The organism is Colwellia hornerae (assembly GCF_007954355.1).
GTDB classification, from domain to species: Bacteria; Pseudomonadota; Gammaproteobacteria; order Enterobacterales; family Alteromonadaceae; genus Colwellia_A; species Colwellia_A hornerae.
Genome location: NZ_VOLR01000017.1, coordinates 1 through 104,651 on the forward strand (window position 1 = coordinate 1; position 104,651 = coordinate 104,651).

General features: G+C 38.4%; 84 protein-coding genes, 8 tRNA genes and 3 pseudogenes. 40 read left to right on the forward strand and 55 right to left on the reverse strand.

What is annotated here, in order from left to right:
- Positions 1–213 precede the first annotated feature (213 nt).
- On the reverse strand, positions 214–3,738 hold the full coding sequence (locus ESZ26_RS12585) for a M36 family metallopeptidase (RefSeq protein WP_146799845.1): 3,525 nt from the start codon (positions 3,736–3,738) through the stop codon (positions 214–216).
- A 307-nt stretch (positions 3,739–4,045) separates the two neighbouring features.
- On the opposite strand from ESZ26_RS12585, the gene ESZ26_RS12590 reads away from it, so the two are divergent.
- Positions 4,046–5,041, forward strand: a complete 996-nt coding sequence (locus ESZ26_RS12590) for a hypothetical protein (protein ID WP_146799846.1) — start codon at positions 4,046–4,048, stop codon at positions 5,039–5,041.
- A 63-nt stretch (positions 5,042–5,104) separates the two neighbouring features.
- Positions 5,105–6,022, forward strand: coding sequence for a hypothetical protein (locus tag ESZ26_RS12595; RefSeq protein ID WP_146799847.1), 918 nt, complete (start codon positions 5,105–5,107; stop codon positions 6,020–6,022).
- On the opposite strand, the gene ESZ26_RS12600 is transcribed toward ESZ26_RS12595, so the two are convergent.
- Positions 6,019–7,362 carry a S8 family serine peptidase gene (locus ESZ26_RS12600; RefSeq protein ID WP_146799848.1) on the reverse strand — a complete coding sequence of 448 codons (1,344 nt, stop codon included), beginning with the start codon at positions 7,360–7,362 and terminating at the stop codon, positions 6,019–6,021. The two genes, ESZ26_RS12595 and ESZ26_RS12600, sit on opposite strands and share 4 nt — an antisense overlap.
- Before the next feature lie 120 nt (positions 7,363–7,482).
- Here ESZ26_RS12600 and ESZ26_RS12605 point away from each other — a divergent pair, with 120 nt between their 5' ends.
- The 4 genes and pseudogenes from ESZ26_RS12605 to ESZ26_RS12620 all read left to right on the forward strand — a co-directional run bounded on the left by ESZ26_RS12605 (position 7,483) and on the right by ESZ26_RS12620 (position 10,047).
- Complete coding sequence (locus ESZ26_RS12605) at positions 7,483–7,974, forward strand: RNA polymerase sigma factor (protein WP_146799849.1); 492 nt, start codon at positions 7,483–7,485, stop codon at positions 7,972–7,974.
- Positions 7,971–8,720, forward strand: coding sequence for an anti-sigma factor (locus ESZ26_RS12610; RefSeq protein ID WP_146799850.1), 750 nt, complete (start codon positions 7,971–7,973; stop codon positions 8,718–8,720). The genes ESZ26_RS12605 and ESZ26_RS12610 overlap by 4 nt, the downstream gene beginning before the upstream one ends.
- A gap of 12 nt (positions 8,721–8,732) precedes the next feature.
- Entirely contained in the window at positions 8,733–9,251 is a 519-nt protein-coding gene (locus tag ESZ26_RS12615; protein WP_146799851.1) for a CC0125/CC1285 family lipoprotein, read from the forward strand.
- A 326-nt stretch (positions 9,252–9,577) separates the two neighbouring features.
- A pseudogene (locus ESZ26_RS12620) lies at positions 9,578–10,047 on the forward strand (FKBP-type peptidyl-prolyl cis-trans isomerase).
- A 241-nt stretch (positions 10,048–10,288) separates the two neighbouring features.
- Here ESZ26_RS12620 and ESZ26_RS12625 read toward each other — a convergent pair.
- Positions 10,289–10,960, reverse strand: coding sequence for a lysophospholipid acyltransferase family protein (locus ESZ26_RS12625; RefSeq protein ID WP_223271624.1), 672 nt, complete (start codon positions 10,958–10,960; stop codon positions 10,289–10,291).
- Positions 10,961–11,439: 479 nt separating this feature from the next.
- Here ESZ26_RS12625 and bamJ point away from each other — a divergent pair, with 479 nt between their 5' ends.
- Positions 11,440–11,910 carry a BamJ family beta-barrel-assembly machinery protein gene (gene bamJ, locus ESZ26_RS12630; protein WP_146799853.1) on the forward strand — a complete coding sequence of 157 codons (471 nt, stop codon included), beginning with the start codon at positions 11,440–11,442 and terminating at the stop codon, positions 11,908–11,910.
- Between the two features lie 122 nt (positions 11,911–12,032).
- Here bamJ and ESZ26_RS12635 read toward each other — a convergent pair whose 3' ends face one another.
- The 19 genes from ESZ26_RS12635 to ESZ26_RS12720 form a co-directional block, all read right to left on the reverse strand.
- On the reverse strand, positions 12,033–12,695 hold the full coding sequence (locus tag ESZ26_RS12635; protein ID WP_146799854.1) for a YoaK family protein: 663 nt from the start codon (positions 12,693–12,695) through the stop codon (positions 12,033–12,035).
- A 48-nt stretch (positions 12,696–12,743) separates the two neighbouring features.
- The gene (locus ESZ26_RS12640; RefSeq protein WP_146799855.1) at positions 12,744–13,115 is read right to left on the reverse strand and encodes a hypothetical protein; all 372 of its coding nucleotides are present in this window, start codon (positions 13,113–13,115) and stop codon (positions 12,744–12,746) included.
- 22 nt (positions 13,116–13,137) lie between these two features.
- On the reverse strand, positions 13,138–13,335 hold the full coding sequence (locus ESZ26_RS12645) for a hypothetical protein (RefSeq protein WP_146799856.1): 198 nt from the start codon (positions 13,333–13,335) through the stop codon (positions 13,138–13,140).
- Between the two features lie 99 nt (positions 13,336–13,434).
- A complete protein-coding gene (locus ESZ26_RS19250; RefSeq protein ID WP_170246374.1) occupies positions 13,435–13,581 on the reverse strand; it encodes a hypothetical protein in 147 nt (48 codons plus the stop codon).
- 269 nt (positions 13,582–13,850) lie between these two features.
- Positions 13,851–14,540, reverse strand: coding sequence for a glycerophosphodiester phosphodiesterase (locus ESZ26_RS12650; protein WP_211361228.1), 690 nt, complete (start codon positions 14,538–14,540; stop codon positions 13,851–13,853).
- Between the two features lie 106 nt (positions 14,541–14,646).
- The gene (locus ESZ26_RS12655) at positions 14,647–16,572 is read right to left on the reverse strand and encodes a tetratricopeptide repeat-containing sulfotransferase family protein (RefSeq protein WP_223271625.1); all 1,926 of its coding nucleotides are present in this window, start codon (positions 16,570–16,572) and stop codon (positions 14,647–14,649) included.
- 182 nt (positions 16,573–16,754) lie between these two features.
- Complete coding sequence (locus ESZ26_RS12660) at positions 16,755–19,154, reverse strand: TonB-dependent receptor (RefSeq protein WP_146799858.1); 2,400 nt, start codon at positions 19,152–19,154, stop codon at positions 16,755–16,757.
- Positions 19,155–19,535: 381 nt separating this feature from the next.
- On the reverse strand, positions 19,536–20,867 hold the full coding sequence (locus ESZ26_RS12665) for an MFS transporter (RefSeq protein ID WP_146799859.1): 1,332 nt from the start codon (positions 20,865–20,867) through the stop codon (positions 19,536–19,538).
- A 684-nt stretch (positions 20,868–21,551) separates the two neighbouring features.
- Positions 21,552–21,637 (reverse strand) — tRNA-Leu (locus ESZ26_RS12670).
- Positions 21,638–21,884: 247 nt separating this feature from the next.
- Positions 21,885–21,970 (reverse strand) — tRNA-Leu (locus ESZ26_RS12675).
- Between the two features lie 305 nt (positions 21,971–22,275).
- Positions 22,276–22,351: transfer RNA gene (locus ESZ26_RS12680), tRNA-Gly, on the reverse strand.
- 58 nt (positions 22,352–22,409) lie between these two features.
- Positions 22,410–22,485, reverse strand: a tRNA-Gly gene (locus ESZ26_RS12685).
- A gap of 93 nt (positions 22,486–22,578) precedes the next feature.
- Positions 22,579–22,664, reverse strand: a tRNA-Leu gene (locus ESZ26_RS12690).
- A 93-nt stretch (positions 22,665–22,757) separates the two neighbouring features.
- Positions 22,758–22,831: transfer RNA gene (locus ESZ26_RS12695), tRNA-Cys, on the reverse strand.
- 48 nt (positions 22,832–22,879) lie between these two features.
- A tRNA-Gly gene (locus ESZ26_RS12700) sits at positions 22,880–22,955 on the reverse strand.
- A gap of 137 nt (positions 22,956–23,092) precedes the next feature.
- Complete coding sequence (gene pgsA, locus ESZ26_RS12705) at positions 23,093–23,680, reverse strand: CDP-diacylglycerol--glycerol-3-phosphate 3-phosphatidyltransferase (protein ID WP_146799860.1); 588 nt, start codon at positions 23,678–23,680, stop codon at positions 23,093–23,095.
- A 135-nt stretch (positions 23,681–23,815) separates the two neighbouring features.
- Positions 23,816–25,666: an excinuclease ABC subunit UvrC gene (gene uvrC / locus ESZ26_RS12710; protein ID WP_146799861.1), complete on the reverse strand. Its 1,851-nt coding sequence runs from the start codon at positions 25,664–25,666 to the stop codon at positions 23,816–23,818.
- Between the two features lie 3 nt (positions 25,667–25,669).
- Positions 25,670–26,314: a UvrY/SirA/GacA family response regulator transcription factor gene (gene uvrY, locus ESZ26_RS12715; RefSeq protein ID WP_146799862.1), complete on the reverse strand. Its 645-nt coding sequence runs from the start codon at positions 26,312–26,314 to the stop codon at positions 25,670–25,672.
- A gap of 182 nt (positions 26,315–26,496) precedes the next feature.
- A complete protein-coding gene (locus tag ESZ26_RS12720) occupies positions 26,497–26,751 on the reverse strand; it encodes a hypothetical protein (protein ID WP_146799863.1) in 255 nt (84 codons plus the stop codon).
- A gap of 183 nt (positions 26,752–26,934) precedes the next feature.
- Here ESZ26_RS12720 and fabA point away from each other — a divergent pair, with 183 nt between their 5' ends.
- On the forward strand, positions 26,935–27,450 hold the full coding sequence (fabA, locus tag ESZ26_RS12725; protein ID WP_146799864.1) for a bifunctional 3-hydroxydecanoyl-ACP dehydratase/trans-2-decenoyl-ACP isomerase: 516 nt from the start codon (positions 26,935–26,937) through the stop codon (positions 27,448–27,450).
- Between the two features lie 181 nt (positions 27,451–27,631).
- Positions 27,632–30,229 (forward strand): GGDEF domain-containing phosphodiesterase, encoded by a 2,598-nt coding sequence (locus ESZ26_RS12730; protein ID WP_146799865.1) that lies wholly within the window; start codon positions 27,632–27,634, stop codon positions 30,227–30,229.
- On the opposite strand, the gene ESZ26_RS12735 is transcribed toward ESZ26_RS12730, so the two are convergent.
- The 3 genes from ESZ26_RS12735 to aroG form a co-directional block, all read right to left on the reverse strand.
- Positions 30,226–31,149 carry an ABC transporter ATP-binding protein gene (locus ESZ26_RS12735; protein WP_146799866.1) on the reverse strand — a complete coding sequence of 308 codons (924 nt, stop codon included), beginning with the start codon at positions 31,147–31,149 and terminating at the stop codon, positions 30,226–30,228. The genes ESZ26_RS12730 and ESZ26_RS12735 overlap by 4 nt on opposite strands.
- Entirely contained in the window at positions 31,146–31,958 is an 813-nt protein-coding gene (locus ESZ26_RS12740; RefSeq protein WP_146799867.1) for a hypothetical protein, read from the reverse strand. Before ESZ26_RS12740 ends, ESZ26_RS12735 begins: the two co-directional genes overlap by 4 nt.
- 182 nt (positions 31,959–32,140) lie before the next feature.
- Positions 32,141–33,193, reverse strand: coding sequence for a 3-deoxy-7-phosphoheptulonate synthase AroG (gene aroG / locus ESZ26_RS12745; protein ID WP_146799912.1), 1,053 nt, complete (start codon positions 33,191–33,193; stop codon positions 32,141–32,143).
- Positions 33,194–33,497: 304 nt separating this feature from the next.
- Between aroG and ESZ26_RS12750 the strand changes: the two genes are divergently transcribed.
- The 3 genes from ESZ26_RS12750 (at position 33,498) to secF (ending at position 36,833) form a co-directional block, all read left to right on the forward strand.
- A complete protein-coding gene (locus tag ESZ26_RS12750) occupies positions 33,498–33,935 on the forward strand; it encodes a hypothetical protein (RefSeq protein ID WP_146799868.1) in 438 nt (145 codons plus the stop codon).
- A 127-nt stretch (positions 33,936–34,062) separates the two neighbouring features.
- On the forward strand, positions 34,063–35,916 hold the full coding sequence (gene secD / locus ESZ26_RS12755) for a protein translocase subunit SecD (protein WP_146799913.1): 1,854 nt from the start codon (positions 34,063–34,065) through the stop codon (positions 35,914–35,916).
- On the forward strand, positions 35,913–36,833 hold the full coding sequence (gene secF, locus ESZ26_RS12760) for a protein translocase subunit SecF (protein ID WP_146799869.1): 921 nt from the start codon (positions 35,913–35,915) through the stop codon (positions 36,831–36,833). The genes secD and secF overlap by 4 nt, the downstream gene beginning before the upstream one ends.
- Before the next feature lie 90 nt (positions 36,834–36,923).
- On the opposite strand, the gene ESZ26_RS12765 is transcribed toward secF, so the two are convergent.
- From ESZ26_RS12765 to ESZ26_RS12775, 3 genes are all read right to left on the reverse strand, one after another.
- Positions 36,924–37,445 (reverse strand): GNAT family N-acetyltransferase, encoded by a 522-nt coding sequence (locus tag ESZ26_RS12765; RefSeq protein ID WP_146799870.1) that lies wholly within the window; start codon positions 37,443–37,445, stop codon positions 36,924–36,926.
- Between the two features lie 29 nt (positions 37,446–37,474).
- On the reverse strand, positions 37,475–38,659 hold the full coding sequence (locus ESZ26_RS12770; RefSeq protein WP_146799871.1) for a cystathionine beta-lyase: 1,185 nt from the start codon (positions 38,657–38,659) through the stop codon (positions 37,475–37,477).
- Between the two features lie 121 nt (positions 38,660–38,780).
- Positions 38,781–41,294: a DNA polymerase II gene (locus tag ESZ26_RS12775; RefSeq protein WP_146799872.1), complete on the reverse strand. Its 2,514-nt coding sequence runs from the start codon at positions 41,292–41,294 to the stop codon at positions 38,781–38,783.
- Between the two features lie 140 nt (positions 41,295–41,434).
- Here ESZ26_RS12775 and dinG point away from each other — a divergent pair, with 140 nt between their 5' ends.
- The 9 genes from dinG (at position 41,435) to ESZ26_RS12820 (ending at position 51,162) form a co-directional block, all read left to right on the forward strand.
- Positions 41,435–43,552, forward strand: coding sequence for an ATP-dependent DNA helicase DinG (gene dinG / locus ESZ26_RS12780; RefSeq protein ID WP_146799914.1), 2,118 nt, complete (start codon positions 41,435–41,437; stop codon positions 43,550–43,552).
- A gap of 3 nt (positions 43,553–43,555) precedes the next feature.
- Entirely contained in the window at positions 43,556–44,200 is a 645-nt protein-coding gene (locus tag ESZ26_RS12785) for a pseudouridine synthase (protein ID WP_146799873.1), read from the forward strand.
- Between the two features lie 4 nt (positions 44,201–44,204).
- Complete coding sequence (locus ESZ26_RS12790) at positions 44,205–44,705, forward strand: NUDIX hydrolase (RefSeq protein ID WP_146799915.1); 501 nt, start codon at positions 44,205–44,207, stop codon at positions 44,703–44,705.
- Positions 44,706–44,768: 63 nt separating this feature from the next.
- Entirely contained in the window at positions 44,769–45,920 is a 1,152-nt protein-coding gene (mnmA, locus tag ESZ26_RS12795) for a tRNA 2-thiouridine(34) synthase MnmA (protein ID WP_146799874.1), read from the forward strand.
- Between the two features lie 35 nt (positions 45,921–45,955).
- Positions 45,956–46,579 carry a high frequency lysogenization protein HflD gene (gene hflD, locus ESZ26_RS12800; protein ID WP_146799875.1) on the forward strand — a complete coding sequence of 208 codons (624 nt, stop codon included), beginning with the start codon at positions 45,956–45,958 and terminating at the stop codon, positions 46,577–46,579.
- A gap of 50 nt (positions 46,580–46,629) precedes the next feature.
- Entirely contained in the window at positions 46,630–48,000 is a 1,371-nt protein-coding gene (gene purB, locus ESZ26_RS12805; protein ID WP_146799876.1) for an adenylosuccinate lyase, read from the forward strand.
- A gap of 234 nt (positions 48,001–48,234) precedes the next feature.
- Positions 48,235–49,404 carry a cupin domain-containing protein gene (locus ESZ26_RS12810; protein WP_146799877.1) on the forward strand — a complete coding sequence of 390 codons (1,170 nt, stop codon included), beginning with the start codon at positions 48,235–48,237 and terminating at the stop codon, positions 49,402–49,404.
- A gap of 20 nt (positions 49,405–49,424) precedes the next feature.
- Positions 49,425–49,889, forward strand: coding sequence for a GNAT family N-acetyltransferase (locus tag ESZ26_RS12815; RefSeq protein WP_146799878.1), 465 nt, complete (start codon positions 49,425–49,427; stop codon positions 49,887–49,889).
- A gap of 229 nt (positions 49,890–50,118) precedes the next feature.
- The gene (locus ESZ26_RS12820; RefSeq protein ID WP_146799879.1) at positions 50,119–51,162 is read left to right on the forward strand and encodes a Leu/Phe/Val dehydrogenase; all 1,044 of its coding nucleotides are present in this window, start codon (positions 50,119–50,121) and stop codon (positions 51,160–51,162) included.
- Positions 51,163–51,269: 107 nt separating this feature from the next.
- On the opposite strand, the gene ESZ26_RS12825 is transcribed toward ESZ26_RS12820, so the two are convergent.
- The gene (locus tag ESZ26_RS12825; protein ID WP_146799880.1) at positions 51,270–52,718 is read right to left on the reverse strand and encodes a glyceraldehyde-3-phosphate dehydrogenase; all 1,449 of its coding nucleotides are present in this window, start codon (positions 52,716–52,718) and stop codon (positions 51,270–51,272) included.
- A 154-nt stretch (positions 52,719–52,872) separates the two neighbouring features.
- On the opposite strand from ESZ26_RS12825, the gene ESZ26_RS12830 reads away from it, so the two are divergent.
- Positions 52,873–53,673 carry a DUF2989 domain-containing protein gene (locus ESZ26_RS12830; protein WP_146799881.1) on the forward strand — a complete coding sequence of 267 codons (801 nt, stop codon included), beginning with the start codon at positions 52,873–52,875 and terminating at the stop codon, positions 53,671–53,673.
- A 23-nt stretch (positions 53,674–53,696) separates the two neighbouring features.
- On the opposite strand, the gene msrB is transcribed toward ESZ26_RS12830, so the two are convergent.
- Together msrB and gndA are read right to left on the reverse strand one after the other, a co-directional pair.
- Positions 53,697–54,071: a peptide-methionine (R)-S-oxide reductase MsrB gene (gene msrB / locus ESZ26_RS12835; protein ID WP_146799882.1), complete on the reverse strand. Its 375-nt coding sequence runs from the start codon at positions 54,069–54,071 to the stop codon at positions 53,697–53,699.
- Between the two features lie 14 nt (positions 54,072–54,085).
- On the reverse strand, positions 54,086–55,624 hold the full coding sequence (gene gndA / locus ESZ26_RS12840) for an NADP-dependent phosphogluconate dehydrogenase (protein ID WP_146799883.1): 1,539 nt from the start codon (positions 55,622–55,624) through the stop codon (positions 54,086–54,088).
- A gap of 200 nt (positions 55,625–55,824) precedes the next feature.
- Between gndA and gap the strand changes: the two genes are divergently transcribed.
- Positions 55,825–56,829 carry a type I glyceraldehyde-3-phosphate dehydrogenase gene (gap, locus tag ESZ26_RS12845; protein ID WP_146799884.1) on the forward strand — a complete coding sequence of 335 codons (1,005 nt, stop codon included), beginning with the start codon at positions 55,825–55,827 and terminating at the stop codon, positions 56,827–56,829.
- A 290-nt stretch (positions 56,830–57,119) separates the two neighbouring features.
- Here gap and ESZ26_RS12850 read toward each other — a convergent pair whose 3' ends face one another.
- The 5 genes from ESZ26_RS12850 to zwf are packed head-to-tail and all read right to left on the reverse strand — an operon-like array spanning position 57,120 to position 62,811.
- Positions 57,120–57,761 carry a bifunctional 4-hydroxy-2-oxoglutarate aldolase/2-dehydro-3-deoxy-phosphogluconate aldolase gene (locus ESZ26_RS12850; RefSeq protein WP_146799916.1) on the reverse strand — a complete coding sequence of 214 codons (642 nt, stop codon included), beginning with the start codon at positions 57,759–57,761 and terminating at the stop codon, positions 57,120–57,122.
- Positions 57,762–57,770: 9 nt separating this feature from the next.
- A complete protein-coding gene (locus tag ESZ26_RS12855; RefSeq protein ID WP_146799885.1) occupies positions 57,771–58,757 on the reverse strand; it encodes a glucokinase in 987 nt (328 codons plus the stop codon).
- The gene (edd, locus tag ESZ26_RS12860; protein WP_146799917.1) at positions 58,754–60,592 is read right to left on the reverse strand and encodes a phosphogluconate dehydratase; all 1,839 of its coding nucleotides are present in this window, start codon (positions 60,590–60,592) and stop codon (positions 58,754–58,756) included. Before edd ends, ESZ26_RS12855 begins: the two co-directional genes overlap by 4 nt.
- Positions 60,593–60,607: 15 nt before the next feature.
- The gene (pgl, locus tag ESZ26_RS12865) at positions 60,608–61,303 is read right to left on the reverse strand and encodes a 6-phosphogluconolactonase (protein ID WP_146799886.1); all 696 of its coding nucleotides are present in this window, start codon (positions 61,301–61,303) and stop codon (positions 60,608–60,610) included.
- Between the two features lie 38 nt (positions 61,304–61,341).
- On the reverse strand, positions 61,342–62,811 hold the full coding sequence (gene zwf, locus ESZ26_RS12870) for a glucose-6-phosphate dehydrogenase (RefSeq protein ID WP_146799887.1): 1,470 nt from the start codon (positions 62,809–62,811) through the stop codon (positions 61,342–61,344).
- A gap of 371 nt (positions 62,812–63,182) precedes the next feature.
- Between zwf and ESZ26_RS12875 the strand changes: the two genes are divergently transcribed.
- From ESZ26_RS12875 to ESZ26_RS12885, 3 genes are all read left to right on the forward strand, one after another.
- The gene (locus tag ESZ26_RS12875) at positions 63,183–64,031 is read left to right on the forward strand and encodes a MurR/RpiR family transcriptional regulator (RefSeq protein WP_070373731.1); all 849 of its coding nucleotides are present in this window, start codon (positions 63,183–63,185) and stop codon (positions 64,029–64,031) included.
- A 72-nt stretch (positions 64,032–64,103) separates the two neighbouring features.
- On the forward strand, positions 64,104–65,555 hold the full coding sequence (gene pyk / locus ESZ26_RS12880; protein WP_070373732.1) for a pyruvate kinase: 1,452 nt from the start codon (positions 64,104–64,106) through the stop codon (positions 65,553–65,555).
- Between the two features lie 188 nt (positions 65,556–65,743).
- Positions 65,744–66,748 carry an ATP-dependent 6-phosphofructokinase gene (locus ESZ26_RS12885; RefSeq protein WP_146799888.1) on the forward strand — a complete coding sequence of 335 codons (1,005 nt, stop codon included), beginning with the start codon at positions 65,744–65,746 and terminating at the stop codon, positions 66,746–66,748.
- Between the two features lie 143 nt (positions 66,749–66,891).
- Here the strand turns inward: ESZ26_RS12885 and ESZ26_RS12890 are convergent, their stop codons facing one another.
- From ESZ26_RS12890 to ESZ26_RS12910, 5 genes are all read right to left on the reverse strand, one after another.
- Positions 66,892–68,103, reverse strand: a complete 1,212-nt coding sequence (locus tag ESZ26_RS12890; RefSeq protein ID WP_146799889.1) for an EAL and HDOD domain-containing protein — start codon at positions 68,101–68,103, stop codon at positions 66,892–66,894.
- Between the two features lie 154 nt (positions 68,104–68,257).
- Complete coding sequence (locus tag ESZ26_RS12895) at positions 68,258–69,565, reverse strand: hypothetical protein (RefSeq protein WP_146799890.1); 1,308 nt, start codon at positions 69,563–69,565, stop codon at positions 68,258–68,260.
- 33 nt (positions 69,566–69,598) lie between these two features.
- On the reverse strand, positions 69,599–70,171 hold the full coding sequence (locus tag ESZ26_RS12900) for a MiaE family protein (RefSeq protein ID WP_146799891.1): 573 nt from the start codon (positions 70,169–70,171) through the stop codon (positions 69,599–69,601).
- A 107-nt stretch (positions 70,172–70,278) separates the two neighbouring features.
- Positions 70,279–74,721 carry a thrombospondin type 3 repeat-containing protein gene (locus tag ESZ26_RS12905; RefSeq protein ID WP_170246375.1) on the reverse strand — a complete coding sequence of 1,481 codons (4,443 nt, stop codon included), beginning with the start codon at positions 74,719–74,721 and terminating at the stop codon, positions 70,279–70,281.
- A 174-nt stretch (positions 74,722–74,895) separates the two neighbouring features.
- Positions 74,896–75,576: a hypothetical protein gene (locus tag ESZ26_RS12910; protein ID WP_146799893.1), complete on the reverse strand. Its 681-nt coding sequence runs from the start codon at positions 75,574–75,576 to the stop codon at positions 74,896–74,898.
- Between the two features lie 120 nt (positions 75,577–75,696).
- Here ESZ26_RS12910 and ESZ26_RS12915 point away from each other — a divergent pair, with 120 nt between their 5' ends.
- Positions 75,697–76,263: a DUF2937 family protein gene (locus ESZ26_RS12915; protein WP_170246376.1), complete on the forward strand. Its 567-nt coding sequence runs from the start codon at positions 75,697–75,699 to the stop codon at positions 76,261–76,263.
- Between the two features lie 215 nt (positions 76,264–76,478).
- Here ESZ26_RS12915 and ESZ26_RS12920 read toward each other — a convergent pair whose 3' ends face one another.
- The 10 genes from ESZ26_RS12920 to thrS form a co-directional block, all read right to left on the reverse strand.
- Positions 76,479–76,769, reverse strand: a complete 291-nt coding sequence (locus tag ESZ26_RS12920) for an integration host factor subunit alpha (RefSeq protein WP_070373739.1) — start codon at positions 76,767–76,769, stop codon at positions 76,479–76,481.
- A gap of 3 nt (positions 76,770–76,772) precedes the next feature.
- Positions 76,773–79,184 (reverse strand): phenylalanine--tRNA ligase subunit beta, encoded by a 2,412-nt coding sequence (gene pheT, locus ESZ26_RS12925; protein WP_146799895.1) that lies wholly within the window; start codon positions 79,182–79,184, stop codon positions 76,773–76,775.
- 11 nt (positions 79,185–79,195) lie between these two features.
- A complete protein-coding gene (pheS, locus tag ESZ26_RS12930) occupies positions 79,196–80,176 on the reverse strand; it encodes a phenylalanine--tRNA ligase subunit alpha (RefSeq protein WP_070373741.1) in 981 nt (326 codons plus the stop codon).
- Between the two features lie 215 nt (positions 80,177–80,391).
- A complete protein-coding gene (locus tag ESZ26_RS12935; protein WP_223271628.1) occupies positions 80,392–81,726 on the reverse strand; it encodes an ammonium transporter in 1,335 nt (444 codons plus the stop codon).
- The gene (locus ESZ26_RS12940; protein WP_146799896.1) at positions 81,713–82,051 is read right to left on the reverse strand and encodes a P-II family nitrogen regulator; all 339 of its coding nucleotides are present in this window, start codon (positions 82,049–82,051) and stop codon (positions 81,713–81,715) included. The genes ESZ26_RS12935 and ESZ26_RS12940 overlap by 14 nt, the downstream gene beginning before the upstream one ends.
- A 332-nt stretch (positions 82,052–82,383) precedes the next feature.
- On the reverse strand, positions 82,384–83,487 hold the full coding sequence (locus tag ESZ26_RS12945) for a phosphoribosylaminoimidazolesuccinocarboxamide synthase (protein ID WP_146799897.1): 1,104 nt from the start codon (positions 83,485–83,487) through the stop codon (positions 82,384–82,386).
- Between the two features lie 400 nt (positions 83,488–83,887).
- Positions 83,888–84,247 carry a 50S ribosomal protein L20 gene (gene rplT, locus ESZ26_RS12950; protein WP_070373744.1) on the reverse strand — a complete coding sequence of 120 codons (360 nt, stop codon included), beginning with the start codon at positions 84,245–84,247 and terminating at the stop codon, positions 83,888–83,890.
- Positions 84,248–84,262: 15 nt separating this feature from the next.
- Positions 84,263–84,457: a 50S ribosomal protein L35 gene (rpmI, locus tag ESZ26_RS12955; protein WP_070373745.1), complete on the reverse strand. Its 195-nt coding sequence runs from the start codon at positions 84,455–84,457 to the stop codon at positions 84,263–84,265.
- 214 nt (positions 84,458–84,671) lie between these two features.
- The gene (gene infC / locus ESZ26_RS12960; protein WP_070373746.1) at positions 84,672–85,226 is read right to left on the reverse strand and encodes a translation initiation factor IF-3; all 555 of its coding nucleotides are present in this window, start codon (positions 85,224–85,226) and stop codon (positions 84,672–84,674) included.
- A gap of 115 nt (positions 85,227–85,341) precedes the next feature.
- Positions 85,342–87,252 (reverse strand): threonine--tRNA ligase, encoded by a 1,911-nt coding sequence (thrS, locus tag ESZ26_RS12965; RefSeq protein ID WP_146799898.1) that lies wholly within the window; start codon positions 87,250–87,252, stop codon positions 85,342–85,344.
- Positions 87,253–88,057: 805 nt separating this feature from the next.
- Between thrS and ESZ26_RS12970 the strand changes: the two genes are divergently transcribed.
- Positions 88,058–89,014 carry a GGDEF domain-containing protein gene (locus ESZ26_RS12970; RefSeq protein WP_146799899.1) on the forward strand — a complete coding sequence of 319 codons (957 nt, stop codon included), beginning with the start codon at positions 88,058–88,060 and terminating at the stop codon, positions 89,012–89,014.
- A 67-nt stretch (positions 89,015–89,081) separates the two neighbouring features.
- On the opposite strand, the gene ESZ26_RS12975 is transcribed toward ESZ26_RS12970, so the two are convergent.
- Positions 89,082–90,725: an NAD(P)/FAD-dependent oxidoreductase gene (locus ESZ26_RS12975; RefSeq protein ID WP_146799900.1), complete on the reverse strand. Its 1,644-nt coding sequence runs from the start codon at positions 90,723–90,725 to the stop codon at positions 89,082–89,084.
- Positions 90,726–90,866: 141 nt separating this feature from the next.
- Here ESZ26_RS12975 and fdxA point away from each other — a divergent pair, with 141 nt between their 5' ends.
- The 11 genes from fdxA (at position 90,867) to ESZ26_RS13030 (ending at position 101,194) form a co-directional block, all read left to right on the forward strand.
- A complete protein-coding gene (gene fdxA / locus ESZ26_RS12980; RefSeq protein WP_146799901.1) occupies positions 90,867–91,196 on the forward strand; it encodes a ferredoxin FdxA in 330 nt (109 codons plus the stop codon).
- Positions 91,197–91,258: 62 nt separating this feature from the next.
- Positions 91,259–92,143, forward strand: a complete 885-nt coding sequence (locus ESZ26_RS12985) for a fructosamine kinase family protein (protein WP_223271629.1) — start codon at positions 91,259–91,261, stop codon at positions 92,141–92,143.
- 128 nt (positions 92,144–92,271) lie between these two features.
- Entirely contained in the window at positions 92,272–92,493 is a 222-nt protein-coding gene (locus ESZ26_RS12990) for a CPXCG motif-containing cysteine-rich protein (RefSeq protein ID WP_146799902.1), read from the forward strand.
- A 149-nt stretch (positions 92,494–92,642) separates the two neighbouring features.
- Positions 92,643–94,004, forward strand: a complete 1,362-nt coding sequence (locus ESZ26_RS12995; protein WP_146799903.1) for an MATE family efflux transporter — start codon at positions 92,643–92,645, stop codon at positions 94,002–94,004.
- 102 nt (positions 94,005–94,106) lie between these two features.
- Positions 94,107–94,183, forward strand: a tRNA-Val gene (locus ESZ26_RS13000).
- Positions 94,184–94,347: 164 nt separating this feature from the next.
- Complete coding sequence (locus tag ESZ26_RS13005) at positions 94,348–95,625, forward strand: tyrosine-type recombinase/integrase (RefSeq protein ID WP_146799904.1); 1,278 nt, start codon at positions 94,348–94,350, stop codon at positions 95,623–95,625.
- The gene (locus ESZ26_RS13010) at positions 95,622–96,326 is read left to right on the forward strand and encodes a hypothetical protein (protein ID WP_146799905.1); all 705 of its coding nucleotides are present in this window, start codon (positions 95,622–95,624) and stop codon (positions 96,324–96,326) included. Before ESZ26_RS13005 ends, ESZ26_RS13010 begins: the two co-directional genes overlap by 4 nt.
- 119 nt (positions 96,327–96,445) lie before the next feature.
- Positions 96,446–96,715 (forward strand): helix-turn-helix transcriptional regulator, encoded by a 270-nt coding sequence (locus ESZ26_RS13015; protein WP_146799906.1) that lies wholly within the window; start codon positions 96,446–96,448, stop codon positions 96,713–96,715.
- Positions 96,715–97,029 (forward strand): hypothetical protein, encoded by a 315-nt coding sequence (locus ESZ26_RS13020; protein WP_146799907.1) that lies wholly within the window; start codon positions 96,715–96,717, stop codon positions 97,027–97,029. The genes ESZ26_RS13015 and ESZ26_RS13020 overlap by 1 nt, the downstream gene beginning before the upstream one ends.
- A gap of 10 nt (positions 97,030–97,039) precedes the next feature.
- Positions 97,040–99,523, forward strand: coding sequence for a hypothetical protein (locus tag ESZ26_RS13025; protein WP_146799908.1), 2,484 nt, complete (start codon positions 97,040–97,042; stop codon positions 99,521–99,523).
- 957 nt (positions 99,524–100,480) lie between these two features.
- On the forward strand, positions 100,481–101,194 hold the full coding sequence (locus ESZ26_RS13030; protein ID WP_170246377.1) for a PH domain-containing protein: 714 nt from the start codon (positions 100,481–100,483) through the stop codon (positions 101,192–101,194).
- Between the two features lie 733 nt (positions 101,195–101,927).
- Here the strand turns inward: ESZ26_RS13030 and ESZ26_RS13035 are convergent.
- Positions 101,928–102,521, reverse strand: a pseudogene (locus tag ESZ26_RS13035) (IS3 family transposase); the annotation flags it as partial.
- 60 nt (positions 102,522–102,581) lie between these two features.
- Between ESZ26_RS13035 and ESZ26_RS13040 the strand changes: the two are divergent.
- A protein-coding gene (locus tag ESZ26_RS13040; protein WP_146799910.1) for an IS3 family transposase occupies positions 102,582–103,750 on the forward strand; the annotation gives its coding sequence in 2 pieces (ribosomal slippage) (positions 102,582–102,831 and positions 102,831–103,750; 1,170 coding nt in all).
- A gap of 31 nt (positions 103,751–103,781) precedes the next feature.
- On the opposite strand, the pseudogene ESZ26_RS13045 reads toward ESZ26_RS13040, so the two are convergent.
- Positions 103,782–104,374 (reverse strand): annotated as a pseudogene (locus ESZ26_RS13045) (transposase); the annotation flags it as partial.
- A gap of 91 nt (positions 104,375–104,465) precedes the next feature.
- A partial coding sequence (locus ESZ26_RS19345; protein WP_211361229.1) for a hypothetical protein occupies positions 104,466–104,651 on the reverse strand: 186 nt, incomplete at its 5' end.

The window sequence follows — 104,651 nt, forward strand, 5'->3', positions numbered from 1 at the left end:
AAACGCTTTTGGGTTTTTTACGTACCAACCATTTGAACCAACAACCGTGTGCTGGCTGTTGATATCGTAACCAACAATTGAGGATAATAGCTGCTTAGCTGCCTTACATTCAACTTCTTGAGTGAGTTAGTAAAGCAACATCTTTTATCAAAAAAAAGACAAAAAAAAGCCCACTTATATCACTAAGAGGGCGATAACTTTTTTAGTAAATGATTAAAGTGTCGTTGTTGTGCCCATCATTGGGGCAGCAGTTACTGACTTTGCATCATCAGGTTCGACAACCATAATCGTGCCATTAGCTGGGTTTACTACAAATTCAACTAATTCCACCGAACCAATAGCAGACTCGGCTGGACTTGCTTCAGTATTAGCATCTGATCCATCTAGCACCATCTGGTCTAGCACAATAGTAAATTGAGTTGGACCATTAGCATAACCTTTAACACGTAAAGTATAGCTTTCACCGCCAACAACCGTACTTCCTACTTGCTCTGACGGGCCTAAGTTACCAGATGTAACCATGACCTCGCCGTCACTGTTGAGCATTGAGAAATCCAAATCTGGAATGGCTCCTCCCACTTCAGTGTCTGCTGTTAATGTTGCGACAATACTTTGCGCACTGGTTTCAGCCTCAAAGACCACATCAACATAATCAACACCGTCAGCAACTTCTACGTCTGTAGTTCCAATAGCCACTAAGCCTTTATGCTCAGAAATATTATGATAAACCACGACACGATCGGCACCCGCAGATGAATCGATCGGTGCTTGGCTACCATTAGCCGCCACTGAAGGTTTTTCTATCTGGGCAAATACTTTAGCTTTAAAGGTAAACATCTCAGCCATAGGGTTGTTAAAGACAAAATTAATTACTGAAGAGTCCATTCCTGGTGCTAATAACTCATTATAAGTAAACTTAGCTGTGTCACCATTTTGACCTGTACCACTGTTAGCGTTAGCTACAGTTACATAAGGGCTACTAATCGAGACAATATTAAAGTTTATCGGCCCAAACAAATCATGCGAAGCATTATTTGTTAAGATGTTATTAAAAGAAAATTGATTAGCCATTGAAGAAACATTACTGATGCGGGCGGTAACTTTCTTAGTGACATTCTTTTGTTTCAAGTTAGTTTTCGCCGTACCCGACAAATCAGAAAAACCAACTTGCCCCGAAGCGTTAACTTCTATCGCACGAACAACATATTGATAATCATAAGCATCAATACCTTGACCTGCGCCGCGACCAAAACCTTGTCCTTTATCGCTATAACTCGTATTCGTTACAAATTCAACATGGGTATAGCTATTATTTTCTATATCGCCGTCAACATATTCACGACCTTCTACACCAGCAAATAACCGCGCTGGACTACCACCTTTACGCTTTAAAACTTGATAACCAATCGCATTATCAACGTTATTCCAAGTCACATCAATGGTGTCTGCGTTGGTAATACTCGCGACAATATTTTGTGGCGTTGCTGGCGCTTCTTGACCCGCAGTAAAGTCACTCACTGCTGTTGAAATCATTTGTACGCCACCTAATGGAGCTGAAGCGTTTAGGCCTAATTCACGAGCAGCAAAAACACGTTCGATAAGTGCGTGATGTCTACCTAAAGACTTAGCCTCTACCGAGTTTGCTGGGTATAACATCGCATCAGCAGTAAGGGCTGCATCTCGCGCTTTAACAAAGGTATCTGGCGCACTGACACCTAAAACATACATAGAGCCAAGGAAAATACGTTCCCATGTTTCTTTACCTAAACTGGTTAACTGTGTCGCTTCACCTGTTGTTGGATCTGGTCGAGCAAAATCGTTAGCTGGATACATCTCTAACATTATTTCTCGCAAGTCCCACATCGCGCCGGCATATATTTCACCATCTCTGTGTACTTCAAAGTCGTTACCGCGTGTGCCTAATTGTGAATAACGTAATTGGCTTTGGCCACTACGAATATATTCAAACGAATCGGGATCTGTACCATTATCGCGTAATAAGTCTCTTAAACCACAACCTGCAACCGGATAACTACCTAAATCAGGTGTTTCACCTATGGTATAAGCCCATAAATCAGCTTGCCCTTCGTTCAAAGCGCCACCTTCTGGGCTACCTTCAAAGCCAGCAATCGGTGTGATAGTTGCATGCGTACCTTCGTGCATTGGTACACTAAAATCTATTGCTAAGTTATTAAAGTAATAACCATGACCATAAAATGTTGGGTTAACAACCACTTCTTGACCAGCAACTTCTTGTGAAAGTGGTATAGCAAAAGCATTATCTAAGTTTACTAATTTATTTAAGAACTCAGGATCACTCGGGTCTATATCTTGCGCTTCTAGTGCCATAAACACGTTAGGTATATGAACGACACCGACTAAAGGCGTTGATTCATTAGGGTATTGATCAGGAAAACTACCACTACCAAACCCTCTAGCATGAACATCGTCACCTTCTTTGTGTAAATAATCTAAATATTCCAATAAGTTAGTGATATATATAAATTGACTAATACCGTCGAATTGCTCGGCAGGCTCAGCAGTATGATCTTTTTCATTAACGCGCCCATAAAGAGGAGCCGCGTCTTGGTCAAAATAATAAGTGCCTAAAGCCGCTTGTGCGAATGGCAATTTGGTCGGTAAAGCATTAAGAATAAGTGCATTGGTACCGGTTAATACACTGCCAACACCAGTTACTCGGTTAGTTTCATCAAACTTTCTTAATTTAATGCGCAATAACCCTTCAGGTGTGCCGGTTAAACCGCCATCTGCATCAACAATTTCACAATTGTCTTGTAATTCTTTGGTGATCGGTGGAAAGGTTGGAAAATAATCAGCAAATTGATCGGTTGGTTGTGGCTCTTCGGCCGTACGCACTTGATCTTCACGGTAAACTATCTCACCCGTTTGTGCATCAATCATGTATTTAAATACGCCAAAAGGGTTCGTTGAGTAGTAATAAAACTGCCAAACTAAACTATGGCTATCAGCCGTTTGCACTATACGTAGCTCTGGTATCGGGGTTTTAAACACACCCAGCTCTGCTGCTATTAATTCATAGGCTGGCGTTAGTACTGACATAGCCTCTGCGGGGATATTTTTTTGGAATTGTACAAGATTACGCGTTGCCATTAACACCGCATCATCAGCAGATAATCCCGGTTGACCCGCTACTGTAAGGGCTTTTTGATAAGGCCCCATAATAGCGCGAACGTTGTTGTTACCATCAATAACGACACCTAAACCATTGCCATCGACAAGAATACCATCGACAACTTGATCGAAACGAACAACTTGTCCACCTAATGCCGCTTTAGAGCGATTAGGATTATATTTCAGTTGCTCATTACTTAAGCCTTCAAAAATTTGCTGATTGTCGGTAATAAAATTACGCGCCATATTTTCAACAGAGTTACCCGCTGTTTTAACAGTCATGCCGGTAATAGCATCAACAGTCCCTGTCGCCTGATTAATGTTTACCTGTGCGTTTGGGTTAGCTGCTTGAAAATGACTAATGGCTTGGGCTTGCTCAGCACTCAAACTTATCAAGGTATTTAGGCCAGTATCTTGAATTTGATTGACGTTTGGTACGCCAGCAACGTCAAAGTTTAAGATTTTATTGGCGGCATTACTACCGGTAACGATATCGCTTGTTGACGCATGAACTTGACTAGATATAACGCTTAGAGGAACAGTGAGTGCAAAAGCAATGGCACTTGATATTAATGTATTCTTCATTGTAATCACCTTTTATTTTTTGTGACCATGAGCATGATAATCCAACATACAAGTCAACATCATTCGCTTTCATGGACACTTTATGGGTAAGAAAATTATTTACTTAACTAGGTTGCCCAATTCCCAAGCAAAAAATAATCAGGTATTCCCCTCGTTTACCCTAGGTATTAACCCCCAGCGTGATTACTGCTTATCTATATAGAGGAAAGAAACAAAATAAAAAGCCAACCTAAAACATTGAAATATAAGTTAAAAAAAAACAAAAACCTTAACTTTATATTTTTATTTAAATAATCTTGGAATAAATATGTCGCATCAAGCGTTATCTAAGTGTCATCAACATAAACAGACCTTAGAGGAAGCAAACATGACACCATTAAATAAAATTGCAAAAGTATTGGTAGTAAGTGGATTAAGTTGTTGGGTAAGTGTTGCGCAAGCAAACGATATTCAAATTAGCCAAGACAACCAAGTAAATCAAAATACTCAAGTATCTCAGGAAAGTAATAGCACGGATAATTCTGTACAAATGGCGGCACAGTCAGACAGTTCAGCGTCGAATAATACGCAAGTAACAGCGAATAACGCAGACAACAATCCACAAGAATCAGCTCCAAGTGAACCAGCGCAAAGCGAACCAAAAGAGCAGCAAGTAAGTAATGGTGTTAATGCAACAAGCTCTCAAGCTTTTGATAGCAATAATCAGATGGTTGCGACCCTAACCAGTAATACGGGAAAAACTGTCAATATAACTTCAGGTGTTGCCGCCACGTTGAGCCAATCACTGACCCAAGTAACCACCACAGAGCTTCCAGAGGATGATATTCCCCAGGAAAGTGAAGCGACACCTGATGAAGATTTAGCTGGATCTGAAGATGTTGCTAGGGCGCCCAATCTTGATAGCACAACGTCTTTTGCTAATACGGCGCAACTGTCGCAGAGTTTATCGCAAGGCTTATCTGAAAATATGTCAGGAGGTTTACAAGATGCCAGTGCGTTAGATACCGCCGCTTCTTTAACTAACACCTCGCAACTGTCGCAGAGCTTATCTCAGCAGCTGTCAGGAAATTTGCAAAACATTGCCGCTGCAGATGCTGCAGCACAAACCACACAAGTCTTAGAGCAAAGTATTAATGCCAATATTGTTAATTCAATGACCAGCGATACGCAAAGTGTTATCACTCAAGACGTTAATAGCCAAATTAGTAGCGTAATTACTGAGCAGGTTAACGCTGAGATTGCTGCAGCAACCGCCGCTGAAGTCGTAAGCACTTTGGCAAGCGACTTAGATATTGGCTTGTAATTTTAATTACTAACTTGTTAAATGCGCCAGTTCCCCTGGCGCACCCTATTTGAGGAAATTAAGATGAAATATATGTTAAGCAGTTTAGGGTGCATCCTTAGTATGCAAGTGCTGGCCGCAGGGCCAGAGATCTTTACTTTTAGTGGTGAAGCTTCCTTGGCTTTAATAAACAACTCAGCGCTTAGCGTCGATGAGCTTGATGAAGTTTCCTCACAGGGTGACAGTGGCATTCAAAAAACGGCTGCGGTCACTGGTTTGTGGAAGTTTAATAATAAAGCAAAGTTAACCTCATCATATCGATATAATGATCAAGATTATCATCAGTTAGATTCTTTTGATCTTGCCTTACATCAAGTCAGTATTGATGGGACCTACAAATGGCAGGAAAAAGATTTAGGGCTACGTTATGATGGTGCTAAAGCTAAATTAGCGGGCGAGACATATTTAACCTTTCAACAAGCCAGTATTTACTTGGGAACTTTTCTTCAACCCCAAACATTTTTACGCACTAGCCTTAAAATAAAGCGTAAAGACTTTGCGGTAATAACTAGCCGAAATGCCAACGCTTTTGGTGTAAGTACAGAACTGTTTCATTTTATTAACGACGGTAGCACTATGCTGATGCTAGGGCTTAGCGCAGATAAAGAAACGGCAACACAGTCACAGTTTAATTATAGTGGCTATGGGGTTAACACTAAGTTATCTCAAAAATTTGAACTATTTGGCTTAGCTCACAAAGCAACTATCGGTTGGCGTTTTCAATCGAAAGACTTTCAAGCATATAGCAATAATGATATCCCTAGTCAGCGTGAATCAAAAGCAGATGAACATCGGAATATATTTCACGGACAGTGGCAGTTAAACGTTAACGATCATTTAGCAGTTATTGGCAACGTTGAATATGGCGACTATCGTTCGCAACTCGATAGCCAAACATACACTCAAACCCTTTCGACATTGGCTATTAAAGCGCAATTTTAACGGCTTACTATCGCGCCAACACCATAAATAGGGTCCTTACCGCGAGGACCTAAATCTATTGTTGATTCATTGAGTTTTTCTAATAATTGATTTTTATCGACACTAAATTTTGCTATTAAACACGCTAAAGCCGCCGTTACATGAGGTGCGGCAATCGATGTACCTGACTCTCGCCCGACCCGTTGACCACTTTGTGCCGTTAAGACATTAACCCCTAATGCAGAGTAATCGACATAATCACCGCGATTTGACCAACGATAAGGTTGCTGAAGTTGGTCAATAGCACTGACCGCAATAACATCTTTATAAGCCGCTGGAAACATAGGAGGAGCCGCTGGGCCTTCATTACCTGCTGCTGCAATAATTAAAGCCCCCTTTGCCATCGCAAGAGTTAGCACAGTCTGCAATATTTTATTATCTGGGCCCGCTAAACTCATATTGATCACTTTTACGTCTTGTTCTATTAGCCAATTTATTCCCGCTATCATCGCTGACAAAGTAGCGCCCTGAACATAATCTGACTGCTGGTAAAATACTTCTGCCGAGTAAATTTTACCCTGTGGTAAAAGCGGTACCAACTGCTCGGTCTTGCCAACCAATAAACTTGCGATCACTGTACCGTGTTTTACTGAAACGGCTAATTCAGCTGGTAAAAATGATTTTGCGGTAATGTTTGCCTGCTTAAAAGCATAATGATTGGTATCAATTGCGCTATCAACTATGCCAACTTTTACCTTTAACTGGCAAGCCGCATTAGACTGCTTTTCAGTTTTTAGCTTTTTATCGACTAGTTTTTCATCAACAAGCTGACTGGTTTGACTTTGTGATTGATAAATATGATTTCTCGCTAAACTCATTGACGCTTTTGCAGAAAGTATCTTTATTAACGCTTTCTTTGAGTCGATAGCTTGTGGCACATTAAAACGTAACAATGCCATGCCCAAACCAGAATAACGAGACTCGTTAATTATCACCGCGCCCTGCTCAATTAAGTGTGCCTTACTAAGGTCGTCGGCTAGAAGTAACCATTGTCCCTGCACGGCTCTCCACCCCTGCTCTACCTCAACATCAAGCCAAAGTTTTTTTCCTGTAACCGTTTCTATTGATAATGAATCAGGTAAAGCCGTTAGTGGCTTAGTCGTCAATTTATCAACGTTGGGTAAGCTACTTAACGCAAATGGGGCTAGTCTACGCGGTATTTTTATTTGCTGGCTAATATCGCCTAAATTGCGGTCTATTATGCTTATATTTCCTAAAACATTACCGCTAGTGAGTTGTTGTGCCGGTAGCGATGTACTAAGAATTGAAATAAATATGGCGGTAATTGGCAAGGTTTTCATGTTAGTCTTCAGCCTCAAAAAATAAGTGTGTAGTTAATAAAACGTTTCAACTAAAAATAAATTTCCTTTTATGGAATAAATATTTTTTAGACACGTCTACTTAGTAGAGAGGAGTAAAAAATGAATAAACCTATAGAAAATATACTACCAATGCTAAGACGCTTTGCCTACTCTTTAACGGGTAATCCTGCTGATGCAGATGATTTAGTACAAACCACGCTAGAGAAGATACTCAATAAAGGTGTGCCTAGTGGAGTAGACGAAACTAGGTGGGCATTTAAGGTTTGCCGTAATGTTTGGATTGACGAATATCGTTCACGTAAAGTCAGACAGAACGCAGTACTCAAACCAGAACTTCAAGAACCACAAACAGCTAGTGAACATCAACAGTTTGATCACAAAGAAACGCTGGCACACGTTAATAAAGCCATGAATACCTTGCCTGACGAACAACGGGCAATTTTATCTTTAGTGGCCGTTCAAGGCATGTCATATAAAGAAGTGGCATCTGCTATGGAGATCCCTGTTGGTACGGTGATGAGTCGGTTATCTCGTGCACGTGTTGCACTACTGGATATGATGAAACCCTATCAAATAGGAGCAGGCTTATGAAAATAGACAATGAAATATTGAGTGCATTTTTAGACGCAGAACTTAGCGAACAAGCAATGGAAGAGGTGCGTTGTGCACTAGAGACTGATGACGATTTAGTGATGCGTTTAGCTGATTTATCACAAGTTGATCACTGGGTAGGAGAAAATGCTGCAATTATCGATAGAACAGCAATACCAGATGGTTTATTGCTTTTAGCACAAAGCCTAGATAAACACATAGCAGAAAATAAAGAAAACCAGGCGCCAGAAAAGGTTGTTAGTTTGTCACGGTGGAAAAATGTTAATCAAAGCATTAAAAAACATTACGCCTTAGCAGCAGGCATTTCGATGATATTTGGCGTAGGAACGATAACCCTAATGCAGTCAGCGCAATCAACGGCGATAACAGCAGGGATATCACAAGTGTTAAATCAGGCAAAAAGTGGCGAAATATCTACAACAGACCAAGGTGACAAGGTAACGGCTAATTTAAGTTTTACTAATCATGCGGGTAATTATTGTCGACAGTTTCAGCATATAAATACACAAGCGGCCAGTATCAACATTGCCTGTAAAGAAAACCATCAGTGGCAGCTTAAAATCACTAAAAATATAGCGTTTTCTGAAAATATGGAGAGTTACCGTGTTGCCAGTAACAAGGCACAACTAGATAGCGCTATAGATGAGATGATCAAAGGACAAGCAATGGATAGTGCTCAAGAACAACGAGCAATAATCAATAACTGGCAAACAAATAAAAAATAACCGAGGTACATTATGAAAACATTTATTCCCTTTTTATTAGTAACTTTATTAATATCAGCTTGTACTTCTCAACCTGACTACCGCCCTGCAACTAAAGGGTCAACGGGCTATAGTGAGCAAAAAATTACCAGTGATAGGTATCGTGTACAATTTAAAATCATCTCTAATAGTGTCGCTGATGCAGCTGATTATGCGCTATTAAGATCAGCAGAGCTTACTCAAAAGCAAGGTTTTGATTGGTTTGTAGTGACCAGTAAAGAAACTTTTGTCGAGTCTCAAAAAGTAGAAGTAGCCTCTTCGATAGGGTTATCGCATCAACAGCGCATTGAACGTCGTTGTGGCCTATTTAACTGTGAAACTTACCAACGGCCGAAGAATGAACTAGGCATTGCTTTTAATAGCGGTAATAACCGTAAAGAAGTGCATAGTATTTTAGAGGTTCGTATGGGCAAGGGTATTATGCCTAATGAATCAAGTTATAGTGCCGTCGATGTGATTGAAAACTTGTCACAAAAACTAAACAACAACTAGAAAAAAATCCCTGATGGCAGTAATTTTAAACACTAAGGGTAATAACATCACTTGAGATGGTTTTAACCTGCCATACCCCAACTTATTTTAAATCAATTAAACCCGGTAAATTCATTTTTCCGGGTTTTTCTACAACTAAGGGGTAAATATTCCACTACTTGTCACAGTAAATCCCATAAGTAATAATTTTTTTGCTGAGCTACTCACCCTCGGGTAATAGCAGCTGGAGTTGCAACGATAAACGCAGTGCTAATATTAAATTTAATGTGATCTGCAAAAAAATCGAATGTTAGAATATGCAACACTTTAAATTAATCGGATCAGTTATAAAATATGTTGTATTGGATATAATTATTGTCTTGATAATTTTCTTTATTTCAAAAAATTCAAATGATAAAAAAGCCACGGTTGAAAATATAGCGATAGGTAACCAGTTCTTAGCTACAAATAAAACCCTTGAAGATATTGTTGAAACAGCTTCTGGTTTGCAATATCAAGTATTAGAAAAAGGTGATGGATTAAAGCACCCAAGCGCCCGTTCAAAAGTGAAAGTGCATTATCATGGCTCTTTACTCGATGGCAGTGTCTTTGACAGCTCAGTTGATCGCGGTGAACCGATAGTTTTGGCTTAAACCAAGTGATATCTGGCTGAACTGAAGGCCTTCAATTAATGGTGGTGGGTGATAAATTTAAGTTTTTTATTCCAACCAGCTTAGGCTATGGCAATAAAGCTGCAGGAAAAATAACACCCGGTTCGTTAGTTGTTTTTGACGTTATCCTACTCGAAGTTCAATAAATCATTAAATCAAACCCATATTGCCAATGTGGGTTTGATAATCTAATCACGAGTCGATTCGTCAATACATATAAAATTTAACAACAAACAACTATTTCTTATAACTGGCATTTACCTGAAGTCAGTCAATCATACTTATTACTATAACTAAGTCAGCTTTCTCGGCTTAACATTGGAGACAAATAAATCTAAAGTGTATCTGCCCCCATTTAAGTATGTGACTGGCTTTGTATGATGACGGTCAATTGGCTTGTTTATATTGGGCATGTTCAACCTCTGCTACCGCTCGAAGTTTCTCTAACAAAGAATTTCGATCGTCATAGGTGAGGCCTTTTGTTGGGATTGGCTCTAAGTAATGAAGTACAACTGTTCCAGGTCGAATTCTCCATTCACCTACCGGAAGGCAATGCATAGCACCAGTAATGTACAGAGGATGAATAACAGCCTGCGATTCAATGGGCAGAACCACAGCACCTTTTTTATAAGGCATCAGTTCTCCATCAAGACTCCGCTTTCCCTCTGCCGATATCACAATTAACCCCCCATTTTTTGCGTAAAGTGCAGCCTTGTGTAGTTGCCTCTTAGATTGTCTCGGCCATTGCCGAACAATGATCCAGCCCATTAGGCTTGTAGCCCAACCTAAGAATGGAATAAGCGCGTACTCGATATTCCAAATCCCCATTAGTCGCTTATCACTCCTTGAGGATATAGCCGTTGGGACAATTAGGCTCTGTTGATTGAGGACAACTATAACACCACCTTGTGCTAGCTGAGACTGGCCATTCTCAAATTTAACTTCGACTACGACCCCAAATATCTTCATCGTTGTGTGGCCCCAGCTACGAATAATTCGCCAACTACTGTCTAAGGAAATGGGAGCAACAATTATCGCGGCTCCTAGCATAGGGGCCATCAGACTAATCGATAATACATAGCGAATGAGTTGATTAATAATATCCATAATTTACCTAATGCCCCATTAAGAGGCAAATAATGGTTGGCTAAAACAGATGACGAAGGAGCAAATAGCCAACTGTTATTTGTTATCTTTCACCGATAAAACAGTCACATTTTTTTCACCCTGCCAGAGCTTCATATTCTATTGGTGAACAGTAATTTATCCCTGAATGCATACTTGTCGCAATCTAGTATTTGATAATGTACCTGCCAAGCAAGTTATTATAGGTGGCCTAATAAGTTTTTAGTGCGGCTTAGCCATAACAATCACCAAACTTAACAAAGGTAAATTAAGTGTAGTTTAGTGATTGAAATATGCCCAAGTTATTATGGGGGGCCTAATAAGTTATTTTATCGCAGTAAACTCAATTTAATGTGACCTCAAAAAGAATCAAATGCTAGAATGTACAATACTTTAAATTAATCGGATCAGTTATGAAATATGTTGTATTGGTTATAATTATTGCCTTGATAATTTTCTTTATTTCAAAAAGTTCAAATGATAAAAAAGCCGCGGTTGAAAATATAGCGATAGGTAACCAGTTCTTAGCTACAAATAAAACCCTTGAAGATATTGTTGAAACAGCTTCTGGTTTGCAATATCAAGTATTAGAAAAAGGTGATGGATTAAAGCACCCAAGCGCCCGTTCAAAAGTGAAAGTGCATTATCATGGCTCTTTACTCGATGGCAGTGTCTTTGACAGCTCAGTTGATCGCGGTGAACCGATTAGTTTTGGCTTAAACCAAGTGATATCTGGCTGGACTGAAGGCCTTCAATTAATGGTGGTGGGTGATAAATTTAAGTTTTTTATTCCAGCGAGCTTAGGCTATGGCAATAAAGCTGCAGGAAAAATAACACCTGGTTCGTTACTTGTTTTTGAAGTGACACTGCTCGACATTCAGTAAATATAATACCTAAAAAAGCAATAATAGAAATATCATTGCTTTTTTATATAGTCAAAGAATTAGGTCTTGCCAACATATAATATTCACTATATTGGCTATTGATAACAGCGGGTATACGGCTATTAACGGTTCACCTTTGTACTGTAAACTGAATAGAACAATGCTAATAGCAAGCAAATAACTGCAGGAATTAATAAAGCATTAAACTTAAAAATACTGAAAAAATAAGCGCCAAATACTCCACCAACAATAAATCCCGTTATTATTAGTAAAAACAATATCGCCTTTCTTTTATCAAAGAGTTCACCTCGAAGTCTTGAACCTAACATAAGACCAAGATCGGTAAATATCCCCGTTACATGTGTTGTTCGAACAACAGCGCCGCTATAGGTTGTTACTAGTGCATTTTGAAGCCCACATGCAGCCGAAGCTAAATAATGGCCAAAGAGTGAGCCCTTGGATAAAAAATACATGGATGCAAAAATAATGATTGCCTCCAAGATAAGCAGGCGACTGTAATTACGGCCCAACTTTAACGAACCACTATTTAGAAAATAACCTGACATGGCAGAGCCTACTAAGAAACTAAGCAGAATTAACACCAAGTGAAGCGTATCTGAAAAACTTGAGTCTAAAACACCTACGCCAAGCAGTGTTGCTGTTCCAGATAAGTGTGAAATAGATTGGTGATTAAAGCCTAAGAGTCCCACTGAGTTTATAAAGCCCGCAACCAAGGCTAAAACAAACGAACCATACTCTACCCATCGAGGTAATTTTGATATCACGATAATCCTTTAGTCTCTCATGCCACGTTAATCGCCGATTTTAGTGACTTATAGTGCTTGAGTAAGTGCGGCACTTATAGCAATTGTAAATAACAATATTAAAGCCGCAAGTCCTTTAATTACACCTTTTATACGTTTATATGAGAATTCATTATTCCTTTTATCGTAATGATCGATAATTTCAATCAACAGATATAAAGCACCTAACAAAAGAGCAGCAAAAGCAAAATATACGGCATTACCTTGAAAGGTAAATTCACCTCTTCCTAGGGGGAGATAAAGAGTGCCGCTGTAGACGCCATAAACCCCATAACAAAGTAAAAAAATAATAAGTGTTTTTTTAGCTAACCGCTTTCGCCAAGGAATATCATTTGCAACATAGTTGTCTTTATTTTCTGACGGGTTTTTCCCACAACGCATACATTACCTCCTTGATAAAAGGTTAATTTTTCTTAACGCCTTTAAGCTCATTTAAAGCTACTTCTTCAGTAAACATAGCGAAACTATATGCTCCAGAAATTGAAAGAGTACTTACATATGCACCGATGTTGCCTAGTTCAGCAGTAAGGCGAATAAAATACCTCTTATCCGCTTCAAATAGGTATTTAAAACTCATCTCACCAGCCCTCCAATTAGACATGAAAGCGCCTTTTTTAACGGTGAATTTATTGTTACCTGATAATAAATTCAGTATTTTAAAACCACCATTACTTAAATAAAATTGATTTTTACCGTTAAGTTAAATCGTTCGAGAAGCTGCACCGTCTAACATTGCCCATGGACGATAAACATAAACCCTATGACTATCAATAGTATTAAGTTTTGAAAATTCTGGTCCATTAAAAACATCTCCAACCCCAAAAACACATGTCCATGCTTCAGACATATAATGCCCATCTATATAGCTATTTTTAAGGATTTTATTTTGTGATTCTAAAATCGAGCATAAAAAATTTGCCCACGGCCACTATAAAGATATAACAACTTATTCGCCAGGCTTAAGCGACATACTCTGTCAGCAAGCGATTTTATATATCTTGTGTTATTTATCGTTAAACAGCTTTAATGATAAATAACAGCTATTTTCAAGTCAAAACAGCCAGTACAAAATCCAACACTATTTATCGTTTAGTATCATAGGTAATAGTGTCTCAATTATAATCTTTCTGGAAAGTTACAAAAAATGCCATCAATGTTTAATTTTTTTACTTTGGCAATGTCATCATAGTCATTAACCGTATAAACATAAACTTGTAAACCTTTTTGATGTGCATCATTAACAAAGTCCTGATTGATAAAGTCTAGGCTTAAGTTGATGGATTGAGCATTAAGTTGAACGGCACAATCAGCATAAGAGAGAGGAACGCCTTCAAGCAAAACACCAATGGGTATTTGAGGATACAAATGTTTAAATTTATTTAATTCATGATGATCAAATGAAGAAACCATAAAATCAAGCTCAGACCAGCCCTTTTCATTTATATATTTATCGATTACCTGATACGTTGCAAATGCGGTACTTCTTCCTTTTAATTCAATATTTACTATCACGCTTTTATCAACAACATCCAACACTTCTTCAAGTGTTGGTATAAGTTCACCTTTTCCCGCATCTAGTTGTCTTAACTCAGTAAAGGTTTTATCTTCAGTATAGCCGACACCATTGGTTGTTCTGTCTACTTTATCGTCATGTATTACAACAAGTTCACCTGTTTTACATACATATACATCTAATTCTATCGCATCAACATGCAACGCTAATGCTTTTTTAAAAGATCTTATCGTGTTTTCAGGTTCATGACCCATTGCGCCACGATGTCCTATTTTTAGTATCTTTTTATCCAAAATTCATTTCTCTTTATTTTCTATAATAAAATAATTAACACAGCGGTATCAATACCCATAGCGCTCATTAACAAGCGCTAATCGTTAAGCATCACGAACGCAATATCTAAGTACTGGGGTAGCTTTTTAATGCTTTTTTTAATGGCGCTAAGTGAGACTCATAATTGCGCCATTGTTCAAGACCACTTTGATAAATAGGTTGTCGAACCTGCTCAGAGCTAGGTGTGCGAACAGCGCGTTTATTTGTGTGAAAATCAATACAAGCCTGCTCAAAAGGAAGTCCACAATAGTCTAATATTCGCCTAACTTGGCTTTCCAAATCGGCAACCACATCTTCATACTGCACCCGTAAAATCTTACCGGGTAATGCTTTGTCCCAATGGTCCATTAGCTCAACATAACTGCGATAATAATGCCCAATGTCTTCGAGATCATAGGAAAACTGCTGTCCCTCACCAAACAATTGTTTGAAGCCGCTAAAACAACAGGACAAAGCATCGCGTCTCGCATCGATAATTTTGGCGTTAGGTAAGATCAGCTTGATAAGCGCAATATGTCGGAAGTTGTTCGGCATTTTGTCGATAAAAAACATCGCTCCTTGGCGGTGATGCCGAGTTTCTTCAATATACCGCTCACCCATTTTAGTAAGGTCATCAGCGGAAATATTGTTTAGAATACCAGGATACTTGGGATTATCTTGGGTGGCTTGTCGACCATTTAAGCGATGCGCTAGACCGATAATGTTAGCCAATTCCATCGTCCCATCAACCTGTGAGTGTGAAGAGAGGATTTGTTCTAAAAGTGTCGACCCCGCTCGAGGTAGTCCAACAATAAATATAGGATCAGGAGCAGAGCAACCAGTTTGTTTATGGCTATTGAAAAACGCCGCGTCAAAATTATTTTTCTGAAATTCGAACGATAACTCGAGGGATTTGCTGTCAAATCGGTCTTGGTCGCTCTTGAGCTTGTTACCGCGATGGTAAAAAGAGAAGGCTTCGTCAAAGAGTTCGCTGTCTTCTAAATCTTTGCCAAGAGCAAAGCAAAAATGAATTTTATCATTTATCGATGTTGTCGGGCTTGCTTCTTTATCCCGCATTTGCAGACGTTCATCAGAGGTAAACCGGTAAGTTTTTAAATTGGCCAAACTCCAGAACGCATCACCAAAATCAGGTTTGAGATCATAGCTTTTACGGTAAGCTTGAATCGCGTCTTCAACACGCCCCATCGTTTTTAATGCATGACCAAGAGTTAAGTAGATAGCATAATTAGCTGCGCTGCTATTCAATACACTTTCAAAGGTGTTTATAGCTGCTTCAAAATCACCAGTGGCTTGTTGTGCATTGCCGAGGCCAATTTTAAAAGTTGAATTTTGCGGGTCTGAATCTAATAGAATTTTTGCTTGCTCAAGTGCCTTATTAAATTTTTGTCGTTTATGCAGAACATGAACATAATCAAGGCGGGCTCTTTTGTAATTTGGTTCAAATTCAAGGCAACTGGCTAATAAGAATTCCGCGTCGTCAAGAATTTGAAACTTTGTGCCTAACTCAGCAAGTAAGCGCATAGCTTCGGGTTGATGAGGGTTTTCTTTGAGAAAATGACGACAGAGCCATTCTGCGCGATGTAATTGCTTTTGGTATATTAAGCTAGAAACTGAAACTAATGCTGGTGGCAAGCTAGAGAGCCAATCAACACGTTTTTTAGCTTCCTGACGCATTGGATAGTCAGGTTGATCAGCTAGTGCGCGCCAACTCCCAAACAAAGCTGGATTTAAGGCAACCGCTTTTTCAAATGACGCTATCGCTTGGCTGGTGTTCGCCATTGCTTTATGAATATAACCTTGCTCTTGATGCGCCCTGCCATGATCCGGTTGTTTAACAAGAATTTGATCCAGACTTGCCATAGCCTGATTATATTTTTGTTGTTTACGCTGACAGACTGCAAGACAATAAGCACCTTCAATATGTCCTGGCTTTTCCGCAAGCATATCTTCTAGGTTCTTGGCGGCTTGGCTTAAGTGGCCTTTTTGAATCAAAAGTTGACACTGTTTAATAACTTGGTCTGGTTGGAGGTTTTTCAATTGATTTGGCAAAATAATGTCTCGGTAAATATCAAAATACAGTTGATATTGTCTATAAATATCCAGAAAAAAATGGGTCGACGTTATTAAACGCCGACCCTATCTTATCTTAAAACACTTTAAAATAATCTAAAATGCTAATAATCATAGCTTATTCTAAAGCCAACGGTGCGAGGTCTCGTTGGCGAAACCCTAAAGACATTATCAGCTGAACCCGCAGCAACTTGTCCAAGAGAGTCGGTAGCATTGTCAATAAAGAGTGTTGCTTTCCAATCATCTTTCCCAATAGACGCTGATAGGTTAACCTGATTGTAAGACGGTAACTCGACTCGATCAGCAGCAACTAGGCTATTAAAACGTGAGTCTGTCCATTTGAATACGCCTTGAAAAACAGCAGCGAAATCGCCGATATTTTGATAGTAACGCGCGCCAACCACACCTTCATTTTCTGGTGCGTAAGGGAGATTCGACCCTACAGGTGTGATATTAACTAAGGTATTTGGAATATCAGTCAATTCTGAGTCGATGTAGCTAAATGAGCCAAAAAGATCGATATTATCGGTCGCAGCCCAGTTAAGTTCAAATTCAACACCGTTGATATCAGCAGAGCCAACATTATCAAAGAATGAGCTATTAGCGATACTAAGATCAAGAACACCTTGCTGCATGTCACTGAAATCTACATTGTATATCGCGCCATTAAAACGCAAAGTATTATTAAGCCAAGTTGTTTTCCAACCTAATTCGAGACTGACGACATCATCGGTATCAAAGGTAGCGGGAATGCCACCCGTGCCAACTGCACGATTGAACCCACCGCCTCTAAAGCCTTCAGAATACGTAGCATAAAACATCGCGTCAGCATTCATTTTCCAGCGTATATTAGCTTTATAAATGGTTCCTGATATCGTTGCAGGAGTCAGACCAGCAAGTCTTGAATCGACATTTGTTCCAGCATCAGCCTCTGGTCCAGATGCTCTTTGGCCAAAAGGTGATTGTCCCATCAAGCCCATTTCAATATTATAGTGACGTGCACCAACGGTTACGGTTACCTCTTCAGTAACGTCGTAAGCAAGTTCACCAAATACCGACATTTCTTCACGGTCTGATTGATAATCATTGAAATAAGTTACGCCTGGCGGTCGAGCACTACCATCGGTATTAGTGAAAGCACCCGGTATCGGAAAGTTTGGTGAAAATCCAGCGGCAATAGACCCGGCATAATTAAAGTCAGTTAAAGTATTAAGTTGCTGATCATCATAAAAGACACCACCAATCGCTCTAAAACGGTCTTCCGCATTGGTTGCAACACGAATTTCATGCACAACACGTTCTGTTTCAAATTGCTCAGAAGTGGTCATCACTGGGCTAAAGCATTCATCATAGCCAGGGTAACTACAAGTGTAGTAAGGAACGTAGGGGCCTATTTCAATATAAGCGGTATAGTCAGTATTACCTTGGAACGTACGGTTGGTGAACGAGCCATTATAAATGACTTCAAGGCCGCCAAGCATACCATTCAACGTCCACTGTGTAAGGTCAACTTTATCATCACCAGCCGTAGGAGAAAAAGTTGCTGTGTTTAAGTCGTCTTCAGTACTAATAGACGGATCATATTCAAAAGAACCTTCAGTATCTAACTGTTGATTTGTGTGCTGTACTAACAAATCCCATTCGTCGTTGATTTGCCATAAGCCACTAATTCTGACGCCACGATGTGTCGCTTCATTGTAATCATCTTTTGCAAGTGTAGCGTTACTTACTACCTGTCGAGATGAAGGAACGCTGCCACCCAATCCTGGATTAGTTAATGGTAATTGCGTTGTAGAAAGCGCATTATCAATAAATCCACCGTCAGTAGAATTATAAGCAGCAATTCTTATGGCAAACTCATCTTCTATAATAGGAAGATTGACATAACCTTCAGTTTTATTACTGATGCCACCGCTCTTAGTCGACGACATACCTACCTCGCCACCTGCGCTGAATTCGTCCAACACTGGTTTATTGGTAATAAGACGAACGGTACCTGCCTGTGAACTAGCGCCAAACAATGTGCCTTGAGGACCTTTTAACACTTCGATACGTTGCAGATCGACTGCATATAAATCGATATTACGACCAGGGGTAGTGATTGGGGTTTCATCAAGGTAAAAAGCAACACTTGGCTCGCCCCCTATGCCTGCAAGTCTTACATCGGCACGACCGGCAGATACACCACGGATATAGGTTTCTTGCTTACCTGGTCCTTGACCTTCAGAGCTAACGCCCGGTAGTAATGCAATATAATCTTCAAAGCTGTCAATGCCGAGTTGCTGGAGTTGTGCGCCACTAATGGCTTGAACGGCAAGTGGCACTGCTTGTTGGTTTTCTGAACGGCGAGTTGAAGTAACAACTATAGTTTCGATCTGACGCTCAGTCTCAACTTTTTTGTCATCTACTTTACTCTTTTCCTGAGCTTGAACGGCACTATTGCTTAATGCAAGAGCTATTGCCATGGTCAATACGGTTTTAACTGGTCGGTTTTTATGATACATAGGTACCCTCGTTGATTATTTTCTGTGACTTAGCTAATACTAAGTAAATTAATAGATCAATATCGAAGCAAAACGCTTATCTGCGACAACCTTTTGCTTCTTGGTGACAAACCGTCAAAAGTTTTCGTAAACAGCTATGTCCTAAAAATCATCTGCAATATAACTTAATGGTTAATAGCACAGAAATTTTTGAGTTGTAGCATACTACAATATCGGAAAGATTACTGAATATAGCTAAAATAAACAGCAAACTTCGGTGAAAAAACGGTATTTAGAAGAAGTAACGATTAGCACTACTTTCGAGGATTATTTAAGCTATGGCGATAAACTCTTTAAAGGGTTAAAGAGTTTATGCATTAAACGCCAGTGCTTGATGACACTTTATTCTGACTTTGCCGCTTTATATTCTGCATGCATAAATGCCCAAACAGATACAATGCCCACCGCTGAAATCAATATAAGCATATTCATAAAACTAGACCAACCGCCCGCACTATCTGCCAACCTTCCGCCAATAAAGGCAAATGTTGCGCTGGCCGCAAAACCAAAAGCATCAATAAAGCTCACCAGTTTTGCACTGTGTGGTCCACCATATTCGATAGAAAATATTGACATAGGTAAGTAATAAGCAGGAGAAATTGAAAAAGCGAATAAGAAAATTGCGCTCAAAGCCACAATGTAATTCACTTCAACACTCAAATTAAACCAAGATAAATACTTCAAGGTCAGAATACTCAATAAACTTAGTGTCATCGCTATCGTTAATACGGTGCGAATGCCCTTTTTTGAAAAACGGTCATAAAATGCTATTGAAGCTAACAATCCAGCCAAAGAACCTATAGGGAAGATAGTAGAAGCCATTGCTGCCTGTGAGGGAGATAATTGATAGGTTTCCATAAGGTAAACAGCAACAAAATCTAAAAAGGCCATCATACAAGTAAGCATCATTAACATCAGCACCACTAACCAAACTCTTGGGCTTTTAACAAATGCTAACATACCGGCACCCATGCTAGTATCTTGAAGTGGGTGGTTATATTTGTTATCAACTGCCTGCTTTGCTGCTTTGGCTAGCGCTATACCTTCATCACTGGTATCGGTATGATCACTTTGATTTTCTCTAAAAAAGTTGGGGTTTTCTGGTTTCTCTTGTAGAAAAAAATAACAGCCAATAAAAACAACCAATGCAAAAGCCGCAGCGATGAAGGCTACTGAGCGCCAATCCATAAAGCTTAACAACCAACCAAAGAACAAAGTTGCTAACACAACACTGAATCTAGAGCTGGTAGAGATAATACTCCAAACTCGTCCATAATGATGAGGGTGATACCATTCTCCAACCAGTTTGGTCATAGCTGGCCAGCCTGAAGATTTTGTACAGTACAACAGGAATGAAAAAACAGTAAAAGCCATTACATTAGGAGAGAGTCCAAAAGCGATAACAAAAAGCGCCGTTAGAAAAATGCCAATCAAAAAAGTAAAACGCCCACCTATAATATCAGCAAGGGGCCCCCAAATAAGTTTACCGACCAGTGCACCTAAAGTACCATAAGCAGCAAAATCACCTAGATTAGTTTTTGTTAAGGCTAAGGTTTCATCGGCAAGCAAGGCAGGACTCAGGATAGTGACCATTTGACGACAAATCATCATGGCGGCATAACCAAGATACATGGCGATAATAATATTTAATTGCTGTGGGGGTCGGTTAGACATAATTTCTCTGTGAACAGTTGTAATATAGTTAACGGAACTCCTATAAAACACTGGCTCTGTTGGGTTAATGATTATGGATTCGATGATACTATGTTATTCAGTAGTTTACGTCAAATACGCCAAAAAAATTAGCCTTAGATCAAACTGGCAATAATTACAGGCGTACTAGTCTCAAGTAAAATGACGAGATTTTTATTCAAAAGATTTTGAGTTTAGATTAAAAAGATAATAGTTACAGTCTCTATCTTTGATAACAGCATAGTTATTGCAGGGGTTTAGTTCAAATAGGAATCTATGTAGATCATAGAAATATAGACTTGTAGTGTTAGTGAAGATTATAATTAACTGAGCAGAAAGCCAGTAAAAAGGTGGTACCCGGAGACGGACTTGAACTGTCACACTCTATGTTCAAGTGAAATGACGAGATTTTTATTCAAAAAGATTTTGAGTTTAGATTAAAAAGATAATAGTTACAGTCTCTGATAACAGCATAGTTATTAGCCATAATCGATATTCTCTCGTTAAGCAGAAAACAGAATTGAATTTAACTATAAATCATAGAACGTTTATTCAGAAGTTATTACAAGGGTTTAGCTCAAATACGAATCTATGTATTTCATAGAAATAAACACTTGGGGTTATAGTGAATATTATAATTAACTGAGCAGAAAGCCAGTAAAAAGGTGGTACCCGGAGACGGACTTGAACCGTCACACTCTATGAGCGAGGGATTTTAAATCCCTTGTGTCTACCAATTCCACCACCCGGGCATCGGATAATTCTTTTTAAAGTAGAGATTGGCTCCCTACTAACTCTTAATTTACTAAGAGATGTTTTTACTATTTAGTTTATCTAAACACTAAACATTGGAGCGGCTAACGAGACTTGATATCTTTTGTTAACAGCTGACATACACGTTAGCTAAGCTAATGCATTAAGAGCTGAGCTACAGTCACTTATTCATATAAATGTGAATTATTTATTTTAAATTACTGAACAGAAAGAACAGTATAAAGGTGGTACCCGGAGACGGACTTGAACCGTCACACTCTATGAGCGAGGGATTTTAAATCCCTTGTGTCTACCAATTCCACCACCCGGGCATCGGATAATTATTTTTAAAGTAGAGATTGGCTCCCTACTAACTCCTAAATTATTAAGAGATTTCTTACTATTTAGCTTGTCTAAAGGCTAATTTTGGAGCGGCTAACGAGACTCGACATCTTTTGTTAACAGCTGAAATTCACATTTTCGTAAATGTTTTACTCACCATACTATATTTAGCTTGTCTAAACGCTAAATTTGGAGCGGCTAACGAGACTCGACATCTTTTGTTAACAGCTGACATTCACATTTTCGTAAATGTTTTACTCATCATACTATATTTAGCTTGTCTAAACGCTAAATTTGGAGCGGCTAACGAGACTCGAACTCGTGACATTCACGTTGGCAACGTGATGCTCTACCAGCTGAGCTACAGCCGCTTCGTAGATTAAGTAATATAATAACATTACTTAAGGTTTTCTTTTCTTTAATAAAATTTGGAGCGGCTAACGAGACTCGAACTCGTGACATTCACGTTGGCAACGTGATGCTCTACCAGCTGAGCTACAGCCGCTTCATTACTTGCTATTATAAGCAAGGTTTAATTTTATCTGCATGCGCCAACATACACCATCTAACTAACCGCTTTACCTTACTAAAAGAAAAGTGGTACCCGGAGACGGACTTGAACCGTCACACTCTATGAGCGAGGGATTTTAAATCCCTTGTGTCTACCAATTCCACCACCCGGGCATCGGATAATTATTTTTTATAGTAGTGATTGGTTCCCTACTTCTTAGTATTCAAACTAAGTCCTTCTTACTTCCAACACTTATAAATAAGTAATGGAGGCGGGTCCCGGAGTCGAACCGAGGTCCACGGATTTGCAATCCGCTGCATAGCCATTCTGCCAACCCGCCGAATCCTTTGAACTAATAATAATTTAAAAAATCATTACAAATCAAACTTGGAGCGGCTAACGAGACTCGAACTCGTGACATTCACGTTGGCAACGTGATGCTCTACCAGCTGAGCTACAGCCGCTTCATCTGCTGACTCCCTGTCAACTTGGGACGCATTCTACATTGAAATTATTTGGAGTCAACAGTTTAATTTCAATTTTGTTTTGACTGCTCAAAAAGCGGCTAATTTGACGTTTTTTTAACTAAATATATCATTTTCTAGCTATTTTGTTTGGCTAACTCTGGCCAAGCTACTTTAAAATAGGCCAGCATTGACCAAAAAGTAAGCACAGTAGCTATCGCATAAAAGCTATAAGCGATAAACATTAAAATTTCATGTGGAAAATGAAACAGAATTAATGGGATATCATAATCTGGTTGCCAAATTAATCCCATAATGCCTAACATTTGCGCGGCAGTTTTATATTTTCCCATTTGAGAAACGGCAATTTCATCACGCTTACCTCGTGAAGACATAAATTCACGCAAGGCACTGATAAAAATTTCACGAGCAATCATTAATATCGCTGAAATGGAGATCCACCATAATTGATAATCTTGAATAAGGAGCACTAAAGCAGCAACAACCATCAATTTATCAGCGACTGGATCGATAAAGGCGCCAAATGCTGAAGATTGGTTTAATTTACGTGCTAGGTAACCATCTAGGGCATCACTAATAGCAGCAAGCCAGAATACGGCAAATGCGCCGAAGTGATTCCACGAGACAGGTAAATAAAATACCACTAAAAAAACAGGTATTAATAGTATCCGGAACATGGTGATTTGATTTGGAATGGTCCACATAAATTTATTTTTCTACTAAAGCAACAAGCGTTGACGCATTCTACACATTACAAGCAGAGACGTAAATTTTTATCAAAAAATAGCAATAATAATTGTCAGTAATAGCGGCGGGTATATTATAGAAAAACGCTTAACTTATTTATCATGTAAGGCGTTATATATTGTATCGGCTAGAACAGTACTAATACCTGGTACCTTTTCAAGCGTCGTTCTGTCGGCTTGCATCACTTCTTGGAGCCCGCCTAAATATTTTAATAAGGCTTGACGTTTTTTCGCGCCAATCCCCTCAATAGATTCAAGTGTCGATTTTTTGCTAGCTTTTTGACGCTTGGCTCGGTGTCCGGTAATCGCAAAACGATGTGATTCATCACGAATATGCTGCACTAGATGTAAAGCTGGCGAAGTCGAGGGTAATGAAATTAATTGATGACTACCCGCCAAGATTAACGTTTCGAGTCCGGGCTTGCGCCCTTCACCTTTTGCAACGCCAACCAATAAGGGAATTTTCTCTAATGCTGTATCAGCTTGCCATTGAGCAAAAAAGGCTTCTGCTTTTGACAATTGCCCTTTACCTCCATCAATAAAAACAATGTCAGGCATATTTTCCATGCTGGTCACCTTGCCATAACGTTTATTGAGGGCAAACGCCATCGCCGCATAATCATCGCCAGGAGTGATACCATAAACATTATAACGACGATAGTCGCTTTTTAACGGCCCTTCTTGATTAAAAACCACATTGGATGCCACGGTTTGTTGCCCCATGGTATGACTAATATCAAAACACTCAATTCGGTTAATACCCTGATCAAGTTCAAATACTTCATTTAATGCAGAAAAGCGTGCTTGCATTGAAGCTTTATGACTATTCTTAGTGACTAATGCATTTTTCGCATTGGTACAGGCTAACTTTAAATATTGCGCACGCTCACTACGAACACTCGTTGATATTTTTACATTGCGCTCCGCTTGCTCACTCAAAAGCTTAGTAAGCTCTTCAATATGTTCAAAGCTTTCACTGATGACTATTTCTTTGGGGATAGCTGCACTTTTTAAGTCTTGCCCTAAGTAATGTTGACTAATAAAGGCTTGGTAAACTTCGGCTTGATCTGTATCGCCAGGAATACTAGGGAAGTAGCTTTTACTGCCTAATATCTTTTGATCACGTATAAATAAAACGTGTACACAAACCTGGGACTTTTCAATATATATACCTATAACATCAAGTTCAGCCACAATACCACTAACAAACTGTTGCTTTTGAACTTGTCGTAAGGTGGCAATTTGATCTCGGTACTTAGCTGCAGCCTCAAAATTTAAGCTTTGACTGGCTTGTTCCATTTCAATCACTAAGCTATCAATAACAGTCGAACTTTTGCCGCGTAAAAATAATTTAGCTAGATCAACTTGCTGCTGATAATCCACTGCTGATATTTTATCAACACATGGCGCAGAGCAACGATTTAATTGATATTGCAAACAAGGACGACTGCGCGCACGATAATAACTATCTTCGCATTGACGAACCGGAAATAACTTTTGCATTAAACGAAGACTTTCCCAAACAGCGCCGACGGTTGGATATGGACCAAAGTATTCACCTTTAACTTTTTTTCCGCCTCGGTGTACGCCTAACTTGGGGTGTTTATGGTCCGTTATTAGTAAATAGGGGTAAGACTTATCATCTCGTAATAAAATATTATATTTAGGCAGGTATTTTTTAATGTAGTTGTTTTCAAGAATTAACGCTTCGCCCTCAGTATGGGTAACGGTAACGTCAATCGCCATAATGTGGCTAACTAATACTTTAGTTTTGGTGCTGCCGACATCTTTACGAAAGTAACTGGCGAGGCGTTTTCTCAGCTGTTTAGCTTTTCCTACATAAATAACTGTTTGGTGTTTATCGTACATCCGATAAACACCCGCCTGCTCAGAAACGGAAGAGAGAAAAGCTTGGTGATCAAAAAGAGATTGAGAAGTTGGCAAGGTTTATAACGTTTCTGTTTTGATCATACCGTGACGAATAGCGAGATGAGTAAGTTCTACATCATTACCAACGTTTAACTTTTCAAACATTCTGTAACGGTAGCTATTAATTGTTTTGGTACTTAAAATTAATTGTTCTGAAATATGAGGCACTTTTTCGCCACGGGTGATCATCAACATAATTTGAAGTTCACGTTCAGACAAGGTATTGAATGGGTTTTCTTCATTAGATTTAAACTGACTTAGTGCCATTTGCTGAGCAATATCTGGTGTTATATAACGCTGCCCACTATTAACTGCTCGAATGGCATTAACCATTTCATCGGCACCCGCACCTTTAGTTAAATAACCTGCGGCGCCAATTTGCATCACTTTGGTAGGAATGGGATCTTCAGAATAAACGGTTAACACAATAACTTTTATATCAGGTGAATAGCGAATTATTTTTTTAGTCGCTTCTAAGCCACCTATACCAGGCATGTTCATGTCCATTAACACAACATCGGGTTGATTTTTACGACAAAATTGTACGGCTTCTTCTCCTGTTTCGGCCTCGCCAATAACCTTAAGTCCTTTTACGTCGTCTAGAATCCTACGTATTCCTGTACGAACTAACTCATGATCATCGACCAACAAAACATTTATCAACAGAGATTCACCTTAATTTACAATTTTATTATCTTGAAGAATACTGTAATAAATATTCCTTATATGATTAGAGCATATAGGGTATTAACAAGCAGTACAATTGAATTCAACCATCTTACATTGAAAAAGTCCGGCATAAATATAGCACTGCTTTATTAACCTACAAATAAGCTAACCTTTAACTATAAATCATGCTTTTTTAACCAGTTATTTAACAAACCAATTTGACCATTTTTATAAGCGGCATAAGTTAATCTAACCGCATTACTTAAAATAACGCTGTCCGTCCATTTTGTCTGTTCAGCGATTAACTCATAGCAATTTTGCGCTTCTGGAGACAAATAGCCACGCATTTCTTTTTTACCACACTCTTTTTGTCGTTCTCGATAGCGCTTTTGTTTTTCTGCGTTACTAAATGCTTTTTTATTCTCTTTCATCAGTAGGTTACCAAATTATCTAAAATAAAAACAAGGTTATGCGTAACCAAATAATATATAAAAAAATCATAATAATCTAACTTTATATTAATAAAACTCAAATAAAGCACTGCTCGGAGTTGTTTAGTGTACAGGTGTTCGCTAAAGTAGCGAATAATTTTATTACTGAAAGAAAGTGACCTCATGTTAGATCAAAATTCATACTCTAAAGAAGACTTAGTAAAAGCGGGTACCGGCGAAATGTTTGGCGAAGGAAATAGCCAATTACCTTCAGACAATATGTTGATGATGGACCGTATTGTTTCTATCACTGAAGATGGTGGCGAATATGGTAAAGGTGAGATTATTGCTGAACTTGATATTAGCCCAGACCTTTGGTTTTTTGATTGTCACTTTAAAGGTGATCCCGTCATGCCTGGTTGTTTAGGTTTAGACGCTATGTGGCAACTTGTTGGTTTCTTTCTTGGTTGGTCTGGTGGTCCAGGTCGTGGCAGAGCGTTAGGTGTAGGAGAGGTTAAATTTACAGGTCAAATTTTACCGACCAATAAAAAAGTTACCTATAAAATCACCTTAAAGCGTGTTATCAAACGCAAATTGTTCATGGGTATTGCTGATGGCGAAGTATTAGTTGACGGCAAAGTTATCTATACAGCTAAAGATTTAAAAGTGGGCTTATTCACTGACACCACTTCTTTTTAGCCTTATTTATATAAAACTTATCTGACGTTTATATAAAACATAACAATACTTTACGTCATTTGTGATAAAGCCTACTTTTTAAACAGTAGGCTTTTTTATTTTATTAATTTCTGCCTTTATTTACGATACTCTGCTAAATTAACTACATTAAATTTCTGTCGCTATTCTTAAAATTATCTTTATGATCAAGTTACCCTCAAGTATTTATAACAGTACCAAATTAGTCTTCATTGTGATGATTTCGCTGGTGTTAGTTTTTATTCTAAACAATGTATGGCAGTTTATCAGTCATATTGATGAACTTTCTTTTAGTAAAGATTCTTCTTTAGTGACAAGTGATTTTAGCTACACTATTGATCGTGACAACAGTTTAGACATTAAAACTCTCATTAAAAACAAAGAGTCTAAAGCGCTATTTATTCCTTCGTTAGCTAATGATATACCTTACGAATTAGGTCATCAATCCTATTGGGTAAAGATTAATATTAATAACAATACCGCAAACATTCAAAGTGTTGTATTGCATGCCGATAATAGTAGACTAGCCTTTTTTGATGTCTATAAAGTCAATGCTATTTTAGAAAGCACAACACAAATAGCACAGCAAAAGCCAACGCCTGAACAAGAAACCTTATTAGATGTTTTTCCTCACGTAGCATTTGACCTGCTGGAAAAAAGCACGGTACAAGTTATTGCGCATATAAAAAGTAATGGCCCTCCGAATATCCCCTTAATCCTTTATAGTAAAGAAAATTTCGATAAGCGTACTGATTATGTACAGATGACTTTTGGGATTTTTATTGGCATTATGCTTTTGATGGCTGCCTATAACTTTGTGCTGTTTTTTGCGACAAAAGATAAAGTTTACTTGGTTTATATTGGCTATTTGTTATCCGCCTTTATTGTTATTGCTGGTGTAACTGGCTATGGCTATCTGATTTTTTCCAAACAAATTCAATATATTATCCATGAGTATTCGTTATTTTTAGATTATTTTATGATATTTTTCTTGTTACTTTTCTCATTATACTTCTTACGTTATGACCAAATAAAAGGCAAGTTTTATAGAGTGGGCCTAACATCTTGCCTACTGTTAATACTTGTCGCTTTTTATTCACTGACCTTAGATCAAATTGCACAAACCAAACTGTTTTTTTCGATTCAACCGATATTTATTTTATATGCACTATTTATTATTTTTAGAAGACTGTCTAAAGATTTTGCCTGGGCTCGATTTTATTTCATTTCATGGTTACCTTTTTTAGCTGGAGCGGCCATTCAACCACTGGTGTTATTAAATTATGTTGATTCGACATTCATAACACGTAATGCATTTCTATTTGCGGTGATGATTGAAATTACTTTTATGGCTTTTGCCCTCGCTGAACGCATGCGCAGGAATGAGCAAGATAGAATTCATGATATCAGTTACCATGATTTTACCAAATTACCCCGTAAGTCGATGCTTGAAAACGCGATGAACGAAATGAAAAATTCGGGTGAAAACGATTTTTGTGTATTAATAATTAAACCAGAACATATCGAACAAATATCACTTTATATCGATGATAAAGCTAACGCTGCTTTATTTAAACGCCTAAGTCGTCGCTTAAGCTCATTGTTTATTCATAATGATGCTATCGTGGAATTATCTTCTAACCACGAAAAAATTTGTTTCTTAGAAAATAACTGCCTAGCTATTATCGTTAATCACGAGAAAAACCAGCAAGACTTGCCTATTTTGATCAAATCAATACAACAGCTTATCTCTGAGACATTTCAAATAGACGACCTTAAGTTGCCCTTGTCAGCAGTAATTGGCGTCGCTAACCACCCAGAACATGGCAGTGCTAATTACTTATTGATTAATCATGCCCTGTTAGCGGTAAACGATGCACAGCTCGTCTATGGTCGTTGGGCTTATTATCAAAGTGAAAAATCAGATCACACCAGTTATTTACTCAAACTCGCCACTGATTTAAAAGCAGCGATAGAGCATAACACCCTAGCAATATACCATCAGCCACAAATAGATCTGAAGACCTTACGAGTTTGTAGCAGCGAGTGTTTGATTCGTTGGGATCATCATCGTGAAGGTTTTATCTCACCTGATATTTTTATTCCTTTAGCTGAAGATTTAGGCCTTATTAATCAGCTAACGTTATGGGTTATTAAACGTTCTTTAGCACAACACCAGCAAATTTTAGTCAATAATAATCATATGGTCTCGATTAACATTAGTGGTAAAGATATTGCTCATGAGCACTTTTTTACCAATGCACTGAGTATTATTGAAGAAAGTGGCATAGCCGCTGAAAAAATAATTTTAGAATTAACCGAATCGGCGTCAATTAGCCATAACCAGCAATCTCTTGAGTTAATCCAAAAATTAGGCGATTTAGGTTTCACTATCAGTATTGATGACTTTGGCACGGGGTATTCATCTATGGCGCAAATTAGCCACCTGCCTTTTCAAGAGCTTAAAGTTGACCGACAATTTGTTGAAAATGTTAATGATGATCACAAACGTAAAACCATTGCAGAAGCAACCGTTAAAATGGCAAAAGGTTTAGGTTTAGAGGTTGTCGCTGAAGGTATTAATAGTCAAGAAGATGAGGACACATTACGTAGTTTTGGTTGCGATATTGGGCAAGGCTACTACTACGCAAAGCCTATGCCCATTGATGATTACCTTGACTGGTTGGCTTCACAAAACAATGGCCGAACACAAAAGCGTATCGACCTTGATGGTGAGTTCATTCCTGCTGATAAAATCTAGAATAATCTATTTTCTAAAGTTTTACCGTTAGTCAATTGTGAATATTGCCATTTGTGTTGATGACAAAGCTTTAATATTTGTAAGTCTAACGGTTCGCTGTCAGGAGAAACGAGACCGGTAGTGATCAAAAACTCATTGTTTTGCGTCTGTTCAATATGCTGTACATCGGCAACCCCAGCCATTAAAGGTAAAAAGTTATCGTAGGCCTTCCTCATTCTAATCGTTAAGAAACCTTGCTGTTCTTCGCTTTGCAAGTTTTGATGTTGTTTTAATTGTCCCTTCTCTATATACAAGACTTGGCTACATAATCGCTCTAGTTCACTCAAATCATGAGAACTTAAAATAAAGGTAATTTCTGATGATAAAGATGCAACGAGCTGACGAACTTCTCGGGCATTTATTGGGTCAAGTCCCGCGGTTGCTTCATCCAACATCACTATTTCTGGCGAGCCAATTAACGTTTGGGCAATAGCAACACGTTTACGCATACCATGTGATAACTCATCAGGCTTGGCTTTTAGCGTGTCAGCTAAGCCAACAAGCTCTAACGTTCTATGTGCTTCTTTTTGTGCATTCTTGCGAGTTAGACCTTGCAGTTGGGCATAAAAGGTTAATTGATGTGCAATAGAAAAACGAGGGTCAAACTGAGCATCTTGTGGTAAAGCCGCTAATCTGCCGAATAGGTTGCCGTCTCCAGCCCTTAATCCTGCAATAGTGATAGTGCCGCTACTGGGCAATAGATAACCACATAAAAGGCTAAATAAAGTTGTTTTACCAGCACCATTGGGTCCAACTAAAGCAATCGGTTGCCCTTTTTCTATACTAAATGATACTTTGTCTAACGCTAGATGATCGCCAAATGATTTTGAAAGATTATCAACTTGAATTAATGGCGCAGATTGGCTATTAAGTAAACTCATATTGATGCCCTCTTTAGTAGTTTATCCGCAACAAATAATAAGACAATCGTTTGTAATATAGGAATTAAATAATGGTAAAAATCGAGTCCATCTAATGAAACTACACTGCTAATTTGTGTACCCGGAAAAATAAAGTTAAGAAAAAGTCCACTGTCTAATTGAAATTGAATAAAACCTATCAATAGCGCTCCTATGGTATAAAACAAAATACCGGCAACAATGCTCATTTTTGCTGAGGATAAAATACTATTAAAAAATGACATCAGTGCAATGAAAGGTAAGATGATAATTGCTAATTCAATAAACAAAACTGCAGCTTGTTTTAACGCAGGTAAAAACAAAGCATTATCGCGAACTGTCGCTAAAATAACACATGCCAGTAACGTTAATAATATAAGGCTAACAAGCGTAAGGAATTGACCTAAAAATCGTCCTATCAGTATTTCACTACGCGAGGCTCTTAACGTAATAAAACGCAGCGTTCCACGAGCACGGTCGGAACAAGTTTGATCACTACTGACTAAAAAAGTGAATATTGGAAATGAATAAACTGCGACTAGCCAATAAATAGAAAATTCAGCGACGGGCCATTTCAACAAAGCACTTAATCCCAATGAGCCAAATAAAGAACTTGCTGCCAGCTTAAATCCATCGGAAAAAACAAGTTCAGTGGCTGAACTGATCACATAAGTCAAAAGTATGAACCAAACAGCACAAAATGCCATTAAGGCGATCAAGCCATTTTTAGTATTGAAAATACGCTTCAATTCAAATTGCGTGAGAATAGATAGTCTATGGATGTTTAACAAATTAACGCCTGCTAATGATTATTTTTCAATACCATAAAGGCACAGCTCACAAAATGCGAGTGTTATTTTTTTTCAAAAGTGGCAATAACACCTGCGATTGTCATTCAGTTTATATATAAAAAAAGCCAATCAAAATTGATTGGCTTTACTAATATATCTAAAGATGGAAAGACTATATAAACTTATCGCCTGCGAGTAGCAACGGACTCACTCAGTTGTGACAACAAGACTTCTGTATCAGACCAGCCAATACAAGCATCGGTAATACTTTGACCGTATGTTGCCACTTCACCATCAACCAAATCTTGGCGACCTTCTACTAAGTGACTTTCAACCATCACGCCAAAAATATTGTCATTTCCGCCACTGATTTGCTGACAAACATCGTCACAAACAAGCATTTGATTTTTAAACTTTTTACTACTGTTAGCATGACTAAAGTCAATCATGATATTGGTATTAAGTGCAGACTTATCTAACTGCTCAGTCACAACTTTTACACTGTCTGCATCAAAGTTTGTCGTTTTACCGCCTCTTAAAATGATATGACAATCTTTATTGCCTGTCGTTTGCACAATAGCAGAATGACCATATTTAGTGACCGACAAAAAATGATGAGAAGCACTTGCTGCGCCAATAGCATCTATAGCGACTTTAATGGTGCCATCTGTGCCATTTTTAAAACCGACCGGACAAGATAATCCTGAGGCGAGTTCTCTATGAACTTGGCTTTCAGTAGTACGAGCCCCAATTGCCCCCCAACACATAAAATCAGCCATATATTGTGGCGTAATCATGTCTAAAAACTCACCCGCTGTTGGCATCCCCATATCATTTAGGTCGAGTAATAGTTTACGACCGATACGAAGACCGTCATTGAGCTTAAAGGTGTTATCCATGTAAGGGTCATTAATTAAACCTTTCCAGCCCACCGTTGTTCTTGGTTTTTCAAAATAAACCCGCATCACAATTTCAAGCGTGTCTTTATATTTTTCACGAAGCTTAACTAACCGATCGCCATACTCTAATGCTGCATCGGTATCATGAATTGAACAAGGACCAATCACTACAAGCAAGCGATCATCTTTGTTATTAAAAATATTACTAATGGCTTTACGCGCAGAAAATACCGACTTAGACGCTTCTTGAGAAGCTGGAAATCGCTCAATAAGTGCGATTGGAGGTAATAATTCTTTAATTTTACTGATGCGAACGTCGTCGGTTTGGTAGAACATAGTCATTTCTCTTTACTTCAATACTAAAAAGTACAGTAATTGCACCGCTTAGAATTTATTTTCATTGTGTATGTCTAACTCGCTGGCTAGACTCCTAGATGGGTAACCCATCAACAACTTAGCAGTGTTAATCGGACAATACCAATAGAAAATGCCTTAACAACAATATATCGATAATGTTGGCAATAATGGTGATTTTTCGCCAAGAATCAACACTACTTTAATGAATTTATTTTACATCTACACTTGAAAAACAAATATTTTGCCACACATAGTCAATATTAATAACTAATGTACTTTTCTTATGTGGCGTACTTTTTCGATAACCCTGTTTTTATTTGTTTTAGCTGCCACGGCTAATGCTTTACCTATTGAAAATTCAGCTGATAGTCATTTAACTTTTTCTAGTATATCGACTCTTGGAAAAATTGACTCCCACACGCCATCAAACGTTACCGTTTTAATAGATAATATTGCCCCCGATGACGTGGCTAAATTACCGCGCTTAAATCGAGTTTGCGCCTCTTTATTTATTAATGAAATACAAACCACTCCAAACTATCTGCTCGTTACTGAGTTTTTTCCGCTAAAACTCTCTGCAAGTTTATTTAAAAATCTTGCTAACCCACCCGTTCAACTTAATTGGTTTGAACAACTGAGTCATCGTTCAAACTCCAATCGACTTGCTGGTTGGAAAGATGGCAATACCTTATATAAAGCTCGTCTGACATATCATTCATAGATTCATCATCTAACCATTATTGACTAACCTTTTCCTTTTTCATGTCGCTGTTTTAACAGTGGCCCTTGTTGTATGCACTTTTCTAAATTTGAGAGAGTGCAGGTAACAAAATTTTCGAGATTTTATGATGAACTCACCTAAAAAGAAGCCTTATCGTTACATTACATGGCAAAACCTACTCATTTTATTTACCTTACTTTTTCTCTTAATTAGTGCCCTGCCCAATTTGTATGGAGATAGAGTAACAATTCAACTCTCGCCTATAAATAGTTCCGTGCAACAACTGACCACTTATCAACTTAAAGATTTATTGGCTAAGCACAGCTTATCGGTTGATAAAATTCACTCCCTTAATCAAACCACATCAATAACGCTCAGTAATAAAACTGACCTAAAATCAATTAATGAACTGTTATTTGTTGAATTTAATAATGATTATAACATTGAAAATTCAGTGATAAGTAACTCACCCTTATGGTTACAGTCGCTTGACGCTAAGCCGATAAAGTTAGGTTTAGATTTAAGTGGTGGGGTATTATTTGTGCTTGAGGTCGATACAAAACAAGCCTTACTTGAGCGTTTTAAAAATATAGCATTAGCAATAAAAACTCTTGCCATGGAAGAACGAATTCGAGGGGTTAATGTTGTTCAAAGTAAGTTAGGTCTATCTATTGAAAACTATCAACAAAACCTTTTGGTGAGCTTTCCTAACGTAGAAAAAAGTAAAATTGATTTACTTTTTAATAAAATAAAAGCAGCTTACCCTGAATTATCTCAGCAAAAAAATCAAAATAACCAAGTAACCTTGTCATACTCATCACAAAAAACAGCTCAATATCGCCAAGAAACTATGCAGCAAACATTAAAAACAATGCGAGGAAGAATAGCAGAGTTAGGTATAACTGAAGCGGTAACACTGCAACAGGGGAAAAACTATATCCGTATTGAATTGCCTGGTGTCCATGATCCAGATGAAGCAAAACGCATCATAGGTGCTACAGCTTCACTTGATTTTTATCAGCTTGCAGAAAATTCTACAGCTGCGGGTATATTACGTATGGCAGACGAGCATGGCAGAGCATTTAACTTAAACAGTCAGGTGGTTTTTTCAGGCAGCAATATTAAAAATGCCCGTGCAGGCCAAGATCAAATGAGTATGCCTTTAGTCAACCTAACCTTAGATGCTATAGGTGGTAAGAAGATGTCACAGTTTTCTAAACAAAATATCGGTAACACTATGGTGACGGTATTTTCTGAGTTTTATCGAAGTGCTGATGACAAAATGGTCAAAAAAAGTAAAATAATCAATGTTGCCACAATCCAACAACACTTAGGCTCACAGTTTAGTATTACCCATATGCCCAGCCAACAAGCGGCACAAGAACTGTCATTATTATTGCGAGCAGGCTCGCTAACAGCGCCAGTAACTATAGTAAAACAGCGCACTATTGAAGCGACACTGGGCGAAAATAATATTAAAAATGGTATAAAAGCACTCAGTATAGGCATGGGTTTTACTTTGGTATTCATGGCTTTTTGGTATAGAGCTTTAGGGCTTATCGCCAATGTGGCGTTGACACTAAACTTAATGAGCTTACTGGGCCTAATGTCGTTGCTCCCTGGAGCCGTACTTACTTTACCGGGCATCGCTGGTTTAGTGCTAACAGTTGGTATGGCTGTTGATACTAATGTCTTGATCTTTGAGCGGATAAAAGAAGAATTAAAGCGCGGTCATAAAGTATTATCTGCCGTTGAGCAAGGTTACAAAAGTGCATTTTCAACAATTCTTGATGCCAATATTACCACCATGATCACCGGCATCATTTTATACACCATAGGGAATGGCCCAGTAAAAGGTTTTGCCCTTATTTTGTGTTTAGGTATTTTAACCAGTATGTTCACTGGCGTTTTTGTTTCTAAAAGTCTAACAAACCTTGTCATTCGAAAAAACAAAGCTCAACTATTAGGCGTTAATGTATGAAAAATTTAAACATAAATAAGAAGTCTAAATTAAGTGTTTTTCGCCTAGCTGGTTGTTTTTTAGCAATAATTTTTATTGTTATAGCACTACTTGGGCTATTTAATAAAGGTTTAGCACTAGGTTTGGATTTTACTGGCGGTTACTTAACTGAATTTTCGACAGAAAAATCGCTCAGTCAACAGGATATGAATAGCTTACTCGGTAATTATCTCCCTGAAAGCTTTAAACTAACCTCTGCAGAACAAGGCACTCATTGGAGTGTTCAACAAGCAGACAATAACGCCAGTTTACAAGATAAGGCATGGCTGACTCATTTTGCTGATAAAAACCAATTAAATATCACTCCACAAGATGCTATTTATATTGGCAGCCAAGTGGGTGAAGAGTTAATTAACCAAGGTGGCTTAGCACTGTTAACCGCAATTATTGTCATTTTAATGTATTTGTCTTTTAGATTCGAATGGCGTTTAGCCGCGGGTGCTGTTATTGCACTTTTTCATGATGTGCTGATTGTATTGGGAATTTTTGCATGGTTTGATATCCCCTTTGATTTAACAATATTAGCGAGTTTATTAGCTATTGTAGGTTACTCCTTAAATGACTCTATTATTGTCGGTGACAAAATTAGAGAAATAATGAAATCTACGAATGACGTCACAATAGATGAAGTGATCAATCAAGCCATAAAATCAACCCTAGTGCGAACGATGATCACCTCAGGGACAACTTTAGTGACTATTATGGCTGTTTGGGGCTTTGCCGGGGAGTCTTTAGCGGGTTTTTCTATCGCGCTATTCTCAGGTATTTTAGTGGGCACGTTTTCTTCTATCGTAATTGCGGCAACAGTGCCACAGTTACTTGGGCTAACCGCTGATTATTATCAACAAAAAGAGTTAGAGGTCTGTCCTTTACCTTAATGTAAACAGTTTCAGCGACACTTGCCGACACTAGGATATTTACACTTAAGTAGATATCCTAGTTTTATTCGCTGCCATATTTAAAGCTGATTATTGTTCAAAAAGTGAAGCTAATCTGACTTTATAAAGATTATTGCTGGCCCCATAAAACTCAATCGTCTGTTCAAATACAAAACCAAGTTTTTTTAATAATACGTTAGAGGATGTGTTTTCTAGTGTTGTGATCGCGACAACATTTACCGCATAATTATTGTCATAACCAACTTTTAATACTGCTAATGAGGCTTCTCGAGCAAAGCCTTGCGAGCAGTATTCAGGTAACAAGGCATAACCTAAGTCAGCATATTCCAATTCAGGCCGCTTTAACAAACCACAGAGACCAATCGGTGTGTTATCACTTTTCAAAGCGACTAAATTTAGCCCAAAACCCTGTTCGCTATAGCTTGCGAGTGGACCATTAACTAAGTAGGCAATTGCATCTTTGCTCTCTCTAACCCCTTTATCGCCAATGTTTTTAATAAAAGCATCATCATTTAACAATTGCAGAACAAATTCATGGTCCTGCTCATTCAAATGCCTAATCGTTAACCTTTCTGTTGTGCATAGCAGCATATAAATTCCAAACTTTTAACGCGTAAAACCTAAGCTTTATTTTCTAAGGCCGCATTTAATCGATCAAAGCCTCGCGCAAGGTCGGCAATTAGGTCATCAACATCCTCTAAACCTATATGCAGGCGAATTAATGGATACTCATAGTTCCACTTTGTCGCTGTCCGCAAACGTCCAACGTTGGTATTACCCAAAATTAAACTTTCAAAACCACCCCACGAATAGCCCATTTTAAAATGTTCCATACCATCGAGTAAGGCATTAAGTGATTGTTTATCGCCACGCGTTAATACAAAAGAAAACAACCCGTTAGCGCCAGTAAAGTCACGCTTAAAATATTCATGGCCTGGGCACGACTCGAATGCTGGATGAAGAATAACGTCAACTTCATCGCGTGTTGCTAACCAATTAGCCACTTTTAGCGCACTAGTTTGATGTTGTTTTAAACGCACACCTAAGGTGCGAATGCCACGCATTGCCAAATATAAATCATCAGGTGAAGTACATTGTCCCATCAGATAACTATTTTCTCGCAGTTGCGGCCAATACTCTTCTGTTGCTATTGCCGTGCCTAACATGACATCAGAATGACCAACAATGTATTTAGTCGCTGCTTGAATCGAAATATCAACACCGTAGTCAAAAGGTTGAAAGTTGACCCCAGCAGCCCATGTATTATCGAGCATAACCATACAACCATGCTGGTGAGCAACTTCAGCAATACCAGGAACATCTTGAACTTCCATGGTGATAGAGCCGGGAGACTCTAAGAAAATTAGTCGAGTGTTTTCTTTAATAAGTTCAGCTATATCTCGGCCAATAGTAGGATCGTAATAAGTCGTTTCAACGCCAATATTGACCAGTATTTTATCGCAAAAATCACGGGTTGGTTCATAAGCGGTATCTACCATTAGGATATGATCACCGGTTTTAACAAACGACAGAATAGCGTTAGTGATCGCCGCGGTACCCGACGGATAAATAGCACAACCGGCGCCTCCTTCGAGATCAGTCATAGCATCAGCGAAAGCAAAAGCCGTTGAGGTGCCTCTTCGGCCATAGAAAAGAACTTGATTACCACGATTTACTGTTGCGTAATTCATTTCTTTAACGGTATTAAAAACAACAGTGGATGCCCGTTCTACGGGAGGATTAACAACGCCACGCGTCCATTTTGATTTTCGTCCCGCATTGACTATTTTGGTATCGTTGATCATGATTTATCATCCTAAAACATAAAATTCATTTAGCCATCTAAATAGCTAACTTAATAAAGTCACCTTATGATCTTTCCAAGCATGATGCACGATTTATTTATATTAATTAACACAACACAAGCTATTGAAACAAGTTCATTTGATCACTGGTTAATTTTTCAAAACTACTACCCACAAAAGGTAAAATAGCATCAGCAACCGTCGCTAATTGGCGATCGATATAAAACTGGTAGTCGAGTGGCGCATTAACATAACCTTTGGCTTGCGGTCCAGAGGTCGTAATCAGGTACTCTATCCAACCACGTTGCTGATATTTTTGCGGTTGATTATTTATTTTGTTTATATCATCGGCTAATCGTGCCGCTTTGACATGGGGTGGCACGTTTTTAATATAATGATCTAACTGCCTGCGAATACGTTTACGATATACCAGTAAATGATCTAATTGCCCTGCTGATGTTTGAGCAACAATACTGCGAACATAATCGGCAAAAGGTTCGCCGTTAAATATTTTTAAATACAACTCTCGTTGAAAGGTTTTAGCCAGTTCAGTCCAATCGGTGCGGACACTTTCTAAGCCTTTAAAAATCAATTCTGATGTCCCCTTCTTTTCAACCATGCCAGCATAACGCTTCTTGGTACCAACATCTTGTCCTCTGATGGTGGGCATCAAAAATTGGCTAAAATGTGTTTCAAACTCAATTTCAAGTTGGCTTTCTATCGCAAAATCTTTTTTAAGCGTTGCTTGCCACCTAAGATTAATTTTATCTTGTAAGGCTTTACCCAGCGTTTGGCATTGCTGGAGGGTAAGATCATCATCAACACTGACAAAAATAGAATCGGTATCACCATAAATGACTTGATAACCATCATCTTCTAACCACATTTTAGTGGTGATTAATAATTCATGGCTTCGTTTAGTGATTGAGCCCGATAAACGTGGATCAAAAAATCGACATCCCGTTGAGCCTAATACGCCATAAAACGAATTCATAATAATTTTTATCGCTTGTGACAATGCGGCATTTTTATCTTTTTTAGCGATATCACGCTCTAACCAAAGTTCGTTAATAATTTCAGGTAAAAAGTGTTTATCTCTAGAGAAATAAGCACCATCAAAACCTTTAATACTATTTTTCGGTGATTTTAACCCTTCAATTAGGCCCATAGGATCAATATTAAAGCTTCGAATAATAGAGGGGTAAAGGCTTTTAAAATCCAGCACTAGTACATTTTTATATAAACCCGGAATAGAGTCCATCACATAACCACCAGGAGAAACCAGTCCTTGCAAGCCATCACCCATATTGGGGGCAATATAACCACTGCGGTGTAGTTTAGGTAAGTATAAATTGGTGAATGCGGCCACAGATCCGCCAATACGGTCTATAGATAAACCGGTTAATTTGGCGCGTAAACGTGTGAACTCAAGTAATAAAGACTGTTCAAAAATAAGGGTAACTAAATGGCAATCTTCAAGGTTATAGGCCGCTAAAGCTAGCTTGTCATCGGCAAAGTTGTCGTTAATTTCTTGCATTCTATTGTCAACATCATCGACTTTTTTCCCTTTACCTAATAAAGCATTGGCAACAAAATCAAGGGAAAAACTCGGAAAGTTATAAGTAGCATTTTTGAGTAAATCAATACCATCAAGGACCACTCTGCCAGCAACATCAATAAATTTTTGCTCATTTTGACTACCGCCTGCCGAACGTGTCCGCCAGCGAGGCGACTTAGCGTTGCGACCAATATTAAAAGCAATGTTATAAATATCACAGCGTTTTTGTAGTAAATTAAAATCAAAATTAATCACATTCCAACCAATAAAAATATCGGGGTCGTGGGTTTTTATCCACGCGATCAGCGCAGCCAAAAGTGCTTGTTCATTGTCAAGCCAAACAATGTGTTGTGCAATTTCTGTCGCCTCTTCATCTGACAATTTTGACTGCGTTGCTTTTGCTATAACATTATTTTGATCACCGATCATCAAAACACACTTTATCGACTTACCATCAGACATTTTATGCGAATGTAAACCAATAGAATAAAGCTCCCCCGCCATTGAACACTCAATATCAAGGGATACCATAGTTAAAGCAATGTCATCTAATAATTGAGCCTTATCTGTTGCACGACATTTATTACAATAAAAAGTAGCAAAGTTACTTTGCGGAAATTGTTTGGGTAGTTCGGTTATCGGTTGCGCTATCGACTGAGGAATAAATTCAATACCAGAGGTAATAAAGCGCTCCATTAAAAAACGTTCATCGGGGCGAAAATCGTCTTCATAGCATTTTATCTGTGCTTGTTTTAAAGCATCACGTGCGCGATAGAAGTCACGCATCGTTGAAAAGTAGAAGCCACTGACCAGTTGTTGGTTAAAGGTTTTAAGCGCAAGCGGGTTAACTTTAGCTGTTAATATACGCTGTTCGGACAGTAGGCTTTGCGCTTGTACTTGTTGTCTTTGTTCAACAAAAAATAATGCTTGCTGATTTTGTACAATAATATTAACAGCACCTTGCAGGGTTTTTACCCATAAAGATAATTCAATACCTTGTTTGGTATCATAAGCTTGACGGGTTAATAAAAAGCCATAATTCGAGCTAGGCGTTAATTTTTCGACAGTTAATGACATTAATTATTTTAATTCGTTGCGGATAACGATAAACTGTTAATATATACAGCAGTATATACTCATCCTATTTGAAGATACAGGATTTAGGCTATTTAAGTAGCATGAGTATATAACCAAATGAACCCTAAATGGCTAACAGCATGCTAAGCGATAAAATTAAAGCAGCAATTCGCACATCGTATAAAACCATAGGTGAAAACCTAGAAAACTTTCATCCAAGAAAACAGCAAACTTTTTTGATTGCCGAAATAGCTAAAACCCTCGCGGGAGAATACGATAAAGCGCGAAAAATTATTACCATTGAAGCCGGCACCGGTACGGGTAAATCGTTAGCTTATTCATTAGGCGCTATTCCGTTAGCGATGTCACGTCAAAAAAAGGTCTGTATTTCTACCGCAACAGTTGCGTTACAAGAGCAGTTAGTTGACAAAGACTTACCCTTCTTAAAGAAACATTCAGGCTTGGATTTTAATTTCACCTTAGTCAAAGGTCGCCAGCGCTATGTTTGTCGCCAGAAATTAGCGCTTGCCGTCAGTCAAGAAGATTCACCTCAGGCTGGTTTCACCTTTGCGCAAAAACCTGATGCCATGGATATAAAGTTATTACATCATTTGCATAAAGCGTTAACGGATAATAAATGGCAAGGCGATCTAGATTCTTGGGCTGATCCTATTCCTCATCATTTATGGCAACAAATTCAATGTGACAAACACAGCTGTTTAAAACATGTAGCCGAACACACCCATTGCCCTTTTCATAAAGCACGAGAAACTATGGACTCTGCCGATGTGTTGGTGATAAACCATAGCTTATTACTGGCCGATTTAGAGCTCGGTGGTGGCGTTATCTTACCCTCACCAGAAGACACCTTTTATATTATTGACGAAGCACATCATCTGCCTAAAGTAACCCGGGATCATTCAAGTGCCAATGTTACCATCAAAGGCGCCATTGACTGGCTAACCAAGTTAAAAGAAACTGGCGATAAAATGGCGAAATTAATAAAGTCGACATCAGCCATTTCACCCTCGTTAAAGTTAGGGGACGATTGCCAAGATTTATTAATGGAAATGCAAAAAGTAGCCAACTTTATAGAAAACAATCAAGCGTTATATTTTAATGAAAAAGCTAAAGAAAATAACCGTTTTTCACGTGATGATGATGCGGCATTATACCGTTTTGAAAACGGTATCATTCCACCAAACTTAAAAAATTGGTCTCAAGATTTAGCCGAACTCAGTAAAAAATGTTTAGCACATTGCAACAAGCTTTATAACTTATTGATGGAGTCAGTAAAAGACGGAGAGTGTAAAATGTTTATTGCTGAACCCTTGCTTGCTGAAGCCGGTTTTATGATCCAGCGCTTAGAGAATTTTAACTCGCTATGGAAAATGTATGCTAAAACAGATAGTGAGAAAGGCGCTCCCATGGCAAGGTGGTTAGAGAAGCTTACCGGAAAGCGTAGCGATTTTTTAGTGTCGGCCTCTCCTATTGAAGTCGGCTTTACTCTTGAAGATATTCTCTGGTCAAAATGTGAAGGGGCGGTATTATGTTCAGCTACCATTCTAGCTTTGAATTCCTTTGAGCATTTTCGCCGTCAGGTTGGTTTACAAACTAATGATGGCTCACAATATCAAAAGGTCGACTCACCGTTTGATTATCAAAATAATGCGCAACTTGTTATCGCTAAAATGAAAAATGAGCCAAGCAGCCCTCAGTTCACCGATGAATTAATCAACGAGTTACCGGTGTTAATTAAACAAGAAAAAGCCTGTTTAGTGCTATTTTCTTCGTATTGGCAAATGGAGCAAGTGGCTAAAGCCTTGCGAGAGCAGCACAAAATGGAGATTCTGGTTCAGGGTGAACAGTCACGTCAACACATTATCGAAGCGCATCGAAAACGCTGTGATGAAGATAAAACCAGTATAATTTTTGGCACACAAAGTTTTTCTGAGGGTCTAGATTTACCCGGTAAATATTTAACTAATTTGATTATTACCAAATTACCCTTTTCCGTGCCGACATCACCGGTTGAAGAAGCCCAAGCTGAATACATTACCACTAAAGGGGGCAACCCTTTTATGTCAATTTCAGTGCCTGAAACTTCAAAAAAATTGATTCAAGCGACCGGACGCTTACTGCGCAATGAAAAAGATACCGGTATCATAACTTTAATGGATAAACGCTTAGTGACTAAACGTTATGGCAAGCAATTACTTGATTCTTTACCGCCATATCGAATTATTTCAAAAGGATAAGCTGTGACTAATTTCACTAAAACGACAAAAGCGTCAAACTCAACTAATCGTCGATTATCGAAGAGTCGCTCATTAAAAGACGTTAAGCCTCGTCCTGCTCCAGCAGACCGAGTTTTGGTACTATTTAATAAACCCTTTGATGTACTCTCACAATTTACCGACGATCAGCAACGTAAAACCTTAAAAGACTTTATTCCGGTAAAAGAGGTCTATGCAGCGGGGCGTTTAGACCGCGACAGTGAAGGCTTATTGTTGCTAACAAACGATGGAAAATTGCAGCATAAACTGACTAATCCAAAAGAAAAAACAGAAAAAACCTACTGGGCACAAGTCGAGGGTGTGCCCCAGGAAGTTGACTTACAAAAGCTTCGTAATGGTGTAGAACTTAAAGATGGCCAAACCTTACCAGCTAAAGTGAAAGTGATCAGTGCACCAGAGCTTTGGCCACGTAACCCGCCAATACGCGAGCGGGCAAGTATTCCAACGACATGGTTAAGTATCTCAATTACTGAAGGTAGAAATCGACAAGTACGTAGAATGACCGCCGCTATTAACTTTCCAACACTGCGACTTATTCGTTACAGCATAGGTAAATACAGCCTAGACGGTATCGAAAATGGACATTACCAACAACTTAAAGCTGAGTAATAACATGACGCTAACGGTTAATACCATTACTAATGACCATGGCGAAGATCAATTTAAGCCCAACGCTACTGTTGCTGCTATTATCGTTCATCAAAATAAGTTTTTACTGGTTGAAGAAATTGAAAAGGGTAAAAAAGTCTTTAACCAGCCTGCTGGCCATTTAGAGGCTAATGAAAACCTAATTAGTGCCATTGAACGAGAAGTACTAGAAGAAACCGGCTTAACGCTAACACCTGATTACGTTTCAGGTATTTATTACTTTTATCGCCCGGAAATTAATCTTTACTACCTGAGATTTTGTTTTGTTATCGAAGTTAATGAGTTTCTTCACAGTTCTCCACAAGATGATGAAATTATTGCCACCCATTGGCTAACATTCGATGAAATAAAAGCAAAGTCAGTGCAATTACGCAGCACGCTAGTTTTAGAATGTATTGAAGATTACTTATCTGTTTTGAAAAATGGAAAAAAAATATCATTATCTTCATTAAAATCCAATCTTTAATCTATGCCGCTAAATCCTGACATGCTATAATTTTTCGCCTTTTTCCTTAGATTTGTACTTTTAATGTCATCATCAGTATCATCGAGCGCTGAAAACCAAAACACTGCGCCTATAAGTAAAGCACCACACGACACCAAAGTTATTGTTGGTATGTCTGGCGGTGTTGACTCCTCTGTTTCTGCACACTTATTGATTGAACAAGGTTATCAAGTTGAAGGCCTGTTCATGAAAAATTGGGAAGAAGACGATACCGATGAATACTGTGCGGCAGCCCAAGACCTCGAAGATGCACAACTGGTTTGTGACAAACTTGGCATAAAATTACACACCATCAATTTCGCAACCGAATACTGGGATAATGTTTTTGAGTATTTTTTAGCTGAATATAAAGCGGGCCGAACACCTAATCCTGATATTATGTGTAACAAAGAAATTAAATTTAAAGCCTTCTTAGAGTTTGCTTGTGAAGACTTAGACGCTGACTACATAGCTACGGGACACTATGTGCAACGTGAGTTTATTAATGGTCAGTGGGCAATGTTACGCGGTTTAGACAGTAATAAAGATCAAAGTTACTTTTTATATACGCTAAGCGACGAGCAAGTCGGACGTACTTTATTTCCTGTTGGAAATATCGAAAAACCTGCAGTTCGTGCTATTGCCGAGCAAGCTGATTTAGTTACCCATAATAAAAAAGACAGTACCGGCATATGTTTTATTGGTGAGCGAAAATTCAAAGATTTTCTAGGTCAATATTTACCGGCACAGCCAGGCAAAATTGAATCTGCTGAAGGTGAAGTGATCGGTGAGCACGACGGTTTAATGTACCACACCTTAGGTCAGCGTAAAGGCCTACGTATCGGTGGTTTAGCCAATGCGGGTGAAGCGCCTTGGTATGTGGTTGAGAAAGACTTGATACGTAATGTGTTAATTGTTGGTCAAGGTCATAACCATCCTCGCCTATTCTCTAAAGGCTTAATCGGTAATCAATTACATTTAGTTAATCGAAAACCCCTTGATACGCCAATAAAATGTACCGTTAAAACCCGCTATCGCCAAGATGATGTCCCCTGTCATCTATCTCCGATGAGCGATGGTGAATATTTAGTGATGTTTGATGAAGCACAAAGTTCAGTAACACCGGGACAATCTGTAGTTTTTTATCAAGATAACATTTGTCTTGGCGGCGGTATCATCAATACGCTTATCCGCTAAGTGATAACGAAAAAATAGTTGAGCAGTAATTAGTTATGAACAGTATAAATGAACAAACCCTAACACTTGCCGCCGTTTGCCAAGTCGCTTATTGGGTGCAAAAAATATCTCGTAGTGGGCAAATAGACGAAGACGAACTCGCTTTATTACTTAATAGCGTCATGATCACATCGCCTAAAAACACTATGGAAGTTTACGGTGGTGAAATCAGTCATTTAAAAATAGGCTTAACAACGCTGGTTAACCATTTAGGTAATAAATCAACAAACAAAGATCCCGAAATTACCCGTTATGTGGTGAGCTTACTGGGTTTAGAACGCCGTTTAAGTAAATATAGTGATAAAATGAATGCACTCGGCGAACGAATTAACCAAAGTCAACGTCAATTAGCACATTATGACATTACCAGTGAAACACTCGTTTCTAGCTTAGCGTCGATTTATAGTGATTTGATCAGCCCGCTTGGAACACCTATTCAAGTGGCAGGCGAACCCGCTATATTAAAGCAATCAGTCAATCAACATAAAATACGTGCGCTGTTATTAGCGGGGATTCGCTCGAGTGTATTATGGCGACAAGTCGGTGGACAACGCCGAAGTATTTTATTTTCACGTTCAAAATTAGTTGAATGTGCCGAGCAATTGCTCAAAGCTTGTTAAACAAATTCAAAATTAGTTTTTAACCTTACTTTAAATATTAGGAAAACCCTATGGAACTTTCAGCATTAAGTGCAATATCTCCAGTAGATGGTCGTTATGGCAGCAAAGTTAAGTCATTACGCCCTATATTCAGTGAATTTGGTTTAATAAAATACCGTGTTACCGTTGAAGTTCGTTGGTTACAAAAGCTTGCAGCAACGGCAGAAATTGCAGAAGTTCCAGCTTTTAGCAGTGACGCTACGGCAGTATTAAATGCGATTGTCGATAACTTCGATGAAGTAGACGCGCAACGCATTAAAGATATTGAAGCGACCACTAATCACGATGTAAAAGCAGTTGAGTATTTCTTAAAAGATAAAATTGCCGATAATGCTGAATTAAACGCGGTGACTGAATTTATTCATTTTGCTTGTACATCTGAAGATATTAACAACCTTTCACACGGTTTAATGTTGAATGACTGTAGAAGCGACGTTTTATTACCAGAAATGGATAAAATATTAGCGGCAATTAAAGCATTAGCAATTGAATATAAAACCATTCCAATGATGTGTCGTACTCATGGTCAACCTGCTTCCCCGAGTACTTTGGGTAAAGAAATGGCCAACGTTTATATTCGTCTTAAACGTCAACGTGCCCAAATTGCTGATGTTGAATTATTAGGTAAGATTAATGGTGCTGTCGGCAATTACAATGCACACTTATCAGCTTACCCTGAAGTTAATTGGCATGAATTTGCTAATGAATTTGTTACTTCATTAGGTTTATCGTTTAATCCCTTTACCACTCAAATTGAACCACATGATTACATTGCTGAATTATTTGATGCAATTGCCCGCTTTAACACTATATTAATCGATTTTGATCGTGATATTTGGGGTTACATCGCGATGGGTCACTTTAAACAAAAAACTATTGCAGGTGAAATTGGTTCTTCAACAATGCCACATAAAGTTAACCCAATTGATTTTGAAAACTCTGAAGGTAACTTAGGTATTGCTAACGCATTATTTACTCACCTAGCACAAAAACTACCAATTTCTCGTTGGCAACGTGACTTAACTGATTCAACGGTTTTACGTAACTTAGGTGTTGGTTTTGCTCATGCGATGATAGCTTACGGTGCGACGCTAAAAGGCATTAGCAAGTTACAAGTAAACGAAGCAAACCTAGCCGCTGAATTAGACAGTAACTGGGAAGTTTTAGCTGAACCGGTACAAACAGTAATGCGTCGTTACGGTATAGAAAAGCCGTACGAAAAGTTAAAAGAGCTAACACGTGGTAAGCGTGTAAATGGTGACTCTATGCGCGCTTTCATTATGACGCTTGAATTACCTGATGCGGCTAAAGCACAGTTATGTGAAATGACACCAGCGAGTTACATTGGCCGCGCAGTAGAATTTATTAACGAATTAGATTAATTTCGTTTAGACTTGTTCTGAAAAAAGGAACCGTAAGGTTCCTTTTTTATGTTCAGGATGAACGGTATATCACGGTGGCATGGATGCCAATAAGTGATGATGTTCAGGATGAACGGTATATCACGGTGGCATGGATGCCAATAAGTGATGATGTTCAGGATGAACGGTATATCACGGTGGCATGGATGCCAATGAGTGATGATGTTCTAAATTAACACTGAGAGTAACTAAACCATGCAAAAAATTCATTGGGGCGAACTAACGCCTGAGCAGTTTTTAAAAGAATATTGGCAAAAAAAACCGTTATTAATAAAAGGGGCATTTAAAGACTTTACCGATCCGATCGATGCCAACGAACTTGCTGGACTCGCGATGGAAAGCGAAATAGAATCGCGCATTATTGCCCGTATGAATGGTGAATGGCAAGTAGAGCAAGGTCCTTTTGAATCATTCGATAAATTTGGCGAACAAGACTGGACGCTGCTGGTACAAGCAGTAAATAATTGGTCTCGTGATACCCAATCACTACTCGCGGCGGTTGATTTTATTCCACAATGGCGTATTGATGATGTGATGGTGAGTTTTTCAACACCCAATGGCGGTGTTGGTGCTCATTTAGACCAGTACGATGTCTTTATTGTGCAAGGTGAAGGGAAACGTCGCTGGCAAGTTGGTGCGCCAGATAGTTCTCTCAAGCAGCTATTACCTCACCCTGATTTAAAGCAAGTCTCTAGTTTTGTTGCTGTTATCGATGAAGTAACCGAAGCAGGTGATTTACTTTATATACCACCAAATCATCCACACAATGGCGTATCAATAGAAAACTCCATGAATTTTTCTATTGGCTTTCAGGCTCCAAACAATCAGGAGTTGTGGTCGGGTTTTGCTGATAAATTAATAGATGAAAATCTTGGGGAAAGACGTTTTCCTGATAAAGAACGTACTCTAACCCGTCAGCCCGAACAACTTGAACAAACCGATATCGAAAAGTTAAAGGCTTTTATGAAAGCTCAGCTTGATGACGATAAGTTATTTACGCCTTTTATTGGCAAATATCTTACCCAAAACCACCATGCCTTAGAAATATTAATGCCAGTGACTCCTATTGACAGTGAACAGCTTGCCGATATTCTGGCTGAAGCAGAAAACACTTTAGTGCCTGTTTCAGGAATAAAAAGCTTAATTGTTCCTTTTCAACATCAAGATCTCCAGCCAAATGAAACAAGTTTTTTATACATTAATGGTGAAAGCTTTTTAATTAATAAAGAAACAATCACATTAGCGACATACTTAACAAAACAGCAGACTTTGACCACTAAAAAGGTAAAAAGTTTACTAACAAATTTGAAAAATGAACAATTATTGACTAATGTTCTAAATATGGGCTTTTGGTATGTAGAATAACAATCGGTGGAATAGTTATCATGTCGTTCAGTGTCAGTAGAGTCAAATGGGAACAAGCGGCATCATTATTAAGAGATGTCCGCGAAAAAGTTTTTATTTGCGAATGGCGTATTCCACGAAAAATTGAGTTTGACCGAAAAGACCACTATGCATTTCATGTTTTAGTTTGTGATGATATGACTCAAGAGCCCGTTGCAACGGGCCGTATCTTATCTACGGGGGAAATTTCTCGTATCGCTGTATTAATGTCTTTTAGGAAAAGAAACATCGACCGAGAGGTTGTCAAAGGTTTACTGGCTATTGCAAAAGACCTAAAGCTTGATGAAGTCTTTATTTATAGCCCACTTGAAGATGTTGAATATTTTAGGAAGTTTAACTTTATCAGTGCCGGCGCAGTATTTATGGAGGCTGGTATGCCTCGACAGCGTATGGCATGTGCTGTAGCGGATATAAAAAAATCCACCCGTTTCGCTTTTAATCACTAATTTATTAAACCTTACTCCTTTGATCTGTAACTCTTCTTACTATTTCTGACCCCATTTGTAAATTCTGTGCTTTATTCTATACATTTACCCTAATATAGTGGCAATAATATTTTGATCTGACGGCTAGCGCAACATTAGGCTAAGTGGTATTGTGCGCGTCGAAACAATACAACTCTTATTACAGAAGTAGAAAGAATAATAACAAACCTTTTTACGTGGAGATTTAGAAGTGGCAATTTTTGATTTAGTAGATTTCGACAATCATGAACAAGTTGTTTATTGCAGCGATGATGCAACAGGCTTAAAAGCGATCATTGCAGTACACAGTACTGCACTTGGACCAGCAGCAGGTGGCTGTCGTTTTTGGGATTACGTAAACGATGAAGCAGCATTAACCGATGTTTTACGTTTATCAAAAGGCATGACCTATAAAAATGCTATGGCTGGGTTGAAACTTGGCGGTGGTAAAGGGGTTATTATTGGTAACCCTCGACACTTAAAATCAGATGATTTATTCAAAGCCTATGGTAAAGCCGTTAATAATTTAGGGGGGCGTTACTACACCGCTGAAGACGTAAATATTACTACTGGTGATATGGCTATTGTTAATCAAGTTACCGACTATGTTTCGGGTCTTGAAGGAAAAAGTGGTAATCCAGGTCCATTTACTGCGCTCGGCACTTTTCTAGGTATAAAAGCTGCGGTTAAGTTTAAATTAGGATCTGATGATTTATCCGGTATTAAAGTCGCTGTACAAGGGCTTGGTAGTGTTGGTTATTCACTCTGTGAACGACTTCATGCTGCGGGTGCAAAATTAATCGTTACTGATATTAATCAAGAAATTTTAGATAAAGCCGTTACCGAGTTAGATGCAACGGTTGTTAGCCTTGACGATATTTACAAACAAGATGTTGAAGTGTTTTCACCTTGTGCATTGGGCGCGTCAATTAATGACGATAGCATTGCAGAGCTTAAAGCGGTGATCATTGCCGGCTGTGCTAATAACCAACTTGCAGAAAGCCGCCATGACCAAGTCCTTTTAGACAAAGGTATTTTGTATGCGCCTGACTACGTCATTAATGCTGGGGGAATTATAAATGTTGCCCTTGAAATTTATCCTGAACCTTATTGTGCTGATAAAGCGACAAGTTTGGTCGAAAATATTTATCACACACTAATGAATGTTTTTGTGACAGCGAACGAGAAAAACTTACCAACAGGTAAAGTCGCCGATGAAATGGCGAGAGCTATAATAGCTAACGCTGGCAAGTAATTTTTCCGTATAAACTAAAAAGCCGCACTATATAAATAAAGTGCGGCTTTTTTTTCGCTATAAATTGTTGGCATCAACTATCGCCAACAATTTTATCAACTGATAGACTAATTTACGGGTAATGTTGGTACCTGAATACCCGACATTTCTAGCATTACTCTAACTACCTGACAGCTGTAACCAAATTCATTGTCATACCATACATATAATACAGCGCGGTCGCCATCAACAATCGTTGCTTGAGAATCAACAACACCGGCGTAACGAGAGCCAACCAAGTCAGTAGAAACGATTTCAGTTGAAGCCGTATAATCTACTTGATTTTGTAACGTAGAATTCAATGAAATATTACGTAAGTAATCGTTTAATGCTTCTTTGTCAGTCGACTTTTTCAAGTTCAAATTCATGATAGCCATTGAAACGTTTGGTGTTGGTACACGAATAGCGTTACCCGTTAACAAACCTTTCAATTCAGGTAATGCTTTAGCAACCGCTTTAGCAGCACCCGTTGTGCTAATAACCATGTTTAATGGTGCACTACGACCACGGCGAGGAGCTGGGTGGTAGTTATCAATTAAATTCTGATCGTTAGTATACGAGTGAACCGTTTCAACGTGACCATTCTTAATACCGAACTCATCGTTAATCGCTTTTAACACAGGAGTAATAGCGTTAGTGGTACAACTCGCTGCAGAAACAATTTTGTCATCCGCTAAAATCATATCTTGATTCACGCCATAAACGATATTTTTAATATCACCTTTAGCCGGTGCTGTTAACAATACTTTAGCAACACCTTTTGATTGCAAATGTTGTCCTAGGCCTTCTTCATCACTCCATACACCGGTGTTATCAACAACTAAAGCGTCATTAATACCATATTGGGTATAGTCGATTTCGCTAGGATTTTTTGCATAAATGACCTGAATAAATGCGCCATTAGCTTTAATGACACTATTTTCTTCATCGATAGTAATACTACCGTTAAAGGCACCATGCACTGAATCACGACGTAATAGACTGGCACGTTTTGCTAAATCGCCTTTACCACTTGGGCGAATAACAATAGCACGAAGATTTAATGTCGAGCAGGGTCCTGCACGTTCAATTAACAGACGCGCTAATAAGCGACCGATACGTCCAAAACCATAAAGAACAACATCTTTAGACTTTTGTGGGTCAGTATTTTTATTTATCGAAACTAATTCTTTTTCTAAAAACTGCTCAATTGACAGACCATTCGCTTTACCAAGAAATAAATAACGGTAGGCCAATTTACCGACATCAATACGTGCTGGTGCTAAATCCATGTGTCTTAATGCATCAATAAAAGGAAAGCTTTCACGTAAACGTAATTTACTCTCTTCATGTAAAGCAACAGACTTATGTGCTTTAATGATATCAATTGCAGAAGCATTAACTAATGGACGACCATAAATAGATACTTCGAGACCTTTGTTTCTGAAAAGTTGTCCTATAATAGGTTGCATATTTTCAGCAAATGTTTGGCGTTCTTGCCAGCTAGCTTGGTATTGTTCCTCAAGATGAGAAGTCATTGCGTAAACCTTTTTATTTCAGTCAATTGAACGATGAGTTATTATTAATATTAGCACTAATAACAATAATAATTAATTGCGGCACTATTGTAATCGAACCTGAAAACTTTCGCCACTAGTTACACGTGATTTCACGCTCAAATATGGGACAAAAATGAAGACAACATTAGCCTACTTATCTCTAATTTTTTTATTAACCGCTTGTGATAGCAAGCCAAACTTTGCTGATCTTTGTGACAGTAATGCTGAAATTTGTAATGAATTTAAAGAAGACTCATGGTGTAAGCGTGAACGAATTAAGGTGGGGTTTTCTAATTTAGAGCATAAACTGGCGGCTTCAGATCTACATAAATATCATCAACTCATTGCTTATGAAGATTATGCGCAATGTATGGTTCATGCCTCTAAAATTGAGCATATTAAATTAAAGCATAAACAAACAATGCGAGTAGATAACGCTATTCAAGCACAGAGCCGCATTAAAGAAATATCAAAAGAGACAATGAACTCAAATCACCCTCACCTCCTTTATTATCACTGGTCAAGATATATAAATGAAGAGTCTTTAGCTAGATTTTTAGCACAAGAAGGCAGCAAAGCCCTTGATAATTCAAGGTCGCAATATAACTTAGCGACTCATTATACAAAAATAGATCCGAAAAAAACCTTAACGTTACTTTATCGAGCTTTGCAATTATATCAGCCAGACCAAAAGATAAATCAAGAGATTTTTCAATCTATTGCAACGATATTTATAGAAAAACAAGAAGTTAAAAAAGCTTATCTCTGGTTAAGGATTTTACGATTACATTCGCCAGAAAATGAAGAAGTGACTGAAAAGTCTTTAAATAATTATGTTATTGGTTACAAATTAAACAAAAAATTATTAGATAAAATTGCCAATATAACCTTAGATAAAATTGAGGCAGGAACTTTTGAGTCACCCAAGGTTTAATCAAGAGATTAAACCTTGTCTCTTTAAGTGGCGCTAAACTGTAAACTTAAAGAATTAACACAATAACGTTTACCGGTCGGTTGTGGACCATCATCAAATACATGACCCAGATGAGAGTCACACGTACTGCAAGTGATTTCTGTACGCATCATCCCAAGGCTGTCATCTTCAATGTAGGCGACATTTGGGCTGATAGCGGCAGAAAAACTCGGCCAACCACAACCTGATTGAAATTTGTCAGTCGAAGAAAAGAGTTCCTTTTCACAACAGGCACAATGGTAAACACCGACTAGCCAATGATCGTTATATTCACCACTGAACGGTTGTTCAGTAGCAGCCAAGCGACATACTTGAAAAGCCGCGGGGGTTAACTTATCTTGATAAGGGTCTTTAGACATATATTTTCACCTTTTTATTTTGAATGACCAAATTCGATCATTTCACGCCCAGGGTGGGACCATTCAACATGAAATTTCTTTCCTGGCGCTTGGTCAACCCGTTCAAAAGTATGAGCACCAAAAAAATCTCTTTGTGCCTGTAATAAATTAGCAGGAAGAACCGCGGTACGCATCGCATCATAATAGGTCAACGATGAAGTTATTGCACTGGTTGAAATTCCCATTAAAGCGGTTTCAGCAACAGTTTTACGCCAATTTAATTGATGAGCATTTAATTGCTCAATAAAGAATGCATCTAGCATTAAATTTTCTAACTTAGCATTACGTTTAAAAGCTTCGGTAATAGATTGTAAGAATGCTGCACGAATAATACAGCCTGCTCGCCAAATTTTAGCAATACTGGCAAAGTCTAACTCCCAACCATGCTCTTGCTCTGCTTGTTTCATTAGCTGAAAGCCTTGTGCATAAGCACAAATTTTCGCACAATAAATAGCATCATGTAAACGAGCAATAAACGCGACTTTCTCTTGTGCATTTAACGTTACAGCTTCAGGGCCGTTTAGTAGGCTTGAACTTTGTACTCTTAATTCTTTAAATGAAGAGATAGAACGTGCGTATACCGCTTGGGCAATAGTGGGTGCTGGCGTGCCTAATTCTAAACTGCTCATCGCAGTCCACAAACCGGTACCTTTCTGCCCTGCTTGATCAAGAATTAAATCTACTAATGGGATGTTATCTTCGGTGACTTTATGGCGAAGGACCTCGACAGATATTTCCATTAAATAACTGTCGAGCGGACCTTGGTTCCATTGTTCAAAGATATCAGCAATTTCATCTGTTGATAAATTTAAACCGGCACGTAAAGTATGATACGCCTCACAGATAATTTGCATATCAGCATATTCAATACCGTTATGAACCATTTTCACATAATGCCCCGCACCAGCTGGGCCAATATAAGCAGCACAAGGTTCTCCTTTTTTAATGGTTTCTCCAGGTTTAGTACGTTCTAAAGGTTTACCTGTTTCGGCATCAACCTTAGCTGATATCGCTTCCCATATAGGTTTGATGCGTGACCACGCATAAGGGGAGCCACTGGGCATTAAAGCAGGTCCAAACCGAGCACCGACTTCACCACCTGAAACAGCAGAAGAAAATAAAATAAAATTACTCTTATATTTTTTCTCACGAGCAACGGTATCAACCCACAGACTATTACCCGTATCAATAATAATATCATCGGGTTGAATACCAGCACCAATCAAACTTTCAGAGACTTGATCAACAGGAGCACCAGCAGGCACAGAGAGCACAATAAGATGGGGAGTTTTTAATCGCGATAATAATTCTGTATATGAAGAACAACCGTGAACACGTTGCTTATTTTCACCATTTTCAAATTTATCTTGAGCAATGACACCGAGCACCTTTTCATTATCTAAATCAAAAGCGGCAATACTATAGCCATTGTCGGCTAAGTTTAGCACCAAATTTTTACCCATAACACCAAGGCCAATAAAGCCGATGTCACACAAACTATTGTCTTGTGTCATATTAGAAAGTCCATAAATACTGAGAAATATAATGGTGTGCATACTAACATGAACAAAACTAAGCCACTAGCAATTAAAGCCAGCTTAACCCGTAATAAAACGACCTTTCTATCACTTAAACGCCGAATATGACAAGTATCGCTTGTATAAATCTGAAAATGATGTAATTTTACTACATTATTTTTATTTGGAATTTTAACATGACTATTAAAGTTGGTATCAATGGTTTTGGCCGTATCGGTCGTTTTGTATTTAGAGCTGCTGCGCAGAGAAGCGACATTGAAATTGTCGGTATTAATGATTTAATCGACATTGACTACATGGCTTACATGCTTAAGTATGACTCAACGCATGGTCGTTTTAACGGTACGGTAGAAGTTAAAGATGGTCAATTGATTGTTAATGGTAAAGTTATTCGAGTTAGCGCGGTGCGTAACCCCGAAGAATTAAAATGGGATGAAATAGATGTTGATGTTGTTGTTGAATCAACAGGTTTATTTTTAACCGATGAAACAGCTCGTAAACACTTGATCGCGGGCGCGAAAAAAGTTGTACTCTCAGCACCATCAAAAGACGACACCCCGATGTTTGTCTGTGGTGTAAACCTTAATGAGTACAAAGGACAAGATATTGTCTCAAACGCGTCATGTACCACTAATTGTCTAGCACCCATCGCTAAAGTGCTTAATGATAATTGGGGAATTGAACATGGTTTAATGACGACTGTTCATGCGACTACAGCAACGCAAAAAACTGTTGATAGTCCTTCAGCTAAAGACTGGCGTGGCGGTCGAGGTGCAGGACAAAATATAATCCCTTCATCAACAGGTGCAGCAAAAGCAGTGGGTAAAGTTATCCCTGAATTAAATGGCAAGCTTACTGGTATGGCCTTTCGTGTGCCAACCCCCAATGTCTCTGTGGTTGATCTGACCGTTAATCTTAAAAATAGCGCAAGCTATCAAGAAATTTGTGATGCGATGAAGTCAGCCGCTTATGGCGAGCTAGAAGGTATTCTGGGCTACACCGAGGATCAAGTCGTCTCCAATGACTTCATTGGAGAAACCTGTACCTCAGTTTTTGATGCAGGTGCCGGTATTGCACTGACCGATAAGTTTGTAAAAATTGTATCTTGGTATGATAATGAAATTGGTTACTCGAACAAAGTACTTGATTTAGTTGCTTACGTGAGCGCTTATAAAAATTAATCTTCTTTAGAAAAATAAGTTATATCAAAAAAGCCAAATATCATTATTTGGCTTTTTTATGTAGATAAATGTTAGTCAAAGCCTCTTACTTGAACAAGCCTAACAACAGGTTTTGCCGCACTCACCAATAAACATCCCTATAAAGAAGTTATCTAGCTATAGACTGCCTTTACTTGCCTATAAAAATATATGTGAGGATTGATGTGCAGACTGAGCAAGAAGTCATATAAATAAAAAAGGCTGAAGCACTATCAATAGCGCCTCAGCCTTTTTGGTATTCGCTTTACAAGTTATTTTACATGAGCAAGTGCTTGCTTTGCTAATTCGGTAATTTTAGACCAATCTTTGTTTTTTATTATTTCGTCGGTAACTAACCAAGAGCCGCCACAACAAGCAACGTTTGATAAGGCTAGGTAGTCATTAACATTACTTAAATTAATGCCACCCGTTGGACAAAAACGTATATCAGGGAATGGTCCACCCATTGATTGAATCGCTTTAACGCCACCAGAAGCTTCTGCAGGGAAAAATTTCAAATGGTCATAGCCAAAGTCAATCCCGTCCATCATTTCTGAAATTGATGAAACTCCCGGTATAAGGGCGATATTCCCTTCATTGCCCGCTTTTAATAAATCTTTTGTTAAGCCTGGACTAATTGCAAACTTAGCGCCTGCTTCTTGACAGCGTTGCAGCATTTCACGGTTTGTTACTGTACCTGCGCCGACACAAGCTTCAGGTAACTCTTGGGCGATAATCTTAATCACATCAAGTGCCGCTGGTGTACGCAAAGTCACTTCTAAAACTTTTATGCCTGCAGCGAGTAAGGCTTTAGCAATTGGTAAGGCATCTTCAACATCTTTGATAACAAGAACAGGCACAATAGGCCCCATAGCGAAAATTTCTTTTGGCGATAACTGCCAACTTTTTGTTATGGTCATGATTTATATTTGTCCTTTCATTGAAGATAATTGTTGACGAATATAGGCAGACGCCCCTATCAAACCGGGTTGAGCTTCGGTGATCACATACGTCGGAATATTGTTAATAAAACTAGATAATCGGCCTTTAGCGTCAAAACGCTGTCTAAAGCCACTGCTTTTCATAAAATCTATAAAACGAGGCACAATACCTCCAGCAATATATACACCACCAAAACAACCTAATGTTAAAGCTAAGTTACCGGCAAAGCTGCCTAACGTATTACAAAACTGTAGCAAGGATTTTTCACATAAGGGGCATGAGCCATCAATCGCTTTAACTGATATTTGTTCCGCTGACAAATTACTCTTAGGCTGGTTATCAATTGATAAAAAGGCTTGGTAAATTTGCTCTAACCCTCGACCACAAAGTAATTGCTCATAGGATATTCTATGCTGTTTTGTTTCAAGTAAATAACTTAATATTTTAATTTCATCAGCATCAACGGGAGCAAAGTCGACATGCCCTCCTTCGCCACCTAAACAGCACCAACCGTCGGTGGTCGGTACTAAATTAGCAACACCTAGCCCAGTACCAGGACCACAGATAGAAATGGGTTTATTAGCAATTGCGACCCCTTCACCGATTTGCACTTTCTGTGCTTGTGTGAGCAAAGGTACTGCATGGGCTATTGCGGTATAGTCATTTATTAAAAATAACTGACTAATATTCAATGCTTTTTTTAAGGCCGATTGAGAAAATGTCCATGGCAAGTTAGTCATGGTGATTTGATCTGTTTCAACTGGACAAGCAATCGCTAGACACGCATTGATCACCTTACCCGCATAATTATGTAGCGCCAAGTAAACACTGATAACATCGGCTAAGCTATCATATTGGTCACACTGATAGGTTTTAATATCTGACGTTGTGCCATCGTCATTAACGAGACCAAACCTGATATTAGTCCCACCAATGTCAGCCACTAAATTGAGTATTGACTCACTCACGAAGCTTTACCATCAAGGTAAGTTTCATCAAATAATGAACAGGCACCGGTTTCAGCGGTACTTAAATTACGACGCATAAAACCAAAAAGTTCTCGTCCCATGCCTTGATGATGACCATTGACTTGAAAAATAGCATTATCACGTAGGGCAAGCTCTGCCTCATCAACCAATAAAGTTAATTCTCCGGTTTCGCCGTCAACAAGGATCATATCGCCAGTGTTAACTTTCGCGATCAAACCGCCATCTAAAGCTTCTGGGCATAAATGAATGGCAGCAGGTACTTTACCTGAAGCGCCAGACATACGGCCATCAGTTACCATAGCCACTTTGAAGCCTTTATCTTGTAAAACGCCAAGTGGTGGTGTTAGTTTATGTAATTCAGGCATACCGCGCGCTTTAGGTCCCTGGAATCTAACAACAGCAACAAAATCTTTTTCTAATTCACCGGCATCAAATGCAGCTTGTAATTCATGTTGATCTTCAAAAACCACTGCAGGTGCTTTTATAACAAAGCTACCTTCACGCAATGAAGATGTTTTAATAACAGAAACACCTAGATTCCCCTTAAGAACGCGTAAACCACCAGTCGCTTTGAATGGGGTTGCAACCGTAGCAATAATGCTATCGTCGAGTGATTTTTCAACACAATCAACCCACTTAAGTTCACCGCTCTCTAGAACAGGTTTTTTAGTGTAGCGTGTCAAACCGCGACCACAGATAGTTTCAACATCTTCAAATACTAAACCACCTTCAATCAATTCTCTAAAGAGTAATGCCATACCACCGGCTTCTTGAAATTGATTTATATCTGCTTCACCGTTCGGGTAGATACGTGTTAATAGTGGCACCGTTTCAGATAAATCATTAAAGTCTTGGAAGTTAATGATAATGCCCGCCGCTTTTGCAAAGGCAATGATATGCATGGTTAAGTTCGTTGAACCACCCGTGGCAAGTAACGCGACAATCGCATTAACAATTGAGCGCTCATCAACCATTCTACCAATCGGCATATAGTTGCCCGATTGTTGTGTTAAACGTGTTGCTTGGCGTGCGGCTGCTTTTGTTAATTCTTCACGAAGCTGGGTATTCGGCGCGATAAATGAAGCGCCAGGTAAATGAAGTCCCATGACTTCAACAACCAGTTGATTTGAGTTGGCTGTACCAAAGAAAGTACAAGTACCCGCAGAGTGATACGATGCAGATTCAGCTTCAAGTAGCTCTTCTTCGTTGGCCTCACCTTTAGCATATTGCTGGCGAACCCGTGCTTTTTCTTTGTTTGGCAAACCTGAAGGCATAGGGCCTGCAGGAATAAAGACGGTCGGTAAATGTCCAAAAGTCATACTAGCAATCAATAAGCCCGGTACAATCTTATCGCAGATGCCCAGCATTAATGCGCCATCAAACATATTATGCGATAAGCCAACCGCTGCAGACATTGCAATAACATCTCGGCTCATTAGGCTTAAGTCCATGCCCGGTTGACCTTGAGTCACACCGTCACACATAGCAGGTACACCGGCCGCAAATTGTGCAACACCGCCCGCGTCTCTCACTGCCGCTTTAATAATTGCCGGGTAAGTTTCATAGGGCTGATGGGCCGACAACATATCATTATAAGCTGAAACAATAGCAATGTCTGAGTGATGTATACCGCGTAATGAGGCCTTATCTTCCTTACCACAAGCAGCAAAACCATGCGCTAAGTTACCACACGACAAACCGGCACGATGTACTGTTTGCGAGCTTTCGGCTGCTATCTTAGCTAAATATTTAGCTCTACTGCCTTTACTACGCTCAATAATTTCATTGGTAATAGCGACGATTTTTTCATTCATTTTAATAGTCATATGTTACTCCGCCCAATACACTTGTGTATTGATATCTGGGTTTTGTAAAAATGCCCTTATTGGCATTTCTGTTTGATTGTTACTTGAAAGTGCTTTTTCTAAAACGACCTTTTTACCGGCGCCACAAACATGCAAAATAATATTTTTACTCTGTGCTAAATGCGCGTAAGTAAAGGTTATACGATCGTTAGGGGCTGTTTGAGGAACAACTTTCATTAGGGCATCAGTATTATCGAGTGCAAGTGCTGATGATATTTGCTCACTACACGGAAATAAAGAAGCGGTGTGTCCATCTTCTCCCATGCCAAGAATAAGCACATCTAATGGTAACAAGTTGTTTTTAGCATCAGTATTTAATTGCGCTAATGTTGCTTGGTTACATTCACCCGCTTTTTTAAGATGAAAAAAACGTGCTGCAGCTGCTTTATTCTTCAATAGGTTTTCATGTACCAAACGAGTATTACTCGCCTCAGATTCAAACTCAACCCAACGTTCATCCGCTAACGTAACAGTGACGTTTTGCCAATCAATATCTTTAGTCGATAAAGCAGTAAAAAAACCTTTCGGTGTAGAGCCACCAGAAACAGCCAGGCTTGCTTTGCCTTTCTGGCTCAAAGCGTTTGATAAAAGTTCAGCGACATTATTGGCTAAGGCATTATCTAAATCTGTTCGCTGAGCGAAATCATTTAATTGATACATAGTTATTTCCTGAAATTCACATTATCGCTAAAAATTATTTATTCAACCCACTGGCGATCATCACGGGCGATCATTGAAAGTGAAGCAACGGGTCCCCAAGTTCCTGCAGGGTAAGCTTTAGGTGCTTCATTACTTGTCTGCCAGGCTTCAATAATACTATCAGCCCAAGTCCAAGCTGCTTCAACTTCGTCGCGACTAACAAATAACGATTGATTACCGTTAATAACTTCAAGCATCAATCGTTCATATGCATCTACAACACGTTGATTTTCATAAGTTTCAGAGAAACTCAAATCAAGCTTGTTTTCTTGAATATGCATTTGTGATGCGATACCTGGGATTTTGTTCATCATTTGCAATTCAACGCCTTCGTCAGGCTGCAAGCGAATCGTTAATTTATTTGCCGGTAAATCGACATGACTTTCTTTAAAAATATTGTGGGCTTGAGGCTTAAATTGCACCACAATCTCACTGTGCTTAGCGGGCATTCTTTTACCCGTGCGAAGGTAAAAAGGTACGCCAGCCCAACGCCAATTATCAATTTCCGCTTTTATCGCAACAAAAGTTTCGGTATCACTTTTTTGATTAGCATCTTCTTCATTTAAATAACCCGGCACTGGTAGACCATTTAAGTAACCATCTGAATACTGACCGCGAACTGTTTTTTCTTTTACGTTCAAGCGGTTAATGGGCACAAGTGCTTTAACAGCTTTTAACTTTTCAGCACGAATACTTTCCGCACTTAAATCAGCGGGAGGCTCCATCGCTAATAGTGATAAAATTTGTAATAAGTGATTTTGTATCATGTCGCGCATTTGACCTGCGTCATCATAAAAGCCCCATCGACCTTCAATACCAACACTTTCAGCAACCGTTATCTGCACATGATCAATACTATTACGGTCCCAGTTATTGGTAAAAAGGGAATTAGCAAAGCGTAGTACTAATAGGTTCAGTACAGTTTCTTTACCCAAATAATGATCGATACGGTAAATTTGGTTTTCATTGAAATAACGAGAAACTTGGTCGTTAATAACTTTTGATGATTCAAGGCAGTTACCAATCGGCTTTTCCATCACGACACGGTCAGCGTCAGTAATAAGTTTTGCTGATTTTAAGCCATCGGTAATATCACCATAAATAGCAGGAGGCGTTGAAAAATAATAAACACGTGTATCATGGCCACCTTTTAACGTTGCCGCTAAGTTACTATAAGAGACAGTGTCTTTAAAATCTAACTGTTGATAAACCATGCGGTTCACAAAACGAGCAAGTACTGCTTCGTTTAAACCTTCTTTAACAAACTCAGTAAGATTCTCAACAACAAAAGCCGTAAATTCTTCCACCGAATGGTCTTGTCTAGCGACACCTAAAATTCGGCTCTCTACATTTAATAAGCCGGCTTGGTCTAATTGATATAAAGCGGGTAATAATTTGCGACGAGACAAGTCACCAAGTGCACCAAATATAACAATTTCACTGGCAGACTGAAGATCAGAACTTTTCATAAACAATATCTCTTTTTTTGGCTTTATTTATTGAGCACTAATAATAGCTAAAATTATCTCATCAATAAACACAGCACATATTGTAACTAAACTACATTTATCCATAATTTAACGGGTATATTGGCATCAGTAAAGAACTTTTTGTAATTAAATTACATTTTAGGTATTATAGATAAATAACAGCTTTAAGATGCAATTTCACTAAAGGTTCTCTGTTGGTTAGTGGTTATTAGTGTAAAACATGAATTAAAAATTTGCTAAAAATTGCCAATATGTTTTATATTAGCTGTAATTATGAAATAAATTTTCATTATTCTCGTCATTTAGACAGAAAATTAATTACAATTATTGTAAAAGTAGGATTGACCGACATGAATATATTAGAAAAGATCGCCGACGAATTAGATACTTTCAGTAAATCTGAACGTAAGGTGGCAGAAGTAATATTGTCTTCTCCCGGTACCGTTATTCATGCCAGTATTGCAGCGTTAGCTAAACAAGCGAATATCAGTGAGCCCACTGTAAATAGATTTTGTCGTCGTTTAGACACTAAAGGTTATCCAGATTTCAAACTTCATTTGGCGCAAAGTTTAGCTAATGGTACCCCTTATGTTAACAGGCATGTTGATGAAAACGATACGGCTGATGAATATACAGATAAAATTTTTGAATCAACCATGGCAAATCTTGAATTGGCCCGTAAAAGTTTAGATGCAAATGTGATCAACCGATCTGTTGATGTATTAACACAAGCCAATAAAATATCGTTTTTTGGTTTAGGCGCCTCTGCAGTAGTTGCTCATGATGCTTTAAATAAATTCTTCCGCTTTAATGTGCCAGTGGTTTATTTTGATGACATATTAATGCAACGTATGAGTGCTATTAATAGTCGCCAAGGCGATGTAGTTGTCGTTATTTCTCATACCGGACGAACCAAATCATTGGTTGAGGTCGCCAGTTTAGCAAAAGAAAATGATGCTATTGTTATAGGAATAACCACGGCAGGTAGTCCTTTAGCGAAAGAATGTAATATCGTTTTATCTGTTGATGTCGCTGAAGACACCGATTTATATATGCCAATGTCATCACGTATCGCTCAACTTGCACTAATTGATGTATTAGCAACGGGCTTTACCTTAAGACGTGGTACAAAATTTAGAGAAAACTTAAAGAAAGTTAAAGACAGTTTACGTAGCTCTCGTTTTGAGCGCAAAGATTAACCAGCATTATCGATGGCGACTAACACTGATTGTTTATCGTCAAAATCACACAATATTATAATAAGGATTAAGATGCCTAGAAGAACTAAAATTGTAGCGACCTTAGGGCCAGCCACTGACGACAGAGCCGTATTAAAAGAAGTATTAGCCGCTGGTGTAAATGTGGTTCGTTTAAACTTCTCTCATGGTATTCCACAAGATCATATTGATCGTGCCAACAATGTTCGCGAAATAGCTAAAGAATTAGGTATATATGTCGGTATCTTAGGTGATTTACAAGGCCCTAAAATACGCGTATCAACGTTTAAAAATGGTCCAATTAAATTAGCCATTGGTGATAAATTTGAACTTGACGCAGAATTGCCAAAAGGTGAAGGCTGCCAAGAAAAAGTGGGTATCGATTACAAGAAATTACCACAAGATGTCGTTCCTGGCGATATTCTTTTACTTGACGATGGTCGTGTGCAATTAAAAGTATTAAGTACACAAGGTCAATCAGTTTTCACCGAAGTAACCGTTGGTGGACCTTTATCAAACAATAAAGGCATTAATCGTCAAGGTGGTGGGTTAACAGCGCCAGCATTAACAGCTAAAGATAAAGAAGATATTAAATTAGCCGCAAAAATTAACGTCGACTTCTTAGCGGTATCTTTTCCTCGTGATGCAGCAGATATGCGTGAAGCACGTTTATTAGCGCAAGAAGCCGGTTGTGATGCACGTTTAGTGTCTAAAATTGAACGCGCCGAAGCCGTAAATGATGATAAAGTGCTTGATGAAATTATTCTAGCCTCTGACGTTGTTATGGTTGCTCGTGGTGATTTAGGTGTTGAAATTGGCGATGCGGCATTAGTGGGTAAGCAAAAACATATAATCGCTCGTAGCCGTCAGTTAAACCGTGTTGTTATTACCGCAACACAGATGATGGAGACCATGATTGAAAACCCTATGCCGACCCGTGCTGAAGTAATGGATGTTGCCAATGCCGTGCTTGATGGTACTGATGCAGTAATGCTCAGTGCTGAAACTGCTGCCGGTAAATACCCAGTAGAAACAGTAAAAGCGATGGCATCAGTATGTATTGGCGCTGAAGAGCATCGTTCAGTAAATATCTCAAACCACCGCAATGAACTGACTTTTTCTGAGATTTCAGAAACAATCGCAATGTCAGCAATGTATGCAGCTAACCACCTAGTTGGCGTTAAAGCTATTATATCATTGACTGAATCTGGACATACCAGCAAAATCATGTCGCGTATTACTTCAGGTTTACCTATTTATTCTTTATCTCGTCATCAGAAAACATTAAATAAAACCGCTATTTACCGTGGTGTTTATCCTGTTGAATTTGACTCTACACATTTTCCTGATGAAGAGTTATCTAATGCGGTACTCAATAAAGTATTAACTAAAGCAGACTTGAAAGTTGACGACATAGTGATATTCACCCACGGTGATATGATGGAAACAGTTGGCGCAACTAATACGATGAAAGTATTAACAGTAACAAAAAAACATCTCAGCTAATCAATTGCCATGACCCATTAAGGTAAAGCTTCAGGCGGTTACCTTAAGTTGGCAAGCAAAAAAGTTTAGATCCAAAAAGGTAGCTCAATAGCTACCTTTTTTTATGGGTAAAAGATAATCAAGGTAAATAATGACGGATGCAACAAACTTCCTTAAAATAGATTTACTAGATAAGGTTAAAAACTATTATGACGATTAAAAAGATTGCAGTATTAACCAGTGGTGGCGATGCTCCCGGCATGAATGCGGCGATACGTGCAGTCGTACTTGCTGCGCATCACTATGCATTACCAACGATTGGTTTTTTTTCTGGCTATAACGGTTTAATTGAAGGTAGTTCATCAGCGCTAACACCGGCAAGTGTTAATGGCATCATTCATCGAGGGGGCACTATTTTAAAAAGTGCTCGCTGCCCTGCAATGCTCACTGAGCAAGGCTTAGAATCAGCAGCAACAACCCTGAAAAAAGAACAAATAGACGCCTTAATTGTGATTGGCGGCGATGGCTCTTTTAACGGTTTACTGGCGTTAAATAAATATTGGTCAGGCGCGGTGATAGGTATTCCAGGTACCATTGATAATGATATTGACGGTACCGATTTCACCATAGGCTTTTCTACTGCAGTCAATACCGGTATTGAGGCGATAGATAAGATACGCGACACCGCGGAAGCTTTTGAGCGCATTTTTATTGTTGAAGTTATGGGTAGACGAAGTGGACACATCACTTTTAATGTCGGTATTGCCAGTGCAGCTGAACAAATATTATCTTTTGAAAATTTTTCTCAAACTGACGAACAAGATAAACTCAGTCATTTAGCTAAAGAGATCAAACAAGCACAGCAAAATAGACATGCTAGCTACATCATAGTTATCGCCGAAAATTTATGGCCAGGCGGCGCGACACAGCTCGCTATGCAATTAAAACAAACAGCAAACATCGACTGCACTGCATGTATACTTGGCTATATTCAACGAGGCGGCTCACCAGTAGCTAAAGACCGAATTTTAGCAACAAAAATGGGGGTTGCTGCAGTGCAAGCGCTAATAGCAGGAAAGAGTAACGTTATGATTGGAGAGCGTAATAATCAATTACTCACCGTTCCTTTGGATGTTGCCGTTCAACATAAAGAAAAAGTCAGTGAAAGCTTAGTTTCAGCACAGGAAAATATTCTCGCCTTAACAGCGCAGTAACCGCCAAAGAAAAAGAAAAAGTCAGTGAAAGCTTAGTTTCAGCACAGGAAAATATACTCGCCTTAACAGCGCAGTAACCACCAAAGAAACGCTTAAGCAACAAGTATAAGCGTTGAGGATATCAATCAAGCAACTGAGCTAACTTAAATACCAAGCTCTTTACACCATTGACAAGCGGCAACAAACTCTTGTTGAATATAGGTTTCGTCAAGCGAATACGTATCAATTAACTGGTTTATGTTTTCCCCATCGCCCGTGATGTATTTCATCGTTAAATCAAGTAATTCACCAAGTAAACCAGAGTGGTCTATCAACGCGTTTTCAATTGGGATGGCGAGTGGCATTGTTTTAACGATTTCATTAATCGGCATACGTAAAATAATTTCAATAGCACTTAATAAGCCGGTAATAAAAGCAAAATCACTGATTTCTTCAAAGACACCTTCTTTGGCTAATGCCGTCATTAACTTTGCAGTAATGAGCGCCTGTTTAGAAATTTCATCGGTCTTGTCGGTTGTCAATTTAGATAAAGCAAGGATAGTAACAAACTGTTTTAGTTTATCTTCACCTAAATAGGCAGCCGCTTGTTTTAATGAAGTGATCTCAATACGTGTTGATGTTGCTACGTTATTAACCATTTTTAACAAGCCTACCGTTAAATTTACATCATGGCTGATGATAGTCGCAATGTTGTCGTAATCTAATGGCGAGTGGAATGTTTCACTGATCAAATGCAACATTTGCGTTTTTATCGGCGCAAGTGTTTGCCCTTCTACTATCTCAGGTTCGTGATAAAAGTAACCTTGATAATAGTCAAAACCCACTTCAGCTAAAGCTTGTAATTGAAAATTAGTTTCAACTTTTTCTGCGGCAAGTTTAATATTGTGATTTTTTAAACGCTCGATAACTTTATGTAAACGTTTTGGGTTAACTTTTTCAGTATCAACTTTAATAATTGATAGATATGGAAAGAGCACGTCCCATTTTTCATCAAGATCATATTCGGTCAAGGCAACTTTGTAACCTTTATCAAAATAAAACTTAACAATTTTAAATAAGCGCTCTGTCGGTACTTTATGGCCAACAAGTTCGATGACAATTGATTTTTTATCAAACATTAGCGGATATTTATTAATTAGGCATTTTTCAGTAAAATTAATAAAAGCAAGTTTTCCCATACTAATAGAACGAATGTCACCTTGCAGATGATTTTGAATAATTAATTTTGAGCTAGCGACGTCTTGATCTATGTCAGGAAATTTATTATTTGGGCTATCTCTAAAGAGCAGCTCGTAACCAATCGTGACGCGGTTTCTATCGAGTATCGCTTGTCTTGCTATATAGGTGTTATACATATATCAAAGCTAAAATTTTATTAATTATTATTAACTTTAACATACCCTATTTTTCTTTGAATTGTAAAGTAAATAAGCCGCTGAGCAGTTAATTTATTGTCAACATGAGCATTTGGTACTTTACTCAGATAGCCTGATGAAATGGATAAACTCTTTACAATTTTGGCTCATTGTTTAGTTTAACCGTAAATGGAGCTGTTAATAAAGCCTGTGCTAATGGGATATCCTGATAGTGATTTTCACGAAGATTATGAATGAATTTCAGGGTTTTAAAGGCATCAAACCAAACGACTAGTTGTTTATTAAACTGCTTTTCATTATTGTTTATCTGTTTTTCAACAAAAGCTTCAAAACCAATTTGATTTAGCGCTTCGCTTATCGGCTTAGATAACTGTTCAGACCATGCGATTAAGTCGCCACGATAGTGCCATAATGTTGGAAAAGCAGACAATACGGTTTTTAACGATGTAAATACTTCTGGGTGGTAATAACAATAATCAAGATGACCCGCTTGTAAGTCGAGAATTTTTTGTACCGCTGGCCCAGTACCAAAAGGCACCCGCTGAGAGGTTCTTGCTTCAAGCTCTACGGTTACATCTTCAATAAATTCAACAGCGCCTAACTTAGCTAATTTATTTAATAAATAAAAATCTTCTCCTGCACTGCGCTTTGGGAAACCACGAGCCTGAACATACACTTCAGCTTTAAACGCTAAAATACTACCAATAGTAAAAAAGGCATAAGGTGAATGGGCATAATGTAAACCCGCAACATAATAACGTAAAGCACTTTCATAGAGAAAATTAGCCTGATGAATACTTCTATTTTCGCTACTGTGCTTAAAATTAAAGCAGCAAACTACCGTATTTTTATCTCGTTTATGTAAAGCGTTAAAGTAATCATCAGGTAAGTAAGCATCTGCATCACTAGAACAGATCCAAGTTTGCCTGACTCGCTTTACTGAAATTAAATAAGCACTGAGGTCAGTCCCTATTTTACGTGCCAGCCCTACGCCTTGCTCTTTATCAATAGCATGGGTAAAACGGTCAACCACTAACAGCCATGTTTGACTTTTTGTTACTTTAATTAGGGTTAGGTTATCGTATTGCCAGCAGTTATCACCACAAGAAAGTGCATATTGATAAAGTGCTTTTTGTGGGTTTATCCCGTCATAATCGTCAATCGAACTCCCTTCGCGTCGCGATTCAGTAACAGACTTGGCGATAAGTTCGGTAATAGGTTCGGCAATCGGTTCGTTAATGACCACCACCATAAGCACCGGAGATGTTGAAAGTGGTGCAGCTAAAAAACGCTCAATAAAAGCGCTGGTTTCTTGATAAGCAGGAATAACCACAACATGGTCAACCGTAAACTCATCAGGTAAGCGCGATTCATATTGAGTTAGTACCGCAACTTCATTTTCAGCATAGCGACTAAAATATTGGTTAAACACTTTTGACATCGGCTTACCCGTTAACCATTTATCGTTAAATAATTAATGCAAAGCCGCTCTAAAGGGAAGTTTTGCACATATTTCAGCTTCTAATGTCAGTACTTCTTCTAAACGTATATTGACTTCGTCTTTATCAAAATATTCATAAGCGAGTTCGATAAACAAATTTTTATGCTTTTCTTCAGACTTTGCAATCGCGTCATACAAGACTTTGTCTTTGCCTTCAGGCAAAGCTTCGGCAATAAGCGAAAAACGTTCGTACCCTCGCGCCTCAATAACACCGGCAACTATTAATCTGTCCATAAAAAATACTTCTGCGCCATTACGAAAGGCTTTACGAATTTGGGTAATGTAAGGGTCTTTGGTGTCAGCGCCGAGTTGAATACCACGCGCGTTAATTAATTTTAACACTTGTTTAAAATGAATAAGCTCTTCTATTGCTAAGTCAGCCATGGCTTTAACCATATTTTTTCTATCGGGATAATGAGAGATCATTGACATTGCCATACCTGACGCTTTTTTTTCTGCGGTTGCATGATCAAGTAAAAAGGCATTGAAATCAGCAAGAGCAACTTGCGCCCATTCTTTTGGGGTATGGTATTTAAGTTCAAACATAAGACTACTTATTATTATTGAAAGAGGAAATTTGCCCACTATTTTATAGGAAAATAGCGGGCGAACAAACATAAATGTTCACTTGTTTGTCAAAGTCGTTTTATGACTTACTTGAATTTTTTCAATCGTAAGCTCACTAATACCAGTAATAATAACCAGTAAATACTGCCACTACTTGATTGCTCAGGATCGGTTTTCTTGGCAACTTCAGCATTAGGCACCACGGCTACACCACCTGGGTCATCGATAATACCGTTCACCAAACCATCTGCATCGTTTGCACCGCCATCTTCAATCAGTAAACGTACACATTGATGCCCTTCAGTTAAACCTGTCTGGTATAAAGCACTTTGTGGCGGTGGGCATACATTGTTATCTGCTGGACTAGACGCTAAGGTATTTTTACTGTTTTCAACAAAGTTTTGCCAACCATTGTCACGATTAAATTTCCGGTAAAGCGCATTTTGTGGAATACCATCATTTAACGGAATAACCACAGCAGCAGATGCACCAAACGGAGTCACCTGATGAATTTCAAAGTCAAAGTAATCACTTCGATGATCATAAGTATCCGTTGCGACTAAACCGGTTGCATCCATCTCTTGTTGTGTCATTTGCACACCATCTGAAAACTGCTGTAACGCATATTTACCCAAGCGTAATTTTAAACCTGGTTCAGTTTCCATTAACTTAGTTTGACCAGCATTAACATGTAATGGTTGCAGATAAGCAATATCGTTATTATCTAAAAATGCCGGAACACCATCGTTATCGTCATCCGCATAACCTTCAATATTATCTGCAATACCATCGCTGTCCGTATCGCTACCATCGAGTCGCGCTAAAATACTATTAACCGGAACATAAAGGCGATGAGTTTGTGACAATTCACCACTGCCATTATCAGTAACACTCACTTCTAGCGTAATTAACCCATTTATTTCATCAGGTAAGACAAAGTTGTCAGGTTGCAAATAGACCTTTAATTGACTGGCACTGATTTCGGCATTGATATACTCAGGCAGTAACCAATTAATGATGTGTGAATCATTTGGATTAGCATCATTTATCTGTAGCTCTATGGTAACTTCACCTTGGTCTTTACTGATGCTAGAAACCGCTATATTTTGCTGAGTCATGCGCAATTGTGTTGTCGGTACTATATTATTTTCAGTAATTACTATGGTATGGCTTTTATTGACACCGGCATTTATTTCATTACCAAAACTGAGCACAAGCTGTTCATCACTTTCGGCTTGAAAGTCTTTATTAATCTCTATATCAATAAAGCCTGACGTGCCCTCGGTAATAACAATTTTATTGTCTGTTATCTTATAATCAAGGGCATCTACATTACCAGAAATAGCAAAAGGTAATTCAATAGGATAAGCAGGCGCTTTGCCTGATAAGACAACTTCAACCCGAGCCGTAGCACCCTCACCTATTGTTTGCGTCGCACTAAAATTGACTAACGGATAAACATTAAGCACTTGTGGAGTTGTTGAAACATTACCAGCCTCATCAACCGCTCGCCATATAATATTGTACAGCCCAGAGGTAATATACTTTTGTCCACGCTCAAAACCCACCGGTGTTAAGGCACAACAGTTAGCGCCATCACGACCATCTTCAACATAAACGTCGGTTAACTGCACCAATTGTGTTTGTGTTAACGCCGTAAAGGTATGATCAGCATCAAGGTGAACCGCTTGTGGGACCGTTATCACGGGTGCATAATCGTCAATTAATGGATCGGTGTTGTTACGTTCTTCATCAACATTTACCGTGCCGTCTGAGTCTGTATCAATTAGTGCATCAGCATCGTTAAATGGGTTAAAACCATATTCAAGCTCAAAGATATCACTCATGCCGTCATTATCGTCATCAGGGTCGGCATTATTACCTAAACCATCAAGATCAAAATCTAGCGACTCTGTAGGGTTTAGCGGTAACTGATCGAGATAATCAAAAACACCGTCGTTATCATCGTCGATATCGTTAACATTGCCAATACCATCACCATCGGTATCAACACTTTCTATCGGATCGAGTGGGAAAGCATCGTCGATATCAAGCACACCGTCATTATCATCGTCACTATCGCTATTATTGCCAATACCGTCGTTATCACTGTCGCGTGATTCATTCGGGTCAAAGGGAAATAAATCAACGTTATCTAAAAAACCATCATTATCGTCGTCAGTATCAAGTACATCACCGATACCATCGCCATCAGTGTCAAATATTTCTCCTGGATCGAACGGAAAAGCATCATCAGTATCAAGAATACTATCGTTGTCATCATCAGCATCAGCGTTATCGCCTAGACCATCTCCATCTGAGTCTTGCCATTCACTGGCATCTAATGGATATAAATCATTACTATCAAGATAACTGTCATTGTCGTCATCGGTATCTGCATTGTTACCTATGCCATCATTATCGGTATCAAGTCTTTCGTTAACATCTAATGGAAACGCATCTAGGCTATCAACTAAACCATCGTTGTCATCGTCACTGTCACTATTGTTACCAACAAGATCGCCATCGGTATCTTGCCACTCGTTCGGATCTAAAGGAAAAGGGTCATTAGCATCGGGTTCACTATCACCATCATCATTGCTATCAACATTATTACCTGTGCCATCACCGTCGGTATCTAAATATTCGCTCACATCTAATGGGAAGGCATCAGCATTATCAGCAAAACCGTCACCATCATCATCTGGATCAGCGTTGTTACCGATACCATCGCCGTCAGTGTCTATGCTTTCAGCAGCATTTAATGGAAATAAATCAAGGTTATCGGCAACACCATCATTGTCGTCATCGTTATCATTAGTTTCGTTAGCAAGGCCGTCACCATCTGTATCTGTCCTTGCCACTGGGTCTTTAGGCCCTGGATCAACGGCATTGGCAATACCGTCACCATCAATATCGGGATCGCTATTGTCACCAATAAAATCACCGTCAGTATCTTCCCATTCGGTCGGATCAAATGGAAAAAGGTCAACATCATTAGGAATGCCGTCACCCACACCAGTAATATCATGTGTGTCAATATCTTCATCCTTATAATCAGCTTCACCATCACCATCGGTATCTGTGGTCGCTAAGGATAAAAGTGAGTTTGCCGGTGTTTCATCTACGTCTAGCAAACCATCGTTATCGTCATCTGTATCGGTATTATTACCAATGCCATCACCATCAGTATCAAGCCATTCACTGGCATCCAGTGGAAAAGCATCGTCAGGTCCATCTAAGAAAGTGTCCCCATCATCATCGGTGTCAGCAACATTGCCTGTTCCATCACCGTCAGTATCAATGTATTCGGTAGGGTCTAATGGAAAGACATCATCTAAACCATCGATAATACCATTGCCGTTAATGTCATCTAAAACGCCATCATTATCATCGTCGGCATCTGAGTTATTACCTATGCCATCAAAATCAGTATCTACTGACTCATTAACATTAAGCGGAAAAGGGTCACTGCTGTCTAAAACACCATCACCATCGTCGTCTGTATCGGCATTATTGCCTGTACCATCACTATCAGTATCAATAAATTCAGTGCTATTAAGAGGAAAAGCATCGTTGACATTTAAATGGCCATCACCATCAATATCGGTATCACCATTATCGCCAACACCGTCACTGTCGGTGTCTAACCATTCACTGGCATTTAGCGGAAAATCATCGTTTATATCAAGGAAACCATCACCAACACCTGTTCCATCGTGGGTGTCATCATCTGTATCAATATTATTATCGATGCCATCGCCATCGGTATCAAACCATCTTGACGCGTCATTGGGCCATACATCAATAGCATTTGCGTAACTGTCACCATCACTATCGTTATCAGCATTATCACCAATACCGTCACTATCAAGATCTCTTTGCTCTGAGCTATCAAGTGGGAAAGCGTCATCAACGTCTGAAATAGTATCGCCATCGTCATCGGTATCAGTGTTATTACCTATACCGTCAAAATCGGTATCAAGTTGTTCAGAAGCATCAAGCGGAAAAGCATCATAGCGGTCAATGATACCGTCACCATCATCATCAGTATCGGTATTGTTGCCTATCGTATCACTGTCGGTATCGTCCCACTCAAGTGGGTTAAGCGGATATATATCAACAACATCAACAACACCATCACCATCATCATCAAGATCAACCGTATTGCCAGAGCAATCACCGTCGGTATCAAGCCATTCAAAAGAATTTTCGATGAAAGGATCGTATGCGTTCAGCACAGGGTCACCATCACGGTTAAAATCAAAACCATCGGGCACACCGTCACCGTCATCATCAGGGTCAGCATTATTACCGATACCGTCTAAGTCTGTGTCATACCACTCGGAGGGGTCACTTGGAAATAAATCATAAGCGCCGCCAATCACCATAGTATCGTCGTAACCATCACCATCAGCATCAAGTAAAGGCGTTGGCGGAGCGCATTGTGGTACAACCGCATAAACAGGAAAGCTGCTCATAAGTGTTAATACGAGAGGAAAAACAACTGAATGAATTCTTAATGGCATAAACATCCCCACCAATAGCAATATATTTTAAACTTACACATGTAAGTTATTACGTCTTAAAATTAAAAAGACCACCTACTTAGGGGTGAGCATTATTAATTTCTTCTTTAAACTTTAGCAAATTTCATCAACAAAGACCTAAAATGCTAGGCTAGACAACTTTATCTATCAAACTCAATAATCTAAGCCTCGTCCAAAACGATAACTAAGACCAAGATAAACTGATGCTATAGCACCAAATTCCGAAAAATTGGGTTGATATTTAACACCAAGGTTTAACGCCGTATTTTTATTTAACTTGTAATGGGCAACAACGCCTAGCACCATGTTTATATCATTTTCTTGCGAAGGGTATATTTCTACTGTATCTAAACTGTTTGGGTCGGTATAGATAAGTTTATTCTCAGTGAGCGCTAGTGAAGCGCCTAGTTGATATTCAATTGTTAGTTTTTTAAAAAAAACATTATAACTTTGTATCTTATGACGATAACTAACAAGCCCATCAATGGTATTTATCTTGAAAAAACGTTCGCCAGATACGGTGAAAGGTAAATCATATTTTACTTTTTCTAAGTTATTATAAGAAAAAGTCCAATATAAATTTCCACCTTTAGTAAAGTTATCTGCTAAAGAAAAACTATAACCTTGGCTTTTAGCGTCTTGTCCTTTGTGGATATTACCCGCTAATTCTAAAGCATTAATACTGTTTGAAAAAAGACTCGACGCAATAAAGATTCCGCTAACGGCAAAAGTCTTCCGCAGCTTATATAAATTTTTAATCATTATATTTTTTTCCAATTGAGATTTTTGCAATGTTAAATTTTCTTGTTCGTTGTTATCTATATTAATCTTCACTATTGATACCACCATCAAAAATTTGACTATTTATTGCATTCACATCAAATGCGTAACCGATTTTATAAATATGCAATTTTTAAACCATAAAAATTTTAAAATATAAACAAATATATGCTAATGTTATTTTTTGTTAATATTTATTTAAGCGATAAGTTAGCTATGTTTAGAGTGATTAATAATATTATTGACCGCTGTTTCTTCACTGTAACATTTATTTTAGGTGTGCAATTACCGGCATTTATCATTCAATATAAACATCGCCTGTCTGGACACTTATCTGAAGCAAATTTGCACTTGGTACAATTTCAAAATATTGCCGATCAACATTATCAAGGTAATTTATCTGCGATGATAACGAAGTATCAAGCTAATTCCGAGCCTTCAATTGTCAATACCGCCGAGATTATTAATCAATTAGTTGAACGGGTTGAGTATTTGCAGTCACAACTTAGCATGATAATTAACGACGTTTATATCGAACAAATTTTTAACTTTATTGTTTATGCCGATAGAGCGATTATCAAAAATACCTTAACTGACTTTTCCCTGACTATCCCACTTGAGATAAATGCACTAAGTACCGGCGCAGTAATCGCAATTGTTGGCTTAATAGCGAAGGAAATAGTTGTTTCTTTGATTAAATTGCTAGCTAAAAAAATCTCACCAAATCATCAAAAAAATTAAGAGTAAGACACAATAGCTAAAATCTGCCATGGCATAATGCCTCTTCCCCTTAGAGAGATACTAATAGCGTAAAAGAAAGGATATATAAAGGTCAGCATCGTCTTACTTGTCAACTTGGGCATAAAAAAAGGTTGCCGTAGCAACCTTCAATAAACATCGTCTCATCTATCATTTAATATCTAGAAAAGCATGCTCTAACTTTATACGTTAATTAATTAGCCGTTACCGTTTTCAACGCGACTCTTTAATTTTTGTCCAGGACGAAAAGTAACAACTTTACGAGCAGAAATTGGAATATCTTCACCCGTTTTAGGGTTACGACCTGGGCGTTCGCTTTTTACACGAAGATCGAAGTTACCAAAACCAGAAAGCTTAACTTGTTCGCCACTTTCCAATGTTTCGCGTATTTCTTCAAAAAACACCTCAACCATATCTTTTGCGTCGCGTTTGCTCAGCCCAACTTTCTCAAATAAATGTTCTGCTACTTCTGCTTTAGTTAGCGCCATTACCTAATTCCTCAGTGATGCATTTAGCTCAGTTTCTAATGTGTCTACGACACGTTCAACGACTTCATTAATGTCTTTTTCTTCGAGGGTTTTATCACAATCCTGTAAAGTCATCGCTATCGCTAAGCTCTTAAACCCTTCTTCAATACCATTTCCTCGGTATACATCAAACAAGTTTAGATCAACTAAATAATTTCCGCCAACCTTTTCAATAAGTTGTAAGACATTATTTGCATTTATTTTCTCTTCAACGATCACTGCAATGTCACGTCTATTGGCCGGAAAGCGAGATATATCACCAGCTTCAGGAATTTTTTGTGTTGAAATTTCAGACAATAAAAGCTCAAAAATAAATGTGCGACCATTTAATCCTAATTTTCTTTCTAATTCAGGATGTAAGGTACCAACATGTCCCACTAGCACGCCATTTTTATGAATTGCGGCGGTTTGGCCGGGATGAAGGGCAATTATTTCGTCTTTTGAAAACTGATATGACGAAGCATCGCCAGTCAGTGCCAGTAAGGCTTCTACATCTGATTTAACATCAAAAAAATCACTAGCAGACTTTTCCATATCCCAATGTTCTTCATTACGCTGGCCAGTAACGACACCTGCAAACATTTGTTCTTGGCGAACGCCATTTTCTGCGGCTTCATCAGGGACAAAGCGTAAACCTGTTTCAAATAAACGCATCCGAGATTGCTGACGGTTCTGGTTGTAAATAACCGATTGCAATAAGCCTGTCCACATACTTAAACGCATCACCGACATTTCACTAGAAATAGGATGCGGTAAAGTCATCACAGCTTGTTCAGGGTGAATAAGCGCTTGAACTTTTGGGTCAACAAAACTATAAGTTATTGCTTCTTGATAGCCACGATTAACCATAACGTTGCGTAAACGTTTTAGGGGAATAAATTTTTCTTTTTGTTCGCGCATCGCCAACGTTGCTTTTGGCGACACATTAGGAATATTGTTGTAACCAAAAATACGCGCAACTTCTTCAATTAAATCGACTTCAACTTTAATATCAAAACGATATGCTGGTACCACTACGGTCCAAACATCATTAACAAAAGCAATTTCAAAGCCTAAACGCGTTAAAATGTCAGTCACTTTAGCATCTTCAATATGATGACCAATGCGGCCATCAAGTTTTTCACGACGTAAGGTTACCGTTTTTTCTTTGGGTAAATTTTCATCACTTAATGCTTCAACTATAGGTCCGGCTTCACCACCAACAATATCAAGTAACAAGGTCGTTGCACGTTCCATAGCATTACGCTGCAATTCTGGATCAATGCCACGTTCATAACGATGTGATGAATCAGTATGTAAACCGTATTGGCGAGCTTTACCGAGAATAGCTAATGGGGCAAAGAAAGCACTCTCTAAGAAGATATCGGTTGATTTCTCTGCTTCGTCAGATTTAACACCCGATTCTTTGCCACCAAAAATACCCGCCATTGCTAAGGCTTTATTCTCATCAGCAATTACTAACGTTTCGCTTGAAAGCGTCACTTCATTACCGTCAAGTAAAACAAGTTTTTCACCTGATGTAGCAAAGCGAACATTAATGCCGCCATCGATTTTTGATAAATCAAAAGCATGCATCGGATGCCCTTGTTCAAGTAACACATAGTTAGTTACATCAACAACAGGGTCAATTGAGCGCGTACCACAACGACGTAATTTTTCTACCATCCATAATGGTGTTTTCGCCGTTATATCGATGTTTTTAATCACTCGTCCTAAATAACGTGGACAAGCTTGTGGTGCAGATAAAGTGATGTCACGCACATCCTCAATCGTTGCTACAACAGCAACAATTTCAGGTTCGATAATATTCGTGCTATTTAACACCCCTACTTCGCGTGCTAAACCTTTAAGGCCCAAACAATCACCGCGGTTAGCCGTTAAATCAACATCGATGGTAACGTCATTTAAATCTAGGTATTCACGGACACACATGCCAATTGGGGCATCGGGGGCAAGCTCCATAATACCGTCAGCACTGTCCGACAAACCAATTTCTGACTCGCTACACAACATGCCATGAGAAGGCACACCACGTAATTTAGCTTTTTTAATTTTAAAGTCACCCGGTAAAACTGCGCCAACCGTTGCAACCGCAACCTTAAGGCCTAAACGACAGTTTTTAGCGCCACAAACGATGTCAACTAACTCGCCATCATTAAACTCGCTACCTAGGTTTATTTTTGTTACTTGTAATTTGTCTGCGTCAGGGTGAGGCCCACATTCAACAACTTCACCAATTAACACTCCGGTAAATTCACCCGCAACAGGTTCTACAGCGTCAACTTCTAAGCCGGCCATAGTTATTTGATGAGCTAACTCACTCGATGAAATAGCAGGATTAACCCACTCACGTAACCAAGATTCACTAAATTTCATTGTTGGCTTTCCTACTTGAACTGTTTTAAGAAGCGAAGATCATTTTCGAAGAATGAACGTAAGTCGTTTACACCGTAGCGCAACATGGTTAAGCGCTCAACACCCATGCCAAAGGCAAAGCCTGTGTACACTTCAGGGTCAATACCCACTGATTTTAAAACGTTAGGGTGAACCATGCCACAACCTAAAACTTCTAACCATTTGCCATTTTTTCCCATAATATCCACTTCAGCTGAAGGTTCAGTAAAAGGGAAATAAGAAGGACGGAAACGAATTTCAACTTCTTCTTCAAAAAAGTGATGCAAGAAGTCGTGTAAAATGCCTTTAAGATGCGTAAAGCTAACATCTTTATCAACCATCAAGCCTTCAACTTGGTGGAACATTGGCGTATGCGTTTGATCGTAATCATTACGATAAACCTTGCCCGGCGATATAATACGTAGAGGTGGTTGCTCTTTTTCCATGGTACGAATTTGTACACCAGAAGTCTGGGTACGTAATACTAACTTAGGGTTAAAGTAAAAAGTGTCATGGTCTTGACGAGCAGGATGATGCTCTGGAATATTCAGTGCGTCGAAATTATGAAAATCATCTTCAACTTCAGGACCCTCTTTAACAGAAAAACCTAAATCACCAAAAAAGCTTTCAATACGCTCAATCGTGCGAGTTACTGGATGTAAGCCACCTAGGTCATTGCTTCGACCAGGTAATGTTACATCAATAGATTCTGCAGCTAACTGTTTAGCAATAACTTCTGCACGTAATAACTCACCACGTTCGGTTAATAATTTTTGTACTTGCTGTTTAGCAATATTGATCACTTGCCCAGCTTTAGGCTTTTCTTCTTTAGGTAATTTACTTAAGCCTTTCATTTGCTCAGTGAACAAACCTTTCTTACCTAAAAAGTTAACGCGAACTTGATCAAGCTCTACTGGATCTTTTGCTGCAGAAATGGCTTGTTCTGCTTGCAGTATTATATCGTCTAAATTCATGAGTTCCTCTAAAACGGCTCTAAAACCGTTCAGTAAATTTGAAGGTTTTGGCTAGACTGATGGTATTAATATAAATGGTGTATGATTTTACACAAAAATCAATTGATTATGTAGTGAAAAGAGTGCTTTTACTGAAAAAACAGCTCAGATAACAAAAAGGCCTCTATTTCAATAAAGGCCTTGGTGTTTTTTGATGTCTATATGACAAAAATTATCTACAAATTGTATCCTGATTCATCATGTTCGATTAAATCAAGCCCAGTAATTTCTTGCTCTTTATCAACTCTTAAGCCTTTAGTCATCAGCGAAACAAGCTTAAATAGCAGGTAAGAGACAACCGCGGTATAGACAATAACAGCGCCAATACCCACTAATTGAACACTGACCTGCCCTAACATCGTCGTGATGCCTTCTGCATAACCATAGCCACTAAAAACGCCAAGCTCTGTAGATGAAAATACACCCGCTAGTAAAGTCCCTAAAATCCCCCCGACGCCATGTACAGGAAAGACATCTAAAGAGTCATCAATTTTTAATTTTTGTTTGATATAGACCGTTGAATAGAAACAAATAAAACCGGCAGAAACCCCTATAATTAACGCGCCACCCGGGCCAACAAAACCTGATGCAGGTGTTATTGTGCCTAAACCCGCAACCATACCCGTTACCGCCCCTAAAACACTCGCTTTACCAAATTTTTTCCATTCAATAGCTGCCCAAGTCAATGCACCTGCTGATGCGGATAAATGTGTGACTAACATGGCCATCGCAGCGTCACCATTAGCGGCTAAGGCACTACCACCATTAAAACCAAACCACCCCACCCAAAGCAAGCCTGCTCCCGTAATGGTCATGGTTAAGTTATGTGGCAACATAGGCGTTCTAGGAAAACCATATCGTGGACCTAATACAACAGCAGCAACCAAGGCGGCAACACCACAGGTAATATGAACAACAATACCACCAGCGAAATCATAAATGCCCATTTGACCCAACCAACCACCACCCCAAACCCAATGAGTTACCGGTGCATAAACCGCTAACAACCATAGGCCACTAAAAATTAATACCGCTGAAAACTTCATTCTTTCGGCATAGGCACCAATAATAAGTGCTGGAGTGATAACCGCAAACGTCATTTGAAATAAAGCAAACAAGCTTTCTGGAATATCACCCACAAGAGTTTCTTTGGTTATTCCCATCATAAGCACTTTGCTAAAGTCACCGATCCACGCATTACCTTCGCCAAAAGCTAAGCTATATCCGACTACAAACCAGAGAATGGAAGAAAGAGCCGCAATTGAAAAGCACTGCATAAGAATAGAAAGAATATTTTTACGTCGCACTAATCCACCATAAAATAAGGCTAGTCCGGGTAAGGTCATCATTAATACTAGAGCAGTTGATGTGAGGATCCACGCCGTATTTGCGCCATTCAACTCGTCATTACTGGCGAAACTAGGAAATGCTAGACAAGATAATAGTAAAACAAAAACCGTTAATACTTTATTCATCGTGATGCTTGACTGTAAGTGCTTAAATAGCTTCATTATCTGTTTCACCTGTTCTGATCCTAGCAATATGTTCAATGTTAGTGACAAATATCTTACCGTCACCTATTTTTCCTGTTTGCGCTGTTTCGAGAATAGTGTCGATAACACGCTCAACCATTTCATCCTTAACGGCGAGTTCAAGTTTCATTTTTGGTAAAAAATCAACAACATATTCTGCACCACGATAAAGTTCGGTATGACCTTTTTGTCTGCCAAAACCATTAACTTCGCTTAACGTTAACCCTTCGAGGCCTATTTCACTGAGTGCTTCACGGACATCATCGAGTTTAAAGGGTTTGATTATTGCGGTTATCAACTTCATTTGTTCACCTTTAGTGCATACTATCTAAAATTATTTATATAAACTTATCTAAGCACCATTTGTGCCCAAAGAGACAATTAAAGAATAAACAATAAGTTAAGTAATTCTAATACATATTTTACAGTTTAAGTGCACCAGAATGACGCACACAAAGGAAGTTAAGACACCATATTGGTGCGTAAATTTGCATCGTTAAACCTGTTTAATGCTACAGAATAGTTGTAAAGTGCAAAAATCTAAAGTTTAGTCCTATCAAAAATGCGGTATTCTTGATAGTGCAGCAAAAAAAAAGCCCTACGGTGTAGGGCTTTTAAGAATAAAACAATGACCAATTAATCGATTAACTGATACTGCTCGCGTAAAATATCAATAATTTCAGTTTTTGGATTGGCCGACAAAACAATTTTTTGACCGGTAATTTTCTCTGCAATTGCTGTGTATGTTTTTGACACATCCATTAACACTGATGCCGGTAATTCATTGTCACGGGCTAATGCTAAACGTTCGTCCATACGGTTTTTATTTAATAAAATATCAGCGTCAGGGAAATGTGCTAAAAGTAATTGGCGGAAACCTTCTTTCGAGTTTTCAACCACTTTACCAGCACGGTATTGCTCGCCATCCCAAATACGTGAAGAGTCAGGCGTGCCTACTTCGTCCATATAAATTAACTTGTCGTTGCCAGCTTTGTCTTTTACATAGCCAAATTCAAATTTAGTATCTACAAAGATTTGATCAAGCTTTGCCAGCGCATCAGAAATAACGTCAAAACCTTCCGTTAATAATTTTTCGTATAAAGTAATATCATCAGGCGATTTAAAATTAAAGGCTTCGAAATTATCTTCAATATTTCGACGAGTAATATTAACGTCATCAATCGCAGGAACACCCGGAATACCTTCTAAAATTCCTTTCGTGGATGGGGTTTGCAAAAGCTCAGGTAGCTTTGAGTCTTTCGATAAACCTTCAGCTAATTCGATACCACAAAATTCACGTTCACCTTTTACGTATGAGCGCCACATAGAGCCAGTAATATACTGACGACAAATAGCTTCGATCATCACAGGTTTAGCTTTTTGAACGATCCAAACAAACGGGTGTGGTATATCAAGAATATGGCTATCCGCTAGGCCTTGATCTTTGAATAACTTAAACCAATGATTTGAAATAGCATTAAGGGAAGCACCTTTGCCTGGTACACCTTGCATACCACCTTCGCCTTGCCAAATACATTCAAAAGCAGAAATACGATCACTAATAACCATAATGGCTAAGGGAGTATCGTCGGCTACATCATAGCCTTTCTCTTGAATTAGTCGCTTACTATCCGCGTCGGTTAACCAATAAACACTGCGCACTTTACCGCTGTGAACAGGTGCATCGGTACGAATAGGTAAATCATTGTTTACCGCTAAAATTTGATCTGCAAGACTCATCGGCTTAAACCTTAATTATCAAGTTAATATTAATTGTAGCGAATAGTATTTTTATCTTATCTTAACGTCGCTTTTTGACATCCTGTCACCGCAACATTGCCTACATGGATTTAGGTACTTAGCTTTTGTCGGGAACATAAAAGCTGACCGTACATCCTGTACATAAAATAATATTCGGTATAATTAGTCTCTAGTTAATATCTAATAAATATCTAATAAATAAAATAATTTTAATACATTATAACGAAGGTTTTTAGTTTAATTTCAAGGTTAAAGCACGGAGCTAATGACTATTAGTGAGTACTTTAAAACGCAGAAAGTGAGCTAAAGAACAAGTTAGAATAATTAAAAAAAGAAAAGGACGCCTAATGGCGTCCTTATCTCAAAGCTTTTTCAAGTTCTATGCAGCTAAAGCAGCTTTCGCTTTTTCAACTAAGAATGTGAATGTTGCTTTGTCGTATACTGCAATATCAGCTAGGATCTTACGATCGATTTCAATAGCAGCCTTTTTAAGACCATTAATGAAAACACTGTAAGATAAACCGTTTATGCGAGCTGCTGCATTTATACGAGTGATCCAAAGCTGACGGAATTGACGTTTACGTTGACGACGATCGCGGTAAGCGTACTGACCTGCTTTAGTTACTGCTTGATAAGCAACACGGTAAACACGGCTACGTGCTCCGTAATAACCTTTAGCTTGCTTTAGAACCTTTTTGTGACGTGCACGAGCTTGTACACCACGTTTTACTCTAGCCATTCTATATCTCTCCTATTAACCGTGACGTAAAAGTTTTTTAACTGACTTAATGTCAGCTGCCGAAATCATGCACTTAGCACGAAGATGACGTTTAACTTTAGTACGACGCTTAGTCAAGATATGACGAAGGCCAGCTTGTTTGAACTTGTAGCCAGAGGCTGTTTTTTTAAAGCGCTTCGCAGCACCTTTGTTAGTTTTCATTTTAGGCATGAATATTACTCCGCATTCATGTTTGTGCTATTACACATAAACATTGCCATTGAAATTTAGTAACTTAGGCGAAAAACTTAACGCGTTTATTTAAGGATAAACAAAAATAAACGTTAGTTTTTACTTTCAGGCCTAAAGTTACCCGTTAAAATCAATAAGGGTGAACTTATTTTAATTTACATCAAACTAAGTTACTTGAAATACCGGTTATTGATTATTTTTTAGGTGCTAGTACCATCACCATTTGTCTTCCTTCCGCACGACGCGGGAAGAATTCAAGTACAGTTAACTCTTCTAAATCGTTTTTAACGCGAGTTAGTAGTTGTAAACCGAGTTCTTGGTGAGCCATTTCACGACCACGGAAACGTAAAGTTACTTTAACTTTATCGCCACCCTCTAAAAAGCGCTTCAGGTTGCGTAGTTTTACCTGATAGTCGCCTTCATCTGTTCCAGGACGGAATTTAATTTCCTTAACCTGTATCTGTTTCTGGTTTTTGCGCTGTTCTTTCTGTTCTTTAGCTTTTTCATAGATAAACTTACCGTAATCCATAACTCGGAGTACAGGGGGCTTAGCCGTAGGGCTTATTTCAACAAGATCAACACCAGCTTCGTCAGCTTGATCCATTGCTTCATCTAATGTGACGATGCCACCAGGCTCTCCGTCAAATCTAATCAAACGAACTTCATTATCAGCAATACCTGTAATTAACTCATTTAAACGATGTGCTGGCTCTTTTTGCCCGCCTCGTTGTCCACCTTTAATAGCCATGTTCCTCCAAAGAACTTTGTTCCAAGTAGCTGATGTTATTTTTAACTTAACAACTACTCAGATTAATAAAATATTTTGATGTTTGTTATAAACGTTATTATAAGTAATTTAAACGCTAACTACGAGAGTTAACTTCTTCACTTAGTTTAGAAATAAAGTCATCAACAGACATTTTGCCTAAATCTTCACCACTTCGCGTTCGGATGGCGATTTCGCCTGCTTCCATTTCTTTGTCACCAACAACTAACAAATATGGAACACGCTTCAAAGTGTGCTCGCGGATTTTAAAGCCTATCTTCTCATTTCTCAAGTCTAGTTTTACTCTAAATCCACTTTCTTTTAGTTTTTTAACAACTTTTTCACAATATTGACCCTGTTTGTCGGTAATATTCATCACAGTTGCATGAATTGGCGATAACCAGGTCGGAAATTTCCCGGTGAACTCTTCAATCAAAATGCCAATAAAACGCTCAAGTGAACCTAAAATAGCGCGATGAATCATCACAGGGATGTATTTTTCGTTGTCTTCACCAATATAAGTTGCGCCTAAACGCTCTGGCAAAGCAAAATCGAGTTGCACTGTACCACATTGCCAAGCACGACCTAAACAATCCATTAAGGTAAATTCAATCTTAGGACCATAAAATGCTCCTTCACCGGGTAAATATTCAAATTTGATGTTACTGTCGGTTAATGCTTGTGCAAGGCCGGCTTCAGCTTTGTCCCAAATTTCATCACTACCGATGCGATTTTCAGGACGCGTTGATAATTTAACAACAACATCTTCAAAACCAAATGAACCATAGACATCATAAACCATCTCGATACATTTTTTCACTTCGGCTTGAACTTGCGACTCCATACAGAAAATATGAGCATCATCTTGAGTAAAGCCACGAACGCGCATTAAGCCATGTAGTGAACCTGATGGTTCATTACGATGACAACAGCCAAACTCAGCAATACGTAAAGGTAAATCGCGGTACGATTTCAAACCTTGGTTGAATATCTGTACATGACCTGGGCAATTCATTGGTTTTATCGCGTATTCACGCTTTTCAGACTCAGTGGTGAACATACCGTCGGCATATTTGTCCCAGTGACCTGATTTTTCCCAAAGGCTTCTGTCCATCATCATTGGCGCTTTAACTTCGTCGTAATCATATTCGTGTAATTTTTCACGAATAAACTTTTCTAACTCAGTGTAAATTGTCCAACCATCGTTATGCCAAAACACCATACCTGGTGCTTCTTCTTGCCAATGGAATAAATCTAATGTTTTACCAATTTTACGGTGATCGCGCTTTTCAGCTTCCGCTAAACGAACGATATATGCTTTAAGTTGCTTTTTATCAGCCCATGCTGTGCCATATATACGTTGCAACATTTTGTTGTCTGAATTACCGCGCCAATAAGCACCGGCAACTTTCATTAATTTAAAATGATGACAATGACGCATGCTAGGTACATGAGGACCTCGACACATATCAATGTATTCTTGATGATGATATAAAGCAGGCGTATCTGTTTTCTCGATGTTTTCATCAAGAATTTGTAATTTATAAGTTTCACCACGCTCGGTAAACGCATCGTAAGCGTCTTGCCATGAACCTGTTTTCTTAACAACTTCATAACCGGTACGTGCTAATTCAGTCATATGCTTTTCAAGCTTAACTAAATCGTCTTCAGAAATTGACTCTTCAAGGTCAATATCATAATAAAAGCCATTATCAATCGTTGGACCAATCGCCATTTTAACATTTGGGTATAACTGCTTGATAGCATGCCCTAATAAATGCGCACAAGAATGACGAATGATTTCAAGAGCTTCACTGTCTTTATTGGTGATAAGTTGTAAAGTGGCATCTTGGGTAATTAATTCACAAGCATCAACAAGGTTTCCGTCGATACGACCGGCAATAGTTGCTTTAGCAAGACCAGGCCCTATATCTAAGGCGACATCCATTACCGATACTGCATTGTCAAATGAACGTTGTGAGCCGTCAGGGAGAGTGATAATTGGCATTCTTTAAAACCTTTATAATTCAATCTATTAATAAAAAAATGGTGCAATTTATTGGTATGAAAATACCGTTTACTTGGTATGCGAGAACAAGTATACAAAGATACTTATTGTCATTTACGAATGCACTCTCAAAATTAAGCTCAGGATTATAGCAAATGAAACCAGTATATGCATGTACTATAATGTCTTTAAATGAACTTACGAAAGAAGTACTTAGCCGTTATCACACAAGCATCAGCATTAACATCACCAGAAAACAGAGTCACCCAAATGCCAAACTAAAGCCCAAAACTATCCCAAGCATGAGAAATAGTAACTCATTACCCAGCAACCATTAAAAAATCAGCTCCAAAAAATTGAGCTCTGCAAGATAAGGTATACAAACGTCACTATTATCAAAAAATCATCGTAAAAATTAAGGTAAAGGTTCTTAGCTTTTACTTTTAATTACTTGCGATACTAATAAAAACCTTACCCCCTTGAAAAGCTAATATTGATAGCCTATTTAACCTATACCGATCGCAGATGGGTAGGGAATAATAATGAAAGACAAAATTCAGTTTAATTCATCATCAACCTAGTGATGCGTACCTTGAAGGTTAGTCGAGAACAACAGCAATTAGCCCCCGTAAAACATCAAAAACACTCACAACACTTAAAAACATAACAATTAAAGTAAACATTTCGCCTATAATTTTGACAAAATTATGATATATGCCATATTAAAATTAGATATATCAACAAACTTTTCGGTTATCGCCTTTTAAGGGCCAACAAATTTTTCGAATAATCACGTAGGACTCGTATGATAAAAAGAACATCAACCGAAATAGTATTATTATCAATAAGCGGGTTAACTACATTAATTATATTCCCTTTCGCCGTTATTCGTTGGCATAGTAACGACACAACCATCGCCATTATTGATGCAGTGATATCATTAACATTAGCGATATTTTTTGTCTTTGTTTTCAAAACCCGAAGAGTTGATGTTGCAAAATATTTACTCGCTATTTTTCTAGCGGTTGCTGCCACTGCCAGCATTGTAGTAAAAGGACAAACGCAGATCTATTGGTTATACCCTGTCTTCATTGGTATTTATTATTTGATCCCACCCAAAGTGGCAACCGGACTCTGCCTAATAATAATTACTACCGTATTATTTGTAACGCCAATCCAATCCGATATAATCAACACCCTAACAATAATATTCACCACCACGCTAACATCTGTCCTGGCATTTATCATTTTTCGTTCACACGAGAAAAAATTAGTAGACTCTGAAAAATTAGCCACGATTGACCCGTTAACATCGACCGGTAACAGACGGGCTCTAGACTTTAAATTATCAGAGCTGGTCGCAAGCCAGCACAGAGGAGCTTATCCGATGTGCTTGATACTGATTGATTTAGATGACTTTAAGCATATTAATGATGATTACGGTCACTCTATTGGTGACAAAATTCTTGTCACTACTTGTAATTTAATAAGAGATCACACCCGTATACTAGATTCATTATATAGGTACGGTGGAGATGAGTTTATAATCATGCCATTAAACATGGATTTAAATTCAGCAAAACGCCTTGCAGAGAATATACGCAGCATTATAGAACGATATAAATTTATATCAGATATCAAATTAACATTATCAATAGGCGTTGCTGAACATAAACCTGATGATACCCCCGAAGGATGGATAAGGCGCGCGGACACCCTTTTATATAAAGCAAAAAATAACGGAAGGAATAAAGTTTTTTAATCGCTGCGGGAATTAGTGCTTGCAAATAAAGGGAGATTTCACCCTTTATTTGCAATATAAAACAGACTTATCTTTTAGCCATCATTGCCAGCGCCATCGCTTCTGCGACTTTAATGCCATCAATACCCGCAGATAATATACCACCGGCATAACCCGCACCTTCACCAGCAGGATATAGACCTTCGACATTAATACTTTGCAGTGTTTCTCTATCACGGGTAATTTGAATGGTTGATGAAGTTCTTGTTTCAACAGCTGTTAATGTCGCATCATTCATTGAAAAGCCTTTAATCTTACGTTCAAAGGCAGGTAAAGCCTCACGAATAGCGGCAATGGCATAATCAGGTAAGGTTTCACTTAAGTCGCAATATTTAACCCCTGGCTTGTAGGAAGGGCTAACTTCGCCATGCTCACCGCTTTTACGGCCAGCAAGAAAGTCACCGACCAACTGCACTGGCGCATCGTAATTTTCTCCGCCAAGTTTAAAGGCTGTTTCTTCTAAACGGCGTTGAAATTCAATACCGGATAATACATCTGAAGGATCATCTTTATTGGCAAAATCGCTAGGCTCAATGCCAACAACAATTGCACTATTGGCATTACGCTCGTGGCGCGAATATTGGCTCATACCATTGGTTACTAGTCGCCCTTCTTCTGATGCTGCGGCAACCACAGTTCCGCCAGGACACATACAAAAGCTATAGACACTGCGACCATTATTACAATGATGTACTAATTTATAATCCGCTGCGCCTAATATTTCGTTACCGGCATTGTTACCAAAGCGTGCATCATCAATAACTGATTGTTCATGCTCGATGCGAAAGCCCACTGAAAAAGGCTTAGCCTTTACCGAGACTTTATTCTTAACAAGCATCTCAAAGGTATCACGTGCACTATGACCTACCGCTAAAGCAACATAATTGGTATCAATACGTTCGCCACTGGCCAGTGTTAAGCCGTTAATACGTTTGTGTCCATCAGCACCTTGCTCTTCTTCAAAATGAAATTCGTCAACGCGTTGCTCAAAACGAACTTCACCGCCGAGAGCTATAATCTTAGCGCGCATTTGCTCAATCATAGTAACGAGTTTAAAGGTACCGATATGCGGTTTACTGACAAATAAAATTTCTTCAGGCGCACCTGCGTCAACAAATTCATGCAGCACTTTACGACTATAATGTTTCTTGTCTTTCACTTGGCTATAAAGTTTTCCATCAGAAAAAGTACCTGCACCACCCTCACCAAATTGCACATTAGATTCAGTATTGAGTATTTTTTTGCGCCAAAAGCCAAAGGTATCTTTGGTGCGTTGACGTACTTCTTTACCGCGCTCTAAAATAATTGGCTTAAATCCCATTTGAGCAAGAACTAATCCGATAAATAAGCCACATGGACCAAAGCCAATAACAACCGGTCGTTGTGATAAGACTTCTGGTGCATGAGCTACAAAATTGTAGCTCATGTCAGGGCTTACTTTTACTTGGCTGTCTTTAGCAAACCTTTCAAGTAATTCATCATTAAGGCGAGTGTTTACATCAAGCGTATAAATCAACACTATTTTTGCTTTTTTACGTGCGTCATATCCGCGTTTATGAACCGTAAAATCAATGAGCTGGTCGTCAGAAATTGATAATGTATCAAGAATAGCCAGTTTTATATCAGCTTCTTCGTGATCAAGCGGCAGTTGGATATTTGTTAAACGCAACATAGTGAGCGGTTCCAAAAAGAGAAAAGGGAAATTTCCGGCATTTTACCTGAACATACTCTTCAGTTAAATCAACAATTGAAATTATTGCTAAGCTAGGTATGATCAGCTCGAAAATATTTCATCTCATCAAAAGAGTACGTTATGGCATTTGTAGTTACCGACAATTGTATAAAATGTAAATACACCGACTGTGTAGCGGTATGCCCAGTGGATGCGTTTTACGAAGGACCTAATTTTTTAGTCATCAGTCCTGAAGACTGTATTGATTGTGACTTGTGTCCGGTTGAATGCCCCGTAGGCGCGATATATCAAGAAGATGACGTTCCTGAAGATCAAAAAGAATTTATCGAACTTAATGCTGAGTTAGCTAAAGTATGGCCAAGGATCACTGAAGTAAAACCAGCCCCTAGCGACGCAGAAGAATGGGATGGCGTACCAAATAAAATAGCGCACTTAATTATTGAAAATTAAAATCAGCTCAGCAAAATAAACACATTGCTCAATTATTAACTATACTGCTATCAAAAGGGTCAATGAATAATTGGTGCATTATGTGGCAATCTATTGAGCAAGCAATAAAAACTGAAACGGGTGAGCGATTCACTATTGAAAAGAAACGCCTTATTTCAACCAGTGAAAGTAATTTAGCTTACCAACTAAGCGACCAAAAACATAATTACTTTATTAAAATTAAAGATAAAAATCACTTCAACCATTTTGAATCAGAAGCTTACGCCCTAAATCAAATACGTGCTCTAAAACAAATCACCTGCCCCGAAGTCATAGCATTAGGAAGCACCCTTGATAAAAGCTTTATTGTGCTTGATTACATTCCATTTTCACACGCTAGCGAAAAACATTGGTATAATTTAGGTGCACAACTCGCCTTGATGCATAAGGGTTCTTCACATGGACAATTTGGTTGGCAACACGACAATTATATTGGCGACACTTTACAGCCGAACAACTGGCGCAGTAATTGGAAAACCTTCTTCGCAGAGCAACGAGTTGCTTGGCAATTACAATTACTGAGCGAAAAATCAATAACACTCGGTAACATTGACCATATTACTAATATTTGCCACGACGCATTAAATCATCACGAGGTTAAACCTTGTCTAGTTCATGGTGACTTATGGATGGGTAACTTAGGTTTCACAGACTCTTCATCGGTCATTTATGATCCCGCTTGCTATTATGGTGACCGAGAAGTCGATATTGCAATGACCGAACTCTTTGGCCAACTACCTTATGATTTTTATCAAGGCTATCAGGATGTTTTCCCCCTTGATGAAGGTTATGAGCAACGTAAGCTTATTTATAATTTTTATCACATTCTTAACCATGCAAATTTGTTTGGTGGTATCTATATTGATCAATCGAGAGCTTTGTTATCTCGAATTTTATCATTGCATTAATTTTAAAGTAAAATTGATTGTGGACAATAAGTTGAATAGTTTAGCCAACTTTATTGTTCATTTAGTTAGCGATTTTTATAAATATGAACATACTTACTCATCAGTAACCAAAGAATCTAGGAGGCAAAATGTCCCAGGAATCAAGCTTACAAGCGACAAAAGATAAACGTATTAGCTGCCCCCACTGTGGCCATCACTTACATTTAACTTTAGATACGTCAGCTGGCGATCAAGATTATTACGAAGAATGCCCTTCTTGTTGTCGAGATATTCATTTAAATATGCATATTGATGAATACCGCCAAAAAATTCAATTAGCGATTGATAGCGATGACGAACAAGTTTTTTAGAAATAATTACTCAAATTTTCGCTATCCCATTCTTTTTTATAAAGGGTAAATTCAATAGAGAAACATTGCACAACTGCTTTAAACCTATATCATTCTTACCTTGATCATTTTTCCTCTTAAAATGATGGTTTTATAAGTACTTTTCCCTAATGAATATGACTGATTTTAGAAAAAACACCAGAAGCCTAATGAAATTGGCTTATCCTATTTTGATCGCTCAACTTGTGCAAACCCTAATGGGGTTTGCAGACACGGTGATGGCTGGTCGAGTAAGTGCTACCGATATGGCTGCAGTAGCCGTTGCCAGTAGTGTTTGGCTGCCCTTAATATTAACTATCTATGGTTTAGTCATGGCACTTGCTGCCATAGTATCGCAACTTGCTGGAGCAAAAAAATTCCATTACGTTGCCAAAGCGACCTATCAAACCGCATGGATAGCATTAACCTTAGGTTTGTTGTTGATCGTTTTATATTATGCGATCACCCCCTTAGTCATTGAGCAAATCCCGCTAGAGAGCCATTTAAAACAATTACTTTTTGATTACTTAGGCTATATCGTTTGGGGTGGTCCAGGTTTTTGTTTATATCTTGTCTTAAGAAACTACTCTGAAGGTTTATCGCATACCAAACCAACAATGATCATCAGTATCATTGGCTTGTTAATTAATATTCCGGCTAATTATATTTTTATCTACGGCGAGTTTGGCATGCCCGCACTAGGTGGTGCTGGTTGTGGTATCGCTACAGCCATTGTTTATTGGGTTATGTTTGTCTCGATGTTTATTTATTGTTATGTATCAAAAAAATTAAAACATGCCTCATTATTCGAACGTTTTTACTGGCCAAACTGGCTAGAAATCAAAGAAATACTGACGATCGGTTTTCCTATCGCAATGTCATTACTGTTTGAGGTGAGCTTATTTGCCGCAGTCGCAATTATTCTCGTGCCCTTTGGCGCAGAGGTGGTGGCTAGTCATCAAATAGCCATCAACTTCTCTGGCTTAGTTTTTATGGTGCCATTAAGTTTAGCCATGGCCGTGACTATACAAGTAGGTTATGCCGTTGGTAACAATGATTTAGCTAAAGCGAAAGAAATATGCAATTATTCACTGATATTGTCACTTGTTATTGCTGTTGGTACCGCACTATTAACGATTGCCTTACGCTACCCCATCGCAGAGATTTATACCCTAGATAGAAAAGTGATTGAGTTAGCCGCTAGCTTAATGTTTTTAGCCTCTTTATTTCAGTTTTCCGATGCAATACAAGTTATTTCTGCTGGCGCATTGCGAGGCTATAAAGATACACAGTCAATTTTATACATTACTTTCTTTTCATATTGGGTCATCGGCTTAAGTTTAGGGCTTATTTTAGGGTTAACCAACTGGATAATTGACCCAATTGGTCCTTATGGTTTTTGGATAGGTATTATTTTTGGTTTAACTACTGCAGCAATATTATTAGCTTGGCGACTCAGTATCATTCAAAAAAGAGTCGAACTGGCGCATTAATAAGCAAACAGTTAATTATTTAAAATGAAATGCATAAAACTACTTGCAACTCAGATTTCATATCGATAATATGACGCTCGTTGGTTAAAGCAACTAACAATTGCTCGCTTAGCTCAGTTGGTTAGAGTACTTGCATGACATGCAAGGTGTCACTGGTTCGAGTCCAGTAGCGAGCACCAAATTAGGGTTCATTAAGAACCATTAAAGACCCGCAAGACCATAGTTAATATGGGCTTGCGGGTTTTTTATTGCCTGTAACGTCCATTTTGGTCTAGTGACATCCAGTAAAAAAAGCGGTATCGTAAGCGGTACTGGTTTCAATTACATAATCTGGTACCGCTTTATGGCTAAAGTAACACCTCTCTCTAGTACTGCTGTTAAACAAGCTTTATCCAATTCTAAAGTAAAAGAATCTCATGCTAATGGGAAAGTTCATAAATTACGTGATGGTGATGGATTACATCTAAGAATTAGACCCAATGGCTCAATGTCGTGGGTATTAGACTATGTACAACCTTTTGCAAAAAAAAGAATAAGTATCAGTTTTGGTACTTACCCCGAGGTATCTTTAGCCCAAGCAAGAAAAAAACGTACCGAGGCTAAAGAGCTAATAGCGCAAGATATAGACCCCAAAGAACATCGAGATGATAAACATCGTGAACAAACACTTGCTGCCAAGCATACGTTAAAAAGCGTGGCTACTGATTGGTTTGAAATTAAGAAAACTACCATTGCAGAAAATACAGCAACAAGTTTATGGCGTAAGTTTGAAAACCACGTATTTCCTAAATTAGGCCATCGCCCTATCGATAAGATTTTAGCGCCTGAAGCCATTGAAGCATTAAAGCCCTTAGCTGCTAAAGGTAATTTAGAAACTACAGGGAAAATCATTGGTCATTTAAACAATGTAATGAATCATGCGGTTAATACTGGGATATTACACCATAACCCATTATCTGGTATTCGCAGTGCCTTTCAAACTCCTAAAGCTACCAATATGGCAACCATTAGACCACATGAACTTGGTAAGCTAATGAGTGATATAAGTTACGCCAGCATTAAGTTAGTCACACGTTGTCTGTTGGAATGGCAATTACATACTATGACCCGACCAAGTGAAAGTGCAAAAGCACAGTGGTCAGAAATAGACTTTGAAAATAAGCTTTGGACTATACCTGCCGAACGAATGAAAATGAGACTAGAACACAAAGTCCCATTAACCCCACAAACTATTGAAATTCTAGCCCGATTGAAACCCATTAGTGGTGATAGAGAACACTTGTTCACTTCTTACATGAATCATAATACACACTGTAATGTTGAATCTGCAAATAAAGCCTTAAGCCGTATGGGCTATAAGAATAAATTAGTGGCTCATGGTCTACGTGCTCTAGCTAGCACAACACTAAATGAACAAGGGTTTGATCCTGATGTTATTGAAGCTGCTCTTTCACATGTAGATAAGAATGAAGTTAGAAGAGCATATAACCGTGCTGAGTACCTTGAACGCAGGCGTGTGTTAATGTGTTGGTGGTCTGAACATATTGCCAATTCCTTAAATGGAAATATAGACTTTTCAGCAAGAATTAATCATTTAAAAGTAATAGGCGGTTCATCATGAGCATGTTTAAACCTACTGAATTTGACTTTCATAATAATAAATTTTTCATACCTCTAGATAATTTTGTCGTATCAAAGATAAAATCTTTTGGTCAGGAAGTTGAAGTTGGAATTGCAATCCCATTAGAAAATATTCGTATTTCATCTAAAGGGTTTGAATTAAGTAATCTAATTTTTGAAATACATTTTTATCCTCATTGTTGGAATGAATTTTTAAATACACTGTTTAAAAAAAGTTACTTGTTCACTGGTCGTGAAGGAATTGAATGCGTCGATATAACGGATAAATATGAATCATGGTTATTATCTGAAAATTCTAAAATAGCGGTTCAAAAGCTAAAAAATTCAGAGATATCTATAGCAAAATTATTTGAATCATATCCAAAATTACTTGCTGTATCACCTCTTAGAGAGTACTTGTCTGATCCTAAAAACCACCAAAACACAAAGAAAGGCCCGCCTCTCAAATATTCAGAAAACGAATATCAATTATACTGTTATTCATGTCATTATTATGTACAGGAAGGGATAACTTATTTAGACGCATGCGCTAAAACAATAGAAAACCACCCAGATTTAGTTCCTTCGACATGGAAGAAAGGTCCCCCTGAAGATACTCTTAGAACAGCAGTAACTAAAAAATATGATAAACACCCTGAGTACTCTCAATACTCTTACAGAAAAGAACGAAAAAAAACTTAAGCCATTGTAAATAAAGTATTTTACTTCCATATGAGACACTAATAGCTTTATTGTGTCTCTGCTGTATCTCTTGAATTGATTAATCATAGAGTCTCCAAACAACAAAGAGACCTTATAAGATGACACTATCCCTTAACACTCCTTTAATATTAGTACGAAAAAAAGAAACCTTAACTCAATATGGATTAGGACGTTCTACATTTCACGCACGAATTAACGAAGGACTTATCACCCCAGCAGTATCCCTAGGGGATCGCGCCGTTGCATGGCCTGCTCATGAAACACAACAAGTCATAGCTGCGATGGTAGCAGGCAAAACTAAAGATGAAATTAAAGCTTTAGTTATCGCACTGGTTGATGAGCGCCAAAACCTGTTGGAGAAATTATAATGAAAATAGAATTTATAGGTAACTGTAGGCAGCAGCTTGTTCCATTAAGTGACAAGTTTATAGTTTGGTTTGATAGCCACCCTATGAGGAGCGCATACATAGCAAGAACCACAGGAGGTGATATGAACTTCTCCAAAGGACACCCTTTTATCTTAGCTACGAGAGGCGGGATGGTTGGAATAGATTTTGAATCCTCAGACAAAAGAAAAATTGCATTCCTGTTTACTGAAAGCCCAGAAAAAGAAAGTCTAGCTTTGTACGTAAGCCAATCTCCCACCAACATAATAAAAGTTGGCAGTTTAAGTAATAAATAAAGGCTTACAAATGGAATATAATTTAAAACAGGCGAAAGAGTGTTTGAGTCTATTGACGGGAGAGGAAGACCCTTCCGTTACATTGCAAATATTTTATGATGTAGATAGCTCAAAACCAGAGTTAGCCAAAACATTTAAGTTAACATTGGCTGATGCATTGCCATTAATCGAATTGTCACAAAAGCGTCATTGTGGAATTTTCGTGGCATTAAATGAATTTGAAGGTAATACCCGAAGTAATGAATTGGTCACGGGATTTCGTGGTTTGTTCGCTGACTGCGATGGTATAGATGAGCCTGAGTGGACTTTAACGCCGCATTTTACTCAACAACGCGACAGCACGCATAGTCATGCGATATGGCTTGTTAGTAACATTAAGTCAGGTGATGAATTTCGCATGTTGCAAAGGCGCATTGCAATCTACTACGGGACTGATTTATCAGTTTGTGACCCTGCGCGCGTGTTTCGTCTGGCGGGCTTTAATCATTACAAAGACCCGCTAAAGCCAGCTCAGTACAGTATTAGCAATGACAATACTGATGGTGACTATAAGCATACGGTTGAGGATGTAATTAAAGCGCACCCGTTATCAGCTCGTCAGGATGCAGAGTTAAATGCTTGGATGGAAAGGCGTAGAGTCAAGGTGGTCGGGACTGGTTATGAAAACAATGAAATATATAATGCCCTATTTAAGAATACGCTAATTAACACTGCACCCATCGCCATAAGTGGCTCAGGGTCAAGTACTGTCATTAAAGTTGCTTCATATGGGCATGATTACGGTATCCCTTTAGAGGCGTGTCAGGAGTTGATGTGGAATCATTACAACCAACGCTGCCTTCCTCCGTGGACTGAGCCAGAGCGAAATCAGTTTGTTGGTATTATTGGGAATGCTTATAAATACGCTAAATCTGCAGCAGGCTGCAAAACCTCTGTAGGTGCTTTTTCTGGTCGCCCTGTTCCTGAGCCTATAGGTGGTTGGGAGGCAAATAATGCACTTAGACCAAAGGCGATGACTATTAAGACGGTAGCGGCTTCACAAGAGGTTGCTGCATCAATAACTGAAAATAATGAAAGAGCAGCCTCTTTAGTTGCCTCTATAAATTACTTAATAAAAAAGGAACTAGGAGTAGAGATAGAAATAGAGTATTCAGTTGTAAGCTTAATGCTATCATCCTGTTTTTTTAGCTCACAAAAAAGTAGTTATTTTCTCTTGTCTGAAAATGACGACCTGCTTGAAGCTAAAAATAATGACTGCTGGGTTTTTTTAGTAAAGACCTTTGGTGCACCTTTTTGTGCTGAAAGCTTTTATGACTTAATCGAGGGTGATTGCAATAAAAAAAGCTTAACAAAGGTTGAGGCTAATAAAAGAATAAGCAGTTTACTGAAAATCCCCTCGGAAAAAATTAAAGAGCACTTGCGTTATTATAACCAGAGAAACAATATCAATATGAATGTCGATATGTTCGCAGGTAAAGGAAGGGTTGAAATTCATGACGAGCATGCACAAGTATTTTTTAGACACATTCCTTTGCAGGAAGGAAAATACGACTCAAAAATCATTGATGATTACATTAATCATTTTAAACAATTTGATGAATTGATTTCTTGGTTTGTGGATTGCCGTTTTGCAAGTGACAGGAAGCTTGGTTATTTATGGCTCCACGCTGATTCTGATTTTGGAAAAGGCTTTTTAATTTCAATACTGTCTGATTTTAAGTTATGCGTAGACCTGTCTGTAAAGGAAATTGAAAAAATGTTCGAAGGAGCCCCTGTGGGTCGCTCTGAAAAGGACTTTAAAAGGGCTATTGTTGTTTCGATTGATGAATTCAAATCTGTAAAATCAGAATTAAAACAGCTTCAAAACCATGTAACAATAAGCCCTAAAAACCAGCTATCTGTTGAGGTTTCATTATATGCAAAATTGTTCACCAGCGCTGAGCATGTTAGTTCATTGGTTGGGGAAGCAGGGGTAGAGGACCAATTTGCCAATAGGTTTAGTTATTTTCGCTGCAAGGGTTCCCTTAATCATAGAGGGTTATTTAAAGGGGTTGGCAAAGCAATATACTTCAATAGCGTTAAGAATTATTTTGCAGAAAAGTTTAATTATTTAGTCCGCGAATACATATCTTTAGGAGAGGCGGCAAGTGAAACCATTGCAGATAATAGGTTAATAGAATTCCATAAGAAACACGGTATAAGAAATGAATTCAATGTTTTATCTGAATCATTGCCAGAGATAGCTAATGAAATAACGCAGCACTGCATTAAATACAATCACTCATCAATCGTTAGAAATAATGAGGAGGTGTATTTAACTAGTCCAGTTAAAATTATTGAGCAATACATAGATAATAACTATGACCATTCAAATAAAACAATGATGCTTATAAAGAAAACTGAGATACGAGATTTAATGTGTATTGATAATAAAGGGTATATCACGCGCCTAGTTAACTCATATGAGCGCATTAAAGCCATCAGAATTAAATGATGAACCAAGTGTAACTTTGTAACCTTCGGCTGGGTATACAATACATATATATATATTCTATAATGTTATTTTATGCTTAATATATAAGTATTGAAGTTACAAAGTTACAGCTGGCTTAAATAATATAAATAACAACAACTTAAACTGTAACTTACAGCATATAAAACAAGTTGAAATTATTATTAAAAGTTACATCTAATTATATGTGCTTATGCAGCCCTCTATAGTAGGTTCTTCCCCCTCTATCACACTATATGCAGGTACGCAGAATCGCGGAGCGTATAGACTCAGAAAAAATAAAAAAACCACATATAACCTCAACCGTTTTACTGGTTGTGTGATATGGCTTTGATGAGTAATTAATATTTAGCTAATTATATGACTTTTTCGGTTAGGCTTAATGGTTTGGGCAATCGAATATTAAGCTCTTTCTCAATAACTGATATTTCATCAATTCCTGTAAATGTACTTAGATGGATGGATACGATGAATTAAAGGTTATCCATAGAAATCACTCAGAACAGCCATTTTTTATAGAATTGCCTACCCTTATTGCAAGGGGCACTGGATAAAAAGAAGCATTGTCGATACTCAAATGCTTGCTCATTGTCTGAAAAGTGAAATCGAAGGTAAAAAAGATATTGAATATTACTATACTCAATATGATAAAAATGAAGTAGACAGAATAGTTAACAAAGCATTGGTTAGGTATATGTCATGGAATATGGCTGCCTATGAAGTGAAGAAGCATACAAAATGAATTACCTCGCGCCAAGGCTTTTCGCTTTGGCTCAAATTTGCTACGCAAAGAGAGGTATCTTATTTAGTTAAGAACACAGCCCTTTACGCCACAAGTGGCGAGGAATTAAACCCGCAGAGATTAAATGAAAATATAATTGTAATTAATGCTTACTTTAGTATATTGGTTTCAATTAAATGGTTGATTTAAGGATTAATATGACCGTTACATGCCCAAAGTGTGAATATCAAAGAACAACTGAAGATGATGACATATTTCCAGACTGGCAATGCCCTAAGTGTGAAATAGCCTATAACAAGTTCAAGAGTCTTGAACAAGGGATTGGTGAAGCTATTAACACAAAAAACAAAGCCCAACCTAAATCCCCCTCTCGTTCTAATAAGGCCTTTAAGCAGAATAAAAATTTATTGCCAACCATCCCTAAAGGCCGAAAGAAGTTCATAGAAGAGTCTTTATCGAAAGATGAAAATATTGAGCACCTCTTTGAATTCAATTGGGTTGTGAAGGTACCTATGTATATATCTATTTTTCTTAGTTTTATATTTTTATGCATCACATTACTTGCTGTTGTGCTCATCGGACGCTCACAAGATATATTAATGTGGGGTTTTTTCTGTACCTTCTTTATCGGAGTTGCTACTTACGAATACTTTCGCTTAAAGTCTTTAGAAATGGGGGCTACAAATAAACGCTTGATAGTTAAAACAGGAATAGTCAGTCGTCATACCGAGGAGATGAGAATAGCTGCGATTGAAACCATTGAACTTAATCAAGGTGTCGTTGATAGACTTTTAGGTATGGGGACAATTAAAGTTAGCGGCGTTGGAGTAAGTACACTTAAGTTTAGCAAAATTGATGCTCCACTAGAGGTTAAGAAAAAAATAGAAAGCATAAGAGCACAGTTTATATAATTGATTTATCAATTTATTTAGCAAACTCTATAATATTTTAAAAACCAAAGCCCTTGTAAGTCCTATGATGACTTTGGTTCAATGCTACACCATAAAACATAATCAATAAATACCAACAATTAAGCTCATGATGCGAATTTACCACTACAACAATGAACAACCTCAATATTAGGGAGCAAAGAGCTAACAAATGCATACTATCGAACTGTTTGGTGAATGATGACTTCAAACAAAAGCAGTACCAAAAACAGTACTAACAAAAACAAAATTATTATTACATAACAAAAACAACACCTTGAGAAGCATACTCGAGTCCAGTAGCGGCACCAAAAAATAGAAAGAGCTGCCTTAGGGTGGCTCTTTTGCTTTCTGATGCTATATCAAGCTGTTAATCACTAATTACCCGTCATTGCTTCACTGAATATTTCAAAATCAATACGGTAAACATTTAAAAAATCCCCTCAGAGATACTCCAACTTACTACGGACGTCCGTAATTGTAACTACAGACAAATTATTTTTGGGAAAATAGAGTTTATTAAAGTAAGAATTTCCGCTAATACCACATTGCAGGCATTAACTGATAGAAGTCTAAAGTTGATTCGGATTAGTCTTTTTTATCGATAACGACCATTTAAGGGGCAGAATAGAATTGGCTAAAATAAGTGAACGGAGTGAACAAAAAGCCAACTGTTTTTTGTGATCTTCCCCCGATAAAACGGACACATTTTTTTTCACGCTGCCAGGGCTTCATATTCTATTGGTGAACAATAATTTATCCCTGAATGCATCCTCGAAACATTGTAGTATTTGTTAATGTAACTGCCAAGTGTTCCGCGCAGTTCTTTATCACTTTTAAATACATTACCGCGAATAACTTCCGTCTTCATTGAATGGAAAAAAGACTCCATATGGGCATTGTCAGTGCATTTCCCAGCCCGACTTAAGCTATGAATTATCCCATGTCGTTTCAGTACTTTTTGGTAAACGTGTCCGCGATATTCTACGCCTCTATCAGTGTGAAGCATTAAATCACCGGTCGGTTTTCGTTTCTTGACCGCATTTTGTAATGTCCTTTTGGTCACTTCCATTGTTCTACTTTTATCCAAACTCCAGCTAATAATACGCCGTGAATATAAATCCATTATCACCGACAAATAACGCCATACGCCTTTAACTTTTAAATACGTGACATCCGCCACCCATACCTTATCTTTGGTTAATGGTACTTCACCATCAGGCCGTAAGTTTTTACCGGTAGTAAGGAAACGCTTATAAAACGCAGAGCGTGTTGTTACGCGCATCACTCTGGCAACCAAACCAAGTGACGTGGTTTAATGGATTCGACTACCTAGTTAAGGAATAATGTACTTAACTGGAGATAGAAAATGACAAAACGTAAAAAGTATTCAAAAGAATTTAAACTCGACGCTATTGCTTTAGTTGTTGACCAAAATTATTCTCAAGCTGAAGCCGCTAGAAACTTAGGTGTAAATCCCAACATGCTTGGCCGTTGGATAAAAGAAGCTGACAATGATGATGGTCACGCTTTTCGAGGTAACGGTAAACTGACACCAGAACAAGAAGAAATCAGAGGCTTGAAAGCACAAGTAAAGCGCCTAGAAATGGAGCGTGAGATCTTAAAAAAAGCGACGGTCTTCTTTGCCAAAGAAACGAAGTAAAATACTCGTTCATTGCCCAACATAAGAAGATCTGGCCAGTGGCGCTAATGTGTCACGTACTGGGTGTTAAAAGTAATAATTATTACAGTTATCAAAAGCGTCAAGCCAATAGTATTGATGACCCTACTCATCAAGAAATGATTGAGTTAATCAAAGATATCGCTAAATTTAGTGATAATACATATGGCGCTAGACGCATTAAGAAAGTACTCAATACGTTGAGTTTTCCGGTTAGCCGAAGCAAAACAGCTAAATTAATGAGGGAAGCGAATGTTTGGGTTCGCTATAAAAAGAAATACAAAGCAACAACGAACAGCGCTCATAATAAACCCATTTATCAAAATGAATTAGAGCAAAACTTTGCTGTAACAGCACCAGATAAAACATGGGTGGGTGACATCACCTACGTTTGGACATCAGAAGGCTGGTTGTATTTATGCGTCGTGATTGATTTATACTCACGTAAGGTTGTTGGCTGGAGCATGGGTTCTAGGATGAAAGCGCAGCTTGTTTGTGATGCGTTAACGATGGCCATTTGGCAACGACAACCAAAAGCTGGACTGATAGTTCATTCAGATCAAGGTGTACAATATGCGAGTCACCAATATCGTCGATTACTTAAATCACATGGCTATATTGGTAGTATGAGTAAAAAAGGTTGTTGCTGGGATAATGCCGTTGCTGAAAGTTTTTTTGGTAGTTTGAAGCAAGAGCGTGTCCATTGGCGGAACTATGAAACACGCTATGAAGCACAGCAGGATGTACTGAATTATATAAGCATGTGGTACAACAGCCACAGACTTCATTCTTATCTGGGTTACCAAAGTCCAAATGAATTTGAATTATTGAATAGAGAATTTAAAATGGTTGCTTAACTAAGGTGACTGAATTTAGTTGACCAGGTCAAAGCCCACGATACAAGCGTTCGACACGTTTTTTACCGATATTGTATCCTTGCTTTTGTAAGGCCTTAAATATTCGAGGACTCCCATATCGTCCTTTATTTTCTGTAAATATTTTTTGGATTTTATCCTTAAGTTCAACATCTTCTATCGCTCTTGCACTCGGTTGGCGCTTTCGCCAATCGTAGTAACCACTTTTAGACACATTAAAAAACTTCAGTAATCGTTTAACTTTTATGTCGGCTCTGAGTTTTTCGATGAATCTATATCGGCCTGATGTTCCTCGGTAAGAAACCGTTGCCACTTTTTTAGGATATACAACTCCTCCTTGAGTGCTTTATTTTCACGTTCAAGTTTCTGTTCATTGGTAAGTTGTTTTTTAGCTTTGGATTGACCGGCTAGTTTTTTACGCTTGTCTGCCACAATAATTCCTTCACGATATTCTTTTCGCCATCGTGACAGCATAAACGGGTGTATGTCGAGTTTTACTGCGACAGCTTTGATTCTGACGCCGACAACAAAACTCAGTTGAACAGCGTTGACTTTAAAGTCGTTTGAATACTTCCAAGTTCGTCTTGGATTGTTGTACTTTGGCATTGAACACCTCATCTTTAGTTAGATTTTGGTGTCCGTTAAAGCGGGGGAAGATCAGTGTCCGTCTTGAGCATCTTATAGTTGCTCCGTTCCATTAATTAATCAGTTTACCTAACTCATTAATAGGTGGAATATACTTCTGTTGCTTACGAATATTTGAATGAAAACACTCGATGCTTTTAACAAGACTTTCGGCGCAACAGAAGTTACTTGTTTCACTACGCATACTCAGGGGTTGCCGTCTATATCGACTATCTATAAGACCTGCGAGAAACAATAC

Excerpts from the sequence above, each read along its gene's own strand:
- aroG (WP_146799912.1), bottom strand. The coding sequence starts at position 33,193 with ATGTTCTACCAAACCGACGACGTTCGCATCAGTAAAATTAAAGAATTA.
- bamJ (WP_146799853.1), top strand. The coding sequence starts at position 11,440 with ATGAAATATGTTGTATTGGTTATAATTATTGCCTTGATAATTTTCTTT.
- ESZ26_RS12640 (WP_146799855.1), bottom strand. The coding sequence starts at position 13,115 with ATGCGTTGTGGGAAAAACCCGTCAGAAAATAAAGACAACTATGTTGCA.
- gndA (WP_146799883.1), bottom strand. The coding sequence starts at position 55,624 with ATGACACAAGACAATAGTTTGTGTGACATCGGCTTTATTGGCCTTGGT.
- ESZ26_RS12750 (WP_146799868.1), top strand. The coding sequence starts at position 33,498 with ATGTGGCGTACTTTTTCGATAACCCTGTTTTTATTTGTTTTAGCTGCC.
- ESZ26_RS12790 (WP_146799915.1), top strand. The coding sequence starts at position 44,205 with ATGACGCTAACGGTTAATACCATTACTAATGACCATGGCGAAGATCAA.
- ESZ26_RS13030 (WP_170246377.1), top strand. The coding sequence starts at position 100,481 with ATGACCGTTACATGCCCAAAGTGTGAATATCAAAGAACAACTGAAGAT.
- hflD (WP_146799875.1), top strand. The coding sequence starts at position 45,956 with ATGAACAGTATAAATGAACAAACCCTAACACTTGCCGCCGTTTGCCAA.
- zwf (WP_146799887.1), bottom strand. The coding sequence starts at position 62,811 with ATGAAAAGTTCTGATCTTCAGTCTGCCAGTGAAATTGTTATATTTGGT.
- fabA (WP_146799864.1), top strand. The coding sequence starts at position 26,935 with ATGTTAGATCAAAATTCATACTCTAAAGAAGACTTAGTAAAAGCGGGT.
- pheT (WP_146799895.1), bottom strand. The coding sequence starts at position 79,184 with ATGAAATTTAGTGAATCTTGGTTACGTGAGTGGGTTAATCCTGCTATT.
- ESZ26_RS12590 (WP_146799846.1), top strand. The coding sequence starts at position 4,046 with ATGTCGCATCAAGCGTTATCTAAGTGTCATCAACATAAACAGACCTTA.
- ESZ26_RS12890 (WP_146799889.1), bottom strand. The coding sequence starts at position 68,103 with ATGTATAACACCTATATAGCAAGACAAGCGATACTCGATAGAAACCGC.
- edd (WP_146799917.1), bottom strand. The coding sequence starts at position 60,592 with ATGAATGAAAAAATCGTCGCTATTACCAATGAAATTATTGAGCGTAGT.
- rpmI (WP_070373745.1), bottom strand. The coding sequence starts at position 84,457 with ATGCCTAAAATGAAAACTAACAAAGGTGCTGCGAAGCGCTTTAAAAAA.
- ESZ26_RS12775 (WP_146799872.1), bottom strand. The coding sequence starts at position 41,294 with ATGTCATTAACTGTCGAAAAATTAACGCCTAGCTCGAATTATGGCTTT.
- fdxA (WP_146799901.1), top strand. The coding sequence starts at position 90,867 with ATGGCATTTGTAGTTACCGACAATTGTATAAAATGTAAATACACCGAC.
- ESZ26_RS13025 (WP_146799908.1), top strand. The coding sequence starts at position 97,040 with ATGGAATATAATTTAAAACAGGCGAAAGAGTGTTTGAGTCTATTGACG.
- rplT (WP_070373744.1), bottom strand. The coding sequence starts at position 84,247 with ATGGCTAGAGTAAAACGTGGTGTACAAGCTCGTGCACGTCACAAAAAG.
- ESZ26_RS12905 (WP_170246375.1), bottom strand. The coding sequence starts at position 74,721 with ATGCCATTAAGAATTCATTCAGTTGTTTTTCCTCTCGTATTAACACTT.
- ESZ26_RS13005 (WP_146799904.1), top strand. The coding sequence starts at position 94,348 with ATGGCTAAAGTAACACCTCTCTCTAGTACTGCTGTTAAACAAGCTTTA.
- ESZ26_RS12810 (WP_146799877.1), top strand. The coding sequence starts at position 48,235 with ATGCAAAAAATTCATTGGGGCGAACTAACGCCTGAGCAGTTTTTAAAA.
- secF (WP_146799869.1), top strand. The coding sequence starts at position 35,913 with ATGAAAAATTTAAACATAAATAAGAAGTCTAAATTAAGTGTTTTTCGC.
- ESZ26_RS12645 (WP_146799856.1), bottom strand. The coding sequence starts at position 13,335 with ATGTCTAATTGGAGGGCTGGTGAGATGAGTTTTAAATACCTATTTGAA.
- ESZ26_RS13010 (WP_146799905.1), top strand. The coding sequence starts at position 95,622 with ATGAGCATGTTTAAACCTACTGAATTTGACTTTCATAATAATAAATTT.
- secD (WP_146799913.1), top strand. The coding sequence starts at position 34,063 with ATGAACTCACCTAAAAAGAAGCCTTATCGTTACATTACATGGCAAAAC.
- ESZ26_RS12875 (WP_070373731.1), top strand. The coding sequence starts at position 63,183 with ATGAATATATTAGAAAAGATCGCCGACGAATTAGATACTTTCAGTAAA.
- infC (WP_070373746.1), bottom strand. The coding sequence starts at position 85,226 with ATGGCTATTAAAGGTGGACAACGAGGCGGGCAAAAAGAGCCAGCACAT.
- ESZ26_RS12825 (WP_146799880.1), bottom strand. The coding sequence starts at position 52,718 with ATGACTTCTCATCTTGAGGAACAATACCAAGCTAGCTGGCAAGAACGC.
- ESZ26_RS13015 (WP_146799906.1), top strand. The coding sequence starts at position 96,446 with ATGACACTATCCCTTAACACTCCTTTAATATTAGTACGAAAAAAAGAA.
- ESZ26_RS12720 (WP_146799863.1), bottom strand. The coding sequence starts at position 26,751 with ATGAAAGAGAATAAAAAAGCATTTAGTAACGCAGAAAAACAAAAGCGC.
- ESZ26_RS12605 (WP_146799849.1), top strand. The coding sequence starts at position 7,483 with ATGAATAAACCTATAGAAAATATACTACCAATGCTAAGACGCTTTGCC.
- ESZ26_RS12970 (WP_146799899.1), top strand. The coding sequence starts at position 88,058 with ATGATAAAAAGAACATCAACCGAAATAGTATTATTATCAATAAGCGGG.
- ESZ26_RS12995 (WP_146799903.1), top strand. The coding sequence starts at position 92,643 with ATGAATATGACTGATTTTAGAAAAAACACCAGAAGCCTAATGAAATTG.
- ESZ26_RS12830 (WP_146799881.1), top strand. The coding sequence starts at position 52,873 with ATGAAGACAACATTAGCCTACTTATCTCTAATTTTTTTATTAACCGCT.
- ESZ26_RS12660 (WP_146799858.1), bottom strand. The coding sequence starts at position 19,154 with ATGTATCATAAAAACCGACCAGTTAAAACCGTATTGACCATGGCAATA.
- pgsA (WP_146799860.1), bottom strand. The coding sequence starts at position 23,680 with ATGTGGACCATTCCAAATCAAATCACCATGTTCCGGATACTATTAATA.
- ESZ26_RS12815 (WP_146799878.1), top strand. The coding sequence starts at position 49,425 with ATGTCGTTCAGTGTCAGTAGAGTCAAATGGGAACAAGCGGCATCATTA.
- mnmA (WP_146799874.1), top strand. The coding sequence starts at position 44,769 with ATGTCATCATCAGTATCATCGAGCGCTGAAAACCAAAACACTGCGCCT.
- msrB (WP_146799882.1), bottom strand. The coding sequence starts at position 54,071 with ATGTCTAAAGACCCTTATCAAGATAAGTTAACCCCCGCGGCTTTTCAA.
- ESZ26_RS13020 (WP_146799907.1), top strand. The coding sequence starts at position 96,715 with ATGAAAATAGAATTTATAGGTAACTGTAGGCAGCAGCTTGTTCCATTA.
- ESZ26_RS12915 (WP_170246376.1), top strand. The coding sequence starts at position 75,697 with ATGTTATTTTTTGTTAATATTTATTTAAGCGATAAGTTAGCTATGTTT.
- ESZ26_RS12935 (WP_223271628.1), bottom strand. The coding sequence starts at position 81,726 with ATGAAGCTATTTAAGCACTTACAGTCAAGCATCACGATGAATAAAGTA.
- ESZ26_RS12625 (WP_223271624.1), bottom strand. The coding sequence starts at position 10,960 with ATGGCCCCTATGCTAGGAGCCGCGATAATTGTTGCTCCCATTTCCTTA.
- ESZ26_RS12585 (WP_146799845.1), bottom strand. The coding sequence starts at position 3,738 with ATGAAGAATACATTAATATCAAGTGCCATTGCTTTTGCACTCACTGTT.
- thrS (WP_146799898.1), bottom strand. The coding sequence starts at position 87,252 with ATGCCAATTATCACTCTCCCTGACGGCTCACAACGTTCATTTGACAAT.
- gap (WP_146799884.1), top strand. The coding sequence starts at position 55,825 with ATGACTATTAAAGTTGGTATCAATGGTTTTGGCCGTATCGGTCGTTTT.
- ESZ26_RS12975 (WP_146799900.1), bottom strand. The coding sequence starts at position 90,725 with ATGTTGCGTTTAACAAATATCCAACTGCCGCTTGATCACGAAGAAGCT.
- pheS (WP_070373741.1), bottom strand. The coding sequence starts at position 80,176 with ATGAATTTAGACGATATAATACTGCAAGCAGAACAAGCCATTTCTGCA.
- pyk (WP_070373732.1), top strand. The coding sequence starts at position 64,104 with ATGCCTAGAAGAACTAAAATTGTAGCGACCTTAGGGCCAGCCACTGAC.
- ESZ26_RS12920 (WP_070373739.1), bottom strand. The coding sequence starts at position 76,769 with ATGGCGCTAACTAAAGCAGAAGTAGCAGAACATTTATTTGAGAAAGTT.
- purB (WP_146799876.1), top strand. The coding sequence starts at position 46,630 with ATGGAACTTTCAGCATTAAGTGCAATATCTCCAGTAGATGGTCGTTAT.
- ESZ26_RS12600 (WP_146799848.1), bottom strand. The coding sequence starts at position 7,362 with ATGAAAACCTTGCCAATTACCGCCATATTTATTTCAATTCTTAGTACA.
- dinG (WP_146799914.1), top strand. The coding sequence starts at position 41,435 with ATGCTAAGCGATAAAATTAAAGCAGCAATTCGCACATCGTATAAAACC.
- ESZ26_RS12610 (WP_146799850.1), top strand. The coding sequence starts at position 7,971 with ATGAAAATAGACAATGAAATATTGAGTGCATTTTTAGACGCAGAACTT.
- ESZ26_RS12945 (WP_146799897.1), bottom strand. The coding sequence starts at position 83,487 with ATGAGTCTTGCAGATCAAATTTTAGCGGTAAACAATGATTTACCTATT.
- ESZ26_RS12895 (WP_146799890.1), bottom strand. The coding sequence starts at position 69,565 with ATGTCAAAAGTGTTTAACCAATATTTTAGTCGCTATGCTGAAAATGAA.
- ESZ26_RS12735 (WP_146799866.1), bottom strand. The coding sequence starts at position 31,149 with ATGAGTTTACTTAATAGCCAATCTGCGCCATTAATTCAAGTTGATAAT.
- ESZ26_RS12730 (WP_146799865.1), top strand. The coding sequence starts at position 27,632 with ATGATCAAGTTACCCTCAAGTATTTATAACAGTACCAAATTAGTCTTC.
- ESZ26_RS19250 (WP_170246374.1), bottom strand. The coding sequence starts at position 13,581 with ATGTCTGAAGCATGGACATGTGTTTTTGGGGTTGGAGATGTTTTTAAT.
- ESZ26_RS12595 (WP_146799847.1), top strand. The coding sequence starts at position 5,105 with ATGAAATATATGTTAAGCAGTTTAGGGTGCATCCTTAGTATGCAAGTG.
- ESZ26_RS12770 (WP_146799871.1), bottom strand. The coding sequence starts at position 38,659 with ATGATCAACGATACCAAAATAGTCAATGCGGGACGAAAATCAAAATGG.
- ESZ26_RS12885 (WP_146799888.1), top strand. The coding sequence starts at position 65,744 with ATGACGATTAAAAAGATTGCAGTATTAACCAGTGGTGGCGATGCTCCC.
- ESZ26_RS12615 (WP_146799851.1), top strand. The coding sequence starts at position 8,733 with ATGAAAACATTTATTCCCTTTTTATTAGTAACTTTATTAATATCAGCT.
- ESZ26_RS12940 (WP_146799896.1), bottom strand. The coding sequence starts at position 82,051 with ATGAAGTTGATAACCGCAATAATCAAACCCTTTAAACTCGATGATGTC.
- ESZ26_RS12900 (WP_146799891.1), bottom strand. The coding sequence starts at position 70,171 with ATGTTTGAACTTAAATACCATACCCCAAAAGAATGGGCGCAAGTTGCT.
- ESZ26_RS12665 (WP_146799859.1), bottom strand. The coding sequence starts at position 20,867 with ATGTCTAACCGACCCCCACAGCAATTAAATATTATTATCGCCATGTAT.
- pgl (WP_146799886.1), bottom strand. The coding sequence starts at position 61,303 with ATGTATCAATTAAATGATTTCGCTCAGCGAACAGATTTAGATAATGCC.
- ESZ26_RS12990 (WP_146799902.1), top strand. The coding sequence starts at position 92,272 with ATGTCCCAGGAATCAAGCTTACAAGCGACAAAAGATAAACGTATTAGC.
- ESZ26_RS12985 (WP_223271629.1), top strand. The coding sequence starts at position 91,259 with ATGAATAATTGGTGCATTATGTGGCAATCTATTGAGCAAGCAATAAAA.
- ESZ26_RS12765 (WP_146799870.1), bottom strand. The coding sequence starts at position 37,445 with ATGCTGCTATGCACAACAGAAAGGTTAACGATTAGGCATTTGAATGAG.